The organism is Acidovorax radicis N35 (assembly GCF_000204195.1).
Lineage (GTDB): Bacteria > Pseudomonadota > Gammaproteobacteria > Burkholderiales > Burkholderiaceae_C > Acidovorax > Acidovorax radicis.
Window position 1 is genome coordinate 1 of the sequence record NZ_AFBG01000021.1, and the last position, 113020, is coordinate 113020.

Here is a 113020-nt window from a genome sequence, read left to right on the forward strand (position 1 = left end):
TCGTCCTCTCAGACCAGCTACAGATCGTCGGCTTGGTAAGCCTTTTATCCCACCAACTACCTAATCTGCCATCGGCCGCTCCGTCCGCGCAAGGCCTTGCGGTCCCCTGCTTTCATCCGTAGATCGTATGCGGTATTAGCAAAGCTTTCGCTCCGTTATCCCCCACGATCGGGCACGTTCCGATGTATTACTCACCCGTTCGCCACTCGTCAGCATCCGAAGACCTGTTACCGTTCGACTTGCATGTGTAAGGCATGCCGCCAGCGTTCAATCTGAGCCAGGATCAAACTCTACAGTTCGATCTTGATTTTTTCGCTCTTTCGAGCAACTCATAATTAAGAATTGAAGTGAACTTCACTTCTCTCTCATGAGCGTTTGTAGTGCTAAGCACTAGTTCCAAAGAACTTGGCACTCGCCATCAAACGCCCACGCTTATCGGCTGTATATTTTTAATGAACCGGATCACTCACAAAGACCGAAGTCTTTCTTTGCTTTCCCGACTTAGCTGCGATCAGCTGAGCCTTGAATTCTAGCACAGTTTTTGAAGAACTGTCAAACTTTTGAAAACTTTTTCGTTTTCATCACCTTTCAAACTCAGCGTCTTGCAACACCCTGCTCTACTCAGCGAAGCCTTGAATTATATACCGGTTTTTACACCACCTACAACTCAAAACCAAACTTTCTTCACCACCTTCTCAGCCCCTGCAGCAACAAGGCCTCAGCCCCATCACCACCCGAACCACCAGCCCCCTGCATTCCTGCAGAACCGCCTCAGTAGCGAAGCCCTCGACTATAGCACTAGTTTTAGGGGGTTAAAAAGATCTGGCTGCAAAAATCCAGAAGGCTATGGGGCAGAGGCTGTCATTGCAGCCTCCAGGGCATCGATGAACAAGGAAGCGACATCGCACCCCGTCTGGTCAAAGATCTCCTGAAAGCAGGTTGGGCTGGTGACATTGATCTCGGTGACGCAGTCGCCGATCACATCCACTCCTGCCAACAGCAGGCCCCGCGCCTGTAGCACTGGCCCCAGTGCGTTGCCGATTTCCCAGTCCCGCGCCGAAAGCGGCTTCGCCACGCCCTTGCCCCCTGCAGCCAGATTGCCCCGCACCTCACTGCCTTGCGGGATGCGCGCCAGGCAAAAGGACACCGGTTTCCCGCCAATGATGAGAACGCGCTTGTCCCCTTGGGTGATCTCAGGCAAGAACTTTTGAACCATGACGCTCTGCGCGCCGTGATGGTTCAGGGTTTCGGTGATGCTTCCCAGATTGAGCCCATCCGGGCCCACGCGGAAGATTCCCATGCCGCCCATGCCGTCGAGCGGCTTGAGAATGATGTCCCCGTGCTCCGCATGAAAACGCTGGATGTCTGCGGCATCCCGTGTCACCAGGGTGGGGCCGATAAATTCCGGGAACTCCATGATCGCCAGTTTCTCCGGATGATCGCGAAGCGCCCGGGGCTTGTTGAACACACGGGCGCCGTCGCGCTCGGCCTGCTCCAGCAGATGTGTCGCATAAAAATACTCGCTGTCAAAAGGCGGGTCCTTGCGCATCAGCACCGCATCGAACCCCGCCAGGGGCGTACTGTGCACGGGCTGCGCGGTGTACCACTGCACCGGGTCTCCCGTCAGTTGGATGTCGCACACGCGGGCCGTCACCTTGCTGCCACGCTGCCAGGTGATGTGTTGCGGCTCGCACACCGACAGGGTATGTCCGCGCCGCTGGGCCTCGCGCATCATGGCGAAGGTCGTGTCCTTGTAGATCTTGAAGCTTTGCAGGGGATCGGCAATGAAGAGCAGTTTCATGGTGTCGGGTCAGAAAGGTGCGCAGGCGCTGCCGATGGCAGATCACTTGCGGACAGAGAAAGAGATTTGGGTGCGGCGCATGCAAAGCGCCACGAGCCTCACGCTGGTGAACGCCTGTACTGTTGCACAAATAGCGCAAAGCTGCCGGCGACCACGCCCCAGAAGGCCGATCCGACTCCGGCGATCACGACCCCGCTGAGGGTCACCAGAAACGTAACCATTGCCGCCTCACGGTGCGACTCGTCGCGCAGAGCCACCGCCAGGCCATTGCCAATCGTGCCCAGCAAGGCAAGCCCCGCGATCGCCACCACCAGTTCCTTGGGAAACGCCGTCAGCAAACCCGTGATCACCGCGCCAAACAAGCCAATCGCTATATACAAGGCACCACAGGACACGGCCGCCGTATAACGCCGACGGCGGTCCTCATGTGCCTCGGGGCCCATGCACATCGCGGCGGTGATAGCGCTGAAATTCAGCGCGAAGGCGCCAAACGGCGCCAGGACCAGGGTGGCGAGTCCCGTCAGCGTAATCAGGCGGGAGACAGGAAGGTCGTAGCCCGAGGCGCGGATCACCGCCACCCCGGGCAGGTTCTGCGACGCCATCGTGACCACAAAAAGGGGGATGGCCAGGCTGATGGTGGCGGCAAGACTGAACTGAGGGGCCGTGAATACCGGCATGGCCAGCTCCAGGTGCACGGCGGACCATGCCATCTGTCCTTGCAGGGCCACGAACACCACGGCCACCGCCAGCGTGATGACCACGGCATAGCGTGCGGCGAACTTGCGCGAGAACAGGTACACGACCAACATGGTCAACACGAGCGGCAATGCCGTCTGGGCAGCGGCAAATGCCTGCAGGCCGAAGCGCGCCAGCACACCGGCCAGCAAGGCGGCAGCGATCTCCATGGGGATGCGGCCCATCGCGCGCTCGAACCAGCGTGTCACGCCCACCAGGATGATGAGTGCAGCACTGACCATGAAAGCCCCCACCGCTTCGCCCATGTGGAAGCCACCCGCCAGGCCGGCGGTGGCCAGCACGGCCGCACCGGGCGTGGACCAGGCCACCATGACGGGCTGGCGCAGAACGAGCGAAGGCACCAGGGAGCACAAGCCCATGCCCAGACCCAGCGCCCACATCCAGGATGTGACCTGAGCCGGGGTGGCGCCAAACGCCTGTGCGGCCTGGAACACGATGGCCACCGAGCTCGTGAAGCCCACCAGCACTGCCACGAACCCCGCAGTGAACGCCGACAGGCTCAAGTCTTTGAAAAATTGCATGGGCGGGATTCTGGCACCGTGCCACCGCAGGCCACCCAGTGCATGCCTCGCGAGGCAAACATCCGAATTGCTACATATTTAATAGCAAATAACGCTTTATAGATAAGCGCCAAGCCTCAAAAAACCACTAACTCTCTCAGATCTCGATCTTGGACCCGAGTTCGACCACGGCGTTGTTGGGCAGGTGCAGGAAGTCCGCAGCGCCGCTCGCGTTGTGGTGCATCTGGGCAAACAGCTTTTCGCGCCAGGGGGCCATGCCACCACCCATGGTGGGGATGACCGTATCGCGCGAGAGGAAATAGCTGGTGGTCATGGGCTCCAGTTCGCAGCCCCGCCCCCGCAACAACTCCAGCGCACGCGGCACGTCGGGGTCGTTCTTGAAGCCGTAGTGGATGACGACCTGCCAGCAATCATGGCCCAGCGGCTCGACCTGCAGCCGTTTGTCCATCCCGATCCAGGGAGTTTCATGGTTGTGGACCGTCACGAACAGGTTCTGCTGGTGGAGCACCTTGTTGTGCTTGAGGTTGTGCAGCAGCGCATTGGGCACGGCGCCCACGTCGGCGGTGAGGAAGACGGCCGTTCCGTCCACCCGGGTCGGGGGGCTGATGAACACCGACTCCAGAAAGTCCTTGAGGTCGATGGCATCCGCACGCAGCTTGTCATTGAGCAGCCTGCGCCCTTCCTTCCAGGTCATCATCAAAGAGAACACGATGCCGCCGATCAGCAGCGGGAACCAGCCGCCCTGGAACAGCTTGAGCAGATTGGACGCGAAGAACGCCAGGTCCACCACGAAGAAACACCCCGTGGCCGCGATGCACAGCGCCAGCGGGTAACCCCAGCCATAACGGATCACGAAAAACGTCAGCGTGGTGGTGATCAGCATGTCCAGCGTCACGGCGATGCCATAGGCCGCGGCCAGATTGCTGGATGAGCGGAACATCACCACGGCCAGCACGATGGCGGCAAACAGCCCCCAATTGACCAACGGTATGTAAATCTGCCCCGTGTCGCGCACGCTGGTGTGCTGGATGTTCAGGCGCGGCAAATAGCCCAATTGGATGACCTGCTTGGTCACGCTGAACGCGCCGGTGATGAGGGCCTGCGATGCGATCACCGTGGCCATGGTCGCCATGATGACCAGCGGGACCAGCGCCCAGTCGGGTGCCATCATGTAGAACGGGTTCTTGACCGCCTCGGGCTCGGCCAGCAGCAGCGCCCCCTGGCCAAAGTAGTTCAGCGTGAGCGCCGGCATTGCCACGCCAAACCAGGCCAGGCGGATGGGGCGCTTTCCAAAGTGGCCCAGATCGGCATAGAGGGCTTCGGCTCCGGTCACGCACAGCACCACCGCGCCCAGAATGATGAAGCTGGTGCCCGGATGGGCCCACATGAAACCAAGCGCATGGTGTGGACTCAGCGCCCAGAGGATCTCGGGGTGGCCGACGATGTGGGAGACCCCCAGCAAGGCAATGGTGGCGAACCACACCAGGGTGATGGGTCCGAAGAACTTGCCAATGCCACTCGTCCCGCGCTTTTGGACCGCAAAGAGGCAAAACAGCACGACCAGGGTGATGGGAATCACATACTGCTTGAAGTGGGGAGAGACCACTTCCAGCCCTTCCACCGCCGACAGCACCGAAATGGCGGGCGTGATGACGCCGTCGCCATAAAAAAGGGAGGTCCCGAAGATCCCCACCGCCAGCAATACGCCGCGCAGCCGGGGCTTGTCTTTGACCGCCTGCGACGCCAGCGCCAGCATGGCGATGAGGCCGCCCTCTCCGTGGTTGTCGGCGCGCAGCACCAGCACCACGTACTTCAGCGAAACAATGACCGTGAGCGTCCAGAAGAAAATCGAGAGGATGCCGTAGATATTGGCTGGGGTGAACGGCACATGGCCGGACCCGAAGACCTCCTTGATGGCATACAGCACGCTGGTGCCGATATCGCCATACACAACACCGATGGCGCCCAGCGTGAGCGCTGCGAGCGATGACTTGGAGCTTTGCACTGACCGCCCCCGGGCGCAGGGCCAGACGGGGTTCCGTTACTTTTGGGAACGCTATTGTGCGCCTGAGCCAGATCAAGTGCCTGGGGGCATCTCTCCATGTTGCAACGCAACAACTTGCCCTTGGCAGCCGGGCATAGACATGGCAGGCCTACCCAGCTTCGCACATTTCTGGGCACCCAAAACGCTGCACCTTGCCTATGTAATTGGTGCGATCAGACAAAGAGACGCCAAGCAAGAACCACCCCGCTGCAAGAGCGTTGTCCCTTCAGCGGGGGGCACCCATTCAGTCGTACACCTCAGCGTCAGGGTTGGTGGCCTCCAGCTCGTAGCTGGCCGCCAGCATCGCAAGGCGCGCCACCACGCCATACATATAGAAGCGGTTGGGCGCGCTCACCCCGGGGCGCATGCCGGGCTGGGGCATATGGGTGCTGTGCTCGAAGGCAAGGGGCACAAAACTTGCGCCCGGGGCGTTCAGGTTCTCATCCACGCCGCGCTCGGCGTGCATGCGATAGAAGCCGCCCACCACGTAGCGGTCCATCATGTAGACCACGGGTTCGGCCACGGCCTCGTGCACCCGTTCCTGCGTCAGCACGCCTTCCTGGATGATGAGGTCGGTGACCGGCTGGCCGTCCTTGATGACCGCCATCTTGTTCTTGGTCTTGCGGTTGACCGCGTCCAGTTCCTTGGCGTCGCGCACGGTCATGATGCCCATGCCGTAGGTGCCGTTGTTGGCCTTGACGATGACGAAGGGCTTCTCGTTGATGCCGTATTCCTTGTACTTGCGGCGCACCTTGGTCAGCAGCGCATCCACCGTGGTCTGCAGCTTGTCCATGCCTTTGTCCTCGGCAAAGTCCACGCCGTCGCACTGGCTGTACATGGGGTTGACGAGCCAGGGGTCGATGCCCAGCATCTTGCCGAAGCGCTTGGCCACCTCTTCGTAGTTCTTGAAGTGGGTGCTCTTTCGGCGCACGCTCCAGCCCGCATGCAGCGGGGGCAGCAGGTACTGCTCGTGGATGTCTTCCAGGATGCCTGGCGGCCCGGCCGACAGATCATTGTTCAGCAGGATGGTGCAGGGGTCGAAGTCCTTCAGGCCCAGCCGGCGCTTGGTGCGCACCACGGGCTCCAGCGTCACGGTGTCGCCGTTGGGCAGCTCGATCAGCGTGGGCTTCTTGATCTCGGGACTGATGGAGCCCACGCGCACGTTCAGGCCCGCCATGTTGAAGATGCGCTGCAGCTGCACCACATTGGCCAGGTAGAAGGTGTTGCGCGTGTGGTTCTCCGGGATGATCAGCAGGTTGCGCGCCTCGGGGCAGATCTTCTCGATGGCGGCCATGGCAGCCTGCACGGCCAGGGGCAGCATCTCCTTGGTCAGGTTGTTCCAGCCGCCAGGAAACAGATTGGTGTCCACGGGCGCAAGCTTGAAACCTGCATTGCGGATGTCCACGGAGGTGTAGAACGGCGGCGTGTGCTCCATCCACTCCAGCCGGAACCAGCGTTCGATGGCGGGCATCGAGTCGAGAACGCGCTGTTCGAGTTCGTTGATCGGCCCGGTCAGGGCCGTGATGAGATGCGGAACCATGGGGAGCCTTCAGAGGAGACGGGAACGATTGCAATCCATTGTAGGGTTGGGGCGTGACAGGGCCTTCGCAAGTCCGACCGCCCGCTTTTTCGGAGACCCCGGGCTCAGCGCCGCCAGAACGCCGGGGTGAGCAGGGCCATGAAGCTCAGGATTTCCAACCGCCCGAGCAGCATGCCCAAGGTGCACACCCAGATCTGAAAATCGGTCAGCACCGCATAGTTGGACGCGGGCCCCACGCTGCCCAGGCCCGGCCCCGCGCAGTTCACGCTGGCCAGCACCACCGAAAATGCCGTCACCGGGTCCAGATCGGTCAGCAGCATCACCATGCTGAGCCCGAAGACCGTGCCGCCATAGACCAGCATGAAGGCCAGCACCGAAAAGATCACGCGGTTGTCCACCACGGCGTCGCCCAGCCGCACGGGCTGCACGGCACGCGGGTGCACCAGTCGATTCATCTCGCGGCGCGCCTGCTTGACGAGGATGAGCATGCGCACCATCTTGATCCCCCCGCCCGTCGACCCGGCACTGGTCGCCACGCCCGACAGCAGCAGCATGAACACGGGCGCGAACACCGGCCAAGCCAGGTAGTCCACAGTGGCGAAACCCGTGGTAGTGGCCATCGACACCAGATTGAACATACCGTGGCGCAGCGCATCCAGCGGTGCGTAGACCCCCTTGACCCACAACAACAGCGCCACCAGCAGACCGCCACCAATGAGCGAGAACAAGGTGGCCCGCAGCTCCGGGTCACGCCAGAACCCGCCCCATTGCCCCTTGCGAAACGCCACGAAGTACAGCGCGAAATTGCAGCTGGCCACCAGCATGAAGACGATGCAGATCGCCTCCAGCAGGGGCGACTGGAAATACCCGAAGCTCAGGTCGTGCGAGGACAGCCCGCCTAGGCTCACGGTGGCAAACATGTGCATCAGCGCATCCAGCGGCTCCATGCCTGCCGCCCAGAAAGCCAGGCCACACAACACGGAGAACAATGCGTACACGCCCCACAGCCCCTTGGCCGTGCCGGTCATGCGCGGCGTGAGCTTGGTGTCTTTCAAGGGCCCCGCCGCCTCGGCCTTGAACAGCTGGCTGCCGCCCACGCCCAGCAAGGGCAACACGGCCACGGCCAGGATCAGGATGCCCATGCCGCCCATCCACTGGAGGAAAGTGCGCCACACATTCACCGAAACCGGCATGGCATCCAGGCCCGCGAGCACGGTGGAGCCGGTGGTGGTGAGCCCCGACACCGCCTCGAAATAGGCGTGCGTGAACGACAGCGGATGCCCGGTGTGGTGCCCCGCCAGCATCAGCGGCAACGCGGCCGACAGGGGCAGCAGCATCCACACCAGCGAGACCAGCATCACGCCATGGCGCGGTTGCAGCTCTTGCCGAAACAGCCGCAGCCGCCACCACAGCCATGCGCCCGCCAGCAGCGTGGCGCCCATGGCCAGCGGGTACACATGCCAGACGCCGTCGCGCGTCCACAGCGACACCGCCAGCGGCAGCCCCATGGACAAGGAAAAGATCATCACCAGGATGCCCAGCACGCGCAGAACGGGAAACATGTCCGTCATGGGGGTCTCGCGAAGCCTGGGGCCGGGTCAGAAAAAAGTCGCGCTCACGCGGAAGAGTTTTTCCACGTCACGCACCAGCCGCTTGTTGGGCAGGAAGAACACCACGTGGTCATTGCTCTCGATCACCGTCGCGCTGCGCGGGATGATGACCTCGGGCTCGCGCAGGCTGGCGGTGGCAGTGCCTGTGGCGTCCAATGCGTCCGGCAGCCCGCGCACGATCAGGCCGATGTGCACGTCGCGCGGCAACTGCAGATCACTCACCTTGCGGCCCACCACGCGCGAGCTTTTGCGGTCGCCGCGCGCCACGATCTCCAGCGCCTCGGCCACGCCCCGGCGCAGGCTGTGCACCGCCTGCACGTCGCCCTGGCGCACATAGGCCAGCAGCTCGCCCAGCATGGCCTGCGCGGGCGACAGCGCAATGTCGATCTGCGTGCCGTGCATCAGGTCGGCATAGCTGCGGCGGTTGATGAGGGCGAGCACCCGGCTCGCGCCCATGCGCTTGGCCAGCAGGCAGGACATGATGTTGTCCTCGTCGTCGTCGGTGAGCGCAAGGAACAGGTCCACCTCCTCGATGCCCTCGTCGCCCAGCAGGTCTTCGTCGGTGGTGTCGCCCTGCAGCACCAGCACGTCGGACGGCAAGGCCGACGCCAGCTCCACGCAGCGGTCCGCGTGGTCTTCGATGATCTTGATGTGAAAGCGCCCACCCGTCTGGCTGAGCTGGCGCGCCAGCCGCAGGCCCACGCGGCCGCCGCCCGCAATCATGATGCGGCGCACGGGCTGGGGCTGCTGCGCGGCGGGGCGGTGCAAGGCCGCCAGCACATTGGCGATGTGCTCATGGGCGGCCAGAACAAACACCTCATCCCCCGGCTCGATGCGGGTGCTGCCGTCGCAGGCGATGAAGCGGTCGGGCTCATCGGGAAACCGCCGGTAGATGGCCACCATGCGCATGGCCATGTCGGGGGCGCTCTCGCGCAGCGCCCCGATGGTGTGACCGACCATGGGCGCCCCCGCGCGCGCCCGCACGGATGCCAGGCTGGCGCGGCCGCCGGCAAATTCACGCACCTGCATGGCCTCGGGGTACTCGATGAGCTTGCGGATGTAGCGGGTCAGCGACTCCTCGGGGCAGATGATGCGGTCCACGCCAAAACCGTCGGGGCCCAGCAACCGCTCCTCGCACTCGAAACCGGTGGAGCGCACCCGCGCGATGCGCTTGGGAACGTTGAACAGCAGCTGCGCGATCTTGCAGCACACCAGGTTGGTCTCGTCCTGGGCGGCGCAGGCGATCAGGAGATCCGTGTCCTGTGCGCCCGCTTCGGCCAGCACGGCTGGCTCGATGCCGTTGCCCACCACGCCCCGCAAGTCGAAGCGCGACTCCAGGTCGCGCAGCCGCGCGGCGTCGGTGTCGATCACGGTGATGTCGTTGCGTTCGGACACCAGGCTGTCCGCCACGCTCTGACCGACGCGACCCGCTCCGAGGATGATGATTTTCATGCCAAATTGGCTGCTAGCGCTTTATTGATAGACGCCAGAAGCTATTGAATTAGGAGCAAATCAAACCCGCACTTCACCGTCGCCCAGAACCACATACTTCAGCGAGGTCAGGCCTTCCAGCCCCACGGGGCCGCGCGCATGAAACTTGTCGGTGCTGATGCCGATCTCGGCGCCCAGCCCGTACTCGAAGCCATCTGCGAATCGCGTGCTCGCATTCACCATGACGCTGGCCGAATCCACCTCGCGCAGGAACCGCTGGGCGTGCACGTGGTTGGTGGTGAGGATGGCGTCGGTGTGGTGGCTCGAATACTGGTTGATGTGGGCAATGGCTTCGTCCACACCGGCCACGATCTTCACGCTGATGATCGGGGCCAGGTATTCCTCGCTCCAGTCCTGCTCGGTGGCGGGCACCAGCTGGGCGCCGGGCACAGCGGCCAGGATCGCCAGCGACTCGGTGCAGCCGCGCATCTCCACGCCCTTGGCGGCGTACACCGCGCCGATCTGGGGCAGAAATTCCGCCGCCACACCACGCGCCACCAACAGGCCCTCGCTCGCGTTGCAGGGGCTGTACTTGTTCGTCTTGGCGTTGTCGGCCACCTTCACCGCCATGGCGATGTCGCAGGGGTCGTCCACGTACGTGTGGCAGTTGCCGTCCAGGTGCTTGATCACGGGCACCTTGGCATCGCGGCTGATGCGCTCGATCAGGCCCTTGCCGCCGCGCGGAATGATCACGTCCACGAACTGCGGCATGGTGATGAGCTGGCCCACGGCCTCGCGGTCGGTGGTCTGCACCAGTTGCACCGCGTCCTGCGGAAGGCCCGCCTCGGCCAGCGCCTGCTGCACCAGCTTGGCCAGCGCCTTGTTGGAGTCGATGGCCTCTGAGCCGCCCCGCAGGATGCAAGCATTGCCGCTCTTGATGCTGAGGCTGGCCGCCTCGATGGTCACGTTGGGGCGGCTCTCGTAGATCATGCCGAACACGCCGATCGGCACGCGCATCTGCCCCACGCGGATGCCGCTGGGCTGCTGTTTCATGCCCAGGATCTCACCAATGATGTCGAGCATGGCGGCCAGCTGCTCACAGCCTTCGGCGCAGGTTTCCAGCACCTTGGGGCTGAGTTTCAGCCGGTCGACCATCGGCTCGGCCAGGCCTGCGGCGCGGGCGCGCTCCAGATCGCGGGCATTGTCGATCTGCAGCGCGTCCACGTTCTCGCGCAGCAGGCGGGCCAGGGCCTTCAATGCTTTGTTTTTGATAGCTGCTGGCGCTTTGGCCATCAGCGCTGAGGCCGTTTTTGCCTGGAATCCGAGGGTGTGCGTGTATTCAGCAACGTTAAGGGCGTTCATTGGGCGATTTTGCCGCAGATGCCCATCGCGGGCTGCATTCGCCTTTTATGGGCGGCCCTTCGCCAGCCGGGCGCCCCCATTGCCCACGCTGACGCCGCAAGGCGCCCTTGTCCCACAGCCTGCCGAACGCAGGATTCCTAGCATGGCGGCTTCTGCCCACTTTTAGGAACTCCCATGAGCGTCGCCAAAGTTATTGAAATCAGCGCCACCAGCGAAACCAGTTTCGAGGACGCCATGAACCAAGGCATTGCAGGGCGTGCGACACCATTGACAACGTGCGCGGCGCATGGATCAAGGAACAGCAGGTCTCCATCGAAGGCGGCCGCATCACGAGCTACCGGGTGAACATGCAGGTCACTTTCGTACTCGCCGACAAATAATCAACGAATTGCTGGGTCCGCGGGCACCAGGCCCGCTATCCGGCGGACCGGCTTTTTCGCCGCCCGGCGGAGATAATTCGGCGCATGTCGAATGCCGCCCTTCAATTGCACGCGCTGGACACCTCCTTGGTGGCCCTGCAGCGCGGTGACGTCCGTCCTGCCACCTTCAGCGCCGAAGCCCGTGCGCAGACTGCGCTCCTTGCAGCGCTACCGCCCCGATATGCAACCGTGCTGCATGACCTGCTGGACCGACTCGAATCCAGTGCACTCTTCTCCGAAGAAAGCTGCTCGTTCAGCCAGAAAGACTTGCTCGACAGTTTGCGGATGTGGGTAGATAAGGCGCGGGGGATGCTGGAGCAGCCTTGAGCCACACGCCTGGATGCGGTCAAAAACTACTTATTTGATAGCTACCAGCGCTTACCAGATAAGCGCCAGGGGCCAAAAAATGCCAAAACCCTGACGCCCAACGATGGGGCTTAGCGTGCTGCCTGCGTCAGGCGACACAGCTGAAACGCCAGCCGCTGCAGTGCCTGCCACCCATCGGTCGGCCAATCGGGCTGCTTGAGGCCTTTGACGATGCCATCGACCGTGTGGGCCGACTGCAGCAGCCGCGCCAGCGCCGCATCGCTGGCCTTGGGCAGGATGCGCTCGAACAATCGCTCCTTGGGGCCCCAGATGCGGTTCTCGCGCAGGGCCATGGGCAAGGGGCGTCCCGCGTTCATGGCGTCTTTCACGCGCTTCAAGGCCCGGATGTCTTCGGCCAGCGCCCAGTGCACCAGCACCTCGGCCTCGCCTTCGGCCTGCAGGCCATCGAGCATGCGCTGCACGCGGCCCGTTTGCCCGGCGAGCACCGATTCGGAGAGCTTGAACACATCGTAGCGGGCCACGTTGAGCACGGCGGCTTCGACCTGAGCCTGCGTCAGTTCACCCGCCGGATGTAGCAGGGCCAGTTTTTGGATCTCCTGGTGCGCGGCCAGCAGGTTGCCCTCCACGCGGTCGGCAAAGAACTGCAGCGTGCGCTGGCCCTCTTCGCCCGCCACCACGCGCTGGCCCTGGGCGGCCAGGCGCTGGGCAATCCACTGCGGCAACATGCCGCGCTCGATGGGGTCGATCTGGATCGAGGTGCCGCTGGACTCGAGCGCCGCAAACCAGGCCCCGGTGCGTGTGGCCTTGTCCAGGCGCGGCAGCATCACCAGCGTGAGCGTGCTGTCGTTGCCCTTGGCGGATTCAGCAATCTGCTGCAGCGCCACGCTGCCATCCTTGCCGGGCTTGCCCGAGGGGATGCGGATCTCGACGATCTGCTTGTCGGCAAACAAACTCAAACTGCCGCCTGCAGCCAGCACGGCGCTCCAGTCAAAGTGAGCACCTGCTACCGTGTACGAAGTCCGTTCGGTATAACCCTGGGCACGGGCCGTGGCGCGGATGGTGTCGGCCGCCTCCTGCTGCAGCAAGGGTTCGTCGCCGTGCAGCACGTAAAGCGGCGACAGGCCCCGTTGAAGATGCGGTGAGAGTTGGGCCAGGGCGACTTGCATGCGGCAAAGTTTATCGCCTTGCCACGCGGCCCCTTGCACAAACTGCCAGGTTCTCCCCACACAGTGCGCGATGGAGGCCACGGACTGATCAGCTCTTTTACTGTTCATTGGCGCCCAAAGCCCCGAGAATTCTCCCGGGCGCCCGCGCCCGCACCGCCCGCATCGATCCCCTAGCCCTCTCCGAAAGCCCTTGCACCATGCCCCCCACAGCCCTGCGCAGCGCCCAGCCCACCAGCCTGATCGGCGCCCCCACCGACATCGGCGCCGGGGCGCGCGGCGCCTCGATGGGGCCCGAGGCCCTGCGTGTGGCGGGACTGCAGGCGGCGCTGGAATCGCACGGGCTGCAGGTATTCGACCGGGGCAACTTGAGTGGCCCGGCCAACCCCTGGCTACCGCCCGTGGACGGCTACCGCCACCTGCCCGAGGTGGTGGAATGGAACCAGCGCGTGTTCGATGCGGTGTATGCCGAGTTGCAGCTGGGCCACCTGCCCATCCTGCTGGGCGGCGACCACTGCCTGGGCCTGGGCAGCATCGGTGCCGTGGCGCGCTACTGCGCGGAGGCGGGCAAAAAACTGCGCGTGCTGTGGCTCGATGCCCATGCCGACTTCAACACCAGCGCGCTGACCCCCAGCGGCAATGTGCACGGCATGCCCGTGGCCTGCCTGTGTGGTTTTGGCCCCGAGGCGCTGACCGGGCTGGCCCAGATGCCGGGGGGTGGCGCCGCATTGCGCCCCGACCAGATCCGCCAGATCGGCATCCGCAGCGTCGATGCGGGCGAAAAACGCTTCGTGCACGAGCAAGGTCTGGAAGTCTTCGACATGCGCTACATCGACGAGGTGGGCATGCGCCAGACCATGCAGCAGGCGCTGGCCGGGCTGGACGCCCAGACCCATCTGCATGTGAGCTTTGACGTGGATTTTCTGGACCCCGACATCGCGCCCGGCGTGGGCACCACGGTGCCTGGCGGCCCTACCTACCGCGAGGCGCAACTGTGCATGGAGATGATTGCCGACAGCGGGCGCCTGGCGTCGCTGGACATTGTGGAACTCAACCCCGCGCTCGATGTGCGCAACCGCACGGCCGTGCTGGCGGTGGACCTAGTGGAGTCGCTGTTTGGCAAGAGCACGCTGATGCGGACATCCCCCTGAGCGGCTGCGCCGCCCAGTGCTGGCCGCCAGCGGCGGCAGCTCTTCTCTCGTATCGCTGCGCGATGCGGGAAGGGAGACTATGTCCTCGCCTGTGCCTCGCCCGTCGCCGGCGCCCGGCACGGCGCTATCGCTGCAAGCTGCACCGCGGTGCACTACCGACAGGAGGCCACAGCCCCACGCCCTGGGCTCAGCGCTTTGCGGCAGCCAGGCGGCGCATGAGCTGCTGCACCAGGTCGGTCCGCATATCGCGGTACAGCAGCGCCTCTTCGGCCTCCTTGGCCAGGGCGATGGTTTCGTTGTAGCTGATGTCGCGCTGCTGCAGCAGTTCGGTCTCGGGAATCAGTTCAGCACCTGCCGGGGTGCGCAGCCGGAACCTGATGCGCAGGCGCAGCTGCAGTTCGCGCACCTGGCCGGACGCGTTGAGCCCCACCACGGCGCGCTCCTGCTGCTCCTGCAGCAGGTCCAGGATGGCCTGGGCGGTGGGCATGGACGCCGGGTCGCGCAGCAGCTGCAACTTGCCGCCCGAACCCTCCAGCGTGCGCTGCAGCTCCCGCGCGAGGGGCGAGCCCGCAGGCGCCGCGATGTAGAGCGAGTCAAACCCGAACTCGGGCACGCCCCGCAGCCGAAAGCCGCAGGCGGACAGCAGGGCCACGGGCGCGAGGGAGAGCAGTGTGCGCTTGTTCATGACGGTTACACGACCACGTTCACGAGGCGACCGGGCACCACGATGACGCGCTTGGGCACCGCGCCTGCGGCCTGGGCCACAAACGCCTCGCTGGCCAGGGCAATCCGTTCGATCTCGGCCTTGTCGGCCTGCGCAGGCACATGGATGGAGCCACGCAGCTTGCCGTTGACCTGCAGCATGAGTTCGATCTCGTCCTGCACCAGCGCATGCGCATCCACCTTGGGCCAGGGCGCGTCCAGCAGGTCGCCCAGCTCGGCCGCATAGCCCAGGCCGCTCCAGAGGCTGTGGGCGACGTGGGGGGTGGCCGGGTACAGGCAGCGCAGCAGGATGCCAAAACCTTCGATCAGCGCCACCTGGGCGCCGGCCGAGTCGGTGGCCTTGAAGTCTTCGAGCGCGTTGATCATCTTCATCGCGCCCGAGACCACGGTGTTGTACTGCATGCGCTGGTAGTCGTAGTCCACCTGCTTGAGCACGGTGTGGATCTCCAGGCGCAGGGCCTTGGCTTCTTTGCCAAATTCGACCTCTTTCAGGCTGCTGGCGCTTGCCACGCTTGCGGTAGCCGCTTCCATATCCATAGCAGACAGCTTGAGCCCGAAGTTCCATACGCGGCGCAGGAATCGGTAGCTGCCCTCCACGGCCGCATCGTTCCACTCCAGCGTGGCTTCGGGCGGGGCGGTGAACATGGTGTACAGGCGGGCCGTGTCGGCGCCGTACTTGGCGATCAGGTCCTGCGGATCGACACCATTGCGCTCGGTCTTGCCCATCTTGCCCACACCGCCGTATTCCAGCTGCAGGCCTTGGGGATACTGGCCTTCGGCCTCGGTCAGCCGGCCGCCCACGATCCGCCCCTGCGCATCCAGCACCTGCGTGACGGCTTCCGGCGGGAAGTAGTTCTTGCCACCCTTTTCATCGCGCCAGAAGTAGATGTGGTTGAGCACCATGCCCTGCGTGAGCAGCTTCGTGAAAGGCTCGTCCACCGTCACCAGGCCCAGGTCGCGCATGACCTTGGTCCAGAAGCGGGCGTACAGCAAGTGCAGGATGGCATGCTCAATACCGCCGATGTACTGGTCCATCCCGCTGCCGCCCTTGGCCGCCTGCGGATCGCGCATCCAGTAGGCCGTGCCGTCAGCCACCATCGCATCGTTGTTTTTGGGATCGCAATACCGCATGAAGTACCAGGAACTGTCCACGAAGGTGTCCATGGTGTCGGTTTCGCGGCGTGCGGCCTTGCCGCACACGGGGCAGGTCACACCGGCGTGGAAGCCTTCGTGCTTGTGCAGCGGATTGCCCGAGCCGTCGGGCACGCAGTCGGTGGGCAGCACCACCGGCAGATCCTTCTCGGGCACGGGCACGGCACCGTGTTCATCGCAATGGATGATGGGGATGGGCGTGCCCCAATAGCGCTGGCGGCTCACGCCCCAATCGCGCAGGCGCCAGGTGGTCTTGGTCTCGCCCAGGCCCTTGGCCTGCAGAGCGTGGGCCACGGCCGCCACGGCCTCCTTGTAGTGCAGACCGCTGAAGCTATCGGAGTTGATGGTGACACCGCGCTGTTTGTCGCCGTACCAGTCGTTCCACTGGTGGTAGTCGAAGTGCTCGCCATCGACCAGCACCACCTGCTTGATCTCCAGGTCGTACTTGAGGGCGAAAGCAAAATCGCGCTCATCGTGCGCGGGCACGCCCATCACGGCGCCATCGCCGTAGCCCATCAGCACGTAGTTGCCCACCCAGACCTCGACCTGTTCTTCGGTCAGGGGGTGCGTGACAAACAGGCCCGTGGGTTGGCCCTTCTTTTCCTGCGTGGCCAGTTCGGCCTCGGTCGTGCCGCCGCTCTTGCACTCTTCGATGAAAGCTTTCAATGCAGGGTTGGTCTTGGCGGCATGGGTGGCCAGCGGGTGCTCGGGCGCCACGGCGCAGAAGGTCACGCCCATGATGGTGTCGGCGCGCGTGGTGAACACGTACATCTTGCCGTCGCCGATCAGCGCGCCGTCGTCACCGCGAATGTCGTGCGTGAAGGCAAAACGCACGCCTTCACTCTTGCCGATCCAGTTCTCCTGCATCAGCTTCACGCGCTCGGGCCAGCCAGGCAGCTTGTCGCCGGTCACGAAATCAAGCAGCTCGTCGGCGTAGTCGGTGATCTTGAGGTAGTAGCCGGGGATCTCGCGCTTTTCCACCGTGGCACCAGTGCGCCAGCCCTTGCCGTCGATCACCTGCTCGTTGGCCAGCACGGTCTGGTCCACCGGGTCCCAATTCACGACCTGGGTCTTGCGGTAGGCAATGCCCTTTTCCAGCATCTTCAAAAACAGCCACTGGTTCCACTTGTAGTACGTAGGGTCGCAGGTGGCGACTTCGCGGCTCCAGTCGATGGCCAGGCCCATGGCCTGCATCTGCTGCTTCATGTACGCGATGTTCTCGTACGTCCACTTGGCGGGGGGCACGCCGTTTTTCAGCGCTGCGTTCTCGGCCGGCAGGCCGAACGCGTCCCAGCCCATGGGCATGAGCACGTTGTGGCCGTTCATGCGCAGGTAGCGCGTGAGCATGTCGTTGATGGTGTAGTTGCGCACATGGCCCATGTGCAGCTTGCCGCTGGGGTAGGGCAGCATCGAGCAGGCGTAGAACTTCTTCTTGTTGTTGTCTTCCGTCACGCGGTAGGCGTCGGTGGCGGTCCAGTGGTCGTGCGCGGCGCGCTCGACGTCTTGGGGGGAGTATTTGTCTTGCATGGGGGCTCGGGGGTGAGAGGGGGGTGTGGTCGCAGGGCCGCGCTGCGCAGATTTTAGGCTGTCAGGCACCGCATTTCGCGCCCACCGCCGCCAGTGGCCTGCGCAGACCGGTTGGCTCGACGGCGCACGGCGGTTTCAGGGGGCTTTGGCAGGGGCTGGCGGCCCCCCTGCGGACTGTGGCTCGGCAACAAAACCGATGCGCTGCAGCCCAGCCAGGTGCGCCGCGCCCATGACCTCGACCACACGCCCATAGGGCACGGCCGCATCGGCACGCAGCTGGATTTCGGTGTCGGGCCGTTCGGCGCCGATGCGGCGCAGGCGCTCAGCCAGCGCGGGCTGCGACAGGGGCTCATCCTGCAGAAAGGCCTGGCCCGACGCATCGACCACCAGCGTGACGAACTGTGGCGCCGCTCCAGGAGTGGCACCCTCGGCGCGTGGCAGCTCAAGCCGGATGGAACTGGCCATGAGTGGTGCCGTGAGAATAAAAATGACCACCAGCACCAGCATCACATCCACCAGCGGCGTCATGTTGATGTCGCTCATGGGCTGGGGCCCCGTGGTGCGTTCGAGTCTTCCGAAGGCCATGGCTGAAGCAGACCTCCAGGGATTCAGGACCGCGAATCGGCGGGCGGCGCCGTGTCGATCAGCAGTTCGCGCAGATCGCGCGCAAAGCCTTCCAGGTCCGCCTCGATGCGGCCAATCAGGCGACCAAACACGTTGTAGGCCAACACGGCGGGGATCGCCACGGCCAGCCCGGCCGCCGTCATCACCAGCGCTTCGCCCACGGGGCCGGAGACGCGGTCGATGGTGATTTGGCCCGCGCCTGCCATGGCGGTCAGCGCATGGTAAATGCCCCACACGGTGCCCAGCAGCCCCACGAACGGTGCGGTGGAGCCCACCGTGGCCAGCAGCACCTGGCCGAACTGCAGGCGCCCGAGCACGTCGTGCAAGGCGTCGCGCAGCACGCGGGTGAGCCGCTGCGACAGGCTGCCTGCGGCAGCCAGGGTGGCCTGCCCAGTGGGGCTGGAATAATTTGCTATTGAATTTGCAGCAACAACCAGCGGCAGGACAAGCGCAGCGCGGTCAAAAGACTGCAAACGTTGCGCTGCAAGCTCCATGGATGGGGCCTGCCAGAACGCCGCCGTGCAGCGGGCCACATCGGCACTGGCCTGGCGCATGAGCCGCAGCTTCCAGACAATGACCACCCAACTGGCCACCGACATGGCCAAGAGCACCAGGGCCGCGCCCTGGGTCACCGCATCGCCCTGGCGCCACCAATGAAGGGCGTCCATGGAAAGCCAGCGGCCTAGTTCAAGCCCAGCACATCGAACATGTCGAACATGCCCGTCTTGTGCCCGGCGAGGAACCGCACTGCACGCAGGCTGCCCTGCGCATAGGTGGAGCGGCTGGAGGACTTGTGCGTGATCTCGATGCGCTCGCCGATGCCGGCAAACAGCACGGTGTGGTCGCCCACGATATCGCCGCCGCGGATGGTGGCAAAACCAATGCTGGACGGGTCGCGCTCGCCCGTGACGCCTTCGCGGGCGTACACACCACACTCCTTGAGGTCGCGCCCCATGGCGTCGGCAATCACCTCGCCCATCTTGAGCGCAGTGCCCGAGGGCGCATCCACCTTGTGGCGGTGGTGGGCTTCGATGATCTCGATGTCGTAACCCGTGGCCATGGCCTTCGCCGCCATCTGCAGCAGCTTGAGCGTAACGTTCACGCCCACGCTCATGTTGGGTGCCATGACGATGGCGGTGCGCTGGGCAAAAACGGCAATCTCAGCCTTCTGCGCGTCGGTGAAGCCCGTGGTGCCAACCACGGCCCTCACCCCGAGTTCGCTGCACACGGCCAGGTGGGCCAGGGTGCCTTCGGGGCGCGTGAAATCGATCAGGACGTCGGTATTTTTCAGGCCCGCAGCAATGTCGGCCGTGATGGTGACGCCGCTGGCATGGCCGAGAAAGGCGGTGGCATCCGAACCAATGCCTGGGCTGGACGGCACGTCCAGCGCGCCCGCCAGCACACAGTCGTCACTGGCACGAAGGGCCTCGATCAACATGCGGCCCATGCGGCCGGATGCACCGGCGACGGCGACACGGAGGGCGCGCGAGGGCGTGGATGTGGGGGCAGGCGAAGGGGTCCCTGTCATGAGTGTCCTGTACGTTGACGTTGAAGTGCGGCAGACATCCATCTACCCGTTGCCAGACCGCAAGAATCAGCGGGCGGGCGCTTCAAGCGGTGGATAGCTGACGGATGCGGGCTCCAGCGGCGCCGCCGTCGGGGAGGCAGATGGCCGCTGGGACGCAGGGTAGCGGGCCAGTTGCTCCGGTGTGGCCTCCAGCACGGGCACCTTGCCCTTGGAGCCACGCGAGCCCAGCGTGGCCACGAATTCGGTCTCGGTGGGCATCGGGTCGCCTTCGGAGCGGTCCAGCCCATCCCCCTTGAAGTACACGGTCAGCTTGCGGGTCTGAACCTCTTGACCCGGGCGCTTGAGCGTGAACACGTATTCCCAGCGGTCCGCATGGAACAGGCTGGTGACCAGCGGCGTGCCCAGGATCTCGCGCACCTGCTGGCGGCTCATGCCGGGCTGCAGTGCCTCGACCTGCTCGCGCGACACAAAGTTGCCCTGCACCACGTCGATTTTGTAGGGAGTGACAATGCTGGCGATGCGGGTACTGGCGCCATCCAGGCTGCTGCAACCGGCCAGGGCGGCCACGCTGGCACCGATCAAGAGGACCAGGCCCAGGCGGGCGCTGCAACGGGCTTTGACGGGCATGGGTAAAAGGGCTGAGGATATGATCGCCCCATTGTAGCGGCAGGCCTTCCAACCTTGAGGCCAAGGCCCGCATCCCGAAAGACCATGCCATGACCAACATCGACGAACTCAAAAGCACGGGACTCAAGGCCACCCTGCCCCGCCTGAAGATTCTGGAGATTTTCCAGAAGGGCGGACAGCGCCACATGACGGCGGAAGATGTGTTCCGGGTGCTGCTGGAAGAGCGCTCGGACATCGGGCTGGCCACCGTCTACCGTGTGCTCACGCAGTTCGAGCAGGCAAGCATCCTGATCCGCAGCAATTTCGAGAGTGGCAAGGCGGTGTACGAGCTCAATGAAGGGCAGCACCACGACCACTTCATCTGCACATCCTGCGGCAAGGTCGAAGAGTTTTACGACCCGGAAATTGAAAAGCGCCAGCAGGCCGTGGCCAAGGCCAAGGGGTGGCTGGTGCAAGACCACACCATGGCCCTGTATGGCCAATGCGCAAACTGCGCAAGTAAATAAGGCCACCCCCCTAGGCGCTGGTGCCATCCCCCTGATGGGGACGCCCCCGCGGAGCACGCAAGCAGCGCGCCGTATACGCGCTCGGTGGCCTTTGCGCGGGGACGCTGGCACATGCAGCGCCAGTCTCATCGTCCAGACGCCTGCGTCAGACGCCGGTGTCGCGCTCCATGGCGCGGCGGTGCCGCTCCACAAATTCCTGGTAGGTATCAATGCCGCGCAATTGCAGGATGGTGTTGCGCACTGCAGCTTCCACCAGCACGGCGATGTTGCGGCCGGCCACCACCTGGATCACCACCTTGAGCACGGGCACGCCCAGCACGTCCTGGGTGAGCGGCTCGTAGGGCAAGCGCTCGTAGTCGCGCTCCAGCGTTTCCTTGCGCACCAGGTGCACGATGAGCTTCAGACGCATCTTGCGGCGCACGGCCGTCTCGCCAAAGATGGCACGGATGTCCAACAGACCAATGCCGCGCACTTCCAGCAGGTTCTGCAGCAGCTCGGGGCACTTGCCTTCGATGGTGGTCTGGTTGATGCGGAACAGGTCCACCGCATCGTCGGCCACGAGGCCGTTGCCGCGCGAGATCAGCTCCAGGCCGAGTTCACTCTTGCCCAGGCCCGACTCGCCCGTGATCATCACGCCCAGGCCCAGAATGTCCATGAACACACCGTGCATGGTGGTGCGGTCGGCGAAGTGCTTGGACAGGTAGGCCCGCAACACGTCGATCACGAAGGCCGACGACTCGTGCGTGGAGAACATCGGGATCTGCGCGCGCTCGCACATCGACACCAGCGCGTCAGGTGCGGTCTGGTTGTCGGCCAGCACCAGCACGGGCGGCTCCAGCGTCACGATGCGTGCGATGCGGCGCTTGCAATCGTCGGGCGAAGCGCTGCCGAGATAGGCAATCTCGCGCTCGCCCAGGATCTGGACGCGGTAGGGATGGATGTAATTGAGGTAGCCGACCAGATCGGCCCCGGAGCGCGCGGACCGCACGGCCACTTCGTCAAAGCGTCGCTCGGAAGCCCCCAGCCCGGCCACCCACTCCCACTTCAGGGGGCCGCGAAATTCCTCAAAAAGAACATCGGCACTGACAACATTGGGTTTCACGGCGAATCAGCGAAAGTGCGCAGCGCCCGTTGGGCTCAGGCCGTTTGCGTGGACTGCCAGCCCGCAATCATGCCGTGCAGTTCGGCGGCATCGGTGCAGGCCTTGAGCCTTTCACGCAGGGATGAATCGCTGAGCAGTTCGGCAATCTCGGACAGGATTTCAAGGTGCTTCTGGGTGGCCGCTTCGGGCACCAGCAGAAAAATGAGCAGGCCCACAGGCAACTCGTCCGGGGCATCGAACCCAATCGGATTCAGCAGCTGGAACACGGCCGCCATGGGCGCTTTCAGCCCCTTGATGCGCCCGTGGGGAATGGCCACGCCATGGCCCAGACCGGTGGAGCCCAGGCGCTCACGCGCAAAAAGGCTGTCGGTGATCAACGCACGCGAGAGGCCGTGTTGGCTCTCGAACAGCAGACCCGCTTCTTCAAAAGCACGCTTCTTGCTGGTGGCGTCCACGCTCACAAGCACTTGAGCGGAAGGCAGGATGGAGGCGAGTCGGTTCATGGTCAAGGGTAACAATTATGCACATATTGGCGAAAACCCTGAGCGCGGCGCTGTGGGCAACAAAAAAACCGCCCAAAAGGGGCGGCTGCTGTGCCAGGCTCAGGGCTGGCGCATCAAGCGTGCAGTTCGCGCTTGGCGGCTTCGTGGTGGTGGTCCTGCAGTCGGTCCTTGTGGCGCACGACCTGGCGGTCCATCTTGTCCACCAACTCATCCACGGCGGCATACAGGTCTGCGTGGGAACTCTCGGCAAACAGGTCGTTGCCCTTGACGTGGATATTGCATTCCGCTCGCTGCCTCTTTTCCTTCTCCTTTTGCTTCTCTACCGTCAGCAGTACCTTGACGTCGACAACTTGGTCAAAATGGCGGGTGATCCGGTCCAGCTTGGTGGTGACGTAGTTGCGCAAGGCTGGGGTAACTTCGAGGTGGTGACCGCTGATCGTCAGGTTCATAAATAAGTCTCCTGTAACACTCTCTGTGGAAGAAACGCCGCCCTGGATCAGAGGAGCGGCCCGGCGAACTTGGATGCATCCCGTTGACGTGAAGTCACTATGCCCCTGCCCTTGCTGAAAAGCAATCCCATTCCGCCCCCGCCCGCTGGGTTATGCCCGCCAAGGTGCCAGGCGCCCGGAAAGCGCGCACAATGGCTGAGTTGACAGGCAGCACACGCCCCAAGACAGCGGGCCTTGGCTCAGCGCCCTGAAGGCGCCGCACCATGCAGCGTCAACCGCCCCACCACCAGCATCGACAACAGGCTCGCTGTAATGCCCACCAGCGCAGCCACCCAGTAGTTCTGCACCAGCCCTTGCGCATCGCGGCTGATCAGCATCCCGCCCACCAAAGACGCCGCGCCCATGGCGGCGGACTGCACCGATGCGTTCAGGGTCATGAAGGTGCCACGCAACGGCGCCTGCGCCGCGGAGGCAACGATGGCCATGCCGGGAATCATCCGGCCGCTCACGAAGGCAAACATCAGGGTGGACACCGCCAGCACCCCCCACAGCGGCAAGCCCTGCACCAGCGTGATGCCCAGCAGGCAGGGCGCCGCAGCCAGGGCCAGCCCGCGAAACGTTCGCACCTTGCCGAGCCGGTCCGTCAACCCGCCAAACAGGCGGGCGGTGAACAGGGTCGCGACACCCCCGCACAGGTAGGCCCATGGAATCTGATCGGCCCGCACGCCTGCATTGGTCTGCATGTAGATGGTGATGTAGGGAATCACCGTAAAACCTGTAAACATGAGCAACGCAGAGAACAGGAACGCCCAGCGGTGGTTCGGATCTGCGAGCACTTGGCCGATGCCACCCAGCGCCGTTCTGCCGCTGGCCGCCTGCACATGGGCCGTCATCGCGGGCATGGTGCGCGCCGCCAGCACGGCCAGCACCCCCACCATCGCGGCAATCGCAATGAACGGCATGTTCCAGCCCCCATGCTCGGCAAGGATCAGCCCCAGCGGAACACCCGCCACGGTGGACACGGAGAAAGAGGTCATCACGATGCCCATCGCCCGGCCGCGCCGCTCGAACGGGACCACATCGGCCACGATGGTTTGCGACAAGGCCGACAACACGCCCCCGAACGCCCCCGCCAGAATGCGCGCCACCATCAGCGTGCCGTAAGTAGGTGCCACGCCGCAGGCCAGCGTGGCCAGCCCGAACAGCACATACAACACCAGCATCAGGCGCTTGCGCCCAAACCGGTCGATGTAGGTGGAGGCCAGCAAGCCCGACACCCCGGCCGAGAGCGTATAGGCCGACACCAGCAGCCCGAACTGCGCGTCGCTGATGGAAAACAGCTGCGTGAACCGAGGGCCCAGCGGCATCATGATCATGAAGTCCAGGATGTGGGTGAACTGGATGCCCGCCAGGGTGAGCAGCAGCCACAGTTCGCGGCGCGGGGTGAGTACAGGGGGTGAGGGCACAGGGAGTGGCCAAAGGTGGCCCGGTCAGCTTCAGGGCCACACAGTGTGCCGCAAGGGCGGCCCGCGCGCTGGGCATCGCCCGCCCTCCACGCAGGCGCCGTTCGCCCCCCCGCCGCAGGCACGCTTCGGGCTCGCGCGTAAAATCCGCAAGCTGCGCGAACGCAGTGACAACTTCACCCGCTCCCGCGCCTCACTCCCCGTTTTTCGGCCTGTCTGCAGCGCACATCGATCGCCCACACCGACACCATGACCCAGCCCAGCTCCAACGCCCTGCACACCTCCGCCCTCACGTCGCTGCCCCTGCTGGCACGCGGCAAGGTGCGTGACAACTACGCCGTGGGCGACGACCGCATCCTGATGGTGGCCAGCGACCGCCTTTCGGCCTTCGACGTGATCATGGGCGAGCCCATTCCGGGCAAGGGCGAGCTGCTCACGCAGATGGCGCTGTTCTGGTTCGACAAGCTCGGGTATATCTGCCCCAATCACCTGACGGGCGACGCTCCGGAAAGCGCGGTATCCCCGGAAGAAGCGGCACAGATCCGTGGCCGGTCCATGCTCGTGCAGCGGCTGCAGCCCATCCCCGTCGAAGCCGTGGTGCGCGGCTACCTGGCCGGCAGCGGCTGGAAGGAATACCAGGAATCGCGCTCGGTCTGCGGCGTGCCGCTGCCCGAAGGGCTGACCAATGCCGCGAAGCTGCCCGAGCCCATCTACACCCCGGCCGCCAAAGCCGCGATGGGTGAACACGACGAAAACATCACGTTCGAGCGCACGGTCGAAATGATTGGCCTCGACCTGGCCACCCGCATCCGCGACCTGAGCATTGCGATCTACAAAGCCGCAGCCGAGATCGCACTCACCAAAGGCATGATCATTGCCGACACCAAGTTCGAGTTTGGCCTGGCGCCCGATGGCACGCTGGTGCTGATGGATGAAGTGCTCACGCCCGACAGCTCGCGCTACTGGCCGGTGGAAGGCTACGAAGCAGCTCTCGCCGCCGGCCAGAACCCACCGAGCTACGACAAACAATTCGTGCGCGACTGGCTCGAACAGGCGCAGGTGAACGGCAAGCCTTGGGACAAGACCGCGCCCGCCCCCCGCCTGCCGCGCGAAGTCATCGAAAAAACCGCCGCCAAGTACCGTGAAGCGCTGGAACGGCTGACGGCCTGACCTGTCCGTCAGCCCACCGCAAAAAAGAAAAGGCCCTTCCCGGGCCTTTCTTTTTTGGTGGGGCGAACCCCGCTCAGCTGAGCACCACGCTCGACAAGCGACGCCGGTAGGTCGCCACCACCGGATCATCGGGCGGGATCTGGCCGTCGGCCACCTTCACCTTCGGGGGTTCGATGATTTCGAGGATGGCCACATAGGTCTTGCGGGCGACCTCCTCACCCCAGGCCTTGTCGCGCATGAGGATTTCGAGCAGCTCGTCCATGGCGTCCGTCCAGCGCTGGCCCGCCATGAGCCAGCGGGCACGGGCGTAGCGGGTGTCAAAGTCGCGCTTGTTGGTGGCAATTTTTGCATCAAATTCAGCCCCAGCGCTTTCTCCATAAGCGCTAGAAGCTACGAAATCAATAGCATCCATCCAGGCCTTTAGCGCACCCAGCTTGCGCGAGCCTGCGGCCTTGGCGATGACGGGGGCAAAGGCCACCTTGGCATCGTCCTCGCGGTGCAGCTGCAGCAGCAGCTTGACGTAGTCAAAACGTGCGTCGTCGTTGGAAGGATCGGTCACCACGGCATGCTGCAGCTTTTCCAGCGCGGTGCCGGTGTCGCCTTCCGCCAGGGCGTCATGGGCTTCTTCTCCCTCAATTTCCGCCACCAGTTCTTCGGCGGTGGGCACATGCTTGTCGAGGAAAGCCCGCACCTGGCCTTCGGGCAGGGCGCCCATGAAGCCGTCCACGGGCTGGCCGTTCATGAGCAACACACAGGTGGGGATGCTGCGGATGCCGAACATGCCCGCCAGCTGCTGCTCCTGGTCCGAGTCGATCTTGACGAGCTTGAAGCGGCCGTCATAGTCGGTCTCCAGCTTTTCGAGCACCGGTCCCAGCGACTTGCAGGGCCCACACCAAGGTGCCCAGAAGTCCACCAGCACGGGCACGTTCATCGAGGCGGCAACCACCTCGGCTTCAAAGTTCTCTACGGTGACGTCAATCATGATGGTGTGGGGGCCAGGGGCCTGTGGAGCAGTTTGCCCGCTATTTTGGCCCATCGAAACAGCCCCACACCAGCCAGGGGGGCGCAAAAAGTAAAATCGCGGGTTCCACCTACAGCGGTGGGGCAGGCGCAACCTGCCCACCAGCACCCTCCACACCATGAAACCCATCCAGATCGGCGTGGTCATGGGTTCCAGCAGCGACTGGGACACCATGCAGCATGCAGTGCAGATTCTTGAACAGTTCGGCATCCCGCACGAGGCCCGCGTGGTCTCGGCCCACCGCATGCCCGACGACATGTTTGCCTATGCCGAGGCCGCTGCGGGCCGGGGCCTCAAAGCCATCATTGCGGGGGCCGGGGGTGCTGCCCACCTGCCGGGCATGATTGCCGCCAAGACCACGGTGCCCGTGCTGGGTGTGCCGGTGGCCAGCCGCCACCTGCAAGGCGTGGATTCACTGCATTCCATCGTGCAGATGCCCAAGGGCATCCCCGTGGCCACGTTTGCCATTGGCACGGCAGGCGCCGCCAACGCTGCCCTGTTTGCCGTGGCCCTGCTGGCCAACGAAAGCCCCGCACTGCGCCAGCGCCTGGAAGCCTTCCGCGCCGAACAGACCGAGGTGGCGCGCAACATGACCCTGCCGCCCGCCGCATGACCGACGCGACACAGCCCCTCCTGCCGGGATCCACACTGGGCGTGCTAGGCGGCGGCCAGCTCGGCCGCATGTTTGTGCACCAGGCGCAGGCCATGGGCTACTTCACCGCCGTGCTCGATGCCGACCCGACCAGCCCCGCCGGGCTGGTGAGCCACCACCACATCCAGACGGGTTATGAAGACCCGCAGGGCCTGGCCGAGCTGGCCCGCCTGTCGGATGCAGTGACCACCGAGTTCGAGAACGTGCCCGCTGCGGCGCTGGCCGCCCTGGCAGCGCAGCGCCCCGTGTCGCCCGCCGCCAGCGCCGTGTCGGTGGCGCAAGACCGTGCGCGGGAGAAGGCCCACTTTGTGGCCTGCGGGGTGCCCTGTGCGCCGTATGCGGTGATCGAAACGGCTGAGCAACTGGCCGCAGTTTCATCTGATCTACTGCCCGGCATCCTGAAAACCGCCCGCATGGGCTACGACGGCAAGGGCCAGGTGCGCGTGAAGACCGCTGCCGAACTCGCCGCCGCCTGGGACTCGGTCGGCAAGGTGCCCTGCGTGCTGGAAAAGATGCTGCCCCTGGCACTGGAATGTTCGGTGATCGTGGCGCGCGGCGCCGACGGCGCCACCGTGCACTTGCCCGTGCAGCGCAACCTGCATCGCGACGGCATCCTGGCCGTGACGGAGGTTTTTGAACAAAATCTGCCTCCAGCGCTTATTCAGCAAGCGGTAGCAGCTGCAATTTCGATAGCAAACGGTCTGCAGTACGTCGGCGTGCTCTGCGTGGAGTTTTTTGTGCTGCAGGACGGCAGCCTGGTGGTGAACGAAATCGCCCCCCGCCCCCACAACAGCGGCCACTACAGCCAGAACGCCTGCGACGTGTCGCAGTTCGAGCTGCAGGTGCGCACCATGGCCCGCCTGCCGCTCACGCAGCCGCGCCAGCACAGCCCCGCCGTGATGCTCAACCTGCTGGGTGATCTGTGGTTTGCCCATGGCGACACCGAGCAGACGCCCCCTTGGGACGAGGTGCTGGCCCTGCCCGGCACGCACCTGCACCTGTATGGCAAGCGCGAGGCCAAGCGCGGCCGCAAGATGGGGCACCTCAACATCACCGCCGCCACCCCCGGGGCGACACGCGCCACGGCCCTGCAGGCCGCTGCGCTGCTGGGTATTGCACCGTTCTGATGTCGGCCTTCCAACCCATGATTCTTGACGGCACCCAGCCCGCATCCATCGCCACCGCAGCACGGGCCGTGCGCAGCGGCGCACTGCTCGGCCTGCCCACCGAAACCGTGTACGGCCTGGCGGCAGACGCCAGCAGCGATGCCGCCGTGGCGCAGATCTTCGCCGCCAAGGGGCGCCCCAGCGACCACCCCCTGATCGTGCACGTAGCCAATGCCGAAGGCATTCGCCACTTCGCCAGCGAGGTGCCGGGCTTTGCGCAGAAGCTCGTCGATGCCTTCTGGCCCGGCCCGCTCACCCTCATCCTGCCGCGCCTGCCCGGTGTGGCTGGCGCCGCCACCGGCGGCCAGGACAGCGTGGGGCTGCGCTGCCCGGCCCACCCCGCGGCCCATGCCCTGCTGCTGGCCTGCGCCGCACCGGGCGACAGCGAGGCCCAAGGCGGCCCGCCGGTGTGGGGCGTGGCAGCCCCCAGCGCCAACCGCTTTGGCCGCGTGAGCCCCACCACCGCCCAGCATGTGCAGGACGAGCTGGGCGCCGGGCTGCTGGTGCTGGATGGTGGCCCGTGCGAAGTGGGCATCGAAAGCACCATCGTGGACTGCACGCGCGGTGTGCCCGTGCTGCTGCGCCCGGGCGCCGTCACGCGCGAGCAGATTGAGGCCGCCTGCGGCATTGCACCGCTGTCCAAGGACGACATGCCCGCGCTCACGCCCCGCGCCTCGGGCACGCTCGAAGCGCACTACGCGCCCGCCGCCAAGGTGCGCCTGATGGACGCCAAGGCCCTGCAGACCGGCCTGGACCTGCTGGGCGCCGACGCCGCCCACATCGCGGTCTATGCCCGCGCCGCACTGCGCACCCAATCCTCCAAGCTCGTGATGCGCCGCATGCCCGACGACGCGGCCGCCACGGCCCAGCAGCTGTTTGCGGTGCTGCGCGGCTTTGACGACGATGGCGTGAAACTGATCTGGATCGAGACCCCGCCCGCCGAGCCCGAGTGGGAAGGTGTGCACGACCGCCTGCAACGTGCATCTGCCGCATGATTCCAGCCGCACAAGGCGGCTTTACATGCGTTGACGTTGCACCGCTAAACTACCCCCCACTTTTCTGGAGAAATACATGGCAGCAAATTGGATGCGCCGCACCGTACTGGTCGCCGCATGTGCGTCGGCCGCGTTGCTCGCGGCCTGCGGTTCCAGCACCACCGAATCGGCCATCACGCCCGAGCGCTTCATCGCGTTTGGTGATGCCAACAGCGATGTGGGGCAAAAAGGCTCTCGCTATACCGTCAACGACGGCAGCGTGAACAACTGGACCCTGCAGGTGGCCGCCAACTATGGCAAGCCACTCTCGGCCGTCTCTGCGGGAGGCAAGAGCTATGCCGTGGGCAATGCCCGCGTCAAGGCCAAGCCCGATGCCGCTGGCAACGCCAGCACGCCCACCATCACCGAGCAGATCGACACCTTTTTGGCCAGCGGCAGCTTCGCGGCCAACGATGTGGTGATCCTCAGCGGCGGCATCAGCGACGTGATCGCCGGCATGGCCGCCGTGCAGGCAGGCACCCAGACCGAAGCCGCCATGGTGGCCGCAGCCCGCCAGGCGGGTGAAGACATGGCCGCCCAGGTGCGCCGCCTGGTGACCGCCGGTGCCAAGTACGTGGTGGTGACCGGCACCTACGACCTGAGCAAGACCCCATGGGCCAAGACCATCGGCCGCGAGGCACTGCTGACCGATGCCAGCAGCCGCTTCAACGACGGCCTGCTCGTGGGCATCGTGGACCTGGGTGCCAACGTGCTGTATGTGGACCTGGCCTACTACGTGAACCTGTATACCGGCGTGCCCGCCAACTACGGCTTCAACAATGCCACCACCGCCGTGTGCACCTCGGTGGACGCCACCAACGGCATCGGCATTGGCGCCGGAAAGGTCAATTCGGCCCTGTGCACCCCGTCCACGCTGCTGTCGGGCGCCAGCCAGACCTCCTACGTGTTTGCCGACCCGGTGTACCTCACGCCCTCGGCGCAGCGCCAGTTCGGCACCTACGCCTACGACCGCCTGCGCGCCCGCTGGTAATTTGGCCACTGGCAGCTGTGGCCACGCTGCAGCTTCTATGCAGGCACCACAGCCATCAAAAAAGCCGACCCAAGGGTCGGCTTTTTGTTGTGCGGCACGCCGCCGATTGTTGGCTACCTTATTTCACCATATCGAACACTGCTCGCGCCTGGGCATGGCAGAACGGCGGTTCGTAGGTGCCATGGTAGGCGCCGTAGTAGGTGGCAAATGCGGCCGAAGTCGGATCGGTGGGTGCCTGGCCACCCGGGCCAAAGGTGGCCTGAATGGCCGCATCGACGTCCACCGATGCCACGTTGGTCAGGCCCCGGCTGTCGAAGTCGGCCTTCATCACGCGCTGGTGGATCGCAGGCGGCACGGTGGGATCGCCTGCGCCGCCACACAGCAGCACGCGGGCCTTGGGGCTCCAGCCCAGCAGGTCATTCTTTTTGGCCGCCAAGTACAGAGGGTGGGTGGTGCTGGTCTGCGAGCCCGTGATGAACGCGGACTGGAACAGCGCATCCCGCGCCTGGTTAGGCGTACCGGCGGGCAGAGTGCCCGAGGTGAGCAACGTGGTGTAGGTCATCGTAGGGTTGGGCAGCAGGGTCTCGATGTAGCCCGAATACGGGGCCTTGAAGACCTGCTTCACGTCCGTGTAGACGTCTCCATAGACTTTCTGCCAGGCCGTCACCAGATAAGGTACGAAGAACTGCACACCCGCAATGGCGTCCGGGATACGCAGCGAGCCCGACAGGTTGTAAGGGCCGGCCAGATGGGCACCTGCCACCACATTGAATTCAGTGCCGTAGTCGCGTTCCGCAGAGCGGTGTGCTGCCATCGACGAGTGCCCGCCCTGCGAGTAGCCCGTGAACATCACTTTGCCCGACAGATTGGCCCCTACGGTGCCCGCTGCATTGCGCGCGGCCCGCACCGAGTCGATGACCGAGGTGGCTTCCGAGTCGGCATGCAGGTAGGGGTGGTAGCTGTAGCCCGACTTGGCAAAGCCCAGGTAGTCGGTGGCCACCACGGCATAGCCCTGGGCGGCATACATGGCGGCGAGCAGGAAGGTTTCGTTGTCCTGCGGGTTGGCCAGCGTGCGGGGCTTTTGCACATCGGTGCCCTTGGCATAGGCGATCAGCGGTGCGGCTGTGTTGCAGCTGCCTGCGGGCACCAGCATCACGCCCGAAGCGTTGGTGTGCTCTCCACTCTTGGCGCCTGCAGTGGCGTAATTGAGAGCCACCACCTTCACATCGCATTTCGCCTTGCCGCTGATGGCCTGCAGGCCACTGCTGGAGGTGCCTGCATCGATCTGCGCGGCCGTCAGCGTCATCATGACGGCAGGGGGGTCAATCAACGCGCCACGGTCTGGATCGTCGGAGCCGCCGCAGGCGACAAGCAGCACCGCAGCAGCGGCAACACAGGTAAGGCGGAAATACTTCATGAATGGATACCTCAGGTCAAGAAACAACGACGCATCGTGCGCGCACCTGCACTGCACCATCCATAGGGGATAACGCGGACCGAACCAGTGGGCAGACGCCTAGGTGACAGTGGCCCGCCACAGGCGAGCATTTGGAGCGACGCACAGAACCCAGCGAAGCGGTTCTGGCCAGGCGCTGAGTCGCAAGCAGTACGCGCGGCACGGCAAGTTGCGGCAACGACGCCAGAAGCGTTTTGCGAGTCGCGCTTAGCGCTGGCCACGCGCTCCGTAGACCACCTTCATGCCCAGGATCGTCCCCGCCAGCGCGAGCGTGATGGCGTTGGCCACCACGATGGGCCAGGCCGCCAGGGTCAGCCCATACACCAGCCACAGCGCCACACCGGCCGTGAACACGCTGTACATGCCCAGCGAAATGCCCCGGACATCCCGCGTACGAAAGGTATGCAGTGCCTGGGGCACAAAGCTGCAGGTGGTCAGGATGGCGGCGAGGTAGCCGATGAGCTCGGTGGTGGGCATGGGACGGGGGAAAGTTCTGAAGGCTCTGGCGCGTGTGGCAGGGCAACGCCCCATTATTCACTGGTCGCGCGCGGTCCAGTCGACCAGGCTGTCCAGCACAGGCCGCGCAGCGCCGGCATTGGCATGGTTGACGACAGCCACCAGCACATAGCGCCGCCCGCTGGCCGCGTGCACATAGCCCGCCACGGCCATCACGTCGCGCAGGCTGCCAGTCTTGAGATGGGCCGTGCCCACGCGGCTCTGGCTGCGGCGCAGCGTGCCATCCACCCCGGAGATGGGCAGCGACGCCACCAGCTCCGGCATCACCGGGGACACCCAGGCCACCTGCAACATGCGAGCCAGCGCCTGCGCCGTCAGGCGGGCATCGCGGCTCAGGCCTGCACCGTTGTCGGCCAGGGGCAGTTCGGCATCACCGATGCGCGACAGCCACCACTGGCGCAAGGCCTCGCGGGCACCGTCGAAGGTGGCCACACCGTTCTTCTGCAGTGCCAGCGTCAGGAACACCTGCTGCGCCATCACGTTGTTGCTGTACTTGTTCACGTCCCGCACCACTTCGGACAGCGCGGGTGAGGTGGCCACGAAGGCGGGTTTCAAGCCGGGCGGCACCTTGCCCTCGCGCACGCTGCCCGTGAGCTTGCCCCCCAGCTCGCGCCACATGCCTTCCACTGCACGCCCCGCAAAGCCGCGTGGGTCCACCGCCGCCACGGGCCACACGCGCTCGCCGCAGGTGGCCGGGTACACCCCCTGGAAGCTCACCTTGGCGGGGTCGGCCAGCTCCGCCCGCAAGGCGCCACGCCAGTCGCCACACTCGGTGCCCGGCGCGGCCAGCGCGACGGTGGCCTGGCGCACCACACCCGCCAGGGGTGGGTCGTATTGGATGCGCGCCAGGCCTGCGGCGGAATCCGGCACAAAGGTCATCACCGACGATTTGTAGTTGAGCAGCAGCGCATCGGGCGCGGCGTTGTAGGGGCGCAGTGGCTCGCCATCAAAACGTGCCGGGTCGTGGTCGGGCACGTCAAAGGCCGTGCGGTCGAGCACGATGTCGCCGACGATGACCTGGATGCCCTGGCCCTGCAGGCGCCGCATCAGCAGCCACAGGCGTTCCATGACCAGCTTGGGATCTCCCTGACCCTGGATGTAGACATTGCCACGCAGACTGCCGTCCTGCACCGAGCCCTGCACGTAGACCGGGGTGTTCCACACATAGGCGGGGCCCAGTTGCTCCAGCGCTGCATAAGTGGTCACCAGCTTCATCACCGACGCCGGATTCACCGGCATCTGGGCACGGTGCGCCAAGCGTGCAGGCGATGATTTGCCCCCCTGGGCATCCACCACCATCACCGACAGGGCCTCGCGCGGCAACTTGGCGCGACCCAGGGCGGCTTCGACCTCCGGTGGCAGCAGGGCGGGAGCCGCCGCCTGGGCCTGGGCCGTGCCAGCAGCCCCCGCCAGAACGAACCACACCGCCACACCGCCCAGGGCACCACGCAGCGCGAAGTGGCGCCAAGAATCAGGAAACAAGAACATGGCGCGAGTCTATCGCCCGGCAGCGCGCCGCCCGCAGGCCGCGCGAGACCAGGAACCCGGATGCCAGCGCTGCCACGCCCACGCACCGATAATCCCCTGATGCGTTTTTCTCCTCGTGCCATCGGCCTGCTGGCGGCGGTCGTGACGGTCACCATCTGGACGGGTTTCATCGTCATTGCCCGCGCCTCGGCCCAGCGCACGCTCACACCGTTCGACATTGCCCTGCTGCGCATCACCGGCGCCAGCCTGGTCTTGCTGCCCTGGGGCTGGTGGCTGGTGCGGCGGCGCACCGCAGCGCTGGGCTCGGCCGCCCCGCCCTCCAGCCTGGCGGGCATTTCGCCCCTGCCGCTGCGCACCACGGCCCTGCTGGGCACCTTCGGCGGGCTGCTTTACGCCATGCTGGCCTACGCGGGATTCTTCCATGCACCGGCCACCCATGCGGCGGTGCTGATGCCGGGCAGCCTGCCGCTGTGGACGGCGCTGCTGGCTGCCGTGCTGCTGCGCGACCACATCACCCCGCTGCGCGCGGCCGGCCTGGCGCTGATCGTGGCAGGCGACCTGCTGGTGGGCGGGCGCAGCCTGCTGGCGGCATTTTCGGGCGGTGATGTATGGAAGGGCGACGTGCTGTTCATGCTGGCCGCCTCGTGCTGGGCCACCTACAGTGTGCTGGCCCGGCGCCACGCCGTGGACGCCGTGCAGGCCACCATCGCCATCACCGCCTTCGCCTGCCTGGTCTACGTGCCCAGCTACGCGCTGCTGATAGCGCTGGGTGCTGTGACCAGCCACCTGGCCATTGCGCCGTGGAGCGAGATCGTCTTTCACATGGTGTTCCAGGGTGGCGGGTCGGTGGTGATCTCGGGCATTGGCTTCACCCGCATGATCCAGCACTATGGCCCTGTGCGCTCCACCATGATCACGGCCCTGGTGCCTGGCCTCTCGGCCATCGGTGCAGTGATTTTTCTGGACGAGCCAATGTACTGGAACCTCGTCGCCGGCCTGCTGCTGGTGACTGCCGGTATCCTGCTGGGCGTGCTGCGCAAAAGTCAGGCGGGCGTGGTCGTCCCGCCCACGCCCGCCTCTGGCCGCACCGCCCCCTGACCCCTTTTGCCGCGCAAACCCTCTGGCCCCATGAATCTGCTCGCTTTCGACACCAGCACCGACACCCTTTCCATCGCCGTCCAGCACGGTGATGCCGTGTGGCAGCACACGGGCCCCGGGGGCGCGCAGGCTTCGGCCACACTGATTCCGACAGTGCGCAGCCTGATGGCGCAGGCCAGCCTGTCGTTCGACACGCTGGAGGTCATTGTGTTTGGCCGTGGCCCGGGCTCCTTCACCGGCTTGCGCACCGCCTGCGCCGTGGCCCAGGGGCTGGCGTTTGGCGCGCGCGCGGGCCACGGCATACCGGTGCTGCCCGTGGACACCCTGCTGGCCGTGGCCGAGGAAGCGCGCCAGGCGCACGGCTGCACGCAAGTGGTGGCGGTGCTGGACGCGCGCATGGACGAGGTCTACCACGCGCGCTGCGAGTGGATCGGCGCCCAAGGCCGCTGGCACACCGATGCCGACTTTGGCTTGGGGGCGCCGGAATCCGTGCTCGTGCCCGCAGGATGGACGGTGGCGGGCAACGCGCGCGCACCTTACGGCGAACGACTGGCGCCCACAGCCGCCCATGTGGCCACACTGCCCACGGCCAGCGCTCTGCTGCGCCTGGCCCCGGCCCTGCTGGCGGCGGGCGAAGGCGTGCCCGCCAGCGATGCGCTGCCGCGCTACATCCGCGATAAAGTGGCGAAAACCACCGCCGAGCGGGCTGCGCTGCGCGCCGCCCAGCAAGAACGCGCGGTGGACGCGCCCCAGTGAATCATCCCTGCCAGACCCCACCATGAGCGCCTTGCCCACCCCGTCTGCCGGCGCGCCAGAGGCGCGCTTTGAAGCCCTCGCGCTCTCGCGGCTGGATGCCGTGCTGGCGGTGGAGCAACGCGCCTATTCGCACCCCTGGACACGCGGCAACTTCACCGATGCCATGGCCTCGGGCTACCAGGCGCAGGTGCTGATGGCGGGAGAGCACCTGCTGGGCTACTTTGTGGCCATGCTGGGGGTGGATGAAGTACACCTGCTCAACATCACCGTCACCCCCGAATTCCAGCGCCAAGGCTGGGCGCGGGTGTTGCTGGACGCATTGGCCCTGTGGTCGCGCGGGCGCGGCGCCCAATGGCTGTGGCTGGAAGTGCGCATGAGCAACCTGCGCGCCCAGCACATCTACCAGACCCACGGGTTTCGCCGCGTGGGCGAACGCAGGCGCTACTACCCCGCCGAGCTGGGCCAGCGCGAAGATGCCGTGGTCATGAGCCTGGCATTGTGAGCAACACCTTCAACGGGCCCCTTTTCCCATGAGTCTTCACCTCGATGCGCGGCAGCGCGCCATGCTGCAAGAAATGGGGGTCACCGTGTGGGGGCCACAGGAGGCACCAGCAGCCCGCACGGCAGCCCCGGCGCCCGCCCCCGCCATGGCCGCCCCCGCCCCTGCAACCCGCGTGGCGTCCACCCCCACCCCGCCACCCGCCGCGGCAAGCCTACCGGCTGCACGCGCGCCCCAGCCAACACCCCCGCGAGTGTCCGCACCTGCAGCAGAGAGCACAGGCGCAGCCCTGGCCACCCCAACCTTGCGGCTGCATGCGCCCCAGGCGCTGTACCCCACCGCCGACCCGGCGCAGACCCCGACCGGGCTGGGTGCGGGCTGGCTGATCGTGACCGAAAGCCTTACACCGGGCGAGCCGCTGGGTGGCGATGCGGGCCGATTGCTGGAGAACATGCTGCGCGCCATGCAGCTGCACAAGCACCCGCGCGTGTTCCTGGCGGCACTGGAGCGCACGGCCTCCGGCGCGGAACCCGGTGGTGACCACAACATCCCAGCAGCGCTGGCCGACGCCGTGGCGGCGCTGCAACCCACCCTGGTCCTGGTGCTGGGCCATGTGGCAGCGCGGGCGGCGCTGGGCCGCACCGAGCCGCTGGGCCGCCTGCGCGCAGGCCCGCACCAGCTGGCGGGTTGCCCGGCCGTGGTGACCTACGACCCGGCGTTTCTTTTGCGCTCGCAAGACGTCAAGGCAGCTGCCTGGGCCGATCTGTGCCGGGCCCTGGCCATCGTGCGCCAGGCCACATCCCGCTGACCACCGCGGGCGCGGGCTTTTGCCTGGAGGCCGTCGGACTTGGAGCGCCGATCAGCGAAAATTGGACCGCTGCGGTCGATTTGCAGTCGGCGATTTCCAAGTCCGACGGCCTCTTAGGGCCCGTTGCAGCTGCAGTGCCATAATCCGCCGCCTGTCCATTTTTTACGGAGAAAGCTCCTTGGAAACCTACCCGAGTTGGTAGCTTTCAGCTCCCCGGCCTGCCTGCTGTGGGGTTGAAAGCACCCGATCCCCCACACCGCAGATGCCACACAACAAGGGAGTGAGCCCATGCTCAACATCTTCACGCTCGCCAATGGCCGGCTGTTCCAGGAAGAAATCGAATCCCTGGAAGAGCTGACCCGCTTCCAGCCAATCTGGGTGGACCTGGAAGCCCCAACCCTCGAAGAAAAACGCTGGATCAAGCAGCACTACGGCCTGTCCATCCCCGAGGATGCGATGGACGAAGACATCGAGGAATCCGCCCGCTTCTACGAAGAAGACAACGGCGAGCTGCACATTCGCAGCGACTTTTTGATCGACGACGATGAAGACCCGCGCTCGGTGCGGGTGGCTTTCATCCTGAACCAGCACAACGCCAACCTCAAGAGCCGGGGCGTGCTGTTCTCCATCCACGACGAAGACGTGCCGGTGTTCCGCCTGCTGCGCATGCGCGCACGCCGCGCACCAGGCCTCATCGAAGACGCCAAGGAAGTGCTACTCAAGCTGTTCGACGCCGACGCCGAGTATTCGGCCGACACGCTCGAGAACATCTACGACGAGCTGGAAAAGGTGAGCAAGCAGGTGCTGGCCGGCGACGTGACCGATGCCCTTGCTGGCGAGGTGCTGGGCGCCATTGCCCGCCAGGAAGACTTGAACGGACGCATTCGCCGCAACGTGATGGACACCCGCCGCGCGGTGAGCTTCATGATGCGCAGCAAGATGCTCAACTCCGAGCAGTTCGAGGAAGCCCGCCAGATCCTGCGCGACATCGAATCGCTGGACAACCACACGGCGTTTTTGTTCGACAAGATCAACTTCCTGATGGACGCCACGGTCGGTTTCATCAACATCAACCAGAACAAGATCATCAAGATCTTCTCGGTGGCCAGCGTGGCGCTGCTGCCCCCCACGCTGATCGCCAGCGTGTACGGCATGAACTTCAAGTTCATGCCCGAGCTGGAGTGGAGCTACGGGTATGCCTACGGCATCCTGCTGATGATCGCCAGCGCGGTGGGGCCCATGTGGTACTTCCGCAAGCGCGGCTGGTTGAAGTAGCCCCCCTGTGGCGCTGCGCGCCTTCCCCCCCGAGGGGGGACGCCACCGGTGGACCGGCAAAGCCGGATCCACGGTGGCGCTGGCATGGAGGAGCGCCAGTTTCACGGCGCGGCGACCGATGATCTACGGCCACGCATGAAAATATCCAACAAAAATAGCCCCTAGCGCTTATTCAACAAGCGCGAGTAGCTATCAATTTTATAGTTTTTGAAGAAACGCCAGCATGATGTGCTCAGCGTAGCGGCTGGCCACGGTCTGCACGAAGAGGGGAAAGTCCACGTGGGCGGTGTCATCGGCGCGGTCGGAGATGGTGCGCACGGCGGCGAAGGGGATGCTGTAGTCATAGCACACCTGGGCCACGGCGGCGCCTTCCATTTCAACGGCCAGCACGTCGTGGCCGGCGTCGCGCAAGGTGTTGCGCAGGCGGTGGGACTCATCGGCGGCAGAGACAAATCGGTCCCCGCTGGCCACCAGGCCGTGGTGGGTGCGGTGCAAGACGCCTTCCAACACATCTGCTGCACCAGTTCTCAAGCCAAATTGGCCGCTGGCGCTTGATACACAAGCGTAAGCAGCTTCCAAAAGCAGAGCAGACAGCACGCCGTCACAGGCCAGGCGGCTGCGCGCGTAGCCGGGCACTTCCCAGCGCGGGAACAGGGGCGAGGCGTCCATGTCGTGCTGGAGGTAGTCCTGCGCCACCACCACGTCGCCCACGTTCACGCCATCGCCCACGCCGCCCGCCACCCCGGTGAAGACGATGCGCGCCACGCCGAAACGCTCGATGAGCGCCGTGGCCGTGGTGGCAGCCGCCACCTTGCCGATGCCCGACAGCGCCAGCACCACCGCGCGGCCGTGCAGCTCGCCCAGCCAAAAGGCGCGGCCCGCATGCATCAGGCGCTGGGGGTGCGACAGGTGCTGGACCAGCGAGCTTTGCTCTTCGGGCAAGGCGCTGAGGATGGCGGTGGTCATGGGCAACTAAGGGTTAAAACTGGCGCACTCCAGACCAGCGGACGCCGCGCAAGGGCCGCCAAGCCGCTTGGGCAGTGCTTCGCTTGCGTGCGCTGGCGTCGCCCCCCCTTCCCGCTGCGCGCAGCGCGGCGAGAGAAGGGGGGAGCGGCGAAGCCGCTCGGGGGGATGCTCACTTCTTATCGCGCAGCTCGCGGCGCAGAATCTTGCCCACGGGGGTCTTGGGCAACTCGGTGCGGAACTCGATGACCTTGGGCTGCTTGTAGCCCGTGAGTTCTGCGCGGCAGAACTCCTTGACCTGCGCTTCGGTAAGCGCGGGGTCTTTCTTGACGATCACGAGCTTGACGGCTTCACCGGTCTTCTCGTCCGGGACGCCCACCACGGCGCATTCGAGCACGCCGGGGCAGTTGGCTACGACTTCTTCGACCTCGTTGGGATAGACATTGAAGCCGCTGACCAGCACCATGTCCTTCTTGCGGTCCACGATCTTGAAGAAGCCGCGCTCATCCATGACGCCGATGTCGCCAGACTTGAAGAAGCCGTCGTCGGTCATGACCTTGGCGGTTTCATCGGGGCGCTGCCAGTAGCCCGCCATCACCTGCGGGCCCTTGATCGCGATTTCACCGGGCTGGCCGAGGGCGGTCACGTCGCGGCCGTCGTCGTCGATCAGCTTCATCAGGGTGCCGGGGAGCGGCACGCCAATGGTGCCCGTGAACTCCTTGGCGGTCACGGGGTTGCAGCTGACCGAGGGGCTGGTCTCCGACAGGCCATAGCCCTCGCAGATGGGGCAACCGGTCTTCTCCAGCCAGAGCTTGGCCACGGCGCCCTGCACGGCCATGCCGCCGCCCACCGAGACCTTGAGGTTCTTCCAGTTGACGGTGTTGAAGTCGGGGTGGTTGGCCAGGCCGTTGAACAGCGTGTTCACGGCCGGGAAGCTGTGGAAGGTGTGCTTGGACAGCTCCTTGAGCACGGCAGGCAGGTCACGCGGGTTGGGGATCAGGATGGTCTTGCCGCCGGTGCGCATGCTCAGCATCATGTTCACGGTGAACGCGAAGATGTGGTACAGCGGCAGCGCGCAGATGCTGGTGGGCTGCTCGCCCGCAGGCACCTTCTTCATCACGGGGTCGTTCCACGCCTCGGACTGCAGCACGTTGGCGATCACATTGCGGTGCAGCAGCACCGCACCCTTGCTCACGCCCGTGGTGCCGCCGGTGTATTGCAGCAGTGCAATGTCGTCAGGCCGGATGTCGGGCTTCTTGAGGGTGCCGCGCGTGCCCTGGGCCACCGCGTCATTGAAACGCACGGCGCCCGGCAGGTTGTAGGTGGGCACCATCTTCTTGACGTTGCGCACCACGTAGTTGACCAATGCTCCCTTGAGCAGGCCCAGCTGGTCGCCCATGGCGCACAGCACCACGTGCTTGACGGGCGTGTTTGCAATGCAGCTTTGCAGCGTGGTGGCGAAGTTTTCGATGATGACGATGGCCTTGGCGCCCGAATCCTTGAGCTGGTGCTCCAGCTCGCGCGGGGTGTACAGCGGGTTCACGTTGACCACCACGAAGCCCGCACGCAGGATGGCCGCCACCGTCACGGGGTACTGCGGCACGTTGGGCATCATGATGGCCACGCGGTCGCCCTTGACCAGGCCCAGGCCCTGCAGATAGGCCGCAAACGCGCTGGAGAGCGAGTCTGTCTGGGCATAGGTCACTTCCTTGCCCATGAAGCTGTAGGCCACGCGGCCCGCGTACTTGGTAAACGCCTCGTCCATGAGGGCCACGAGCGATGGGTATTGCGTGGTGTCGATGTCTGCAGGGACGCCTTGCGGATAGGCAGCCAGCCAGGGGCGATTCGTCATTTTTTGTCTCCTGATAAGTTTTATTGATGCCGTGAAGACCGCCCTGGGATTTCCAGCACGATCGTGCTTTTTCGCGGTGAAATTATGCCCGTCACCCCTTGAGCGCGGAAAGAACTTCGTCGAGCATTTTCTTGGCGTCGCCAAACAGCATGCGGTTGTTGTCCTTGTAGAACAGGGGGTTGTCCACCCCCGCATAGCCCGACGCCATGGAGCGCTTCATCACGATCGAGGTCTTGGCCTTCCACACTTCGAGCACGGGCATGCCTGCGATGGGGCTGGTCGGATCATCCAGAGCGCTGGGATTCACGATGTCGTTGGCGCCGATGACCATGGCCACGTCAGCATTGGGGAAGTCCTCGTTGATCTCGTCCATCTCCATCACGATGTCGTAGGGCACCTTGGCCTCGGCCAGCAGCACGTTCATGTGGCCGGGCATGCGACCCGCCACCGGGTGGATGGCAAAGCGCACATCCACGCCCTTCTCGCGCAGGGTCTTGGTGATCTCGTACACCGTGTGCTGGGCCTGGGCCACGGCCATGCCGTAGCCGGGCACGATGATGACGCTTTTGGCATCGCGCAGCAGCTCGGCCGTCTCGGCGGAGCTGACGGGCACGGCCTCGCCTTGCGGCTCGGTTGCCTCGCCCTTTTTGGCAGGTGTGCCAGCGCCCGACCCGAAGCCGCCCGCGATCACGCTGATGAAGTTGCGGTTCATCGCGTTGCACATGATGTACGACAGGATGGCACCCGAAGAGCCCACCAGCGCGCCCGTGACGATGAGCAGGTCGTTGGACAGCATGAAACCCGTGGCCGCCGCCGCCCAGCCCGAGTAGCTGTTGAGCATGGACACCACCACTGGCATGTCCGCGCCACCAATGGCCATCACCATGTGGATGCCGAACAGCAGCGCGATCGCCGTCATCACCATCAGCGGCACCATGCCTTGTTCAATGGTCTCGGCGCGCAGGAACTCGCGGCCAAACCAGATCACGATCAGCAGCGCAGCCAGATTCATCCAGTGGCGGCCAGGCAGCAACAGCGGCTTGCCACCGATCTTGCCGTTGAGCTTGCCGAAGGCGATCAGCGATCCGCTGAACGTGACCGCGCCGATCAGGATGCCGACATAGATCTCCACCTCATGGATGATCTTCTCGGCGCCCTGCAGCTGGATCGAGGTATCGACGTAACTCGCAAAACCCACCAGGCAGGCCGCAAGGCCCACCAGGCTGTGCATGAGGGCGACCAGCTCGGGCATCTGGGTCATCTTGACGACCTTGGCCGCATACAGGCCAATGCCACCGCCGATGACCAGTGCGCCGACGATCCAGGCCACGCCCGCAGGACTGACACGGGGGCCGAACACCGTGGCCAGCACGGCCAGCGCCATGCCGACCATGCCGAACAGGTTGCCCCGGCGCGAGGTTTCGGGGTTGGAGAGCCCGCCCAGGCTCAGGATGAACAAAATGGCCGCACCCAGGTAGGCAACGGTGGCGAGACTTTGGGACATGTTCTGTGCTCCTTGTGTTCTTGTTGTGATGGAGTTACTTGCGGAACATGGCCAGCATGCGGCGCGTGACGGCGAAGCCACCGAACATGTTGACAGCCGTGAGCACCAGCGCGGCAAAGGCCAGCCAGAGGATGAGCCCATCCGGGCGCCCGTTGATGCCCGCATCGGGCGGTGCAATCTGCACCAGCGCACCGATGGCGATGATGCTGGAGATCGCGTTGGTCACGCTCATCAACGGCGTGTGCAGCGCGGGCGTGACATTCCACACCACCATGTAGCCGATGAAGCAAGCCAGCACGAACACCGTGAAGTGGCCCAGGAAGGCCACGGGCGCATAGGCACCGATGGCCCAGAACAGCACGGCCAGCACGGCAAAAACGATGGTCAGCGTCTTGGCAGACATCGGTGCGCCCGGACCATGGCTGGATTTTTTGGCAGCCACAGGAGCTGCCGCGGCCTTGGGTGCCGGCACAGGGGCCTGCTTGAGCGGTGGGGCAGGCCAGGTGATCGCGCCATCCTTGACCACGGTGAGGCCGCGGATCGCGTCGTCCTCCATGTTGACCACGGCCACGCCGTCCTTGGCCTTGCACAGCTCTTCAGTCAGGCGCAGCAGGTTGGTGGCATACAGCGTGGACGACTGCTTGGCCAGGCGCGAAGCCAGGTCGGTGTAGCCGACGATGGTCACGCCGTGGCGCACCACAGCCTGGCCAGGCACGGTCAGCTCGCAGTTGCCACCCTGCTCGGCGGCCATGTCCACGATCACGCTGCCGGGCTTCATGCTCTGCACCATCTCGGCCGTGATGAGCTTGGGCGCGGGTTTGCCCGGAATCAGCGCGGTGGTGATGATGATGTCGGCATCCTTGGCTTGCTCCGCGTACATCTTGCGCTGCGCGGCCTGGAAACCCTCGCTCATGACCTTGGCGTAGCCGCCGCCGCCCGAGCCTTCTTCCTCGTAATCCACCTTGACGAACTCACCGCCCAGCGACTTGACCTGGTCAGCCACTTCGGCACGCGTGTCGTTGGCGCGCACGATGGCGCCCAGGTTGGCAGCCGTGCCGATGGCGGCAAGCCCCGCCACGCCCGCGCCTGCGATGAACACCTTGGCCGGCGGCACCTTGCCCGCGGCGGTGATCTGGCCGTTGAAAAAGCGGCCGAAGGCATTGGCCGCCTCGATGACGGCGCGGTAGCCGGAGACGCCAGCCGTGGAGGTCAGCGCGTCCATCTTCTGGGCGCGCGAGAGCGTGCGCGGCAGGCAGTCGATGGCCAGCACCGTGGCCTTGCGGTCCGCGAGCTGCTGCATCAGCTCGGGGTTCTGGGCAGGCCAGATGAAATCAATGAGCGTCGTGCCCTCACGCATCAGCACCACTTCGTCGCTGCTGGGCGGGCGCACCTTGAAGACGATGTCTGATGCTGCCCACAGGGCGGCAGCGCCGCCCACGATCTGGGCCCCGGCGGCGCGGTAGGCGTCATCGCTGAAGTTGGCGGCATCCCCAGCCCCCGACTCCACAGTGACCGCAAAACCCAGCTTGATCAGCTTCTCCACCACATCGGGCACGGTGGCCACACGCTTTTCGCCGGGGAAGATTTCCCTGGGCACGCCAATACGCTGCGGCTGCGGGACGGGGCTGGTCTGCATGGGAGGTCTCCTCGAAGTTGTGGAATCGTTGGGGCCGGCGTGTCTGCCGCTGCGTCAGCCCGCCCAGGGGCGTGCGGCGGCCTGCTTCTTGACAAAGCAGGCGTCCACGGCATCCAGGAGCTGCTGCTGTTCTGCGCTGGCTGGGGGCACGATCTGCGCTGCGCCCTGCATCACGGAACGCAGGGTCAGCACGTGGTAATCGGTGAATTTTTCTAAGCTGCGCTCCAGCACAGCAGGCACTTCGCTGGGTGCCAACGGGCGGTTGCGCAGCATGTGGGAACTGGCAACCCAGAGGTTGTTCGCATCGGAATCGCCCAGACCCAGATGTTGGCGAAGCAGGGCCAGAACGCCCTCTTTCTGCTCCACGGTCACGGCGCCAGTCGCCTGCACCATGGCCAATGCCATCACAGCCACCACATCCACAGGGTGCTCCAGCGTGTACAGCGGCGGCGTTGTGACCTTCCTGGACCAGGCACGGCGGCGGAAAAAGGCCAGCGGATTGAGCCAGCCCACGTCAATGCCAAAACGGCGCAGGGCTTCCATCGCCATCGTGAAAGTGATGATGAGTCCCAGGATTTGCAGGATCACGCCCATGGTGAATCTCCCTCTCTTGTGTTGTCTTGTAGTTTTGTTGTTTTGTTATCTGTTTGCGCCGCTCATTTCCGGGATGCGGCTTCGGCAAACGGGAAAGGCGGAATGGCCAGGTGGCCGTCCACCATGCCGGCGCTCAGGCGCACAGCCTGGGCCAGGTCATGGGCCCATTGCTGGAAGGGCAGGCCTGCGACCAGGAACTCTTCGTTGTTGCGCGGCCGGACGCTGATCAGCCGCTGGTCCACCAGGGCATCCACCACCACCCAGACACCCGCTTCGGTGACGTAGCGGTAGCTCACATGCGCATAGGGGGTGCTCAGCGCGATCTGGCGGCTGGCCATCCATTGGCCCAGATCGGGTCGGTTCTTTTCAAGCCACTTGGGGCTGCTCGCCCAAAGCTTGAAGCGCAGGCAATCGGCGCGCACGGGGCTGCCATCCGCGGGATCTTTGACCACGACGTCCTGTTGCGGCGGGCAGTACCCCACCCCTTGCGGAGACCCGCGCAGATCGCCGGTGCGGTTGGTCTGCACACGCAGCGCAGCCAGCCATTCACCTTTCGCACCACGCAGCCCCACGTCACGGGTTTGCAGCGAGGTACGGCCTCCGGGGCCTGATGTGGCCTCATCAGAAGTACCCAGGTCTTGCCACGCCCCTGGCGGCAACACCAGACGGGCGCGCCCGACTGGATATTCGGCCTTTGGGGGAACGGTCAGGGGCGCGCACGCCACCGTCAACACCGCCACGGCAAATACAGGCAACAAGCGCCGAAACTTCGAAATAGTCAGAGTCATAGAGAAAGGTTCATACGAATTCGCCTTCAATCATCCCACGGCACCCGAGTCCGTCCATCGACGGCTTCTGCCATGCAACAACCAGCTCGGTGTAACTGGTGAGAAATGTGTTGAAAGCGCCCTGGTATCGGACACTTCTTACGGCGCTGCCGGTGGGCAAGCTGACCGCGAGCTTACATGAAGAAAATCTTGCCGCTGTCGCCTTTGTCTGATGTAGAGGGAACTCCCCAGTCCCTCTCGTATCGGGGCAAAAAAAAGCCTGGCTGCGCAACGCAGCCAGGCCGATCGGGCGGCCCTGCAGGGCCTTGTGCCAACGGTCAGTTCACCACTTGGGCCAGCGTACCCGCCGCGTACTGGGCCGCCACAGCCTGAAGGCTCAGCCCTTTGATCTTGCTGCCCTGGCCTTCGCAGCCGAATTCCAGGTAACGCTGCTTGCAGACCTGCTTGGCCGCCTCGCGGGCGGGCTTGAGCCACTCGCGCGCGTCGAACTTGTCGGGGTTTTCAAACAGGAACTTGCGCACCGCGCCGGTCATGGCCAGGCGGATGTCGGTGTCGATGTTGATCTTGCGCACGCCGTGCTTGATGGCTTCCTGGATCTCCTCGACCGGCACGCCGTAGGTTTCCTTCATCTTGCCGCCGTACTGGTTGATGATGGCCAGCAGCTCGGCAGGCACCGACGACGAACCATGCATCACCAGGTGGGTGTTGGGAATGCGCTGGTGGATTTCCTTGACGCGGCTGATGGCCAGGATGTCGCCCGTGGGCTTGCGGCTGAACTTGTAGGCGCCGTGGCTGGTGCCAATGGCAATCGCCAGGGCGTCCAGTTGCGTGGCCTTCACGAACACGGCGGCCTCTTCGGGGTCGGTCAGCATCTGGCTGTGGTCGAGCTTCACATCGGCGCCAATACCGTCTTCCTCGCCGGCTTCACCGGTTTCGAGGTTCCCCAGGCAGCCAAGTTCGCCTTCAACGGTAACCCCCACCTTGTGTGCCATGTCGACCACCTTGCGGGTCACTTCGACGTTGTAGTCGAACGACGAGGGCGTCTTGCCGTCTTCCATCAGCGAGCCATCCATCATCACCGAGCCAAAGCCCAGGTCGATGGCGCCCTGACAAATCTTGGGCGAGGTTCCGTGGTCCTGGTGCATCACCAGCGGGATGTGCGGGAAGGCTTCGACGGCGGCCTGGATCAGGTGCTTGATGAAAGGCTCGCCAGCGTACTTGCGTGCTCCGGCGCTGGCCTGCAGGATGACCGGGGCCCCCAATTCGTCGGCAGCGGCCATCACGGCCTGGACCTGCTCCAGGTTGTTGACGTTGAAGGCAGGGATGCCATAGCTGTTGGCTGCGGCATGGTCGAGCAGTTCGCGCATCGAAACGAGGGGCATGGTCGTAGGGTCCGTTGAGGGTTGGAGAAGGCGCTGTAAGCCGGTCATTGCGGTGGTAACCGCTTGGTAACTCGCGATTTTAACCGGGGGGCGTGACCGCCGAAGGGGGCAAATCCAACCGAAAACAGGTGGTAAAGGGCTGGGCGGCAGGTGCTGGACCGAAATTACCGCCATGGATGTCTGCCACCCGCCGCAGGATTTCGTGGCCCAGGTGCAGGCTGTCAGTGGGACTTCTCGCACCCGCAGTGGCGGGCAGGTCGCCATGGCGCCTGGCACCGTCATCACACACCTGCAGCCAAACACCCGCTCCCTCAGTAGCCCCCACCTGCACCGCGATGTGCGTGCCCTCCGGCGTGTGCTTGAGCGCGTTTTCCACCAAATTGCGCGCCGCGATGTCCAGCAGCAACACGTGCCCAGACACCCAAAGCTCCGGTGGCGCCGACAGGGCGATGTCATCCCCCCGCTGCCAGGCAGCCTGCGCATAGTCAACACACACTTGGCGGGCCACGGCACACAGGTCCACCGGTGCCTTGGCCTCGTGCAGTTCCGCCCGGCTGGCGCGCGCCAGGGCCAGCAGCTGGTTGAGCACATGGCCAGCCCGCAAGGCGTCCTGGCCAATGCGGGCAATGGCCTGCGCCCGTGCGGCGGAATCCAGCTCTCCGCCCAAGGCACTGGCCTGCAGGGCAATGGATGACAGGGGCGTGCGCAATTCGTGCGCGACTTCGTTGGCCAACCTGCGTTCGCGCACCAGCGCGGCCTGCTGACGGTCCAGCAGGGTGTTGATGGACGCGACCACCGACTCGAACTCGCTCCAGGCATGGCGCGAGGCCAGGCGTGGCGCGCTGGCAGGGTCGAGTGCCGCGACGTCTGCCGACAAGGCATACAGCGGCCGCAAGCCCCGCCACAGGGCCAGGCCCAGGGCGAGCGACACGACGGGAAGCAACCAGAGGCCAGGCTCGATCATCTGCTCGGCAATGTCCTGGGCAAGCTCGTCGCGCTCGCGCAACTCCAGCAGCACCATGATCTTGCGCGCCCGCGCGGCATCCCACTGCGAAAAGCTGCGCCATACCGCCTCGTCCGGCCCCAGCGCCATGTTGGCGAATCCCTCGACATCACCGAAGGCAGGTGCCGGCGCCGTACCGCTGTGATGGAGCATGCGACCCTGCGCGTCCCACTGGACCACGCTGAGGGACTGCTGGTAGTCGTGCGACTTGAGCCAGGGTGTGGCCGCGCGCTGCGTGACCTGCGGCCCTTCGGTGGCCTCGGTCGCGCGCAAGTTCAGCAGCAGGGCAGCCACACTGGCCAGGTGCCCGTCGGTCAATTCATCCGCCTCGTGCACCCCTGTCTGGTAGCCAATGAACACGAAACTTCCCCACACCAGTGCCAGCGCCCCGAGGCACCACAACAGCAGCTGGCGCGTCAGCGACGGCCGGCGGGCGCGCGCGACAGGAGTCGCTGCAGAGGCGCTCATGCCGAGGGCTCCTGGGGCATGAAATAGCCCACGCCCCGCATGGTCTGGATGCACGCACTGCCCAGTTTGCGGCGCAGGTGGTGGATATGGACCTCCACCGCGTTGCTCTCAATGGCGGCATCCCAGCTGTACAGGCGCTCTTCGATCTGCTGGCGCGAGAGCACACGCCCCCGGGCCTCCAGCAGCACCAGCAGCACCGAAAACTCTCGGGGCGACATCTCTACCAGCTTGCCGCCCTGGTGGACGGTTCGCGCCGCAGGGTCCATCTCGATGTCTGTGTAGCGGAGGGTGGGAGACGCCCGGCCGGCGGCCCGGCGCAACAGGGCGCGCAAGCGTGCATCCAGTTCATCGATGTCGAAGGGCTTGGCCAGGTAGTCATCCGCCCCCTGGTCCAGCCCCGCAATGCGTTGATGCACCTGGTCACGGGCGGTGACGATCAGCACGGGAGTGGAGGGATCGGGCAACATCTGCGGAGCCCCGGCCCCAGGCGCCGGGCTCAGGCGCAACCGCCTGAGCAGCTCGCCGCCATCGCCATCGGCCAGCCCCAGGTCCAGCAACACGGCATCAAAACGCTCCACGCGCAGCGCACCCCAGGCACTGGCTACGCCATCGCACACATCCACCGCATAGCCACGCTGCTGGAGGTTGGTACGCAGGCCTGCGGCAATGCCGGCATCGTCTTCGACCACGAGTATTCGCATGCAGCCATTGTCGCCGCGCGATGCACCCTGCGGAGGGTCATTAAGACAGTGTTAAGTGGGGCACCCTATGGTCCGTGGGATGTTGTCCCCGCCCTCCCAGCCCCGTCGTTTTGCCGCCCGCCACCGTACTTTGCTCCTTTGGACGCTGGGTATCCTGGCCGCCGTGGTGGCCTGGGACGCCGGGGGGCAGGACATCCCCCTGGCCCAGGCGTTTGGCTCTGCCACGGGGTTCCCGCTGCGGGAACAATGGTTCTTCGTGCAGGTGCTCCATGAAGGCGGCCGCCGACTGGGGTGGCTGCTGGTGCTACTGCTCACGCTGGGGGTGTGGTGGCCCCGGGGCGTGCTGCGGCGCCTGGATGCGGGCGAGCGGCTGCAGATGGCCCTCAGTGCCCTGCTGGCACTTGCGGCGGTGAGCGTGGTCAAGAACCTGAGCACTACCAGCTGCCCCTGGGACCTGGCGAAGTTCGGTGGCGTGGCGCGCTATGCCTCCCATTGGGCGCTGGGGGTGATCGACGGCGGCGGCGGGCGGTGCTTCCCGGCGGGCCATGCCTCAGCGGGCTTTGCTTTTGTGGGGGGCTACTTCGCGCTGCGCTACAAAGCACCTGCTGCCGCGCGATGGTGGCTGGCAGGCGCACTGCTGGCAGGCTTGGTTCTGGGCGGTGCCCAGCAGGCGCGGGGCGCACACTTCATGAGCCACACCCTGTGGACAGGGTGGCTGTGCTGGACGGTGGGTTGGCTGTGCGACCTGGGCGCTTCGGCCCTGCGCCCACGCCTGGCCGCCCTCTCCACAGCCGCCACAGCGGCCGACGACCCACCCCGGGCCGCCAGCTGATTGCTCAGCGCCTGGCTGTTCAGCTCGCCACGCAGATCTTCAGCATATTGGTCCCGCCCGGCGCCCCCATGGGCTCGCCACAGGTGATGGCGTAAACATCGCCCTTTTGCACGATATTGCGGTTCTTGAGATGGCGCTCGGCCTGTTCCAGCGCAGTGTCGCGGTCCGCACTGGTGTCCATGAGCAGGGGACGCACGTTGCGGTACATGGCCATCTTGCGCTGCGTGGCCACCTTGGGGGTGAGTGCGTAGATAGGGATGCGGATGCTGTGTCGGCTCATCCACAGGGCCGTGGCACCGCTGTCGGTCATGGCCACGATGGCCTTGGCACCCAGGTGGTGGGCCGTGAACAGCGCGCCCATGGCGATGGACTGGTCGATCCGGCCAAAGGTCTGGCCGGTGAAGTCGGCGTCCAACTGATGGTCCTCCGCCGCCTCGGCCGCAGCGCAGATGGTGGCCATTTCTTCCACCGTCTCCAGCGGGTAGCGGCCTGCGGCCGTCTCGGCGCTCAGCATCACGGCATCGGTGCCGTCCAGCACGGCATTGGCCACGTCGCTCACCTCGGCGCGCGTGGGCACGGGGTTGGTGATCATGCTTTCCATCATCTGCGTGGCGGTGATGACGACCTTGTCCAGCTCGCGCGCCATGCGGATCATCTTCTTTTGCAGCGCAGGCACGGCCGCATTGCCCACTTCCACGGCCAGGTCGCCGCGCGCCACCATGATGCCGTCGCTCACGCGCAGGATGGCTTCCAGGTGGGGGATGGCCTCGGCCCGCTCGATCTTGGCGATCAGGCCCGGCTTGTGACGGTACTCGGACGCGGCCACATTGCACAGCTGGCGCGCCATTTCCATGTCGGTCGCGTTCTTGGGAAAGCTCACCGCCACATAGTCGGCCTGGAAGCTCATCGCCGTGCGGATGTCTTCCATGTCCTTGGCCGTGAGGGCCGGTGCCGTGAGGCCCCCGCCCTTCTTGTTGATGCCCTTGTTGTTGGACAGCTCGCCGCCCACCTTGACCGTGGTGTGCACCTCTTCGCCCCGCACCGCATCGACGGTGAGCACGATCAGCCCGTCATTGAGCAGCAGCAGGTCGCCCGCCTTCACGTCGCGTGGCAGCTCCTTATAGTCGAGCCCCACACCTTCGATGTCACCCAGCTCGGTGCGCGACGCATCGAGCACAAACTTGGCGCCCGACTCCAGCTGCACCTTGCCTTCGGCAAACTTGCCCACGCGGATCTTCGGGCCCTGCAGGTCGGCCATGATGGCCACTTCGCGGCCTGCGCGCTGCGCGGCGGCACGCACGGTGGCAGCGCGGTCGATATGGTCCTGCGCCTTGCCGTGGCTGAAGTTCAGCCGCACCACATTCACCCCCGCTCGGATCATGGCCTCCAGCAGTGCCGGGTCGCTGGAGGCGGGGCCCAGGGTGGCAACAATCTTGGTGGCGCGGCGGGTAGGCATGGGTTTGTCTCTTTCTCTCGTTTGTCGGGTGGATGTAATCGAGTTTCAATTCTCACACGAAGCGGTTACATGCGAGTTACCCCTTGCATCCGCCCTGTGGCCCGGGGCCCATCAGAGCAACGGGTACGACAACAGATGCGCCAGTACATGGGCAACGATTGCCGCCTCCAGACCATGGCGCGCATAGAGCCAGCCCGCCACCAGGCCAAAGGCCGTATTGCCCACCAGCACGAACACCACGACGGGCCAGGTCAAAACCCCGGCCAGCGCCTGGGCAGCAGGCAGATGCCCCAGTGCAAACAGCAGGGCACTGAACAGCACCGCCACAGCCACAAGCACCCTGCCCGGCTGGCCCTGCCCGCGCTGCCCCACCCGCCAGCCCAGCCACAACAGCAGGGTCATCACGCCCCAGCGCACCAACAATTCTTCGGTGATGCCGCCATACAGCAGCTTGACCAGCAACGGCATGGCACTGGCGGGGTCCGACGGTTGCAACGCGGCGGGCGCCACCTGGGACAGCGCCCACAGCCACGCAGCACCCGCCACACCGCCCAACACGCCGGGCAGGGACTGGGCACGCAGCGCGGGGCCGATGGGCCTGCCGGCCAGCCAGGAAGACACAGCGGGCGTCTGCAGGCCCACGCGGGGCGCCAACCACGCACCTATTGCCACGGCCAGCGCCAGCAGCACGGCCGTTTGCAGCCCGCTGAGCAGCACCACAGCCCAGAGCGGAAACGGCAGCAGGGCCTCGTTGGCCCTCAAGGGCGGGAGCAGCGCCCACACCACCGCCACTACGCCAGGCATGCCCAACAACCACAGCGCACCGCCCAGTCGCCACTTCGCGGGTTGCCCCTGGGCACCCGCCGATTCCGCCAACACAGCGTTGTCCAAGGCCATGGGTTTGCCCACGCTCAGGCGCGCATCAGCGCTTCGATCTCGTCGGCCTTCACGGGCACGCCACGCGTGATCAGCTCGCAGCCCGTGTCCGTGACGATGGCATCGTCTTCAATGCGGATGCCGATGTTGTGGAACTGCTCAGGCACGCCATCGGCGGGGCGCACATAGATGCCGGGCTCGATGGTCAGAACCATGCCCGGGCGCAGCACACGGCTGGGGCGGTTGGTGATGGTCTCGCCCGAGAGCGGGTCCTTGCGCTCGCTCACCTGGCCGACTTCGCCGGGCTCCACATAGCTGCCGCAGTCATGCACGTCCATGCCCAGCCAGTGGCTGGTGCGGTGCATGTAGAACTGGAAGTAGGCACGCTTGTCGATCACGTCCTGCGCCGACCCCACCTTGTTCTTGTCGAGCAGGCCCAGGTCCAGCATGCCCTGCGCCAGCACGGCCACCGTGGCGTCGTGCGGGTCGTTGAAGCGGGCACCCGCCTTGGTGGCAGCCACGGCCGCGTCCTGGCTGGCCAGCACCAGGTCGTACAGCGCACGCTGTGGGCCTGTGAATTTTCCGTTGGCGGGGAAGGTGCGCGTGATGTCGCTGGCGTAGCTGTCCAGCTCGCAACCCGCGTCGATCAGCACCAGCTCCCCATCACGCACCGGTGCGGTATCGGCCCGGTAGTGCAGCACGCAGGCATTCGCGCCCGCCGCCACGATGGAGCTGTAGGCCGGGTACTGCGAGCCCGCGTCGCGGAACGCATGCAGCAGCTCGGCATCGAGGTGGTATTCGCGCACATCCTCCCCGGCGCGCAGCATGCGGGCCGAGCGCTGCATGGCGCGGATGTGGGCCTGCGCGCTGATGGCGCTGGCGCGGCGCATGATGTCCTGCTCGTGCGCGTCCTTGAACAGGCGCATCTCATCAAGCAAAGTGCACAAATCGTTCTGCTCGGCGGGACAGATGGCGCCGTAGCGCACGCGCCCCCGCACCACATTGAGCCAGCCCTCCACGCGGGCGGCCAGACCGCTGTGCGTGGCGAACGGGTACCAGACGCAGCCCGTGTTTTCGAGCAGGCGCGGCAGCTTGCTGTCCAGTTCGGCCATCGAATGCGCGGCGTCCACGCCCAATGCGGCGGGCGCAGCGGCCGGGCCGAGGCGGTAGCCATCCCAGATTTCGCGCTCCAGGTCCTTGGGCTGGCAAAACAGCGTGCTGCGGCCATCCTGGGCCAACACCAGGCAGGCGCCGGGCTCGGTGAAACCGGTCAGGTAATAGAAGTAGCTGTCGTGGCGAAACAGAAAGTCGCTATCCCGGTTGCGCGGGCGCTCCAACGCCGTGGGGACGATGGCGATGCCCCCGGGGCCCAACTGGGCAGCCAGGTGCGCGCGGCGCTGGGCGTAGACGGAAGCAGGCACGGTGGTGTTCATGAAGCGTCGCAGGAAAGGGTGTTGAGTTCGGCCAGCCGTTCGGGCGTGCCCACATCGGTCCAGCGGCCGGTGTAGAGCTGCGCGCTGACGCGACCATTGTCCATCGCACGGCGAAGCAGCGGCGCCAGCGGGGCTTTGATGCCCCCTGGGTTGCCCGGCGGAATGTCGCACCAGGGCGCCGCGAACAGATCGGCGCGCAGCAGGGCGATGGTGCTGTAGGTGTAGCGGGGCGCTGGGTCGGCGGCGGGCAGGTTCAGCGCCAGGCCGTCGGCCGACAGGCCAAAGTCGCCACGCGGGTTGTGGGTGGGGTTGGGCACCAGCCACAGGTGGGCCAGATGATCGCTGGCCTCGAAGGCCGCCACCGCTGCGCTGTCGAACACGAAGTCGGGCGCAAACACATCGCCCGCGGCCAGCCAGAACGCGGGGCCGAGCTGGGGCAACGCGCGGGCGATGCCGCCGGCGGTTTCCAGTGCGCCGCCAAAGTCCACACCTTCGTGTGAGTATGAAATTGATAGCTGCCTGCGCTTACCTATCAAGCGCTGAAGGCCAAAAACACTTGAAAATTGGTCGCTGATCTGCGCCCCCAGCCATGCGGTGTTGATCACCACCTGCTCCACACCCGCCTCCTGCAGCGCCGCCAGGTGCCACTGCAGCAGCGGCTGGCCCTGCACCTGCAGCAGGGGCTTGGGGGCGGTGTCGGTCAGCGGACGCATGCGCTCGCCACGGCCTGCGGCCAGCAGCAATGCGGGGACTTGGGAAGATGCGTGTACCGCAGGGTTCATGGCGTACGCTCTTGGACAACAGCGCCCCGCAGCAGTGCGTGGCGCTCGGCGGCAACAGGGTCAAAAAGTGCCAGCAAAGCATTCATCAGCGCGTGCGCTTTGCCCGAGTGGTCTGCACCAAAATTGCAGACATAGACGTCGAGGGTGACCGCCCGCTGCTCGGGCCACGTGTGGACACACAAGTGGGATTCCGCCAACAACACCGTGGCAGTGACTCCTCCGGGCCCATGCTCCGTGGAAGGAAACGCATGAACAAGCTGGGCGACCGCCTGCAGCCCCGATGCCTGCACCGCCTCGGTGCAGGCGCGGCCCAGTGCGTCCGCGTCCAGCAGCCAGTGGGGCGCGCATCGGCAGCCATGAAGGTCGGCAGTGAGGTGCAATCCGTGCATGGGGGTGCACTGTAGTGCATCGGCGGGCGGGTCGCGGCCAGCTTGGCGCAAGCTCACAACCGCACAAAGAGCTTCGATTTTCTGCCAACCGGATCGCGCCAACCGGTTTCGGGCTGCCGATAATGCCCGCTTAGCCGTTGCACAGATCCCACCCCAATGCGCCCGCAGGCCATCAGCACTCCCAAAACCGTCGCCTCGCAGCAGCGGCTCTGGCAACAGCTCGACATGCTCTGCGACCTGGGTCTGGGGCTTGCGCCGGTCGCACCTGACGTCTGCGCGGTGTTGCGCACGCTGGTCGGGGCCGATGCCGCAGCGCTTTTCTGGCTGGACGAAGACGGCCTTCCTGCAGGGTTCCACCACGAGGACTCACCCGCATCCACGCAGGATCTGTTTCTCAACGAATACCTGCGTCTGTTCAACGGGCCCGGGGAAACGAATGTGCTGGAACTTGCCAAGACCGACGGCCCTCGGGTCGGTCGGCTCCTGGCCCCGGGGGCAAGGTACTTTCGGTCCAACAGCTACAACCTTCTGGTGCGCGCGAGCGGCCACCAACATACGCTGGATCTTCGCGTCGAGGTGGAGGGCCGCACACGCGCCATTGCGGCGCTGTTTCTGGAGCCTGGCCCCGGCTTTAGCGATGCCCAGGCCAGGATGCTGGAGCGTGCCTGCATGAGCCTGTCACGGGCCTTTAAGCCCACCTCGCTCATCACCCGCTGGGAAACCGGGCGGTTCGGTGCCACAGGCCATATCCTGATGGATGCTGCCGATCAGCGCCCCCTGCTGATGGATGCAGCCGCCACCGAGTTGCTGCGTCAAGCCAACCTGGCCGGACTGGGCGTGCGCGATGACTCGCGATCAAGCCGCCCGCAAAACTTGCCGCAGGATCTGTTGCAGCGTTTGGGCTTGCCACAGGAGGGCACATCGCGCGTGCCCGTTCCACACGGCTGGCTGGTGGCCAAAGCGCACGAACTGCACTCGCTTACAGGAGGGCCCGGCCAGGTCATGCTGACGCTTCAACTGGAGCACTCCCGCTGCATTGATGTGGTGCGTCGTGTCCTTGCTTTGCCGCTCAGCCCGTTGCAACGCGAAATCGCACTATTGGCGGGTATCGGCCACGCGCGCAGCGAGTGCATGGAACGTACCGGCGTAGGCGCGGCGGCGCTCAAGAAGCATTTGCGGGCCATCTTCGAAGCCACCGGCGCCGCCGACTGGGAGAGCCTGGGCCGGATTCTGCAGCAGCACTAGCAGCAGTTGGGTGGCAACGCCATTCCCCCCTGGGGGACTGGTACACACCGCCACCGCCCCACACAATCGCGCTCCCTGGGGTGCATGCACGCACCCAACCCTATTCAACGGAGCCCCCATGAGAGATGCCGCATGGCCCCTTCAGGCGCGTGCAGAATCCCCCGCCCCCATCGTCGGCAACCCGACCCACAACGTCACCGACCAGGCACGCCCAGCCTTGGCGCCCACGAACCGATCCCATGAGGCGATGGTCAACAGTCTCACGTTCGAACCCTTTCTGCATTTTCAGTTTCAATGTGACTCGCCTCTTCACGTGGAGATCACCAGCCGCAGCCGCGCGCCGCTGTACATCGTGGGTAGCGAGGGTTGCCAGCTGTGTTGGGAGAACAACGCCCCGCTGGCCCTGAATGCGGGAGACGTCGTGTTTTTGCCGCACGCAGGGCGCCACCGCATCTATACCGATGAGCGTGCACCACTGCAGCAATTTTCTGACCTGGTGGGCCAGGGTTTAAAGCGACGCGGCAAATCCTTTGACATCGTGATGGGGCACGCGGCAAACACACCACCATCGGCGGACGAGCGCTGGAGCGGCAGTTTCTACTGGCGCTCTGATCTCTCAGCCCATCCGCTGATGGCCTCGTTGCCGCCCGTCCTCGTATTGGCAAAGGCGGATGCGATGACCTGGCTCCCCACCATGACGCAACTGGTCGCATGGATGGCCGACATTCGAGGAGGTGGCAATGGCGTCGGGCTCACGCATGTCATGAATTCACTCCTGCAGCGGCTGGTGCTCGCGTGGTTGAACGATCCTGGGCGTGCGGTGCAGAGCCCGGCCAGAGACATCAGCACCCTGCGGGACGAGCGCCTTCTGGTCGCGCTGGAGAGCATTCATACCCGCTGCGCTCACCCCTGGACAGCCAGCTCGCTGGCCGCGCTGTGCCACATGAGCAGAACGCAGTTCACCCAGCGATTTCAGGCGCAGACGGGGCTTCCGCCCATGCGCTACCTGGCGCGGTGGCGGCTGCACCTGGCGGAGCGCTTGCTCAAAGAGCAGCGCCTCACCTTGCAGCAAGTGGCCGATGCCGTGGGGTATTCCACAGGCGCAATCCTTGCGCGCGCCTACAAGCGAGAGCGCGGTGTCACGCCCGGGGCCGACGCACCCACCGAACAGCCGGCTGCGAATTTGCGCTGAACGGCTGTCGCCTCCATGGCCTCTTTTCTAAAGAATTCACCACGGGCCCGTAGCGGGCCCATTTTGTTTTCTTTGGAAGGGATTTCGCATGACAGATACCGCACTGGCCGCGAATACGCGGCGCGTGCTGAGGGCCGCCGCCCTTTGGCTGGGAGTGACCAGCGCGGCCGTGGCCAGCGCTGCAGGGTGGCAACCAGTGGTCAGCTTCGCCACCGCACGCTATGAGCACACCGCCACCGAGATGAATGATGGCCGCGTGCTCGTGGCCGGAGGGCGCAGTGGCAGCGCCATCAGCGCCACCAACGCGAGCACCCAGATCTATGACACGGGCACCGGCAAATGGACTGCCGGGCCGGCACTGCCCAGCGGAGCCCGCTCTCGCCACACAGCAACGTTGCTGCGCAACGGTACGGTATTGCTTGCGGGCGGAAGCAACGGAAACGTTTCGCAGACATCGGCCGCAATCTTCGATTCACAAACGGGCCAGTTCACCACGGTAGGCTCCCTGGGCGTAGAACGTGAGTACCACACCGCCACGCTGCTCAAGGATGGGCGCGTGCTCATCGTCGGCGGCCGAGGGAAATCTGGCGCTGAAGCGCGGCGATCGGCGGAGATCTATGACCCCGAGACGCAGAGCTGGGGTTCCATCGCACAAATGCCGGGCCAAGGCGCGCGCCAGCACACAGCCACGCTGCTGAATGACGGACGCGTGCTCGTGGTCGGCGGTATCGACAACGGCCAGTCCTCCACCAAAGCGGTGGCAATCTGGAACCCATCGACCGGCACGTGGGCCTCCGTGGCAGCGCTGCCCTCACCTCGCTTTGACCACACTGCGACCCTGCTCCCCGATGGAAAGGTGTTTGTAGCCGGTGGCAATGACGCAAGCGGTGCGCTGGCCGGCACCTTGCTGTACGACCCCGCCGCCGACACGTGGACTCCCTCGGCAACGCTGAACGCTTCTCGCACACGGCATACCGCGGCCCTGCTGCCCGACGGACGGGTGCTGCTCAGCGGGGGCGAGGCGGGGGGGATACCCCTCGACAAGGCTGAGATTTACAACCCATCATCGGGTTCGATCAACGTTTTTGCACCCATGACCGCAGCGCGCAGCATGCATACCGCATTGGTGCTGCATACCGGCGATGTGCTGGTCGCGGGTGGCCTGGGTGGTACTGGCGCATCCGCCAGCGCAGAGCTGTTTAGCGCCGACACCTTGGCCGCTGCAGCCACAGGGCCCCTGCCTGCGCAGCGTTACATCCACGAGGCCACCTTGCTGAAGGACGGTTCGGTACTTGCCACGGGAGGATATGTCGTAACCGGAAACGTAGCGACCGCTTCGGCGGCTACGGCCCGATACGACGCGACCACGGGTCTCTGGCAGCCAGCCCCTCCAATGGCCAAGGTGCGTATTGGTCATACTCAAACGCTGTTGAATGATGGCCGTGTGCTGGTGGTCGGGGGAGCTATACCGAGTGAGCTGGCCGCCAGCGCCGAGCTCTACAACCCCGGCACCAACCAGTGGAGCACCGCTGCGACGCTGTCCAAGAGCCACGACGGCCACAACGCAGTCCTATTGCCGAGTGGCGACGTCCTGGTGATGGGCGGGAGGGGCGACAACTATGCGGGTGTCGCAGAAGCGGAGATTTACCGGGTGGCAGAAGACCGATGGGTTTCAGCGGGTAGCATGACCACAACGCGTTTGGACCACACCGCCACCTTGCTGCGCGATGGCCGTGTGATGGTGACGGGGGGCTCGGTGGGCTACAACAACCCGGTGAATACGGTCGAGTTTTTCTCGCCCGCAACGGGCAGCTGGACCGCTGGCCCCAGCATGAACCAACGGCGCGTCAAACACACAGCAACGCTGTTGGCCGACGGCCGGATACTGGTGGTAGGAGGCACCCCGCCTGCGGGTAGCGCCACATCGAGTGTGGAAATCTACGACCCGGTCACCAATGCTTGGCAGACGGCCGGGAACCTTATCGAGCCTCGGTCGGCCCACACGGCCACACTGCTACCGGACGGCCGCGTGCTGGTGACGGGTGGCAACTCGGTGACCTATTCGGAAACTGCCACCACAGAGGTTTTCAGCCCGGGCACGGATGTGTGGCAAGCAGCGGGGGCGATGCCTCAGTCCAGAGCAAACCACACCGCGACGATGTTGCCTAACGGTCGGGTGTTGATCGCAGGCGGTCTGGCCAACGGCGCTGCCACAGCACTGCTCTACGGTGGAAAACTGGGTGTTTCGGATGCGCGCCGCCCGCGCATCACAACGGCGCCGGCACAGGTCGCGCATGGCTCCGCGCTGCAATTGGGCGGACTGCGTTTTACGGGCGACAGCGAAGGCAGCGGCGGCGGTTTCAGTCAATCTGCCACCAACGTGCCCCTGGTGCGCATGCAGCGCGTAGACAACGGGGACGTCCGTTGGCTCGCAGCAGAGAGCTCCAACGCCACCACCTTCACGGGGCGCCCCATGCCGTCGGGGGTCACTGCGGGCTTGTATCAGTTCACGCTGTTCGCCAACGGCATGGCATCCGATGCGGTCACCCTGCGCGTGCTGGCCGGGGGAGCACCCAACGCGCCCACCAATGTCAGCGCCACCCCTGGCGATGGCCGGGTTACGGTGTCCTGGCAACCCCCAGTGGGGGGCACCCCGCCCACGTCGTACACGGTGACCGCCCAACCTGGCGGCGCGAGTTGCACCGTGCAGGCACCTGCCACCTCGTGCACCGTGACGGGCCTGAACAACGGCACGGCGTACACCTTCACGGTGACCGCCAACACCGCAGGCGGCAACGCATCAGCACCTCCGTCGGCCGCCGTCACGCCAGTACCCGGCGCGGTGGGTGGTGTGCAAAACATTCCCACATTGTCTGAATGGGGCTTGATTCTGCTGTCAGTGCTGATGGCCGGTATGGCGCTGCTTCAGAGTCGTCGCATGCGCTTTTTGATGGACGGCTCGGCACCACTGTGCCCCGGAGTGCGAGCAAGGATCGCAGGGCGCACTGCGGGCAGCGTCAAGAACGACTTGCCATGACTGGCTGACGCCTGCTCATACCTCTATAGAAATGGCTCCCAGCGCTTGCCCATCAAGCGTTGGCTGCTCACTTTTTTATACCTCGACGGATGCGAGCCACTGTCGCGGCGATGTCTCCACATATTTCACGTACCCAGACAACAGGACAACCATGCCAAACGACGCTGCAGCCAGACCACACTTCGCACCTCGGGTGCGTGCCATAGCAGCCGGTCTGCTCCTGGCGAGCACCCAGGCGCTTGCGCTCGATTGCGCGCCCGGCCAGTGGCTGGCGGAATACTTCCCCAACACCAGCCTGTCCGGGGCCGCCGTGCTGACCCGGTGCGAAAAAGGCCCCATCGACTACTACTGGATGACCAACAGCCCCGACGCGCGCCTGCCGGTGGACGCGTTCTCAGCCCGCTGGACGGCAAGCCTGCCGTTCGCCGCTGGAGCCGCCAAGTTCACCACCTTCACAGACGACGGAGTGCGCCTGTACGTCGATGGGAAACGGATCATCAACCACTGGGCTCGGCACAGCATCGCGATGGACTCCGCATCCCTGCGGCTGACGGAAGGCCATCACACCGTGCGCATGGAGTATTTTGAGGCCGGGGGCGAAGGGCTGGCGCAGCTCTTCATTGAGGGGTTGACGCCTACCACAACGCCCCCGCCCCCGCCAGAACCCCCACGCATCGGCGCATTCACGGCCCAGCCAGAAGCCATTGATATGGGGGGCAGCAGCATCCTGACATGGACCACCGAAAACACCGTCGCATGCGCCGCCAGCGGCGGCTGGACCGGCGAACAGGCCCCCAACGGCGGTGCCACCGTGCGGCCTGCCGCAACCACCACCTATGGTCTGAGTTGCCGCAATGCGGCGGGTGCCACGGCCAGCGCATCCACCACCGTCACGGTGCGCAAGACGCCGCCACCGCCCGTCACGATCAGCTTGACGGCCACGCCGCCCCGCATTACCGCAGGCCAGAGCGCGCGACTGGCCTGGCAGGCGAGCAACGCAGCGGGCTGCGCAGCGTCGCGCGGATGGAGCGGCCCGCGCGCCACCGAAGGCAGCGAACTGGTAGGCCCCACCACAAACACCGCCTACACCCTGACCTGTACCGACAGCGCCGGGAAGAGCACCACTGCCTCCGCGCAGGTTGCGGTAGAGGCCAGTAACCCGCTTCCCCCGGTCAGCGGGGTAAGTGCGACAGTTTCCGCCCGCGGGGTGGGCCTGGCTTGGGACCCGGTGGCCCGCAGCGGCAAATGGGTCAACGGCTACTACGCAGGTTGGTTCTGGGAGACCTATCCGCCCGAAGCCGTGGACATGGGCACGATGACACACTTCGTTTTCGGACGCTACGCACCAGCGCTCGGGTCCCTCCCAGGCGGCCGGGCGGGTGATCTGCTCGAAGGAGCGGGCGGAGGGCACTCGCCAGAGGTGGAGAATGCGCTGATCGCCAAGGCCCATGCTGCGGGCGTCAAGGCGGTGATGATGGTAGGGGGCGATAGTGACGGCCCCGGATTTCTGGCCGCCACCGCCGACCCCACGGTTCGTGCACGTTTCATCCAGAACATTCTGGACAAGGCCGTACAGAAAAACTACGACGGCGTGGACATCGACTGGGAAGAAAACCTGGACACGGCCCCCGCACGCGCCCAGGCCCTGGCACTTCTGCGTGAATTGCGCGTCGCATCCGCGCAAAGGGCCCGATACCAGGCACCCAACGCGCCGCTGGAACTGAGCTGGCCTGGGTTCTGGGTCAACCAGAACCAGTCCGACATCACGCCCTGGCATGTCGAAGTGGCCGCCGCAGTCGATCGCTTCAATTTGATGACTTACAGCATGGCGGGCGACTGGGGCTGGCTGTCATGGCACCACTCCCCTTTGTTCGGAGCAGGCGAACTGTATCCAACGTCGATCCAATCGACAGTCCAGGCCTACCTTGACGCAGGCGTGCCACGCTCCAAGCTGGGCATCGGCATCGGTTTGTATGGCGCCTACTACAACAAGCCTGTCACCGGACCGCGCCAGAGCTTGAATGGCATGCAAGGCTGGATGAACAATGGCGATTGGGAAAACAACTACCAGCGCCTGGTTCAAGACAACGCCTTCGGCCGGACGGGCGCCACCTACCATTGGGATGACGTGGCAAAACAGGGCTATATCACCTACTCCCCGCCATGGAATCGCGGCCCCAACACGCCAGTGACCTACCTGAGCTTCGAAGACGAGCGCTCCATCGCTGCCAAAGGCCAGTGGGTGCGTGAGCAAGGCTTGGGCGGCACCCTGGTGTGGACCATCAACTACGGGTATTTGCCGCAATCCAGCAGCAATCCGCAGATGCAGGCGGTCAAGCAGGCGTTCATCGCGTCCGGGGCTGCAGGCTATCGGGTCTACAGAGACGGCGTGCTGATCGCCACCGTCACCGGAATCACCTTCACAGACACCGCCGCTCCGCGTGGTCATCGGGGTTACCAGGTCAGCATGCTGGACGCGGCAGGCAACGAAGGCCCGCTGTCTGCGCCAGTGTTTGTGCAGGTCCCCTGAAGAGCCGCACGGAGCCGCTGTACCGTACCTGTATCCAGCGTCAACCCCGCAGCCATGAAGTGCGGTGGGCGACGCCCCATCTGGCGCGCCATGCCCCGAACCCAGGGGCGGCGTACAGCGTTCCAGAAGCCAACTTGGAGCAGCCCGGGCGAAGACAAGCGGGGTGAGTGCAGCGCGCCCCGGTAAAATACCGGGTTTCCCCTGCACCACCCCTCTTGAACCCTCCCCCCATGGCCAACACCCAGCAATCCCAACAGATGGCAAATGCGATCCGCGCATTGGCCATGGACGCCGTTCAACAAGCCAACTCCGGCCACCCCGGCGCCCCCATGGGCATGGCCGACATGGCCGTGGCGCTGTGGAGCCGCCACCTCAAGCACAACCCCACCAACCCCCAGTGGTTTGACCGCGACCGGTTTGTGCTCTCCAACGGCCATGGCTCCATGCTGCTGTATGCACTGCTGCACCTCACGGGTTACGACCTGCCGATCGGCGAGCTCAAGAACTTCCGCCAGCTGCACAGCAAGACGCCAGGACACCCCGAAGTGGGCTACACCGCGGGCGTGGAAACCACCACCGGCCCGCTGGGCCAGGGCATCACCAACGCCGTGGGCTTTGCACTGGCTGAAAAGCTGCTGGCGTCGGAGTTCAACCGCGAAGGCCATGCCGTGGTGGACCACCACACCTACGCGTTCCTGGGCGACGGCTGCCTGATGGAAGGCATCAGCCACGAAGCCGTTTCGCTGGCCGGCGCCTGGAAGCTCAACAAGCTGATCGCCCTGTACGACGACAACGGCATCAGCATCGACGGCCAGGTCGCCCCCTGGTTTGCCGACAACACCCCCCTGCGTTTTGTGGCCAGCGGCTGGAACGTGATCGGCCCCATCGACGGCCATGACGCCGACAAGGTGGCCGAGGCCATCATCGAGGCCAAGAAGCAGACCGAGCGCCCCACCCTCATCGTGTGCAAGACGCACATCGGCAAGGGCAGCCCGAACCGCGCGAACACGGCCAAGGCCCACGGCGAGCCGCTGGGCGCCGAGGAAATCAAGCTCACCCGCGAAGCCCTGGGCTGGGCCAGCGAGCCTTTTGTGATCCCCGAAGACGTGTATGCCGGCTGGGACGCCAAGGCCAAGGGCCAGAGTGCAGAAGCCGCCTGGAACGAACGTTTTGCGGCCTACAGCAAGGCCTTCCCTGAACTGGCCGCTGAACTCACGCGCCGCATGGAGGGCAACCTGCCCGCCAACTTCGCGCAAGTGGCCGTGGACACCGTGGTCGCAGCCCACACCAAGGGCGAAACCGTGGCCAGCCGCAAGGCCAGCCAGCTGGCGCTGGAAGCCTTCACCGCCGCGCTGCCCGAACTGCTGGGCGGCAGCGCCGACCTGACGGGCTCCAACCTCACCAACACCAAGAGCACGCCCAACCTGCGCTTTGACATGCAAGGCCACGTGGTGCAGACCGAGGTCGAAGGCGGCAAGAAGATCGGTGGCCGTCACATCAACTACGGCGTGCGCGAATTCGGCATGGCCGCCATCATGAACGGCATCGCGCTGCACGGCGGTTTCATCCCCTACGGCGGCACTTTCCTGACCTTCAGCGACTACAGCCGCAACGCCATCCGCATGGCCGCGCTGATGAAGCAACGCGTGATCCACGTGTTCACGCACGACTCCATCGGCCTGGGCGAAGACGGCCCCACCCACCAGTCCATCGAGCACGCCGCCAGCCTGCGCCTGATCCCCAACCTCGATGTGTGGCGCCCCGGTGACACGGCCGAAACCGCCGTGGCCTGGAGCGTGGCCCTGTCCAACCGCAACAAGCCCACCGCCCTGCTGCTGTCGCGCCAGAACCTGCCCTACGCGCCCAAGCGCGACCTGGGCGACATCTCGCGCGGCGCCTACGTGCTCTCCGAACCCGCTGACGTTGGCGTCAAGAAGAAGGCCGTGGCAGTGATCATCGCCACGGGCTCCGAAGTGCAGCTGGCCCTGAAGGCCCAGCGCCTGCTGGCCGACAAGAAGATCGCCGTGCGTGTGGTCTCCATGCCCAGCACCACCACCTTCGACCGCGAAGACGCCAAGTACAAGAGCAGCGTGCTGCCCGCTGGCGTGCCCCGCGTGGCTGTGGAAATGGGCGTGACGGACGGCTGGTGGAAATACGGCTGCGCTGCTGTGGTGGGCATCGACACCTACGGCGAGTCGGCCCCTGCACCCGTGCTGTTCAAGCACTTCGGCTTCACCGAAGAGAACGTCGCCGATGCAGTGCTGGTCGCCATCGGCGCCGCACGCCTGAAGCCCGCCAAGAAGGCCAGCAAGGCCAAGGCCCACTGAGACTCCTCCCGCCCGCTGCGCGCCCACTGCTGCAGCGGGCGCGCACTGGCAGATTCCTGATTTCGACTTTGCAACCTTGGAGAGACTACAAGCTATGACGATCAAGATTGGTATCAACGGTTTCGGCCGCATCGGCCGCAACGTGCTGCGCTCGGCCATCCAGAACTTCAGCGACATCGAAGTTGTGGGCATCAACGACCTGCTGGAGCCGGAGTACCTCGCGTACATGCTGCAGTACGACTCGGTGCACGGCCGCTTCAAGGGCGAAGTCTCGGTGGAGGGCAACACCCTGGTCGTCAACGGCAAGAAGATCCGCCTGACGCAAGAGCGCGACCCTGCCAACCTGAAGTGGAACGAAGTCGGCGCCGACGTGGTGATCGAATCCACCGGCCTGTTCCTGGACAAGGTCAGCGCGCAAAAGCACATCGATGCGGGCGCCAAGAAGGTCATCCTGTCGGCCCCTTCCAAGGACGACACGCCCATGTTCGTGTTCGGTGTGAACCACGACACCTACGCTGGCCAGGCCATCGTGTCCAACGCCTCGTGCACCACCAACTGCCTGGCCCCCGTGGCCAAGGTGCTCAACGACAAGTGGGGCATCAAGCGTGGCCTGATGACCACCGTGCATGCAGCGACTGCCACACAAAAGACCGTGGACGGCCCGTCCAACAAGGACTGGCGCGGCGGCCGTGGCATTCTGGAAAACATCATCCCCTCCAGCACCGGTGCTGCCAAGGCGGTGGGCGTGGTGATTCCTGCCCTGAACAAGAAGCTGACCGGCATGTCCTTCCGCGTACCCACCTCCGACGTGTCGGTGGTGGACCTGACGGTGGAACTGGACAAGGCTGCCACCTACGAAGAAATCAAGGCCGAGATGAAGGCCCAGTCCGAAGGCGCCCTGAAGGGCGTGCTGGGCTACACCGAAGACAAGGTGGTGGCCACCGACTTCCGTGGTGACACCCGCACGTCGATCTTTGATGCCGACGCCGGCATTGCCCTGGACGGCACCTTCGTGAAGGTCGTGAGCTGGTACGACAACGAATGGGGCTACTCGAACAAGTGCCTGGAAATGGTGCGCGTGGTATCCAAGTAAGTACGACTTGCGCAAAAGGGGATCAGGCGCCATGCTTGTCCTCAGAACGCAACGGCGGATTCATCCCTGTTTGTGCGGGTCTTGGTCAGTATTTCCTTTGAAGATGAAGAAGCGCTAGTAGCAACTACCCTGTTCAAGCCGGTCGCCTGCAAAGGCCACCGGCTTTTTTTTGCCCGCCGTCCGCGCCTGGAGGGTAGGGAACGCCTGGCATTCAACGGGCACCACCAACAGCCGCCGCTGCGGATGCCGCCACCAGTGGCGCAGGCCCCTGCGCTTGCCCGGGTGCACTGGCAATGTGCACCGTGCTCGTGGGGACTGCAAACGCCACCCCCATGGCCTTGAACTCGCGCAGCAGCCCCAGGTTGATGGACTGCTGCAGATCCATGTAGAGGTTGAAGGCCGGGTCTTCCACGGTGTAGACGACTTCGTAGTCGAGCGAGCTGGCGCCAAACGCCTTGAAATGCGCGCGGTCAAAACGCAGCTGCGGCTGCGCATCGATGAGCTTGCGCACAACGCCCGGAATGGCCTCGGCCTGCTCGGGCGTGGTGTCGTAGGCCACGCCAAACGTGAACACAATGCGCCGCCTCTCCAGCAAGCGGAAGTTGCTGATGGTCTGCTTGAGCAGATCGGTGTTGGACATCACGATCTGCTCGCCCTGCAGGCTGCGGATGCGCGTGGTCTTGAGGCCAATCACCTGCACCGTGCCCGAAACGCCGCCCACCACGATGAAGTCGCCCACCTCAAACGGCTTGTCCACTGCAATGGCCAGCGAGGCAAACAGATCGCCCAGGATGTTCTGTACCGCCAGCGCCACCGCAATGCCGCCCACGCCCAGGCTGGCGATGAAGGCCGTGATATTCACGCCCACGTTCGACAAAATGGCCAGCAGCACCACGCTCCACAGCAGCGTGCGCAGCCCCCAGGACATCAGCGTGGCCGATGCACTGACCTGCGTCATGCCACTGGACGAGTGCCGCTCCACATAGCGGCGCACGCCAATGCCAATCGCGCGCATGCCCCACAGGCCCATCTGCAAAGCCACGGCCACAAACCACAGCTGGCTCAGGCGGCTCTCCCAGCGGCCAGGCAGGTCCAGCAGGCTGGCGCCCACCAGCAGAGCCACTACCAGCATCAGCGTGCGGCTGGTGCCCTCCAGCACATCCACCACCGTCAGGGCCATGCCGCTGTGCGACTGCGTGGCCCACACCTTGGCGCGGCTGGTCAGCAGGTGCAAAAGCACCAGGATGGCGGCATAGGTGGCCGCTGTCGCCGCCAAGGCGATGAGCAGGCTCCACAAGGGCACGCCGGCAAAGGTGGTCTCCTGGACCCATGTGAGAAAGGTGGTTGGCTGCATATGGGGGGCTCTCCTCTTCGTGGTGCCGGAACGGGTCAGTGGACATGGGGCCGATACAGGGTCGGCCACGGAGGCACAGGGTGACGAAACACCTGCCCCGAAGCGCAACGGACGCGCGCTGTCATGGATCGAGGCCCTGGGAAAGTCAGAGTTCCCGCAGGCAGGCAGGCGGGCAGGGCCGGCTGCGCCAATGGTTTGAACATCATTTGCAAGTATTCGTAAGACATGCCCCACAGCAATACAGAGGCCGGGCCTACGCCCCTGTGCCGTGCGGACCCCAACAATGCATCAACACCAGAACACCCCTGGTTGCCCGCCCGATACGTCGGTGCGGCACATCCCACAACCTCCAGAGGAGTCCACAACACCATGCATTCATCCGCACTGATCCGTACCGCCGCCGCGGTCCTCGCACTGGGCGCCCTCGCCGCCTGTTCCTCCACCCCTGCGCCCACTGAGCAGATGGCTGTCACCCGCACCACCGTCAACCGTGTGGGCGCAGCACCTGCCGTTGCCACCAGCGCACCGGTTCAGTTGCAACAAGCGCGCGAAAAGCTTATCCAGGCAGAGAAAGCCATGGCAGAGAAGGACTATGTCGCCGCACGCCGCCTGGCTGCCGAAGCAGAAGTGGACGCTCGCGTGGCCGAGACCCGCGCCGACGCCGCCAGCAATGCCGCCAACCTGGCGCAGGTGCAAGACGGCATCCGCGCGCTGCAGGAAGAAATCAACCGCCGATCGCCCCGCTAAGGATTTGGGCCCTTGCGCCCGGCCTGGCTTCGCCCCACGCCAAAACGCCGTTGGGGCCCCGCGATTGCCCTCCCCCCCATTTCAAGGAACACCTGACCATGCATCCCTTTTTTCACCGCACTACCGCCCTGTGCACCAGCCTGATTGCCGTTGGCCTGCTGGCCGCATGCGCAAGCACCACCCCATCACCCGCGCTGGAAGAGGCCCGCACCGCAGTAAGCACCGCCGCCGGGGACCCGGCCGTCAATCAGTACGCGCAGCTCGAACTCAAGCAAGCCACCGACGCGCTCGCCAAGGCCGACCGCGTGTGGGCCGATGACCGCGATACCTCCGAGACCAACCATCTGGCCTACTTGGCCCGCCAACGCGCCGAGATCGCCACCAACGCGGCCCGCGCCCGCCAGCTTGATGCCAGCATCCAGCAAGCAGGCAGCGAAGCCGACCGCATCCGCCTGCAAGCCCGCACCCAGGAGGCGGATGCCGCCCGCTTGCGCGCCCAGCAAGCCCAGCAGCAGGCAATGAGCGCCGAGCAACGCGCCGCCCAGCAGCAAGCCCAGGCCACAGCCGCCATGGCCCAGGCCAACGCCGCACAAGACCGCGTGCGTGCACTGGAAGCGCAACTGCGCGAACTCGAAGCCCAGCAAACCGAACGCGGCCTGCTGGTCACCCTGGGCGATGTGCTGTTTGCCTTCAACAAGGCCGAGCTGTCGTCCCAGGCAGGTCCGCGCCTGGACAAGCTGGCCAACTTCCTCAAGCAGTTTCCGGATCGCAAATTGCTGATCGAGGGCTACACCGACAGCGTGGGTAGCGACAGCTACAACCAGGACCTGTCAGACCGCCGCGCCCAGGTCGTACGCGACGCGCTGGTGCAACGCGGCGTGGACAGCAGCCGCATCACCGCACGCGGCTATGGCAAGGCCCACCCCGTTGCCGACAATGCCTCACCCGAAGGCCGCGCGATGAACCGCCGCGTGGAGATCGTGATTGCGGATGACAAGGGGAATTTGCGCGGTCGTTGAGCCATTCAGCACTCGCCTCTCGCCCAATAGCTGAGGCGTGGTGTGGCGGAATCGCGAGATTCCGCCAGCGTACCGAACAGGAAAGCCCTGGAGCAGTGATGTTCCAGGGCTTTGTCTTTTCATGCATTGCTGTTGTTGAACGGTTGGCTCCAGTGCCAGCCTCCCTGCCTACACGCAGGTGAAGTTAAACGAGACACCAAAATCCAACTCCATCAGGAGGTGCAACGGATCGTTTTTCACCGTCAAGTAAGGATATGGACTTTCGGAAAAGCACCCCAGCACGATGTCAGCACTTGGTGACTGGGAAATGATCTCTCGAAAGTAATCTCTGTGCGGAGCGATGGCGTTCCAAAGCCATTCAAGGTGCTCATCCAAGGAAGCATCTCCCCCCAAGGGCGAATCCAACAACCACACATCCTGTGTCCAAAGTCTTTGCCCCACTCGCCGCTCACCCTTTCGAATAGAACGTGCGGGCAGGAGTCCCGTCCTCAACGAAATGGCGTCGTGATGCGCACCGACGCCGACGATCCGCAGTGACGCATCAAAGCGATAAAGACGGGGCCTCCCTCCATAGGAAGGATTGCGAAGAATATTTTCTTGCCGACGCATGCCACGCTCCAAGCGCCGTCGAACCGATGTGGAGATGCGAACCATCTGCTTTTCTCACTTCGAAGTATTTTGTGATCGCCGAATGTGGCAGTCCGCTTCTTGATACGGGCGCAGGCTCTTTGCGCCCAGGCCTGACATTAGCCTTCAGAAGCCTGACCTGCTGAGATTGCGCGTTGCCGAACCTTGTTCAGCTCGCTGAGGTACGACCCCGGAATCTGCCTTACCTCCTCTACGGGCCCTAGCACGCTGATCCGTGCGCCATCCACGGCAACTTGCAATCCCACCGGCACAGCAAAGAACTGGATCAGGTCTGGGCGGTGGACGCCCAGCTGGTACAGGGAGGTCTTGATAAAGCGCGTCGGATCTTCAAGGCTCGCTTCGTCGTCAAGGTCCGAGAGCCACCAGCCGGAATCCACAGCGTTGACGGTCTCGTTTCGGGTGAGCAGGATGCGGCTGGCCTCTTTGTAGTTCACGTTCACGACAACGCTTTGCCGGAGCGACGGAAAATCCGGCTCGACGGGTGGGTAGAGGCTCCCGACAACATCTTTCTGATTGCGCAACTGCATCAGCGTGCTGTCAACCGAATCGACAAACTTCACGGGCACCACCTTCATGTCGGGCTCCAGCACTCGCAGAAACCCAGCAGGCCCCTCTTCCAGCATCGTGAACATCCAGCCGACCTGCAGGCTCTCGCCGCTGCGGAACTTCTCGCCTTGTGCGACCCGTTGCTCAAAGAACTGCAGCAGGAAGGAGATGTCTTCAGGCTGCACGGCGCTGCTCGAGACGCGAATCTGAAAATCGGGATGGCCGTGCAGCTTGCAGCGGGAGGTAACGTGAACCGACGGCGTGCCCGGCCGCACCGAAGAAGGCTTGCGTCCGAATGTCGAGAGGATGGAGCGCAGAGACATTTTTTTCTTGTACGGCTGGATGGCCCAGGGGCGGCCGAATGTGGGCTGTTGCGCCGGCTGGGCGGGTGGGGGGCTGCGGGCAGGCTGGTGGTCACCAGCGGCGTTACACCGGACGGCTTTCGAACGTCTCGGTATCCACCTCAATCGCGCTCTGCGCGTTGTAGCGCTCACCCACCACCGTGCGCTCATTGATCAGCGCATCAAGCCGCGCGATCACCACGGCATCGAGCAGCACACCGGCCGCGCCCATGTCATCCAGCAGATGCCCCACGCTCGTGGTGCCAGGGATGGGGATGATGTGCTCGCCCCGATGCAGCAACCACGCCAGCGCCAGCTGGGCAGGCGTGCAGCCCACCTCGCGCGCAATCGCCTGGTAGCCATCGAGCAGCCTCAGGTTGGCCGCATAGGCCTCGGGCGCAAAACGCGGCATGGCGCGGCGGATGTCCTTGGCGTCAAGCGTGGACACATCGGTCAAGCCACCACACAAGAAACCGCGTGCCACCGGGCTGAAGGCCACAAAGGCCACCCCCAGCGCGCGGCAGGCGTCCAGCACGGCGATCTCTGGGTTGCGCGTCCACAGCGAATATTCGGTCTGCACCGCCGTGATCGGGAACTCAGCATGCGCGCGGCGCAGCGTGGCAGCGGACACCTCGCTCAGCCCCACTGTGCGAATGTGCCCGCGCCGCACCAGCTCGCCCAACGCGCCGACGCTTTCTTCAACCGGCACGCTCTTGTCCCAGCGGTGCAGGTAGTACAGGTCGATCACATCGGTCTGCAGTCGGCGCAGGCTGTCTTCGCAGGTCTTGCGCAGCGTATCGGGCCGCCCATCGATCACGCGCACCAGCTTGCCATCACCCTTCACATCCACACCCTGCATGCCACACTTGCTGGCCAGTGTGAAGCGGCTGCGGTGGCTTTTCATCACGCGGCCCACCAGCGTTTCGTTGGCGCCAAAACCGTACAGGGTGGCCGTGTCGAACAGCGTCACGCCCGCGTCCAGCGCGGCCAGCAGCACACGCTCGCCCTGCTCGGCAGACACCGGCGCGCCATAGGCGTGCGAGAGGTTCATGCAGCCCAGCCCGATGGCCGAGACGTTGAAGGGTCCAAGGTTTCTTTGTTGCATGGCGCGAGCTTACGTCAACACCGACTGCCTGAGCGGCCGGGTTGGCTACTCCCAGAACCCATCGCTGCGGCGCTCCCGCACGCGCTGCACGCTGTATTCTGCTATCTGCCGAATCAGGCCCTCTGGCAAGGGGTGGTCATACGGCAGCACGATGGTGCCCTTGGTGGTTTTGAGCGTCTGCAGCGCCTCTTGAAAATGCGCCAGCGCTGCGGCAGGCGGCGCAAAACTGGCGTGCGCCTTGTGCGCGGAGAAGGCATAGACAAAACGCGGCTCGATGAAAAACGGCGTGTTCCACTTGATGACCTCCTGGGCCTGCGGCGCAGCGCGCTTCAAGACCCCGTAAAGCGCGCGCAGCAGCGGCTGGCCCGCCGCAGGGGCCGCTGCGATGTACTCGGCAATGGTGGCGGGACGCGGTACTGGTGAAGGTGTTGTTGGCATGGCGATGATGACGCTCTATGGCGACGGCACTGCAGCCGAACGCTTGGCCCACAGATCCACCCGCTCACCCGCCACACAGGCCGCCAGCAGCTGGGCGAATCGGGAATCCCGCGTTTCAGGCCGCTTGGCGGAGGTCACCCAGTGCAGCAGGGTCTTTTTGTAGCCCGGCGGCGTGGCCTCAAAAAACTGCCACGCCTTCTTGTGCCGCCGGAACTCCCGCAGCTGCGCAGCAGGCAGTTCGGCGGGCGCCGCCTGCTCGTGCGAATAAATCGCAGACTTGCCGGCCTTGCGGTGCGCAAAAGCCTGCAGCCCCGCAGGGGTCATGCGGCCAGCGGCCTGCAGTTGCTCCATCTTGGCAATGTTCACTGCGCTCCAGATGGACGACGGCTTGCGCGGCGTGAAGCGGATCGAATACGTGTGCTCATCAATGCGCCGCCGCACACCGTCGATCCAGCCAAAACACAGGGCTTCGTCCACCGACTCGGACCATGTCATGCACGGCTGGCCGGAGCCGACTTTGTGGAAGCCTACGAGCAGTTCACGGCCATTCGCTGCGTGCGCTTGCAGCCAATGGCGGAAGGCTTCGGGGGTGGCGAAGAAAGTGGCGGAGGTCATGCGGGAGCATTGTGACCAATGTCTGTGGCGAGGTTTGCCCCTGTTCGCATGGCATTCCTCACCTCTAGATCCTTCGGCGCAATGACCGTGGGACCGCTGAAAACGGCAGCCAGGTCGTCCACAGGGAGACGGGCTGAACCGATTGAATCTGGATGAAAACTAGGTGATTTTGAAAACAGTCAGGACCTTTTTGGAACCCGACTTTTCCTCGAAGGCCGCCCACTGCTTGATACCTTTGACCAGCACCTGCGTGCTCACGTCCCGCACGGCCTTCTTGGTCTGGAGTTTGGCAGTGAGCCAGTCCTGGATATGCGCGAAGTGCGCACCTTCTTGCCCCGTGGGAATCAGCATGTCCATGCCTGCCACTTTGCCAGCGGAGGTCACTGTAATTTCGGTTGCGGGCATATGAAAAGGCCTGGAGGGTTGAGCGAACTGCTGGGCAACGTCAGGCAGCCATGCGCCCTGAATGCAGGGGCACATTTTGTGGCCCGAAAGAGCGGGTAGCACCACGGCGTTGAGGCGCATTTTATGCCCCACCCATCCGATAGAGCGTGCCAAGGCCGCAGCTTGCGGAGGGGACCGCTGGAGCAGGCAAACGCCCTCTCCACGCACGCATCTCCAATCCCGGCAAAGGACTCTCCGGCAAATCATAGCTACTGATTTGATAGCTACCAGCGCTTTATAGCAAAGCGCTAGAGCCCTATTTCCTTAGAAATCAGCCCGCATTCAGCTGCTGCTCCAACTGGTGCAGCACCTGGTAGCAAGCCAACACCCGGCCCACGCTGGCATTCGGCTCACGGCCTTCCTTGATTGCGGCGAAGAACTCGCGGTCTTGCAGCTCGATGCCGTTCATCGACACGTCCACCTTGCTCACATCGATCTTCTCGTCCTTGCCGTTGAACAGGTCGTCATAACGGGCGAGGTACGTGGCGGTGTCGCCGATGTAACGGAAGTACGTGCCCAGCGGACCATCGTTGTTGAAGCTCAAGGAGAGCGTGCAGATGGCGCCGTTGGCGGCCTTGAGCTGGATGCTCATGTCCATCGCAATGCCCAGCGTGGGATGGATGGGGCCCTGGATGGCGTTGGCCTGCACGATGGGGCTGCCCGCCTGGTAGGCGAACAGGTCCACGGTGTGGGCGGCGTGGTGCCACAGCAGGTGGTCCGTCCAGCTGCGGGCCTGGCCCAGCGCGTTGGTATTGGTGCGGCGAAAGAAGTAGGTCTGCACATCCATCTGCTGGATGTTGAACTCGCCCTTCTGGATCTGGTGGTGCACGTACTGGTGGCTGGGATTGAAGCGGCGGGTGTGGCCGCACATCGCTACCAGGCCGGTTTGCTTTTGCAGGGCTACAACCTCTTCAGCGCCCTTGAGGCTGTCGGCCAGCGGGATCTCGACCTGCACATGTTTGCCAGCCTTCAGGCAGGCGATGGTCTGCTCGGCGTGCATCTGCGTGGGGGTGCACAGAATGACGGCATCCACCTCGGGCAATGCCAGCGCGTCGGCCAGCTCGGTGGTCACGTGGCCGATGCCGTACTTGGCGGCCACTTCCTTCGTTTTCTCCAGATCGCGGCTGATCAGCGAGACGACTTCCACGCCGTCGATGTTCTTGATGCCGTCCAGGTGTTTGATGCCGAAGGCGCCAGCGCCCGCGAGTGCGACTTTGATGGTCATGGTGTATGTCCTTTTACGTGTTCTCAAGAATCAAATGGCCCACGGCGGTGTTGGACGCGGGCACATGGTAGAAGCGGTGCGCCAGCTTGGGCGGCTTGCCCCCGGCCACGTCGGCCATGGCACCGCGCGCGATGAGCCACATCACGAGTTCGATGCCCTCGCTGCCCGCTTCGCGCACGTAGTCGATGTGCGGGATGCTCGCGGCGGCCTCGGGGTCATTGATGAGCTTGTCGAGGAAGGCGTTGTCAAACTCTTTGTTGATGAGCCCGGCACGCGGGCCCTGCAGCTGGTGGCTCATGCCACCCGTGCCCCAGATGTGCACGTTGATATCTTCGTCGTAGCTCTCCACGGCCTTGCGGATCGCCTGGCCCAGGTTGTAGCAGCGGCGGCCGCTGGGCACGGGGTACTGCACCACATTGACCGCGAACGGAATCACCGGGCAGGGCCAGGCACCCTTGACCGGGTCTTGCTCGCCAAACATCAGCGACAGGGGCACGGTGAGGCCGTGGTCCACCGCCATCTTGTTGACGATGGTGAGGTCAAAGTCCTGCTGGATGACCGACTGGGCAATGTGGGCTGCCAGGTCGGGATGGCCCATGACCTTGGGCACGGGGCGCGGGCCAAAACCCTCGTCGGCCACTTCGTAGTCGGCGGCGGTGCCGATAGCGAACGTGGGGATGAGGTCCAGGCTGAAGGCCGTGGCATGGTCGTTGTAGACCAGGAAGATCACGTCGGGCTTGTGGTCCTTGATCCACTGCTTGCCGAAGTCGTAGCCCGCGAACACGGGTTTCCAGTAGTCCTCGTGGGTCTTGCCCAGGTCCATGGCCGCGCCAATGGCAGGCACGTGCGATGTGAACACGGAGGCGGTGATTTTGGCCATTGTCAAATTCCTTTCTTGCCCGCGCTACCTTGCGGTTGGCGGTGCGCCTGGGCGTCGCCGTCTTCGCCGATCACGCGGTTGCCGTTGGCCGAGCGGCCGCCGTTGATCATCATGTTGCGGTATTCCTCTTCGGTCATGCCGGTCATGCTGCCCGCCATCTGCTGAAAGCTCTTGCCGTCGGTGGAGCCGATCTTGGCCAGAAAGTAGATGTTGCCGCCCAGACGAATGCACCAGTTGAGGTCGCGCGCCAGCACGGCCTGTTTTTGCTCTTCGGTCATGGCCCACTCGTCCAGGTAGGCACGCTCGTTGGCCTTGAAGCGGACGCGGTTCTCGGCCTTCATGAGGCTCATGCAGAACTGGTTGAGCCAGTAGCCTTTGCGGCTTTGCTCCGCGTCGAAGATGGTCGTGCCGGGCACGTCGAGGTAGGGTTTATCGAGAGACATGGTGTCAGTCCTCCACGGTGACTTCTTCGGGCCAGTACAGGCGCATGGGGTTGTCCACCAGCAGCTTCTTTTGCAGCTCGGGCGTCGCCGCGATGTGCGGGATGAAGTCCACCAGCAGGCCATCATCGGGCATGTGGTCCTTGAGGTTGGGGTGGGGCCAGTCGGTGCCCCAGAGCACACGGTCGGGGAACTCTTCCACCACGCGGCGGGCGAACGGGATCACGTCGGTGTAGGCGTTCTGCTCGCCGTTCAGGGCCTTGGGGCCGGTCACAGAGAGGCGCTCGGGGCAGCTCACCTTGCTCCACACGTTGGGGTGCTGGCGCATGAACTTCAGGAACAGCTCGAACTCCGGCCCATCCACGGGCTTGTTCACATCGGGGCGGCCCATGTGGTCCACGACCACGGTGGTGGGCAACGCGGTGAAGAAGTCCCACAGCTCGGGCAGGTCCACCGCCTCGAAGTAGATCACCACGTGCCAGCCGAGTTGGTGGATGCGCGCGGCAATTTCCATCAGCTCGTCCTTGGGCGTGAAGTCCACCAGGCGCTTGACGAAGTTGAAACGCACGCCGCGCACACCGGCGTCGTGCATGGCCTGCAGTTCTTCGTCAGTGACCGAGCGCTTGACGGTGGCCACGCCGCGCGCCTTGCCGCCGGAGTGCACCAGCGCATCGACCATCGCGCGGTTGTCCGCGCCGTGGCAGGTGGCCTGCACGACCACGTTGCGCGCAAAGCCCAGGTGGTCGCGCAGCGCATACAGCTGGTGTTTGCTCGCGTCGCAGGGGGTGTACTTGCGCTCGGGCGCGTACGGAAATTCGGCACCCGGGCCGAACACGTGGCAGTGCGCATCCACGGCGCCTGCAGGCACCTGAAAGCGGGGCTTGCTGGGGCCGGCGTACCAGTCCAGCCAGCCGGGGGTTTTGGTGAATTCAGACATGGGCGACTACTTTGCTATGTTAAAGATAGCTACCAGCGCTTGATAGATAAGCGCCAGAGGCCAAAAACACTTGAATTTATCGTTCAATCGATGTACCTGAGGCCCGCCTTCTCCAGGCCGGGGCGCATGTTGTACATGTCCAGGCCCAGCACGCCGCTGGCGAGCTTGGCCCGTTTCTCGCCCTCAAAGCTCTCGCGCTTTTGCGCGGCGGCCAGCGTTTCTGCGGCGCGGGCGGCGGGCACACACACCACGCCGTCGTCGTCGGCGACGATCACATCACCCGGCGTGACCAGCGCACCAGCGCACACCACGGGAATGTTCACCGAGCCCAGCGTGGCCTTGATCGTGCCCTTGCTGCTGATGGCGCGGCTCCACACGGGGAAGTTCATCTCCTGCAGCGTCTTCACGTCGCGCACGCCGGCATCGATGATGAGCGCACGCGCACCGCGGGCCTGGAAACTGGTGGCCAGCAGGTCGCCGAAGTAGCCGTCGGTGCATTCGGATGTGACTGCGGCCACCACGATGTCGCCGGGTTGGATCTGCTCGGCCGCCACATGCATCATCCAGTTGTCGCCGGGCTGCAGCAGCACGGTGACGGCCGTGCCACTGACCTGCTGGCCGCCGTAGATGGGGCGCATATAGGGCTTGAGCAGGCCCACGCGGCCCATGGCCTCGTGCACGGTGGCTGAGCCCAGGGCGGCCAGTCCGTCGGCGGCTGCGCGATCGGCGCGGGTGATATTGCGGTAGACAACGCCAAGTTCAAACATGTCAGAGCCCCTTCGCCTTCAGGCGTGAATCGAGTCGGGAGAACACGCGGCGCACATTGCCTTCGTAGATCTGGTGCTTGTCGTCGCCACTCAGGATCTTGGACGCTTCGATGTAGCGCTTGGTGTCGTCGTAGTAGTTGCCGGTGGTGGGATCGATACCGCGCACTGCGCCAATCATTTCGCTGGCGAACAGCACGTTCTTCACCGGGATCACGGTATTGAGCAAATCGATGCCGGGCTGGTGGTACACGCAGGTGTCGAAGAACACGTTGTTCATCAGGTGATCATCCAGCAGCGGCTTCTTCATCTCTTGCGCCAACCCGCGGAAGCGGCCCCAGTGGTAGGGCACCGCGCCGCCGCCGTGCGGGATCAGGAACTTGAGCGTGGGGAAGTCCTTGAACAGGTCGCCCTGGATGAGCTGCATGAAGGCCGTGGTGTCGGCATTGAGGTAATGCGCGCCGGTGGTGTGAAAACACGCGTTGCAACTGGTGCTCACGTGGATCATGGCGGGCAGGTCGTACTCCACCATCTTTTCGTAGATGGGGTACCAGTGCTTGTCGGTCAGCGGGGGGCTGGTCCAGTGGCCACCCGAGGGGTCGGGGTTCAGGTTGATGCCCACGGCGCCGTATTCGTGCACGCACTTTTCCAGCTCAGGGATGCAGGTCGCGGGATCGACACCGGGGCTTTGCGGCAGCATGGCCACGGGCACGAAGTGGTCGGGGAACAGCGTGGAGACGCGATGGCACAGCTCGTTGCAGATGGCGGCCCAGGTGCTGGACACATTGAAGTCGCCGATGTGGTGCGCCATGAAGCTGGCGCGTGGGCTGAACAGCGTGATGTCGCTGCCGCGCTCCTTCATCAGCTTGAGCTGGTTGGTCTCGATGGACTCGCGCAGCTCGTCGTCGCTGATCTGCAGGTCTGCCACCTTGGGCATCTGGGCAGGGTCCTTGATGCCGGCGATCTGCGCATTGCGCCAGTTCTCCAGCGCCTTGGGGGCCGTGGTGTAGTGGCCGTGGCAGTCGATGATGAGGCTCATTTTTGGGTGCTCCTGGAATGTGTTCTTGTGATCGGTCAGGCAGGGGTCATGCCCTGCTGGCGTTTTGCCTCTGCGGCGGCGGGCGACGCCAGGTAGGCCAGCAGCGCACGCGCGGCATCGACCTGTTGCGACTGCGCGCCGATGCCCGCTGAAAACGTGGTGGTGATCTGGATGGCCGGCGGCAGCGGGCCCACGATCTGGATGCCCTGCACATGCAGCAGCTCGCTCAGTTGCTGAAAGCCCAGCGCCACCTCGCCCTTCGCAACCAGCGAGCCCACGGGCACGCCGGGGGGCGCCTGCACCATGCGGGGGGCGATCTGGTCGGCAATGCCCCAGCGCTCGAACAGCTTGGCCAGCGCCACGCCGCTGGGGCCGGTGGACAGGCTGATGCTGCGCGCGGCCAGCACGGCCTGTCGCACGGCGTCTTCGGTGCTGATGTCGGGCAGCGGTGCGCCCTCTGGCACGGCCACGGCCACGCCAGAGTGCACCCAATCCACCTTGCTGCCGGGCAGCAGGTGGCCCCCAGCGAGGAGCTTGTCGATGGCGTCGGAGGCGAGGATGACGACGTCGAAGGTTTCACCAGCCGCCACACGCTTGGCCGCGTCCACACCGCCCACCGATTCAATGGCGGCCTGCGTGCCCGATTGCTGCGCAAAACCGGCCACCAGGTCGGCCAGCACCTGGCGCGTGGCCATGGAGGAAATGCCGCGAATCACAGGCGGGGTCATGCGGTGTCTCCTGCCGGGCTGCGGGCGGCCCAGGCGGTGCTTGCAGTTGTATACATGCCGCCGATTGTGGGCAGCGGCGGCCCAAACATGAAGGCGGCACAGGCACTACCAGATATATCATTCCGTGATCGTTGACCCACAGCTATTGCAATTTGGGCCTGTTCACACTATTTTTGCCAGTGCGAAGGCAGCCCCAGCCACGCCAATCTAGACGCGTGACGACGCCAAGGCCGGAGCCTTGGCTAGGAACGCAACGACGAGTGGCGTGGCTGGGGTTGCCTTCCCTTCGGGTTGCGATGCAAACGGGCCATCCGCTGTGTTGCCAATCCTCGCTGGGGCCGCACCCCAGCTTCGTTTGGCGCCTAGCGCCTGGCCCGTTTGCTTCGCAACGCATCTGGCAAAAATAGTGTGAACAGGCCCTAACAGAGAACCTTGCCATGGACCTCAAGCAGATCGAATACTTTGTGCGGGTGGCCGAGCTGGGCAGCTTTACCCGCGCGTCGGTGGTGCTGGACATCGCCCAGCCCGCACTGAGCCGCCAGGTGCGCCTGCTGGAGGTGGAGCTGCGCCAGAACCTGCTGGTGCGCAACGGCCGGGGCGCCACGCCCACCGAGGCGGGCAAGCTGCTGCTGGAGCACGGGCGCGGCATCCTGCACCAGGTGGAGCGCGCCCGCGAGGAGCTGGGCCGCGTGCGCGGCGCGCTGGCCGGGCGCGTGGCCATTGGCCTGCCGCCCAGCATTGCCAAGGTGCTGACCGTGCCGCTGACCCGCGCCTTCCGCGTGAAGATGCCCGACGCCGCGCTGGCCATCAGCGAAGGGCTGTCGGTAGCCATGCGCGAGTCGCTGACCACAGGCTTGCTCGACATTGCGCTGCTCTACAACACCACGCCCGCGCCCGGCATCGAGACCACGGCGCTCCTGGAGGAGGATCTGTTTCTGGTTCAACGCCGCACCGGGGGCCAAAGCGAGGCAGAGACAGACGCCTTGGCCCGCGTGCCACTGCCGCTGGACGAGCTGCCCCGCTTTCCGCTGGTGATCCCCACGCGCCCCAACTCGATCCGCATGCTGGTGGAATCCGAACTGGCGGCACGGGGCAAGCGCCCGCAGATCAGCCTGGAGATCGACGGCGTGGCCGCCATTCTGGACCTGGTGGCCGACGGTGCTGGCTGTGCCGTGCTGCCCATGAATGCGGTCACCACGTCGGGCAAGCCCGAGGTGTTCAGCACCCGGCCCATCCACGGCGCGGGCAGCGATGCCGATGGAGAAGACAACACCCGCCTGCGCAGCAAGCTCTTCATGGCGGTGAGTTCGCAACGCCCAGCCACACTGACGCAGCAGGCCATGGCGGAGCTGATCCGCTCCACGTTGCAAGCGTTGTACAGGTCTCCCCCCTGAGACGCTGCGCGCCTCCCCCCACGGGGGACGGCGCCCTTGCTTGGCGCCTCTCGCTTTTAGGCAGCGCCAGTTTCACAGGCTGGGGGAGCTATCAGGATCAGGGTCTGTCGGGGGCTTTGGGCAAACTCTCCGAGAGACGATCCGCATAGTCCTGCCAGCGCGCCTCCTTGGGCAGGCCTTGAAAGACGCCTTTGCGCGCGAGATCAGCCACCCACTGCTGCTTCGCCGCAATGGCCGACGCCATCAGCGGCTGCATGCCTGCCTCCTGCACGGTGTGTGCGGACTCACGCATCTCTTCGGCGCGGCGCTGGCCGTGTTGCACCACGCGGCTGAAGAAGTAGCGCCCCTGTTCGTGCCAGTCGATGGACGGGAAGGTCTCGGCCAGGGTGGGCAGCACATGGTCTTCCACGCCGTAGCGGCGGGCCGTGGCGTAGCTCTCGATCACCAGCGCCTCCAGCCCCTTGATCATGATGCTGCGGCACATCTTGATGGCGCTGGCCACGCCCAGCTGCTCGCTCACCGGCTTGGCGTCCATACCCCAACCCACCAGCACGGAGGCCAGTGCTTCGGCCTGGGGTCCACCGAGCAGCATAGGCACGCGGATGCCGTAGGGGGGCACCGAGGTCATCACCCCCGCCTCGACATAGAGGGCACCGCGCGCCTCGATGAGCGCAGCGGCCTGCTGCTTGGTGCCGGGCGATGCGGAGTTGAGGTCCAGAAACACAGTGCCGGGGCGGATGTGCTGCGCCGCCTCCAGCGCCACAGCGAGTGTGTTCGACGCGGTGACGGCCGAGATGACGCAGTCGCAGCGTGTGCAAAGTGCCTGCATCGAATCCACCGCCACGACACCGCCCTGCGCGGCGTGCTGCTGCAATGCGTCGCGGTGCGCGGCGTCGGCCAGCTTCAGGTCCCAGGCGGCGACGGAGGCCACGCCGGGCTGAACGCGCAAGCCCGCACTGAAGATCTTGCCCACCTCGCCATAGCCCACGAGGCCGATGTGTGTGATGTTCATTCAATGTCCCTTTCAGCCTCCGCACCACCGCTGGCACCGCAGGCGTGCAGCGGTGGTACTCACTGCCGCGCGATCTTGGCCCGTGCGATCACGTCGCTCCAGCGGCGCACATCAGCAGCCAGGTGTTCGCCCAGCTGCGCGGGGGTGCTGCCCTGGGCGTTGAGATTCAGCTCCAGCAGGCGCTTTTTCACATCGGGCTGGGCCAGCGCGGCCTGCACCTCGCGCGAGAGACGCTCCACCACGGCAGCGGGTGTTTTGGCGGGCACGGCCAGGCCGTTCCACGACGTGACGTTGAAGCTGGCCAACGGCCCACCGCTTTCGCGCACCGTGGGCACATCGGGCAGCTGAGCGGCACGCTGGGCGCCCATCACAGCCAATGGCCGCAAGGCCTTGGCGCCGATTTGCGGCATGAGGCCGCCCAGGATGTCGATCATCACGTCGATCTCGCCACCGCGCACCGCGGTGATGACGGGAGGCGTACCGTTGAAGGGCACCACCTGCGCGTCGATGCCCGCCGTCACCTTGAACAGCTCGGCGGCCAGGTTCTGCGTGGTGCCGATCTGCGGGGTGCCAATGTTGAGCTTGCCAGGGTGGGCGCGGGCGTAGGCCAGCAGCTCGGCCAGGGTGGTAAAGCGCCCGCCTTCCTTGACCACTACGGCCAGGTCGAACGTGGCCAGCAGCGAGACTGGGGCAAAGTCCTTGAGGGTGTCGAACGGCAAGGCTTTGAAAAGCGCTGCACTGACGGCCGTGCCGCTGCTGACCAACAGCAGCGTGTGGCCATCGGGCTCGGCACGCGCCACCAGGTCACCTGCCACCACGCCACCCGCGCTGGGCTTGTTCTCGATGACCACGCTTTGCCCCAACGGGCCAGCAATCTTCTGGCCCACGGTGCGTGCCGTGATGTCGGCCGCGCCACCAGCGGCGTTGGGCACCACGATGCGCAGGGGGCGGGAGGGAAAGGCCGATTGCGCCACGGCAGGTGCAGCCGCACCGCAAGACGACGCCGCCAGCCAGCTCAGAAGGGTTCTGCGGTGCAGTGCTTGCATGGTGACCGCTACCTTGCCACGCCCAGCAGGCGGTCGAGCAACTCGGGCTGCGCACTCAGCTCGGCGGCCGTGCCGGTGTGCACCACCGTGCCCCGGTCCAGCACGGCGGCGCGGTCTGAGATGGCCAGGATGGCCTGCGGATGCTGCTCCACGATGATGGCAGAGAGACCCTCTTCGCGCGTGATGCGGCGGATGGCGCGCAGCAGCTCTTCCACAATGATGGGTGCGAGGCCTTCGAGCGGCTCATCCAGCAGCAGCAGGCGTGGGTTGAGCACCAACGCGCGGCCCACGGCCAGCATCTGCTGCTCGCCCCCCGACAGCTGTGTGCCCAGGTTGGTCTTGCGCTCGGCCAGGCGCGGGAACATTTCGTACACGCGCTCAGGCGTCCAGGGCCGGGCGCTGGAGCCCTTGCGGCCGGGGCGCGCCACGGCCGTGAGGTTCTCGTGCACCGTGAGCGACTTGAAGATATTGCGCTCTTGCGGCACCCAGCCAATACCGGCGGCTGCGCGCTCGTGCGACGGCAGCTTGTGCAGCGCCACGCCGCCCAGGCTCACGCTGCCCGCATGCTGGCGCGTGGCCCCGGCCAGCGTGTTGATGAGCGTGGTCTTGCCCGTGCCATTGCGGCCCAGCAGGGCCAGTGTGTCGCCCTCGGGCAGGGCCAGTGAAATGCCTTGCAGCACCACGGCCTCGCCATAGCCCGCACTCAGGCCCTCGATGCGCAAGAGTTCAGACATGGGCGTCCTCCCCGTGTCCCAGATACACGGCCTTCACCTGCGGGTCGTTCGCAATGGTGTCCGGGTCGCCCTCGGTAAGCACGGTGCCGTTGACCAGCACCGTCATGCGGTTGGCGAAGCTGAAAACCAGGTCCATATCGTGTTCGATCAAAAGCACCGAGACATCGGCGGGCAGGGCTGCCACGGTCTGCAGCAGTTCCTCACGCTCCCCCGCAGGCACGCCGGCCACGGGCTCATCCAGCAGCAGCACGCGCGGCTCACAGGCCAGGGCAATCGCGATCTCCAGCAGGCGGCGCTTGCCGTAGGCCAGCACGCGCGTTTCCTCGGCCATCACCGAGGTGAGGTGGAACTGCTCCAGCAGCTGCTCGCAGCGCTCGGTGACGGCCTTGCGCGCACCCAGCGGTTGCCACCATTTGCCGCCCAGGCCTTGCTGTTGCGACACGGTGAGCGCCAGCGTCTCCAGCGGCGTGAGGGTGTCGAACAGCTGGTTGATCTGGAACGTGCGCACCATGCCGCGCTGCACCCGCTGGTGCGGCGCAAGGCGGGTGATGTCCCGGCCTTCCAACGTGATCGAGCCTTCGGTGGGCTCCAGCACGCCGGTCAGCAGGTTGATGAGCGTGGTCTTGCCCGCACCGTTGGGGCCGATGAGCGCATGGCGTGCGCCCTTTTTCAGATTCAGCGTGACGTTGTTGGTGGCGGTGATGCCGCCAAAGCGCATGACGAGCCCCTGCGCGGAGAGCACGGTGGTGTTATCGGTGTTCATGCGTTTCTCCCGAACCACGTCCAGGGACGAAATAGCCGTTCGCGCCCCACCAGCACCAGCACCACCAGGAACAGGCCGATCCAGAACGTCCAGTACTGGGGCGTGACCGACGAGATCACGTCCTGCAGCAGCTTGAAGCCAATAGCGCCCAGGATGCCGCCGTAGAGCCATCCCACGCCGCCGATCACGAGGATCAACATCACATCGGCCGAGCGGTGGAACTCAAACAGATCAAGCGATGCAAAACCTGTGGTCTGCGTAAGCAAGGCGCCCGCAGCCCCGGCCAGCGCGGCGGCCAGCGTATACACCTGAGCAAGTTTGGCCGTGACCGGGATGCCGATGGCCATGGCGCGCAGCCGGTTGTCGCGGATGGCCTTGAGCGTGGCACCAAACGGCGATTGCACGATACGCCGAGCGATCAAAAAGAACACCAGCAGCACGGTAAGCGAATACCAGGCAGCAGTGCGGCCGTAGAGGTCGAAATCAAATTTTCCGAGCACGGGGCCCATGACCACTCCCTGCAGACCATCGGCGCCGCCGGTCAGCCAGTCGAGCTTGTTGGCCAGCTCCAGCATCACCAGGCCCACGCCCAGCGTGACCATGAGGCGGGTGAGATCGGTGCCGCGCATGATGGTGAGCGACGCCACGGCGCCGAGTACGGTGGCAGCGCCAATGCCCACGGCCAGGCCGACCAGCGGATCGGGCATCACATGTTTGGCAAACAGCGCCGCTGCATAGCCGCCCAGCCCGAAGAAGGCCGCATGGCCCAGCGAGACGATGCCGGTGTAGCCCAGGATCAGGTCCAGCGACAGGGCAAACAGCGCGACGATGGCGATCTCGTTGATGATGAGCGCATGGCTGGGCAGTGCCAGCGGCGCCACGAAGGCCAGCAGCCAGAGCACGGGCTCCCACCAGCGGAAGCGGCGCGCTTGCAACAAGGTGTTGTGCGGGTTCGCCATCATTTGCCTCCCTTGCGCACAAAGAGGCCTTGGGGGCGCCAGATGAGGATCAGGATCATGAGGCTGTACACAATGAAAGCGCCCAGCTTGGGGATGTAGTACTTGCCCGCCACGTCGGCAATGCCCAGCAGCAGTGCGGCCAGCAGCGGGCCGGTGATGGACGAGGTGCCGCCCACCGCCACCACGATCAGAAAATAGATCATGAACTTGAGCGGAAAGCTCGGGTCGAGCCCCAACACCTCGGCGCCCAGCGCACCCCCCAGGCCAGCGAGGCCCGAGCCGAACGCAAAGGTGGACAGGAACACGATGTTCACGTTGATGCCCATGCCAGCGGCCACGCGCTGGTCATCCACGCTGGCGCGCAGACGGCTGCCGAAGCGGGTTTTTGTCAACACGTATTGCAGTGCGATGGTGAGCGCCGCACACACTGCGATGATGAACAGCCGGTAGTGGCCCATGCCCAGCATCAGCGCACCCTCGCCAATCTCGGTGCGGCCCTTGAGCCATTCGGGCAGCTGCATGATCTGCTGCGTGGAGCCCACAAAATAGTCCACGCTGGCCACCGCCATGAACACCAGGCCGATGGAAAACAGCACCTGGTCCAGGTGGGCCTTGTGGTAGAGCGGCCGGTACAACGTGCGCTCCAGCACTCCACCCAGCAACGCCGAGCCCAAAAAGGCCAGCGGCAGGCAGACCAGGAAGGGCACGTCCAGGCGCTGCATGAGCAACACGGTGATGTAGCCCCCCGCCATGGCAAAGGCGCCGTGCGCAAGGTTGATGAAATTCATCAGCCCCATGGTCACGGCCAACCCCACCGCCAGGATGAACAGCAGCATGCCGTAGGCAACGCCGTCAAAAAGAATGGTCAGCATGAAATCACTTCATTGAAGACAAAAAAGGCCCACAGTGCCCAGGACTGTGGAATTGGGGCGAATTACCAAGGCTGAGCGCTCAACCTGCACGCCCCGGCTTCGACAGGCTCAGCCCGAACGGATGGAGGAAGGCCACCGCCCCTCGCAACCGGCGCGCCCCAGGCGAGGGCCGCCGTGCAAGGGCCGCCCCGCCGCACTGGCAGTGTCCCCCTGTAGGGGGAAGGCGCGCAGCGCCTCAGGGGGTTACTTCGTTTTTCCGGGGTCCTTCACGTCCTTGATGACGTCGAATTCCACGTTGTACAGCTGGCCGTTCACACGCTCCACCTTGCGCAAGTACACGTTCTGCACGATGTCACGGGTCTGTGCATCGATGAACACGGGGCCGCGGGGGCTCTCGAAGATCTGGCCCTTCATGGCGGTCAGCAGTGCATCACCGCCGCCCGCACCCTTGGTGGCCTTGAGCGCTTCATAGATGACGCGCATGCCGTCGTAGCCGCCCACGGCCATGAAGTTGGGGCGTAGGCCCTTGTTGGCCTTCTCGAAAGCCTCGACAAACTTCTTGTTCAGCGGCGAGGGGTGTGCGGCCGAGTAGTGGTGCGACGTGACCACGCCCAAGGCGCCATCACCCATGTCGTTCAGTTGATCGTCATCGGTCACATCGCCGGTGGCGATGAGCTTGATGCCGGCCTTGTCCATGCCGCGCTCCAGGAACTGCTTCATCACCGCGGCACCCGCGCCCGAAGGCACAAAGACGAACAGTGCGTCGGGCTTGGCGTCGCGCACTTTTTGCAGGAAAGGGGCGAAGTCGGGGTTGCGCAGCGGCACGCGCAGGGCTTCGGTGACCTGGCCGCCGTTGAAGGTCAGGCGCTGGTTGAAATACTTCTCGGCATCGATACCCGGGCCGTAGTCGCTGACCAGGGTCACCACCTTCTTGATGCCGTTCTTGGGCGCCCAGTCGGCCAAGGCCACGGACACCTGGGGCAGCGTAAAGCTGGTGCGCACCACATACGGCGATGCCTCGGTGATGCTGGACGTGGCGGCGGCCATCACCACCAGCGGGGTCTTGGACTGCGTGGCCAAGGGCGCGGTGGCCATGGCCGAGGGCGTGATACCCATGCCGGCGAGCACGTTGACCTTTTCGTTCACCACCAGTTCCTGGGCCAGGCGGCGCGTCACGTCGGGCAGGCTGGTGTCGTCCTTGATGATGAGCTGCACCTTCTTGCCCGCCACGGTGTCACCGTTTTGCGCCATGTAGAGGCGGGCAGCGGCTTCGATCTGGCGACCAGTGGTGGCTTGCTGGCCCGTCATGGGCAGGATCAGGCCGATCTTGAAGATGTTGTCCTGCGCCGATGCGGGCACTGCGGCCAGGAGGCCTGCGGAAAGGGCCACGGCGGCAGCGGCCGAGGCGCGAAGAAGGCGGCGTTTTTGCATCGTTGTCTCCTGTGGATGTCGTTGTATACAGAAAAATGCTGGAGGGAGTTTGGCGTGGCCCGCGTTATTTCACAAGCGAGAATTCGAGCATTCAGGTATCCCAAAACGGCATAGCCACACCCCGCCAGGCGCGGGGTTATGCGCACCAGGAAGCCTCTGCGCGCATCCCACGGGCGTGCGGATCTGCGGTTCCAGGCGACCTGCGGCATTGCCAACGCCTCGCAATGGCTCGGGCGATCCGATCACCGTGGCTTTCGCCCTGCAGCCCGTCCTGATCCGCAGCCCACACCCACGCTCGATTCGTACAGAGGCGCTAGCGAATCAGTTGCACCCCGGGCAGACCCTGCCCCTGGGACGCCTGGACGGCGGCCAGCAGGTTGCGCCGGGTGATGCGCGAATGTTCGCGCATGATGGCCTCGGCCCGCGCGCCTTCGCGCCGCTCGATGGCGTCAAGCGCCTGGCGGTGCTGGTCCTGCGCCACCACCAGCATGTCGCGCGCTTGCGGTGAATGGGTCTGCACCACCACAAAGGCCGATGGCGATGCAAACGGCAGGCCCTTGACCCGGTCCAGCTCGCGGGCCACCACATCACTGCCCACCATGCGGCTGAGCAGCCGGTGAAAAAGTGCGTTGAGCTCCACATAGCGCGAAAAACCCTCGTCATTCAACGTGGGCGGGCTCAGCGTGGCGTCAATCGCGTCCAGGCAGGCATGGGCCTCGGCCAGCACCGCCGGCTCCACACCGCGCTCTGCCGCCAGGCGCGCGGCCAGCCCCTCCATGGTGCCGCGCAGTTCGATGGCATCGGCCACATCGGTCTCGGAAAACGTGCGCACGGCATAGCCCCCGCCGGGCAGCCGGTGCAGCAGGCCCTCCTGCTCCAGCCGCATCAGCGCCGCGCGGATGGGCGTGCGCGAAACGCCCAGCTTTTCGACCAGGGTCAGCTCTGCAATGCGCGCGCCGCCAGGCAGCTCGCCCGCCAGGATCATCTCGCGCAGCCGCAGCTGCGCCTTGACGGCCTGGGACGTACCGGCTTCGGCCGCCTCGCCCAAAGAGGCTGCGACCAGGGGTTCGGGATGGTTCATGGTGGGTGGCGTGGGCAGGGAGAACGGTGCGGGGCAGAAACAAGGCGGGTGCGCGGCACGCCTGGCAGCAATGTATACACAAATCCACTGCACATCCATCTCAAAATCCATGACTACCATACAAAACAACAACTTACGAGATATACCAGAGTGCAATAACTGTTTTATGCCTTTTCTATGTATACATAAATTCCACTTTTTCGCACAATCAGCCCACGAAACACGCGATCTGCCGGCTGGCTGTATACCAAGCCTGCGACGACCACATCCACCCCACGGAGAGAGACAATCATGTTTCCTAAAAACACCTGGTACGTAGCCTGCACACCCGACGAGATCGCCGACAAGCCCCTGGGCCGCACGATTTGCGGCGAAAAAATGGTGTTCTACCGCCCTGCGCCCGACCAGGTCGCCGCGCTGGATGACTTCTGCCCGCACCGGGGTGCTCCGCTGTCGCTGGGCAGCGTGTGTGACGGCCACTTGCAATGCGGCTACCACGGCCTGCGCGTGGAATGCACCGGCAAGTCCGTGTCCATGCCCGGACAGCGTGTGCAGGGCTTTCCCAAGACGCGCAGCTTTCCGGCGGTCGAGCGCTACGGCTTCATCTGGGTGTGGCCCGGTGATGCCGCACAGGCCGACCCCACCAAGATCCACCACCTGCACTGGGCCGACAACCCCGAGTGGGCTTATGGCGGCGGGCTGTACCACATTGCCTGCGACTACCGCCTGATGGTCGACAACCTAATGGACCTCACGCACGAGACCTACGTGCACTCCACCAGCATCGGCCAAAAAGAGATCGACGAGGTGCCCTGCAAGACCCGTGTGGAGGGGGATGAGGTCATCACCAGCCGCTTCATGGAAGGCATCGAAGCCCCTCCCTTCTGGAAGATGGCGCTGCGCATGAACGGCCTGCCCGACGACCAGCTGGTGGACCGCTGGCAGATCTGCCACTTCACGCCGCCCAGCCATGTGCTGATCGAGGTGGGCGTGGCGCTGGCCGGCCACGGCGGCTACGACGCGCCGGCCGACAAGAAGGCGTCGAGCATCGTGGTGGACTTCATCACGCCCGAGACCGAGACCTCCATCCACTACTTCTGGGGCATGGCGCGCAACTTCAAACCCCAAGACCCTTCACTGACGACCCAAATCCGCGAAGGCCAGGGCAAGATTTTTGCCGAGGACCAGGAAATGCTGGAGATGCAGCAGCAGAACCTGCTGCGCTACCCCGAACGCAAGCTGCTCATGCTCAACATCGACGCCGGTGGCGTGCAGTCGCGAAAGGTGCTCGACCGCGTCATCGCCGCCGAGCGCGCACCTGAGCCGCAACAGGTGGTGGCCGCATGACCGCGCAGGAAACACTCCAAGTCCGCGTCGTCAGGAAGCAGGCCGAGGCCGATGGCATCGCCAGCTTTGAGCTGGCGCGCGTGGACGGCGCCGCGCTGCCGCCGTTCAGCGCAGGCTCGCACATCGATGTGCATCTGCCTGGTGGTCTGACGCGGCAGTATTCGCTGTGCAACGCCTCGCACGAATCACACCGCTACCGCATTGCCGTGCTGCGCGACCCGGCGTCGCGCGGTGGCTCGGTCGCCATGCACGACAGCGTGCACGAGGGCGACGTGATCACCATCAGCACGCCCCGCAACCACTTTGCGCTGCACCCGGCGCAGCACACGGTGCTGCTGGCGGGCGGCATCGGCGTGACACCCCTGCTGTGCATGGCCGACCGGCTGGCCCGCACCGGTGCGGACTATGCCCTGCACTACTGCACGCGCTCTGCCGAACGCACGGCATTCGCGGGCGAAATCGCCGCATCACCCATGGCGCCGCGTGTGCACTTCCATTTCGATGCAGGAACACCCGAGCAGAAGCTGGACCTGGCCGCCGTGCTGGCCGCGCCCGGCCCGGACAAGCGCCTGTATGTGTGTGGCCCGGCGGGTTTCATCGACCATGTGGTGAACACCGCCAAGGCCATGGGCTGGGCGCAGGACCACATTCACCTGGAGTACTTTGGCGCGCCGGCACAGGACACCTCGGGCGACCAGGGCTTTGAAGTGCGTATTGCCAGCACCGGCAAGGTCTACGCCATCGCGCCCGATGTGTCGGTGGTGGAAGCCCTGCGCGGTGAAGGCATCGACATCCTGACCTCTTGCGAGCAGGGCGTGTGTGGCACCTGCCTTACCCGGGTGCTGGAGGGCGAGGTGGACCACCGCGATATGTACCTGACGGACGAAGAAAAGGCCGCCAACGAACAGTTCATGCCCTGCTGCTCGCGCGCGCGCAGCAAGCTGCTGGTGCTGGATCTGTGAAATTGAACACCCCCTGAGTCGCCTGCGGCACCTCGGTGCCGCCGCCAGAGTCGGCGGCTCTTCGGGCTCGTCCAGGCCTGCACAGGCAGGCCCGGAGCCGCAGCCCTCAGCCCCTGAAGGGGGACGAGGCCCGCGCTGCGGGGCAGCCCTTGCTCGGCGTCCTTCGCGCGGGGCGTGCCAGGTTCACGCGATGGCGCGCTGGAGTTGGGCCGAATTACTCCTGAATTTATAGCTGCTAGCGCATATCCATCAAGCGCCAGCGGCCAATTTCATTCAAATTTTACTCTTCCACCGCAGTCCGGATGGTGTCGCGGCCGTGGCGGTCCTTGGCGCGGCCCAGGTCGGTATCGAGGGCGCGGGCCAGCTTGTCGGCGGCGCCGATGAAGGCGTTGGCCATCTTGTCGGCTTCGTCGGTCACGGTAACGGGCTGGCGGCCGGTCACGCGGGCTTCGATGCGGCAGCGCTTGTCGTTGGCGCCAGACTTGCCCGCGTCCAGATCCGACAGAAACACCTCCAGCCGCGTGACGTGGTCCTGAAAGCGCGACAGCCGGCTCTTGGACTCGTCGGTGATCCATTGCGCGAGCGACTCGCCGCCGTGGATGTGGTCGTCGGTGTTGACTTGTACTTGCATCAGGATTCCTTTCAGATGACGTTGCTCAGGGGTCCATGATGGCACCGCAGGCCTTGCCCCCGGTAAACACATGTCAAAACATCCTAAGAACCTGCTCAAGGTCTTTTCGGGGATCACATTGGAGTGCCATCGTGATGGACGTGAATGCTTCGGATGCGCCGCATGGGCTCGTGCCCATGCAGGCAGCCGGGGCGCCAAAGCTCCGAGGTCATTGGCCCGATTTCACCCCAACCCTTCGGGCAAGTGCCTTGCCGGGCGGTCTGCGGCGTTGCGGTGCTTGCCAATAGCACGGGCTATTGGCTGCGCCCCGCGCCTCGCATCCCATCCCGGCAAGGCACTTGTTGTGCGACCCCGAAAAGATCTTGAACAGGCTCTTACAACTTGTCCAGCGCCACGGCGGGCGACCAGTCACTGCCAGCGGGCAAGGCGCGCGCCACTTCCACGCGTTCCTGCAGGCGCAGCGCCGCCGCATCATCGGGCACGCGCGCCAGCACCTGCGCAAGGTAGCCCTTGGCGCGCTCCCAGTCGCGCGCTTGGAAGGCGTCCAGCGCAGCCAGGCTGGCATCGCGCACCGCGACATCGTCGCAAGGCGTGAACACGCGCACCGGCTCGGTCTTGCCCTTGACGATCACGTCGTCCAGCGCACGCAGCAACACCGTGGGCGGCAGTTGGGCTGCAGTGGCGGCCGACAACAAGATGCCGGTGCCAAACGCCTTGTTGGCCCCCTCCAGCCGGGCGGCGAGGTTCACGGCATCACCAATCGCGGTGTACGAAAAGCGCTGCGCCGAACCCACGTTGCCCACCACCACACGCCCCGTGTGCAGGCCAATGCGCATGTGGATGGGCGGCAGGCCCCGCGCACGCAGGTCGGCCACCAGCACCGCCATGGCCTGCTGCATGGCGACGGCGGCGGCCACGGCGTGTTCGGCGTGCTGCGGATCGTCCAGTGGCGCCCCCCAGAAGGCCATCACCGCGTCGCCAATGAACTTGTCCACCGTACCGCCCGTGGCATGCACGATGGGTGTCATAGCGTTGAAGTACGCGGTGAGCACCTCTACCGTCTGCTCGGCGCTCAGCTGCTCCGACAGGGTGGTGAAGTTGGCCAGGTCGGTGAACATGAGCGTGACCTCGCGCGCCTCGCCGCCCAGGCGCATCAGATCAGGCTGCGCAATGAGGCGCGAGACCACGGCGGGCGGCACGTACTGCGCGAACATCGCCCGCGTCTGGCGCGCGCGCCGGCGCACAAAGGCATAGCCCGCCAGCGCCGCTGCGCCGTAGACCGCCACCGCTGCCGCCGCAGGCAGCAATGGGGGCCACCACAGCTGAAAACGCCCAAACAGCCACCACGAGGCCCCCGCTATTGCCGCCACCAGCGCTGCTGCCAGCGCCGCGGCGCCCGCTGGGTGCAGTCTGCGGTTACCCCACAGCAGCAAAGGCACCAGCAGCACCACGAGCGCCAGCGTCCAGCCGTCCGAAACGCTGCGCAGCCCACCGCCGGTGAGGTAGTTGTCCACCAGCGTGGCCTGGAGCTCCACCCCAGGAAACAGGCGCTCGCCCCCTGCGGTGCCAAACGGTGAATTGAACAGGTCGGCCTGCGACCGCGACAACTCGGTCGCGGTGCGTGCAGACCGCCCCACCAGCACGATCTTGTTCTTGAAAAAACCTGCGGGTAGCAGGCCCGGCTCCAGCGCCTGGTAGTACGAGCGCGTGTCAAACGTGCCGCGCGGGCCCCGGTAGCCGATCCAGTCGAAGTGGCGCAGCACCGGCATCTTGCCGCGCGCCTCGGCCGCGCGCTGCGCCAGCCGCAGGGCAAAACTCTCGCGTGCCACGGGGACGCGGCGCACCACGAAGTCGTCGTCGGGCTCCACCCCCGCATCGCCCGCATCGGCCCCGGCGTCCAGGAACCGCTGCAGGGGCATCACGTCCAGCCACAGTGCAGCGTTGCTGCTGTCGATCTTTTCGCGCGTGGCGGCCAGCACCACGGGGCCGGTCTCTGCGATGGCCTGCGCGAGCGATGCATCCTCGGCCTCGGTAGACGGGTCGGCGAACACGATGTCCAGGCCTATGGCCGCGGCGCCCTCGTCGTGCAAACGCTGCAAAAGCGCTGCATGCACGCTGCGCGGGAAGGGCCAGGTGTGCTGCAGCTCCTGAAACGTGGGTTCGTCAATCGCCAGGATCACCACGGGCAGTGCCGTGCGCTGTGGCGCAGTCCAGGCCGTGAGCACGTCGAAGGTCTTGAACTCCAGCGCGTGCCAGGTACGGCTGAACGTGGCCGCCCCCAGCAGCAGCAACGCCAGCGCGCAAGCTGCCAGCGCATAGAACTGTTGCTGGCGCCGGACCGCTGGCGATGCGGAATCAGAAACGGTAGCGCGCGTCCAGGACATACCGGGTCTTTCTGCGGTCTGACTTTGGCGCCCACAGGTTCAATGCGGCCACGCCCACCACCCAGTGTTTGTCCTGCGATTCCCAGAAGCCCATCAGGTCCACGCCCCAGCCCGGCGCCATGCGCGTGAGGTTTTCCTTGTCTTCAAAACGCTCCGACCGGTACACCGCGCGGCCGCTCAGGTACAGCCGCTGCGGGCTGGCCCAGGTGGCGCCCACCGCCAGCGTGTGGCGCGGGATGTAGGGGATGCGGCCCACGGGCACGTCCGCGTCGTGGCTGCGGCTTTCGCTGCCCTGGTAGAGGTACTTGGCATAGCCCGACCAGCGCCGGCTGAACATGTGGTTGAGGCCCGCGCCCAGGGTTTTGAGCGTGCCGGAGTCGAAGCTGGGCGTGTCTTCCAGCAGGTCGGTGGTCGAGAGGTTGACGAGCTGCGCGTTGCGCATTTCTTCGAGGAACGGCAGGCTGGGCGTGCGCAGGTCCACGCCCACGGTGCCGGGGTTGCGCACGCGCAGGTGGTCCGCGCGCAGGCTCAGGAAGGTGCTCGCACCCAGCTCCAGGCCCACCTGCGCCACGGTGCGCTTGTGGCGGCCGCCGGCCTCGACCAGACGGTCCTCGACGGGAATTCCCGCCGTTTCCACGCTGGTGAGGGTGGAAACGCTGAGTGGCCGCAGCCAGTCCTGGTAGGCCATGCGCACGGTGGTGCCTGCGGCGGGTTGCCACACCATGCCTACGCGGGGGGTGACGACGCGCTCCATCTCTGCGCGGCCAGCAGTTTCTTCGGTAAGTACATCAAGGTTCGCCAAGTAGTAGCTGGTGAGGCCATCGACGCGGTGGCGAATCTGTTGAATCCCCAGTGCGGCATCCAGATTCAACGCAGCGTCCAGCCGCTGGGTGGTCGCCAGAGTAAGGCCGGTGTACCGCCGGTCAATCCGGTTGTAGCCCAGCGCAATCAAATAGTCCGTGTAAAGCCCCACGCCGGGGATGTCGGCCGCCACCACGGTTTCGCCTGCCAACACATTGTTCTGCCGCTCACGCACGTGCTCAAGTGCAAGGCTCCAACGACTGCCCGGTGCCGTGTCCAAAGTGTGGCGCAATTGCAGATCGGTCAACTGTTTGCGTGGTGCAGTGCTGAAGCCCGTCACCGTCACCAAAGGTGGGTCGATATACGCCGTGGGGTAACGCAGATACTCGTTGTTTTCCACACTGCGGCCCAGCTTGATCCATGTCTGCTCCGTCGGCCCCCAGCGGTACGCTAGGCCCAAAGCGCCTTGGCTGTTCGTGTTGTCAATGGACGTCTCAAACAGGTTCTGGCTCCGCATACGGGCCTCGAACTGGTTCACATAGGCAAAGAGATTGATGCGCTCCGTAGGCTGCATGCCAACACCTGCAGTCACGGCGCGCCCGGTCAGATCGCCATAACCGCCCCGCACCGCCGGGGCCTGATTGTTCAGCAGATCAAAAGGCAACTCGCTCACGCTGACCGACTGCGCTTTGAAGAACCAGGAAGTGGGCACATAGCTGTTGTTCATGCCATTGAGCGTGATGGCGGGTGCACGCGACCGTGCATCCTCCTTGTCCAGCGTCACCCCCACCGCCCCATGCGCCCCGGGTTGCTGCAGCAGCGACGAATACCGCTGGCTCGCCCCAAACGCCATCGGGTCTGTGAGGAAACCCTGGAACAGCGCCGAGTTCTTGTTGAACTCGCCTGCATACCGGTCCGCCAGGAACAGGTGGCTCCCGCCCCAGTAGGGATAGAAGCTCTGCTGCGCCAGTTCCAGCGCCCAGTCTTCCATGCCAAAGAAGGCCATGGAGGCGCCCAGGTTGGCGCTGCCTTTCTGGTCGTTGGCGACCTGGTTGAGCGACTTGAGGTAGGGCATGCGTTGCACCGCTGCGCGCGCAGCCTCCACCGCTTCGCCGGGCTGGAACAGGTCGGTGTGGATCTGTGCCAGCAGCATGTAGGGCACGGGGTCCTTGTCGTCCAGGCTGCTGGCCTGGCGCAGCGTGGCCAGCGCATCCTGGTGGCGGCCCAATTGGTAGTACGCCACGGCCGTCCAGGTCTTGGCGCGGGCGTAGCGGGGCTCCATCACGCCCGCGCGCAAAAAGGCATCCAGCGCGGCCTGAGGGTCGCCCTGCTTGAGGTGCAGCAGCCCCTGGCCGGTGAGTGCCACGTAGTCCGCCGGGTTGTCGCCCAAAGCGGTGGCAAAGGCCTGGCCCGCCTCGGTGAACTGGTTGGTGAAGGTTTCCAGCGTGCCCAGCTCGCCCCAGGCGCCGGGACTTTGGGGCGACAGCGCCAGCGCCTGCTGCAGATTGGCGCGGGCGGGGCGGGCGTCTTCGCGTTCGGTGTGGGCACTGCCCAGGCCCTGCCAGCCCCGGGCGTCTTGCGGCGCGAGCTGCGTGGCCTCGGTGTATGCACTCAGCGTGCCGGGGGCATCTCCCCGGCGGCGGGCCAATTCAGCCCGCACCATCGCAAGCTCTGCATGCGCTGTGCCCTGTGCCGGGGCCAGCGTGGCGGTGGCCTCGTCCACGCGGTCGCTCAGCAGTTGCACCCGGGCCAGCTGGGCCACCAGGGCCGGGTGCGCGGGCCAGCGCTGCAGGGCGGTGCGCAGCGTGGTGGCCGCAGCGGCCGCGTCGCCTTCCATGAGCAACACGTCCGACTGCATGAGCCAGACCGGCAGCGGGGCGGCCGGCGTGGCCGCTTGGCGGGCCAGCTGTTCGCGCGCAGCGAGGACATCGCCCGCCTGCAGTGCGATGGCAGTCTCCATCACGGCCACCCAGGGTGCGGGTGCGCTGCCGTTTGCTTTCGCCTGCGCCAGCGCGGCACGCGCGGCGGGCAGATCGCGGGCCACCAGCGCGGCGCGCACCGGGGCCAGCGCTTCGGGCACGGGTTCAGCAGAAAGGTGCGGCAGCGGGTCGGCGCGCAGGGCGTTCACCCACTGGATGCGGTCGCGCGGCTGGCTCAGCACCAGCTTGACCGGGGCCTTGCCCACCTCGGCATAGGCAGCCTCGTTGGCGCCCACCGACACCTGCCCCTGCGCATTGGAGAACTCCACCGTGCCCGACAGCACGGTCAGCAAGGTGCGGCCGTCGTCCTCCACGCTGATGTCCCAGTCGGTGCCCCGGATCGCCGCCGTGGCGGCCGGGGTTTCCAGGTTCAGCCGCGAGCCATCGGCGCGGCGCGTCTGCGTCCAGGCCCGGCCCGCGTTGAGCAGCAGCGTGGTCACCGGCTGGGCGGGTGTGGCCACGCCCTTGACCTGCAGCACCGTGTTCTGGTGCAGGCGCAGCTGGGTGTCGTCGGCAAACAGCAGGGCCATCCGCGCGGCTTGCCGGGTGCGCACGAAATCGCCCGTGGCCAGGGCCTGGGCCGGGCGAGCGGGCTGCCAGTCGGCTGCAGCGGCGGCACGCTGGTCGCCCGTGCCCTGCAGGCTGACGATCTCGGCGGCAGCACCTGCGGGCACAGCGGCCTGGGCCAGCAGCGGCCAGGCCAGGGCGGTCAACGTGGCCAGCGCCGTGAGCGCGGGCAGGCAATGCTTCTTGTGGGACATGTCGTGGGCTTTCGGGGAAGGCTGGAGGGGCACCACCTGGCGCAGCCTCCCTGGCGCCCGGCGAGCAGAAATTATGGCCAGCCCACCGCCCCAACCGGCCTCTTGCGAGACACCGCACGGTTGCATTTTCATGAAGAAAGCCACATTTCGTAGCATTGCGTCGCCGGCGACAGCGCCAGCGCAGCCCCGCACGGCCCCTTCCTACAGACGCGGCGCGGGTGCGGTGCTACAAATTGGTAACCCAAGATTGCATTGATCACACGCCCCGCGCGTGTTGCCTGGAGCCTCCAAACATGCCCGCCGCCCGCCGCCTCAAGATTGGTCTGTCTGCCTGCTTTCAACACGCCGACCCCGCCCGCCCGCTGTTCAAGGGCAAAACCCTGCAGTACGTCGAACAGTCCATTGCCCACTGGCTCATGTCGGCCGGGGCCATGGTGGTCATGGTGCCCTGCCCCACTGGCGAGACGGCACGCGGCGACGTGACGCTCGACCACTATGCCGAGTGGCTGGACGGCATCGTCATGCACGGTGGCGCCGATGTGTGGCCGGGCAACTATGGCGAGGAGCCCCTGCGCGAAGAGTGGGTGGGCGACCGCGTGCGCGACCTGTACGACCTGGCGGTCGTCAAGGCGTTTGCCCAGGTCGGAAAACCCATCTTCGGCGTGTGCCGGGGCCTACAGCTCATCAACGTGGCCTTTGGCGGCGCGCTGTACCAGGACATCGAGACCCAGCACCCCGGTGCGCAGCAACACCGCAACGCCAGCACGTACGACCAGCACTTTCACGACATCCACATCGTGCCCGACTCGCACCTGGCCAAGTTGTATCCGGACACACCACGTGCACGCGTCAACAGCATCCACCACCAGGGCATCAAGCGGGTAGCGCCGGACTTTGTCGTCGAAGCGCTGAGTGAGCCCGACGGCGTGCCTGAAGCGATCCGCCTGCAACCGGCACCGGGGCGTGGCTACATCGCCGCCACGCAGTGGCACCCCGAGTTTCACAAGGTCGGCTCGGACACGCTGGACGACACCGCCATCCTGGAGGATTTTCTGTCTGCCTGCGAGCTGGCCAAGGCCAGCCCACGGACGGTAGCCCATCCCTCGCCGCCCCTGCGTGAACGGGCGTCGCGGCTGCTGCGGCGGGCGCTGGCAAAGCGGGCCTAGCCCCCCTTCCCCATGGCAGGCCCGACCACCGCCTGTATCTGCCCGCGCAGCCAGCGGTGTGCCGCGTCTTGCTGGTAGCGCATGTGCCAGATCAGGTACATGGGCAGGCTGGGGCAGGCCACCGGTACGGGCACACCTGCCAGCGCGGCCAATGCGGTGCGCCCCATCAATGACGGCGCCGTGGTGAGCAGCAAAGTGCCCCGCACAAACGCGGGCAGTGCAGCGAAGCCCGGCACACGCACCACCACCTGGCGGTGCACACCGCGCGCGTCGAGCTGACGGTCCAGGTCCAGCCCCCGGCGCGCCTCATAGGCCACAGTGGCGTGGTCGGCCGCCAGGTAGTCCGCCTCTGAAGTCGGGGCGTTGCGCACCGCAGGGTCGTAGAACACGCGGTACTGGTCTTCAAACAAGCGCTTTTGCACGACGTCGGTCCCCTCGGGTGGGCGAGGGCTGATGACGAGCTGGCACGCGTCGGACCGCAGCAGCTCGGCGCTGGGCGCGCCGCTGGGCACGATGCGCAGCGTGACGCCCGGTGCAGCGCTGCGCAGGCGCACGGCCAGCGCGGGCAAAAGCAGGTCGCGCTGAAAGTCGTTGGCGGCGATGGTCAGCTCGGTCTGCCAGGCGCGCGGGTCAAAGTCGGCCCCTTGGGCAAACAACTGCATCTGGTGCAGCATGTCGCGCGCGGGCTGGGCCAGCGCCTCGGCGCGTGCGGTGGGCACAATGCCGCGCCCGCGCTTCACAAACAGCGGGTCGCCGGTGATGGCGCGCAGCTTGTCGAGCAGGTGGCTCACGGCCGACTGGGTGACGCCCAGGCGCTCGGCCGCCGCCGTGATGCTGCCCGTCTCCAGCACCGCCAGCAGCAGCTTCAGCAGGTGCCCGTCCAGCTGTGATCCATCGAATTTGCTCATGCATTCGATGATCTTGGGCCCCTTCATCTTTGGCAATGCCGTCGCGACACTGCGGGCTGACCTACATCAAGCCCCGGAGACTTCCATGCCTTCCCGCAACCCCCCGATCCCCGGCACCACGCCGTTCGATGGCGACCAGGCCCGCAAGGGTTATGCGCTGAACAAGATGTGCTTTTCGTTCAACAACGAGGCCAACCGCAAGGCCTTTGTGTCCGACGAAGAGGCGTACATGAAGCAGTACGGCCTGAACGAGCAGCAGGCTGCCGCCATCCGCGCCAAGAACGTGCTGCAGCTGATTGCCGCAGGCGGCAACGCCTACTACCTGGCCAAGTTTGCAGGCATCTTCAAGCTGGACATGCAGGACATCGGCGCGCAGCAGACGGGCATGACCAAAGACGAATTCAAGGCCATGCTCGTGGCCGCAGGCAAATAAGGAGACAAACCCATGGCACAACTCATCGGCGGCCTCGGCACCTCGCACATCCCGGCCATTGGCAACGCCATCCACAAGGGCCTGCAGAACGATCCGTACTGGAAGCCCTTCTTCGACGGCTTTCCGCCCATCCGCCGGTGGCTGGGCGAGAAGAAGCCGGACGTGGTCGTGATGTTCTACAACGACCACGGCCTGAACTTTTTTCTCGACAAGATGCCCACCTTTGCCGTGGGCGCGGCGGCCGAATACAACAACGCCGACGAAGGCTGGGGCATCCCCACGTTGCCGCCCTTCCCGGGCGAGGTGGACCTGTCGTGGCACCTCATCAACACGCTGGTCGAGCAGGAGTTTGACGTGACCACCTGCCAGGAGATGCTGGTGGACCACGCCTGCACGCTGCCGCTCAAGCTCTTCTGGCCCGAAGGCGATTGCCCCGTGACGGTGGTGCCGGTGTGCATCAACACCGTGCAGTTCCCGCTGCCCTCGGCCAAGCGCTGTTACGCCCTGGGCAAGGCCGTGGGCCAGGCGATCCAGAGCTGGGACAGCGACAAGAAGGTGGCGGTGATCGCCTCGGGCGGGCTGAGTCACCAGCTCGACGGCGAGCGCGCGGGCTTCATCAACAAGGCGTTTGACCTGCAGTTCATCGAAAGCCTGACCACCAACCCCGAATGGGCCACGCAGTTCAGCGTGCACGAGCTGGTGGAAAAGACCGGCACCCAGGGCGTGGAGCTGCTGATGTGGCTGGCCATGCGGGGCGCCTTGGCCACTGCGAGTGCGGGCGTGCGCCGGGTGCACAGCAACTACCACATCCCGATCTCGAACACCGCCACGGCGGTGATGGCGCTGGAGGCGGTGTAGCGCAGATCGCTGCGTCCATTGCCCTTCAGCGCCGTGCGGGCTGGTGCAGCCCAAAGCGGACTCCACCGGGGTCGGTGCACATCAGAAACACGCCAAAACCGGGCTCCTCCGGGCCCGGTGGCTGCACGGTCCCGCCCAGCGCCCGCACACGCTGGGCCGCCTGCGCCGCATCGGCCACTTCAAAGAACGGGGTGATGGACTGCGCAGGGTCTGCGCCGTGCAGGCCGACTTTCATGCCTCCATTCACAAACCAGCCCTCACCCTCCTTCTCCGTGGGCTCAAAAGTCCACTGAAAGAATTGGCTGAAGAACTGCTGCGAAACCCGGGCGTTGTCGGCCCCGATTTCGAGGAATGAGACGTTGGCGTGCATCTAAAGCTCCCTTGAGGAAAACATGGCAAGTGCGCCAGTCTGGGCGCCTTGTGCCCGCACGTCTTGAAGAAAAATGACCTGGTGCCGGGTGGCTCGCAGATCGTCAGCCCCTAGACTCAGCCGTCTCCACAGACTCCACCAAACTGGCGGGCTTGCCCGGCACATCGGCAAAACCCGCGCGCTGGTAGGCCGCTGGCGAGCAACCCGCAAAGTGCCGGAACTCCCGGCTCAGGTGGCTCTGGTCGGCAAATCCACAGCGGGCGGCCAAGTCCGCCAGGTCGGTTTGCCCTTCGGGGCCAGTGACCCCCTCCAGGGCCTGGTGGGCAGCCCCAAACCGCAATCGCCGCGCCAGGCGCTTGGGCGTGTCCCCCAGCTGGTGGCAGGACTGCAGTGCCAGGTGCCGCTCGCTCCAGCCCACGGCGCGGCACAGGGCCGACACGGGCAGGTTGCCTCGTTGCGCGCTCAGCATCTCCCAGGCCTGCCGCACCGGCGCCTGCACCGTGTGGCGCGACCGGGCCAGCATCCCCTGCAGGCACTGCTGTACCAAGGCAAAGCGCGCGGGCCAATCCGGCGCATGGTGCAACTGCTCGGACAGCTGCGTGGCCGCGCTGCCCCACACATCGGCCAGTGCAACCACCGAACACGAGAGCACGTCCGGGCTGCCGTGGAATAGCTGAAAGCCCAGCCAGGGCGCCAGCGTGACCTCCACGCAAGACTGCGTGCCCCGATGCTCGGTCACCACCGGCCCGCCACCGAGCCCCACCACCAGGGATTGGTAGGGCTGCAGGGTGCCAGCGGGCAGCCTGACTCCATACGCCGCATGCCAGCCGATGATCAGCTTGATGTCCGCATGCGCGACCTCCAGGCGGCGCACGGGGTGAGGCAGGCATTCTTCAAAGCCCCACATCGCACAGGCGGTGGCGGGCTGCCCCGGCAAGCCGGGGCCCGGTATGGCCCGGCTTGAGGCAATGGGCGGTGGCATGGGGTTCCTCCTGTCGGTCCGTGGATGGTGCCGACGGGCTACCTTACACCGCTTGGCAGCGTGCTGGCCACGGCGGTGCAGACACAGGAAGCGGCGCAGCCAACAGGTTTTAAGCCATTTTGGCCCTTAGCGCTTTACCCATCTACGCCAGAAGCTACTTTTTTGATAGCACGAAAATCCCTTGGGCTGGCTGAAGATGGAGAAATACTGTAAATTCATACAGTGAATTTGCAATCCAAACTCGCCATCCTGGCCGACGCCGCCAAGTACGACGCATCTTGTGCATCCAGCGGTGCTGCGCCGCGCAACTCGGTGGGCGGGCGCGGCATGGGGTCCACCGAAGGCATGGGCATCTGCCACAGCTACGCGCCGGACGGGCGCTGCATCTCGCTGCTCAAGATTCTGCTCACCAACTTCTGCCAGTACGACTGCCTGTACTGCGTGAACCGGGAGACCAGCAACGTGCCCCGGGCGCGCTTCACGGTCGATGAAGTGGTGCAGCTCACGCTCGACTTCTACCGCCGCAATTGCATCGAGGGCTTGTTCCTGTCCAGCGGCATCATCCAGAGCCCCGACTACACCATGGAGCAGGTGGTGGAGGTGGCCCGCGTGCTGCGCGAGGAGCACGACTTTCGCGGCTACATCCACTTGAAGACCATCCCCGATGCAGCGCCGGAGCTGATGGAGCGCGCAGGCCGCTATGCGGATCGCCTGTCCATCAACATCGAGCTGCCCACGGCCGAAGGCCTCACGGCCCTGGCGCCAGAAAAAGACAGCGCCGCGATTGACCGATCCATGGCCCGCATGGCGGTGCACATTGGCGAATCGCGCGCCGCGCGCAAGGAGCAGGCCGCGCAAACCATCGTGTCGATGCCGCAATCGCGCACCACGCGCCGGGCCAGCGTGCCGCACTTTGCGCCCGGCGGGCAAAGCACGCAGATGATCGTGGGGGCGGATGCGACCAACGACCGCACCATCCTCGCCACCAGCGCGCGGCTGTATGGCGTGCACCGGCTGCGGCGCGTGTACTACTCGGCTTTCAGCCCCATCCCCGACGCGGCCCGCGCCCTGCCGCTGGCCGCGCCACCCACGGTGCGCGAGCACCGGCTCTACCAGGCCGATTGGCTGATGCGCTTTTACGGTTTCACCCACGACGAGATCGTGCCGCCCAGCCAAGGCGCCCCAGGAGGTCAGGTGGGCATGCTGGCGCTGGACATGGACCCCAAGCTGGCCTGGGCGCTGGCGCACCGCGAGCGCTTTCCGGTCAACCTCAACACCGCCCCGCGCGAACTGCTGCTGCGCGTGCCCGGGTTTGGTGTGCAGACGGTGGACCGCCTGCTGGCCGCGCGCCGCGTGCGCCGCCTGCGGCATGCAGACCTGGCGCGGCTGCATGTGCCGCTGAAGAAAGTGCTGCCCTTTGTGGAGGCGGCCGACTACCGCCCCGGCCGTGCGCTGGACGCTGCCGACCTCGCCGCGCAGTTGACGCCGCCGCCGGTGCAGCGCAGCCTGTTCTGAGCTAGAGAGGCCCGCATGCAGCGCCACACCATCACGCTGGACCACGCCACCGACTGGCCCGGTTTTCGCCAAGCGGCACGCGCCCTGGTGCAAGCCAACGTGCCTCCGCAGGCTGTGGACTGGCGCTGCCAGGCGGATGCCGCTGAAGACCTGTTCGCGCCCGAGCCTGTAGCCAGCCACACCTTGCCCAGCCCAGCCCCCGATGCGCCGCCGCTGCGCGTACCGCCCGACTTTGTGCACCTGTGCGAGCAACTCATCCTGCACCGCGACCCGGCCCGCTTCCCGCTGATGTACCGCCTGCTGTGGCGAATGGCGCAGGGCGGCCATGAAGCCGACGCCGCGCGGCACGACCCGCTGGACGCGGACCGCATGTTGGCCCACCACATGGTCCGCAGCGTGCTGCGGGACATCCACAAGATGCACGCATTCGTGCGCTTTCGGCCTGTGGTGGAGCCCGATGGCGAGCCACTGCACATGGCCTGGTTCGAGCCCGACCACTACATCGCCGTGGCCAACGCGGGATTCTTCATCCGCCGCTTCACGCAGATGCGCTGGGCCATCCTCACACCCGACGCCAGCGTGCGCTGGGACGGGCAGCATCTGCACACCGGCCCGGGCGCACAGCGCAGCGACGCGCCGCCGCCCGACGCAGGCGAGGCGCTGTGGCTCACCTACTACCGCCACATCTTCAACCCCGCGCGGCTCAAGCTGGGCATGATGAAAAAGGAAATGCCCACGCGCTACTGGCACAACCTGCCCGAGGCGGCGCTCATCACCGAACTGGCACAGACGGCGCACGAGCGCAGCGCGAAGATGGTGGAGGCCGAGGCCACCGTGCCGCGCCGGCGCATCAACCCGGTGGCACAGCGGCCCCGGGACGGCGCAGCGCGTTGAACTGCGCAGCCGCCACCGGTGGCGTCCACCGCCACGGCAACACCCCAGGTCGCCACAGCGCGTTTTGCACCGTGAGCTGCAGCACCCGCTGTGCACCAGGCCAGGGCGCACGCGCCGCATCGTCCCACAGCAGCTCCGCCCGCGCGGCGATGTGCAGCAAGCCACCGCCGTCATAGTCCACCACCAGCAGGCCCGCCAGCGGGTGTTGCGCCAGGTTGCCCAGCGTGTTGAAGAACTGGTTGCCCGGGTAGTCGGGCAGGCGCAGCACCACGCCGTGCGCGGTGTGCTCGGCGTGCACAAAGCCGGGCTCGCCGCCCCGGTGCGACACGTCCACACCTTCGTTGCGCGCACTGCCCGGCTGCGCGGCCGAGGCGCTGGCGATGAACAACGTGTCGGCCTGCTGCACGCGGACCAGAGCCTCGGCATCGAGCGCCGGGCCCAGCACCTGCACAGGCCCCGGCGGGGTGACCGTGGCACGCAGGCCCGGTTCACGGGCCTGGATGTATTTGGGGCAATTGCCAAAGCTCTGCACCACGGCAATCGACAAACCTGCCTCACTGAAGGCGGCCACCTCGCCGTTCATGCGGTTGCGGCGGCGGGTGTGGGGCTCCAGCCCCAGCACGCCCACCGGGGCACCTGGCGACAACCGGTTCAACACGGGGTCGGCGGCGTTGGGCGCGGTGGCGATGTCCATTTGCCGCGCATCCGGCGTCTGCACAAAACCGGGTGGGCCTGCCAGCAGGGTCGCCCAGGGCTGACCTTGTTCATCCAGCGCACCTACCAGCAAGGTGGGCAGTTTCTCGAAAAGCTCCCGGTGCTGGTCGGGCATGTTGTCGCGCAGCACCAAGGGGCCGATGGCGGCCATGCGATCGCGCAGGCCCACGCGCTGCTGCAGCGCCTGCTCGCCCGCGTGGAAGGCGTCGGATGTGGTGGTCACGCTGCCTCCCGCGCGGACGGGGCCAGGGTGTCGGCCAGCGGCACATAGCCGGGCAGCGCCTGCAAGCGCGCCACCCATCCCGCAATGCGCGGGTAGGCCGCCAGCGGGAGCCCCGCGATGTGCGCCTGCGAGGTGTAGCTGACCATGGCGATGTCCGCGAGGCTGGGCTGCTCGCCGCCCAACAGCCACACACGACCCTGCAACTCACCCTCCATGTAGTCCAGCAGGCGCTTACCGGTGGCGAGCGCAGCTTCGCGGTCAGCACCCGGCGGTCGGCCTGACAGCGCTGCGTAGCGGGGTGTGGCAACGCCCGGCACCAGCATGCCTGCTGCCAGGCTGAACCAGCGCTGCAGTTGCGCCTGGCCCCAAGCATCCTGCGGTATCCAGGCGCTGCCCGGTGCATAGCGCTGCGCCAGGTAGACCAGGATGCCGTTGCTGTCGCTGAGGGCCGTGCCTGCGTCCACCAGCACCGGCACCTGGCCCAGCGGGTTGAGCCCCAGGTGCTGCGTGCTGCGATGCTCTCCACGCCGCAGGTCCACGTTGACCAGTTCGTGCGGCAGGCCCAGCAGCGACAGCATCAGCTCCACCCGGTGGCAGTGGCCCGACACGGGCATGCGATAGAGACGAAGGGGTGCGGTGGGTGCCATGGGGAGGTCCTTGTGAGAAGGGTAAACAAAGAAGCCCCGACCTTATCTATTGCACGGCGCGGTGTTAATAGCCATAGTGCAGCTTTCAAAATTGCGCGAACTGAAACAATGGACCACCTCGACACCCTGCGTTGTTTTGTGGCCGTGGCCGATGTTGGCGGCTTTGCGGTCGCGGGGCGGCAACTGGGCTGCTCGGCCGCCGCCGTCACGCGCGCCATTGCTGCGCTGGAGGCCCGGCTCGGTGTGCTGCTGTTTCAGCGCAGCACGCGCATGGTGCGGCTCACCGAAGCAGGCGAGCGCTTTTTGCAGGACTGCCGCCCCCTCTTGAACGACCTGCACGAGGCCGAGCAGGCAGCCAGTGGCGCACAGGCCGAAGCACAGGGCCTGCTGTCCATCACCGCGCCACAGATGTTCGGCATTCAGCATGTGGCGCCTATCGTGCAAGGTTTTCTGCAGGCACAGCCGCGCGTGCAGGTGCGCACGCTGTTCGTCAACCGCCTCGTGCATTTGCTGGACGAGGGCATGGACGTGGCCATCCGCATCGCCCACCTGCCCGATTCAGGGCTGACCGCCGTGCAGGTGGGTGCCTTGCGCCGCCTGGTGGTGGCGTCACCCGCTTATCTGGCGCAGCACGGCAGACCGCGCCACCCCGCTGATCTAAGTACCCATCGGGCCATCGGATTTTCATTTGACGCACGGGCTCCAGCGCCCTGGAAGTTCCGCGACGGCGCAACGGGCCACCCTCAGTTCGCATGGATCAGCAACAGCAACGAGGTGGACATTGCCGCCGCAGAGGCTGGCCTGGGCCTGACCCGTTGCCTGGCCTACCAGGCCGCCGCCAGCTTGCGAACAGGTCGGCTGCGCATCGTGCTGGCCGAGCACGAACTGCCGCCGGTGCCTGTGCACATCGTGTACCCCGCAGGGCGGCGGGCCCCCGCGAAGGTACGGTCCTTTGTGGAATGGGCCCGCGAACGCCTCGCCAAGGAACCGGTTCTGAACGGTCGTGGCCTGGGACGCGGTAACGCCTTGTTGCCAATCACTTCGTGACCTGTCATCGCCGCCTGTCCCCGCGCCGTTGCATACACAAGTCCGACGCTTTGTCGGGCGGTCATCCGATCTGAAAGGATTTCTCATGAACAAGCTCATCGCTGCCCTGCTCGCCGGTTTCTTTGTGTCCGCATCGTTTGCCCAGGCACCTGCTGCCCCTGCAACGCCAGCCACACCCGCAAAGGCTGCAACGCCCGCAGCCCCAGCAACATCGGCAATGCCCGCGACGCCAGCAACCCCGGCCACGCCTGCCACACCAGCCACAAAAGCTGAAGTCAAACCCGCCGTAGCAGCGCCAGCCGCCGCTGCGTCTGCACCCGCAGACAAGAAGGTGGAGAAAAAGGCAAAGGCCAAGAAAACCAATGCCACGGCAGAGAAAAAGGCAGACGCCGCCAAGCCTGAAGCGGCCAAGTAATTCACGAAGCCTTCTTCCGCAAAAAAGCCCGCACTGCGGGCTTTTTTAATCGCCGATTGTTCTGTGTGCAATCACACCCAAAGGCCGCATGAAGGCCAGAGGGTGTGGCGCACCATGACACCGGTAAGGCAGACCGGGTCAGCCCCCACCTGCAGGCGTTTTCCGCTGTGCTGCGGCCCGCCCCCCTACTTCAGTGTTGGTGCCCGTGCGCCCCATGCACGTGGCGGTGCGCCACTTCTTCGGCACTCGCAGCGCGCACTTCGGTGACCTTGCAGCTGAACTTCAGCGCCTGGCCTGCCAGCGGGTGGTTGCCGTCCAGGTGCACTTCAGGGCCCTTGATCTTCACCACATTGAAAACGGCGGGTTGACCGTCGCTGCCCACGCCCTGCAGCTGGCCGCCCACCTTCACGCCTGGGGGGAACTCAGCCTTGGGGATCGTGCGCACCAGGCTTTCGTCGCGGGCTCCGAAGGCGTCTTCAACGGCAAGGTCCAGCGCGGTGGTAAAGCCGACGGCCTGGCCTTCCAGCGCGGCTTCGACCTTGGGGAAGATGTTTTCATAGCCACCGTGCAGATACGACAGGCTGCCGGCGTCGAGCGGCTTGCCTTCGGGCGTGGTGACCTTGTAAGTGATGGTGACGGCGGAGTCTTTGGTGATGGTGGCCATGGTGGTGCGTGCGCTTTCAGACGGTGAAAGAACGGCGCGGGCTGGCGGGCTATTGCCGCCAGCCGCTGCGCCAATCGAAACCCTGAATTGTCCACGAGGCGTGGGGCGTCTGCCGGGCGCCTCGTGGGCGGGCTCTGCGCCTGGGCCTATGCGCCCGCCACCACCTCGGCAGGGCGCTCTTCGTCGGTCTGGCCCGGATAGCGCGCAAAGCGCCGTGCCTCGGTGCCATGCACCGGGTCCTGGTCCGGCCAAGGCCAGCCGCCGAACTGGGTGCGGCGGTAGTCGTTCATGGCCTGCATGATCTCGGCCTGCGTGTTCATCACAAACGGACCGTACTGCGCCACGGGCTCGCCAATCGGCCGGCCTTGCAGCACCAGGCACTCGACGGCGGTGGTGCCGGTGTTGGTCAGCAGCCAGTCCTCGGTGGCACGCACCTGCAGCGCCGCGTGGCGGTCCACGTCCTGCGGGCCCACGCGCACGCTGTCGCCGACGAAGAAGTACAGCATGCGCTGCGTGCCTTCGCCTTGCGCGGCGGGCAGCGTCCACTCGGCGCCCGGGTCCATGCGCAGCGTCCAGATGGCGACGTCGCCTTCAGGCTGCGAAGCCCAGGATTCGGGCGGCGGTGCCAGAGGCTCGGGCGCGCCGGGCAGCGCACCGGCCACCACGGTGACGGTGGTCGCGCGGCCTGCGGCGTCGTGGTGCACCAGGCGCGGAATCCGCTCGTCCCACAGCATGGTGAAGTGCGGGTCCACCATCTTGTTCCTGGCGGGCAGGTTCAGCCAGATCTGGAACAGCTCCAGCGGGTTGGGTTCGGTGGCATTGAGCAGCGGGAACATCTCGGAATGCACGATGCCCTTGCCGGCCGTGACCCACTGCACATCACCGCCGCCAAAACGTGCGGCCGCGCCCAGCGAGTCGGAGTGGTCGATCAGGCCCTTGCGCACCAACGTCACGGTCTCGAAGCCGCGGTGCGGGTGACCCGGAAAGCCGGGCACGGTGTCGCCGTGGTACATGCTCCAGCCGTCCTTGCCGCTGAAGTCGCTGCCGATCTGGCGATCTTCAATGGGCACGGCAGGGCCGAACGCGGCGTTGCCCGCGGGGTAGGCATCGTCGTGGTGGGCGCAGAAAAGAAACGGGTCGAGCGTGGGCCACTGCGGACCCAGCAACTGGGCGCGCACGATGGGCACCAGGGCGGTGGTTGCAGCAGGTGTGGACGACGACATACGAAGGCTCCTCGTGTTGTGCACCACCACGATCGGGCGGTATGCCAGTGGAATATGGAGCCAATGGTGCCTGAGCAGAAGTGCGCCCGGTGGAACAGTGCGGTGCACCGGGCAGGACAGTGGGACGATCCTGGCAGACGCATTCCGCTCAAATTTGAATCAAATCAGGCCCTGGCGCTTATCAGTATTGCGCTGTTAGCTATTATTTTAATAGCTCTGCACCTTTTAATGAACCGCCACCGGTGCCCCTGCACCAGACGGCTGCGCAGGCCGCAGCACCAGGCCGCCCAGCAACGCCGCCACGAGCGAGCCCCCGGCCGCCACCCAGAAGGCCAGCTGGTAGCCACCGTTCAAGGCCATCTGCACCGATGCGCCCGCCTCGCGCAGCGCGCCCGTGCGTGCATCGGCCAGACTGGCCAGTACGGCCAGGCCCAGCGCGCCACCCATCATGAAGGCAGTGTTGACCACGCCGGATGCCAGGCCCGAATCCTCGGGCTTCACGTCGCCCATGGCGGCCAGCAGCAGCGGGTTGAGCGCAATGCCCGCCCCCACGCCCAGCAGCACCATGCCGGGCAGCACATGCAGCACAAACTGGCCGTCCACCGGCGCCAGCGCAAACAGCGCCAGCCCCACAGTGGCCAGCACCAGGCCCCAGCCCAGCGTGCTGCGAATGCCGTAGCGCATCACCACCCAGGCCGACAGCCCCAGCGAGCAGGCCGCCATGATGAGGTTGGACGGAAGGAACGCCAGGCCCACCTGCATCGCGTCGTAGCCCAGCACCAACTGCATGTACAGCGCCGACAGGAAGAACCACGCAAACATGCCTGCCGCCCACAGCACGCCCACCACGTTGGAGATGGCCAGATTGCGCAGCCGCAGCAAGGCCAGCGGCACCAGCGGCGCGGCCACGTGGGATTCAACGTACAGAAACACCAGCAGCAGCGCGGCCGATGCACCCAGCAGGCCCAGCGACTGCAGCGAAGTCCAGCCCGCCTCGTTGCCGTTGACGATGGCGTACACCGCCAGCATCAGCGACGCGGTGATGGTGACCGCGCCCGCCACATCCAGCCGCTGCCCGTGGGCCTGCCCTTTGCCGCCCGGCAGCAGTGCCAGGCAGGCCGCGTAGATCGCCACGCCCACGGGGATGTTGACCAGAAAGATCCAGTGCCAGCTCAATGCACTGGTAAGCACACCGCCCAGCAGCACACCAATGCTGCCGCCCCCCGCGCAGACAAAACCATACACCCCCATGGCCCGCGCGCGCTCGCCGGGCTCGGTGAACAGATTCATGATGAGCGACAGCGCCACGGCCGACACCACGGCCCCGCCCACGCCCTGCACCGCACGCGCCGCCACCAGCAGCCCCTGCGTATTTGCGAGCCCGCAGGCCAGCGACGCGACGGTGAACAGCGTGATTCCTGCCAGGAACAGCCGCCGGTGCCCATACAGATCGCCCAGCCTCCCGCCCAGCAGCAGGCAGCCGCCAAAGGTCAGCATGTAAGCATTGACCACCCACACCAGCGATGTCTCGGTAAAGCCCAGATCAGCCTTGATGCTGGGCAGCGCCACGTTCACGATGGTGGTGTCGAGCACGATCATCAGCTCGCCCAGGCACAGCAAGATGAGCGCGGGCCAGCGTGCGCGGCCTTCGATGGAGAGGGTCATGGAGGTCAATGGGAATGTGGAAAGCGCAGAAGACGCGCCCCACAGTTTGTCACGCGCGGCGGCGGCAACTGGCGCGGCGCAAAGCCAGTGCACCCGTGGATCTGGCTCCGCCAGTCCACCGGGTGCGTCCCCCTTCAGGGGGAAGCCGCGCAGCGGCTCAGGGGGTCCTTACATACTTTGCTTGCATGAACTGGTTCCAGCTCCCGTCGGGCTGCTGGCCAAACGAGGTGAGCGTGCGCTCGTTGGCGCTGACGATGGTGATCACATCGCGGTAGCGGGCGGTTTTGCCGTCGTCCTTGAAGCTCGGGCCTTCAGTCTCCAGCGTCAGCACCTTCTGGTCGGCATCCAGCGTGCCACGGTAGACCCACATGTGGGCCATCATCGAGCCCACCCAGGTGCCCAGAAACTCTTTCTTCTCGGGGTCGTAGCCCAGCGTCATCTGCATGCGGGCCTCGCCGCCACCGGGCATGGTGCCGGTGCCTTCGAGGATCACCCACAGGTCGCCCAGCGCGCGCCCGTGTTCAGTGCCGTGCGACTGCTCGGACGGCTGGCCGGGGTCCGCGTCGCAGTTGGAGGTGCTGGTCCAGTCGCCCAGCAGTTGCTGCAGCCAGCGGTGCATGGCATGGGGTTCGGGATTCATCATGTCGGTCTCCTTGGTGTTGAAGAGGTTGGCAAGAGCACGCGCCGACCCGAGGGGCTACACCGCTTTGCCGTCGTAGTGGTGCACCGGCACGGCATCCAGGTCCACGCCATCCAGGCAACGCAGGTTGACCGCCGCCACCCGGTTGCCTTTCGGGTCCACGCCTTCGCCAAACGGGTGGATGCCGCAGGCCGGGCAAAAGCGGTGCTGGATCACATGCTTGTGAAAGGTGTAGGTGGCCACGTCGGCCTCGGGGGTGGTCAGCCGCAGCGCGTCGCGTGGCACAAACCACAGCAGCGACCCGCGTCGGCCGCACATGCTGCAGTTGCAGGCCAGGCCGCTGTCGATGGTGCCTTCCACCTCAAACGCCACCTTGCCGCAATGGCAGCTGCCTTGGTATCGGGTCGCGCTCATTGTGGTGCCACCACCATCCACGCCACGCCGAAGCGGTCCGCCACCATGCCGAAGGCGGGTGAAAAAAAAGTCTTGCCCAGGGGCATTTGCACCTGGCCGCCCTCGGCCAATGCATCGAACAGGCGCTTGGCCTCGGCTTCGTTCGCGGGGCTCAGCGCCAGCGAGATGCCCTGGAAGTTCGTGCTGCCCGATCCCATGCCGTCCGACGCCATCACCTGCGTCTCGCCCACGTTGAACGCAGCGTGCATCACCATCTCGGGCGTGGGGCCGGGGCCGCCGCCTTCTGCGCAACCTTGGCCGGCAGCGGGCTCGGGGTTGTCCTTGTAGCGCATGAGCATCGTGACCTCGGCACCCAGGGCGCGTCGGTAGAAATCCAGGGCCTCTTCGCAGCGGCCTTCAAACATCAGATAGGGCTCGACTTTCATGGGGCGTCTCCTTGGGGGTAAAAGCAGGCGCCCCGCCGGGGCCAAATG

General features: G+C 65.4%; 104 protein-coding genes, 1 rRNA gene and 1 pseudogene. 33 read left to right on the forward strand and 73 right to left on the reverse strand.

The features are described from left to right. The 8 genes from ARADN35_RS0117015 to ARADN35_RS0117050 all read right to left on the reverse strand — a co-directional run. Window positions 1-299, reverse strand: a 16S ribosomal RNA gene (locus ARADN35_RS0117015); the annotation flags it as partial. A gap of 545 nt (window positions 300-844) precedes the next feature. Continuing rightward, on the reverse strand, window positions 845-1801 hold the full coding sequence (gene gshB / locus ARADN35_RS0117020) for a glutathione synthase (protein WP_010464206.1): 957 nt from the start codon (window positions 1799-1801) through the stop codon (window positions 845-847). 98 nt (window positions 1802-1899) lie between these two features. Beyond that, complete coding sequence (locus ARADN35_RS0117025) at window positions 1900-3078, reverse strand: benzoate/H(+) symporter BenE family transporter (RefSeq protein ID WP_010464208.1); 1179 nt, start codon at window positions 3076-3078, stop codon at window positions 1900-1902. A 136-nt stretch (window positions 3079-3214) separates the two neighbouring features. Continuing rightward, window positions 3215-5083, reverse strand: a complete 1869-nt coding sequence (locus ARADN35_RS0117030) for a potassium transporter Kup (RefSeq protein WP_010464210.1) — start codon at window positions 5081-5083, stop codon at window positions 3215-3217. Window positions 5084-5366: 283 nt separating this feature from the next. After that, complete coding sequence (gene gshA, locus ARADN35_RS0117035; RefSeq protein ID WP_010464212.1) at window positions 5367-6662, reverse strand: glutamate--cysteine ligase; 1296 nt, start codon at window positions 6660-6662, stop codon at window positions 5367-5369. 104 nt (window positions 6663-6766) lie between these two features. Beyond that, complete coding sequence (locus tag ARADN35_RS0117040; protein ID WP_010464214.1) at window positions 6767-8233, reverse strand: TrkH family potassium uptake protein; 1467 nt, start codon at window positions 8231-8233, stop codon at window positions 6767-6769. Between the two features lie 27 nt (window positions 8234-8260). Beyond that, a complete protein-coding gene (gene trkA / locus ARADN35_RS0117045) occupies window positions 8261-9724 on the reverse strand; it encodes a Trk system potassium transporter TrkA (protein ID WP_010464216.1) in 1464 nt (487 codons plus the stop codon). A gap of 60 nt (window positions 9725-9784) precedes the next feature. Beyond that, window positions 9785-11065, reverse strand: a complete 1281-nt coding sequence (locus ARADN35_RS0117050; RefSeq protein ID WP_029414123.1) for a glutamate-5-semialdehyde dehydrogenase — start codon at window positions 11063-11065, stop codon at window positions 9785-9787. A 234-nt stretch (window positions 11066-11299) separates the two neighbouring features. Between ARADN35_RS0117050 and ARADN35_RS28570 the strand changes: the two are divergent. Next, window positions 11300-11445, forward strand: a pseudogene (locus tag ARADN35_RS28570) (dodecin family protein). A gap of 84 nt (window positions 11446-11529) precedes the next feature. Further along, a complete protein-coding gene (locus tag ARADN35_RS0117060; protein ID WP_010464224.1) occupies window positions 11530-11811 on the forward strand; it encodes a hypothetical protein in 282 nt (93 codons plus the stop codon). A 110-nt stretch (window positions 11812-11921) separates the two neighbouring features. On the opposite strand, the gene holA is transcribed toward ARADN35_RS0117060, so the two are convergent. Further along, complete coding sequence (gene holA / locus ARADN35_RS0117065) at window positions 11922-12977, reverse strand: DNA polymerase III subunit delta (protein WP_010464225.1); 1056 nt, start codon at window positions 12975-12977, stop codon at window positions 11922-11924. A gap of 197 nt (window positions 12978-13174) precedes the next feature. On the opposite strand from holA, the gene rocF reads away from it, so the two are divergent. After that, window positions 13175-14125, forward strand: a complete 951-nt coding sequence (gene rocF / locus ARADN35_RS0117070; RefSeq protein WP_010464227.1) for an arginase — start codon at window positions 13175-13177, stop codon at window positions 14123-14125. 187 nt (window positions 14126-14312) lie between these two features. Here rocF and ARADN35_RS0117075 read toward each other — a convergent pair whose 3' ends face one another. From ARADN35_RS0117075 to ARADN35_RS0117100, 6 genes are all read right to left on the reverse strand, one after another. Next, window positions 14313-14810 (reverse strand): LPS-assembly lipoprotein LptE, encoded by a 498-nt coding sequence (locus tag ARADN35_RS0117075; RefSeq protein WP_010464229.1) that lies wholly within the window; start codon window positions 14808-14810, stop codon window positions 14313-14315. Between the two features lie 5 nt (window positions 14811-14815). Then, window positions 14816-17527 (reverse strand): leucine--tRNA ligase, encoded by a 2712-nt coding sequence (gene leuS / locus ARADN35_RS0117080; protein WP_010464230.1) that lies wholly within the window; start codon window positions 17525-17527, stop codon window positions 14816-14818. Window positions 17528-17662: 135 nt separating this feature from the next. Next, entirely contained in the window at window positions 17663-18112 is a 450-nt protein-coding gene (locus tag ARADN35_RS0117085) for an ExbD/TolR family protein (RefSeq protein WP_010464232.1), read from the reverse strand. A gap of 23 nt (window positions 18113-18135) precedes the next feature. Next, window positions 18136-18819 carry a MotA/TolQ/ExbB proton channel family protein gene (locus ARADN35_RS0117090; RefSeq protein WP_010464234.1) on the reverse strand — a complete coding sequence of 228 codons (684 nt, stop codon included), beginning with the start codon at window positions 18817-18819 and terminating at the stop codon, window positions 18136-18138. 14 nt (window positions 18820-18833) lie between these two features. After that, complete coding sequence (gene dapB / locus ARADN35_RS0117095; protein ID WP_029414124.1) at window positions 18834-19679, reverse strand: 4-hydroxy-tetrahydrodipicolinate reductase; 846 nt, start codon at window positions 19677-19679, stop codon at window positions 18834-18836. A 66-nt stretch (window positions 19680-19745) separates the two neighbouring features. Beyond that, entirely contained in the window at window positions 19746-20306 is a 561-nt protein-coding gene (locus tag ARADN35_RS0117100) for an outer membrane protein assembly factor BamE (RefSeq protein WP_010464238.1), read from the reverse strand. Window positions 20307-20395: 89 nt separating this feature from the next. Here ARADN35_RS0117100 and fur point away from each other — a divergent pair, with 89 nt between their 5' ends. Next, window positions 20396-20812: a ferric iron uptake transcriptional regulator gene (fur, locus tag ARADN35_RS0117105; protein WP_010464241.1), complete on the forward strand. Its 417-nt coding sequence runs from the start codon at window positions 20396-20398 to the stop codon at window positions 20810-20812. Window positions 20813-20957: 145 nt separating this feature from the next. Here the strand turns inward: fur and hprK are convergent, their stop codons facing one another. From hprK to ARADN35_RS0117125, 4 genes are all read right to left on the reverse strand, one after another. Next, entirely contained in the window at window positions 20958-21914 is a 957-nt protein-coding gene (gene hprK, locus ARADN35_RS0117110) for an HPr(Ser) kinase/phosphatase (protein WP_010464242.1), read from the reverse strand. 35 nt (window positions 21915-21949) lie between these two features. Further along, the gene (locus ARADN35_RS0117115) at window positions 21950-22417 is read right to left on the reverse strand and encodes a PTS sugar transporter subunit IIA (protein ID WP_010464244.1); all 468 of its coding nucleotides are present in this window, start codon (window positions 22415-22417) and stop codon (window positions 21950-21952) included. A 113-nt stretch (window positions 22418-22530) separates the two neighbouring features. Next, window positions 22531-22866 carry a ribosome hibernation-promoting factor, HPF/YfiA family gene (gene hpf, locus ARADN35_RS0117120; RefSeq protein ID WP_010464246.1) on the reverse strand — a complete coding sequence of 112 codons (336 nt, stop codon included), beginning with the start codon at window positions 22864-22866 and terminating at the stop codon, window positions 22531-22533. Window positions 22867-23105: 239 nt separating this feature from the next. After that, the gene (locus tag ARADN35_RS0117125; RefSeq protein ID WP_010464247.1) at window positions 23106-24332 is read right to left on the reverse strand and encodes an MFS transporter; all 1227 of its coding nucleotides are present in this window, start codon (window positions 24330-24332) and stop codon (window positions 23106-23108) included. Between the two features lie 246 nt (window positions 24333-24578). On the opposite strand from ARADN35_RS0117125, the gene ARADN35_RS0117130 reads away from it, so the two are divergent. After that, entirely contained in the window at window positions 24579-25499 is a 921-nt protein-coding gene (locus ARADN35_RS0117130; protein WP_010464249.1) for a phosphoribosylaminoimidazolesuccinocarboxamide synthase, read from the forward strand. Between the two features lie 73 nt (window positions 25500-25572). Here ARADN35_RS0117130 and trxA read toward each other — a convergent pair whose 3' ends face one another. Continuing rightward, window positions 25573-26481, reverse strand: coding sequence for a thioredoxin (gene trxA, locus ARADN35_RS0117135; RefSeq protein ID WP_010464251.1), 909 nt, complete (start codon window positions 26479-26481; stop codon window positions 25573-25575). Window positions 26482-26638: 157 nt separating this feature from the next. Between trxA and purE the strand changes: the two genes are divergently transcribed. The 4 genes from purE (at window position 26639) to ARADN35_RS0117155 (ending at window position 30363) form a co-directional block, all read left to right on the forward strand. After that, window positions 26639-27133: a 5-(carboxyamino)imidazole ribonucleotide mutase gene (gene purE, locus ARADN35_RS0117140; protein ID WP_010464253.1), complete on the forward strand. Its 495-nt coding sequence runs from the start codon at window positions 26639-26641 to the stop codon at window positions 27131-27133. Further along, window positions 27130-28299, forward strand: a complete 1170-nt coding sequence (locus ARADN35_RS0117145) for a 5-(carboxyamino)imidazole ribonucleotide synthase (protein ID WP_010464255.1) — start codon at window positions 27130-27132, stop codon at window positions 28297-28299. Before purE ends, ARADN35_RS0117145 begins: the two co-directional genes overlap by 4 nt. A gap of 17 nt (window positions 28300-28316) precedes the next feature. Then, window positions 28317-29333, forward strand: a complete 1017-nt coding sequence (locus ARADN35_RS0117150; protein WP_010464257.1) for an L-threonylcarbamoyladenylate synthase — start codon at window positions 28317-28319, stop codon at window positions 29331-29333. Between the two features lie 76 nt (window positions 29334-29409). Further along, on the forward strand, window positions 29410-30363 hold the full coding sequence (locus tag ARADN35_RS0117155; protein ID WP_029414125.1) for an SGNH/GDSL hydrolase family protein: 954 nt from the start codon (window positions 29410-29412) through the stop codon (window positions 30361-30363). A gap of 118 nt (window positions 30364-30481) precedes the next feature. Here ARADN35_RS0117155 and ARADN35_RS0117160 read toward each other — a convergent pair whose 3' ends face one another. The 3 genes from ARADN35_RS0117160 to dacB form a co-directional block, all read right to left on the reverse strand. Continuing rightward, the gene (locus ARADN35_RS0117160; RefSeq protein WP_010464261.1) at window positions 30482-31780 is read right to left on the reverse strand and encodes a lipase family protein; all 1299 of its coding nucleotides are present in this window, start codon (window positions 31778-31780) and stop codon (window positions 30482-30484) included. A 246-nt stretch (window positions 31781-32026) separates the two neighbouring features. Beyond that, the gene (locus ARADN35_RS0117165) at window positions 32027-32296 is read right to left on the reverse strand and encodes a SemiSWEET transporter (RefSeq protein ID WP_010464262.1); all 270 of its coding nucleotides are present in this window, start codon (window positions 32294-32296) and stop codon (window positions 32027-32029) included. Window positions 32297-32353: 57 nt separating this feature from the next. Then, window positions 32354-33823 (reverse strand): D-alanyl-D-alanine carboxypeptidase/D-alanyl-D-alanine endopeptidase, encoded by a 1470-nt coding sequence (dacB, locus tag ARADN35_RS0117170; protein WP_010464264.1) that lies wholly within the window; start codon window positions 33821-33823, stop codon window positions 32354-32356. Between the two features lie 99 nt (window positions 33824-33922). Here dacB and ARADN35_RS0117175 point away from each other — a divergent pair, with 99 nt between their 5' ends. The 5 genes from ARADN35_RS0117175 (at window position 33923) to corA (ending at window position 38259) form a co-directional block, all read left to right on the forward strand. Continuing rightward, window positions 33923-34921, forward strand: coding sequence for a DMT family transporter (locus tag ARADN35_RS0117175; protein ID WP_050812543.1), 999 nt, complete (start codon window positions 33923-33925; stop codon window positions 34919-34921). Window positions 34922-34951: 30 nt separating this feature from the next. Next, the gene (tsaB, locus tag ARADN35_RS0117180; protein WP_010464268.1) at window positions 34952-35677 is read left to right on the forward strand and encodes a tRNA (adenosine(37)-N6)-threonylcarbamoyltransferase complex dimerization subunit type 1 TsaB; all 726 of its coding nucleotides are present in this window, start codon (window positions 34952-34954) and stop codon (window positions 35675-35677) included. Between the two features lie 22 nt (window positions 35678-35699). Further along, entirely contained in the window at window positions 35700-36179 is a 480-nt protein-coding gene (rimI, locus tag ARADN35_RS0117185) for a ribosomal protein S18-alanine N-acetyltransferase (protein WP_010464269.1), read from the forward strand. 28 nt (window positions 36180-36207) lie between these two features. Then, entirely contained in the window at window positions 36208-36984 is a 777-nt protein-coding gene (locus tag ARADN35_RS0117190; RefSeq protein ID WP_029414126.1) for a uracil-DNA glycosylase family protein, read from the forward strand. A 288-nt stretch (window positions 36985-37272) separates the two neighbouring features. Continuing rightward, window positions 37273-38259: a magnesium/cobalt transporter CorA gene (gene corA / locus ARADN35_RS0117195; RefSeq protein ID WP_010464274.1), complete on the forward strand. Its 987-nt coding sequence runs from the start codon at window positions 37273-37275 to the stop codon at window positions 38257-38259. Between the two features lie 198 nt (window positions 38260-38457). Here corA and ARADN35_RS0117200 read toward each other — a convergent pair whose 3' ends face one another. The 9 genes from ARADN35_RS0117200 to ARADN35_RS0117240 form a co-directional block, all read right to left on the reverse strand. Then, window positions 38458-39225, reverse strand: a complete 768-nt coding sequence (locus tag ARADN35_RS0117200) for a 5'-methylthioadenosine/adenosylhomocysteine nucleosidase (protein ID WP_029414127.1) — start codon at window positions 39223-39225, stop codon at window positions 38458-38460. A gap of 169 nt (window positions 39226-39394) precedes the next feature. Then, entirely contained in the window at window positions 39395-41074 is a 1680-nt protein-coding gene (locus ARADN35_RS0117205; RefSeq protein WP_010464278.1) for a long-chain-fatty-acid--CoA ligase, read from the reverse strand. A gap of 91 nt (window positions 41075-41165) precedes the next feature. After that, window positions 41166-42578, reverse strand: a complete 1413-nt coding sequence (gene pntB / locus ARADN35_RS0117210) for a Re/Si-specific NAD(P)(+) transhydrogenase subunit beta (RefSeq protein WP_010464279.1) — start codon at window positions 42576-42578, stop codon at window positions 41166-41168. Window positions 42579-42612: 34 nt separating this feature from the next. Further along, window positions 42613-44214, reverse strand: a complete 1602-nt coding sequence (locus tag ARADN35_RS0117215; protein ID WP_010464280.1) for a Re/Si-specific NAD(P)(+) transhydrogenase subunit alpha — start codon at window positions 44212-44214, stop codon at window positions 42613-42615. A 54-nt stretch (window positions 44215-44268) separates the two neighbouring features. Continuing rightward, complete coding sequence (locus tag ARADN35_RS0117220) at window positions 44269-44808, reverse strand: hypothetical protein (protein ID WP_010464283.1); 540 nt, start codon at window positions 44806-44808, stop codon at window positions 44269-44271. Between the two features lie 62 nt (window positions 44809-44870). Further along, a complete protein-coding gene (locus tag ARADN35_RS0117225; protein WP_029414128.1) occupies window positions 44871-45596 on the reverse strand; it encodes a hypothetical protein in 726 nt (241 codons plus the stop codon). A gap of 317 nt (window positions 45597-45913) precedes the next feature. Continuing rightward, a complete protein-coding gene (fba, locus tag ARADN35_RS0117230) occupies window positions 45914-46978 on the reverse strand; it encodes a class II fructose-bisphosphate aldolase (protein WP_010464287.1) in 1065 nt (354 codons plus the stop codon). A gap of 79 nt (window positions 46979-47057) precedes the next feature. Further along, window positions 47058-48449, reverse strand: coding sequence for a histidine kinase dimerization/phospho-acceptor domain-containing protein (locus tag ARADN35_RS0117235; RefSeq protein WP_010464289.1), 1392 nt, complete (start codon window positions 48447-48449; stop codon window positions 47058-47060). Further along, on the reverse strand, window positions 48446-49150 hold the full coding sequence (locus ARADN35_RS0117240) for a response regulator transcription factor (RefSeq protein WP_029414129.1): 705 nt from the start codon (window positions 49148-49150) through the stop codon (window positions 48446-48448). The genes ARADN35_RS0117235 and ARADN35_RS0117240 overlap by 4 nt, the downstream gene beginning before the upstream one ends. A gap of 79 nt (window positions 49151-49229) precedes the next feature. Between ARADN35_RS0117240 and ARADN35_RS0117245 the strand changes: the two genes are divergently transcribed. After that, window positions 49230-49982 (forward strand): phosphatase PAP2 family protein, encoded by a 753-nt coding sequence (locus tag ARADN35_RS0117245; RefSeq protein WP_050812544.1) that lies wholly within the window; start codon window positions 49230-49232, stop codon window positions 49980-49982. A gap of 19 nt (window positions 49983-50001) precedes the next feature. Here the strand turns inward: ARADN35_RS0117245 and pyk are convergent, their stop codons facing one another. The 5 genes from pyk to ARADN35_RS0117270 all read right to left on the reverse strand — a co-directional run bounded on the left by pyk (window position 50002) and on the right by ARADN35_RS0117270 (window position 54918). Further along, window positions 50002-51438 carry a pyruvate kinase gene (gene pyk, locus ARADN35_RS0117250; protein ID WP_010464296.1) on the reverse strand — a complete coding sequence of 479 codons (1437 nt, stop codon included), beginning with the start codon at window positions 51436-51438 and terminating at the stop codon, window positions 50002-50004. A gap of 111 nt (window positions 51439-51549) precedes the next feature. After that, window positions 51550-52335: a CPBP family intramembrane glutamic endopeptidase gene (locus tag ARADN35_RS0117255; RefSeq protein ID WP_010464299.1), complete on the reverse strand. Its 786-nt coding sequence runs from the start codon at window positions 52333-52335 to the stop codon at window positions 51550-51552. 14 nt (window positions 52336-52349) lie between these two features. Beyond that, entirely contained in the window at window positions 52350-53747 is a 1398-nt protein-coding gene (locus ARADN35_RS0117260; protein WP_010464301.1) for an aminopeptidase P N-terminal domain-containing protein, read from the reverse strand. Further along, window positions 53744-54529, reverse strand: a complete 786-nt coding sequence (locus tag ARADN35_RS0117265; protein ID WP_010464303.1) for a nucleotidyltransferase family protein — start codon at window positions 54527-54529, stop codon at window positions 53744-53746. The genes ARADN35_RS0117260 and ARADN35_RS0117265 overlap by 4 nt, the downstream gene beginning before the upstream one ends. Beyond that, window positions 54526-54918, reverse strand: coding sequence for an S-adenosylmethionine decarboxylase family protein (locus ARADN35_RS0117270; RefSeq protein WP_029414132.1), 393 nt, complete (start codon window positions 54916-54918; stop codon window positions 54526-54528). The genes ARADN35_RS0117265 and ARADN35_RS0117270 overlap by 4 nt, the downstream gene beginning before the upstream one ends. Window positions 54919-55074: 156 nt before the next feature. Here ARADN35_RS0117270 and ARADN35_RS0117275 point away from each other — a divergent pair, with 156 nt between their 5' ends. The 6 genes from ARADN35_RS0117275 to gap all read left to right on the forward strand — a co-directional run bounded on the left by ARADN35_RS0117275 (window position 55075) and on the right by gap (window position 66342). Continuing rightward, complete coding sequence (locus ARADN35_RS0117275; RefSeq protein WP_010464310.1) at window positions 55075-56163, forward strand: hypothetical protein; 1089 nt, start codon at window positions 55075-55077, stop codon at window positions 56161-56163. A 118-nt stretch (window positions 56164-56281) separates the two neighbouring features. After that, the gene (locus tag ARADN35_RS0117280) at window positions 56282-57355 is read left to right on the forward strand and encodes a helix-turn-helix domain-containing protein (RefSeq protein ID WP_244265923.1); all 1074 of its coding nucleotides are present in this window, start codon (window positions 56282-56284) and stop codon (window positions 57353-57355) included. Between the two features lie 88 nt (window positions 57356-57443). After that, complete coding sequence (locus tag ARADN35_RS26530; RefSeq protein ID WP_010464315.1) at window positions 57444-60392, forward strand: IPTL-CTERM sorting domain-containing protein; 2949 nt, start codon at window positions 57444-57446, stop codon at window positions 60390-60392. A gap of 151 nt (window positions 60393-60543) precedes the next feature. Further along, window positions 60544-62922, forward strand: a complete 2379-nt coding sequence (locus ARADN35_RS0117290) for a glycosyl hydrolase family 18 protein (protein WP_081474666.1) — start codon at window positions 60544-60546, stop codon at window positions 62920-62922. Between the two features lie 230 nt (window positions 62923-63152). After that, complete coding sequence (gene tkt, locus ARADN35_RS0117295; protein WP_010464319.1) at window positions 63153-65249, forward strand: transketolase; 2097 nt, start codon at window positions 63153-63155, stop codon at window positions 65247-65249. A gap of 94 nt (window positions 65250-65343) precedes the next feature. Further along, the gene (gene gap, locus ARADN35_RS0117300) at window positions 65344-66342 is read left to right on the forward strand and encodes a type I glyceraldehyde-3-phosphate dehydrogenase (protein ID WP_010464322.1); all 999 of its coding nucleotides are present in this window, start codon (window positions 65344-65346) and stop codon (window positions 66340-66342) included. Window positions 66343-66553: 211 nt separating this feature from the next. On the opposite strand, the gene ARADN35_RS0117305 is transcribed toward gap, so the two are convergent. After that, window positions 66554-67696 carry a mechanosensitive ion channel family protein gene (locus ARADN35_RS0117305; RefSeq protein WP_010464323.1) on the reverse strand — a complete coding sequence of 381 codons (1143 nt, stop codon included), beginning with the start codon at window positions 67694-67696 and terminating at the stop codon, window positions 66554-66556. Window positions 67697-68065: 369 nt separating this feature from the next. Between ARADN35_RS0117305 and ARADN35_RS0117310 the strand changes: the two genes are divergently transcribed. Then, complete coding sequence (locus ARADN35_RS0117310) at window positions 68066-68443, forward strand: DUF4398 domain-containing protein (protein ID WP_010464325.1); 378 nt, start codon at window positions 68066-68068, stop codon at window positions 68441-68443. 98 nt (window positions 68444-68541) lie between these two features. Next, window positions 68542-69462 carry an OmpA family protein gene (locus tag ARADN35_RS0117315; protein WP_010464327.1) on the forward strand — a complete coding sequence of 307 codons (921 nt, stop codon included), beginning with the start codon at window positions 68542-68544 and terminating at the stop codon, window positions 69460-69462. Between the two features lie 168 nt (window positions 69463-69630). Here the strand turns inward: ARADN35_RS0117315 and ARADN35_RS27445 are convergent, their stop codons facing one another. From ARADN35_RS27445 to ARADN35_RS0117375, 13 genes are all read right to left on the reverse strand, one after another. Next, the gene (locus ARADN35_RS27445) at window positions 69631-70071 is read right to left on the reverse strand and encodes a DUF4279 domain-containing protein (RefSeq protein WP_159103200.1); all 441 of its coding nucleotides are present in this window, start codon (window positions 70069-70071) and stop codon (window positions 69631-69633) included. 137 nt (window positions 70072-70208) lie between these two features. Then, entirely contained in the window at window positions 70209-70979 is a 771-nt protein-coding gene (locus ARADN35_RS0117320; protein WP_010464331.1) for an immunity protein Imm33 domain-containing protein, read from the reverse strand. A 103-nt stretch (window positions 70980-71082) separates the two neighbouring features. Next, window positions 71083-72102 (reverse strand): aldo/keto reductase, encoded by a 1020-nt coding sequence (locus tag ARADN35_RS0117325; RefSeq protein ID WP_010464333.1) that lies wholly within the window; start codon window positions 72100-72102, stop codon window positions 71083-71085. 45 nt (window positions 72103-72147) lie between these two features. Beyond that, the gene (locus tag ARADN35_RS0117330; RefSeq protein ID WP_010464335.1) at window positions 72148-72540 is read right to left on the reverse strand and encodes an iron chaperone; all 393 of its coding nucleotides are present in this window, start codon (window positions 72538-72540) and stop codon (window positions 72148-72150) included. 15 nt (window positions 72541-72555) lie between these two features. Then, entirely contained in the window at window positions 72556-73155 is a 600-nt protein-coding gene (locus tag ARADN35_RS0117335) for a YdeI/OmpD-associated family protein (protein ID WP_010464337.1), read from the reverse strand. Window positions 73156-73314: 159 nt separating this feature from the next. After that, a complete protein-coding gene (locus ARADN35_RS0117340) occupies window positions 73315-73680 on the reverse strand; it encodes a hypothetical protein (RefSeq protein WP_241777019.1) in 366 nt (121 codons plus the stop codon). Window positions 73681-73870: 190 nt separating this feature from the next. Beyond that, window positions 73871-74824, reverse strand: coding sequence for a Gfo/Idh/MocA family oxidoreductase (locus ARADN35_RS0117345; RefSeq protein WP_010464340.1), 954 nt, complete (start codon window positions 74822-74824; stop codon window positions 73871-73873). A 13-nt stretch (window positions 74825-74837) separates the two neighbouring features. Next, window positions 74838-75704, reverse strand: a complete 867-nt coding sequence (locus tag ARADN35_RS0117350) for a class III extradiol dioxygenase subunit beta (protein WP_010464342.1) — start codon at window positions 75702-75704, stop codon at window positions 74838-74840. A gap of 2 nt (window positions 75705-75706) precedes the next feature. Next, a complete protein-coding gene (gene ligA / locus ARADN35_RS0117355; RefSeq protein ID WP_010464344.1) occupies window positions 75707-76147 on the reverse strand; it encodes a protocatechuate 4,5-dioxygenase subunit alpha in 441 nt (146 codons plus the stop codon). Window positions 76148-76151: 4 nt separating this feature from the next. Continuing rightward, window positions 76152-77081, reverse strand: coding sequence for an amidohydrolase family protein (locus ARADN35_RS0117360; protein ID WP_010464346.1), 930 nt, complete (start codon window positions 77079-77081; stop codon window positions 76152-76154). 83 nt (window positions 77082-77164) lie between these two features. Further along, a complete protein-coding gene (gene ligK, locus ARADN35_RS0117365; protein WP_010464349.1) occupies window positions 77165-77848 on the reverse strand; it encodes a 4-carboxy-4-hydroxy-2-oxoadipate aldolase/oxaloacetate decarboxylase in 684 nt (227 codons plus the stop codon). A gap of 1 nt (window position 77849) precedes the next feature. Next, a complete protein-coding gene (locus ARADN35_RS0117370) occupies window positions 77850-78884 on the reverse strand; it encodes an amidohydrolase family protein (protein WP_010464351.1) in 1035 nt (344 codons plus the stop codon). Window positions 78885-78919: 35 nt separating this feature from the next. Continuing rightward, a complete protein-coding gene (locus ARADN35_RS0117375; protein WP_010464352.1) occupies window positions 78920-79612 on the reverse strand; it encodes a substrate-binding domain-containing protein in 693 nt (230 codons plus the stop codon). Between the two features lie 437 nt (window positions 79613-80049). Here ARADN35_RS0117375 and ARADN35_RS0117380 point away from each other — a divergent pair, with 437 nt between their 5' ends. Further along, window positions 80050-81006, forward strand: coding sequence for a LysR substrate-binding domain-containing protein (locus ARADN35_RS0117380; protein ID WP_010464354.1), 957 nt, complete (start codon window positions 80050-80052; stop codon window positions 81004-81006). A 97-nt stretch (window positions 81007-81103) separates the two neighbouring features. On the opposite strand, the gene ARADN35_RS0117385 is transcribed toward ARADN35_RS0117380, so the two are convergent. The 8 genes from ARADN35_RS0117385 to ARADN35_RS0117420 form a co-directional block, all read right to left on the reverse strand. Then, on the reverse strand, window positions 81104-82018 hold the full coding sequence (locus ARADN35_RS0117385) for an NAD(P)-dependent oxidoreductase (protein WP_010464356.1): 915 nt from the start codon (window positions 82016-82018) through the stop codon (window positions 81104-81106). 59 nt (window positions 82019-82077) lie between these two features. Next, window positions 82078-83064, reverse strand: a complete 987-nt coding sequence (locus ARADN35_RS0117390) for a tripartite tricarboxylate transporter substrate binding protein (RefSeq protein ID WP_010464358.1) — start codon at window positions 83062-83064, stop codon at window positions 82078-82080. Window positions 83065-83072: 8 nt separating this feature from the next. Then, entirely contained in the window at window positions 83073-83798 is a 726-nt protein-coding gene (locus ARADN35_RS0117395; protein WP_010464360.1) for an ABC transporter ATP-binding protein, read from the reverse strand. Next, entirely contained in the window at window positions 83791-84561 is a 771-nt protein-coding gene (locus ARADN35_RS0117400) for an ABC transporter ATP-binding protein (protein ID WP_010464362.1), read from the reverse strand. The genes ARADN35_RS0117395 and ARADN35_RS0117400 overlap by 8 nt, the downstream gene beginning before the upstream one ends. Next, complete coding sequence (locus ARADN35_RS0117405) at window positions 84558-85520, reverse strand: branched-chain amino acid ABC transporter permease (RefSeq protein WP_010464363.1); 963 nt, start codon at window positions 85518-85520, stop codon at window positions 84558-84560. Before ARADN35_RS0117405 ends, ARADN35_RS0117400 begins: the two co-directional genes overlap by 4 nt. Next, window positions 85520-86392 (reverse strand): branched-chain amino acid ABC transporter permease, encoded by an 873-nt coding sequence (locus ARADN35_RS0117410; RefSeq protein ID WP_010464364.1) that lies wholly within the window; start codon window positions 86390-86392, stop codon window positions 85520-85522. Before ARADN35_RS0117410 ends, ARADN35_RS0117405 begins: the two co-directional genes overlap by 1 nt. Window positions 86393-86635: 243 nt before the next feature. Continuing rightward, on the reverse strand, window positions 86636-87823 hold the full coding sequence (locus tag ARADN35_RS0117415) for an ABC transporter substrate-binding protein (RefSeq protein ID WP_010464365.1): 1188 nt from the start codon (window positions 87821-87823) through the stop codon (window positions 86636-86638). 313 nt (window positions 87824-88136) lie between these two features. Then, a complete protein-coding gene (locus ARADN35_RS0117420; RefSeq protein WP_029414134.1) occupies window positions 88137-88904 on the reverse strand; it encodes a GntR family transcriptional regulator in 768 nt (255 codons plus the stop codon). Between the two features lie 291 nt (window positions 88905-89195). On the opposite strand from ARADN35_RS0117420, the gene ARADN35_RS0117425 reads away from it, so the two are divergent. Both ARADN35_RS0117425 and ARADN35_RS0117430 read left to right on the forward strand, forming a co-directional pair. After that, window positions 89196-90251: an aromatic ring-hydroxylating dioxygenase subunit alpha gene (locus ARADN35_RS0117425; RefSeq protein ID WP_010464367.1), complete on the forward strand. Its 1056-nt coding sequence runs from the start codon at window positions 89196-89198 to the stop codon at window positions 90249-90251. Next, entirely contained in the window at window positions 90248-91213 is a 966-nt protein-coding gene (locus tag ARADN35_RS0117430) for a PDR/VanB family oxidoreductase (RefSeq protein WP_010464368.1), read from the forward strand. The genes ARADN35_RS0117425 and ARADN35_RS0117430 overlap by 4 nt, the downstream gene beginning before the upstream one ends. Before the next feature lie 280 nt (window positions 91214-91493). Here the strand turns inward: ARADN35_RS0117430 and ARADN35_RS0117435 are convergent, their stop codons facing one another. The 3 genes from ARADN35_RS0117435 to ARADN35_RS0117445 all read right to left on the reverse strand — a co-directional run bounded on the left by ARADN35_RS0117435 (window position 91494) and on the right by ARADN35_RS0117445 (window position 97769). Then, the gene (locus tag ARADN35_RS0117435; protein WP_010464369.1) at window positions 91494-91844 is read right to left on the reverse strand and encodes an HPF/RaiA family ribosome-associated protein; all 351 of its coding nucleotides are present in this window, start codon (window positions 91842-91844) and stop codon (window positions 91494-91496) included. A gap of 374 nt (window positions 91845-92218) precedes the next feature. Further along, complete coding sequence (locus ARADN35_RS0117440; RefSeq protein WP_010464370.1) at window positions 92219-94228, reverse strand: CHASE2 domain-containing protein; 2010 nt, start codon at window positions 94226-94228, stop codon at window positions 92219-92221. Further along, window positions 94200-97769 (reverse strand): TonB-dependent receptor domain-containing protein, encoded by a 3570-nt coding sequence (locus ARADN35_RS0117445; protein ID WP_010464371.1) that lies wholly within the window; start codon window positions 97767-97769, stop codon window positions 94200-94202. Before ARADN35_RS0117445 ends, ARADN35_RS0117440 begins: the two co-directional genes overlap by 29 nt. A gap of 293 nt (window positions 97770-98062) precedes the next feature. On the opposite strand from ARADN35_RS0117445, the gene ARADN35_RS0117450 reads away from it, so the two are divergent. Then, window positions 98063-98935 carry a gamma-glutamyl-gamma-aminobutyrate hydrolase family protein gene (locus ARADN35_RS0117450; RefSeq protein ID WP_010464372.1) on the forward strand — a complete coding sequence of 291 codons (873 nt, stop codon included), beginning with the start codon at window positions 98063-98065 and terminating at the stop codon, window positions 98933-98935. Here ARADN35_RS0117450 and ARADN35_RS0117455 read toward each other — a convergent pair. Then, the gene (locus ARADN35_RS0117455; RefSeq protein WP_035197675.1) at window positions 98932-99852 is read right to left on the reverse strand and encodes a LysR family transcriptional regulator; all 921 of its coding nucleotides are present in this window, start codon (window positions 99850-99852) and stop codon (window positions 98932-98934) included. The genes ARADN35_RS0117450 and ARADN35_RS0117455 overlap by 4 nt on opposite strands. A gap of 76 nt (window positions 99853-99928) precedes the next feature. Between ARADN35_RS0117455 and ARADN35_RS0117460 the strand changes: the two genes are divergently transcribed. After that, window positions 99929-100276 carry a protocatechuate 4,5-dioxygenase subunit alpha gene (locus tag ARADN35_RS0117460; protein WP_010464376.1) on the forward strand — a complete coding sequence of 116 codons (348 nt, stop codon included), beginning with the start codon at window positions 99929-99931 and terminating at the stop codon, window positions 100274-100276. Window positions 100277-100288: 12 nt separating this feature from the next. Next, window positions 100289-101134, forward strand: coding sequence for a class III extradiol dioxygenase family protein (locus tag ARADN35_RS0117465; protein ID WP_010464378.1), 846 nt, complete (start codon window positions 100289-100291; stop codon window positions 101132-101134). Between the two features lie 25 nt (window positions 101135-101159). On the opposite strand, the gene ARADN35_RS0117470 is transcribed toward ARADN35_RS0117465, so the two are convergent. Beyond that, entirely contained in the window at window positions 101160-101504 is a 345-nt protein-coding gene (locus ARADN35_RS0117470) for a VOC family protein (RefSeq protein WP_010464380.1), read from the reverse strand. A 103-nt stretch (window positions 101505-101607) separates the two neighbouring features. Further along, a complete protein-coding gene (locus ARADN35_RS26535; RefSeq protein ID WP_010464382.1) occupies window positions 101608-102486 on the reverse strand; it encodes a helix-turn-helix domain-containing protein in 879 nt (292 codons plus the stop codon). A gap of 222 nt (window positions 102487-102708) precedes the next feature. Here ARADN35_RS26535 and ARADN35_RS0117480 point away from each other — a divergent pair, with 222 nt between their 5' ends. Continuing rightward, complete coding sequence (locus ARADN35_RS0117480; protein ID WP_010464384.1) at window positions 102709-104001, forward strand: putative DNA modification/repair radical SAM protein; 1293 nt, start codon at window positions 102709-102711, stop codon at window positions 103999-104001. A 15-nt stretch (window positions 104002-104016) separates the two neighbouring features. Next, window positions 104017-104895, forward strand: coding sequence for a TIGR03915 family putative DNA repair protein (locus tag ARADN35_RS0117485; protein WP_010464386.1), 879 nt, complete (start codon window positions 104017-104019; stop codon window positions 104893-104895). Here ARADN35_RS0117485 and ARADN35_RS0117490 read toward each other — a convergent pair. Together ARADN35_RS0117490 and ARADN35_RS0117495 are read right to left on the reverse strand one after the other, a co-directional pair. Further along, the gene (locus tag ARADN35_RS0117490; RefSeq protein WP_010464388.1) at window positions 104852-105832 is read right to left on the reverse strand and encodes a pyridoxamine 5'-phosphate oxidase family protein; all 981 of its coding nucleotides are present in this window, start codon (window positions 105830-105832) and stop codon (window positions 104852-104854) included. The two genes, ARADN35_RS0117485 and ARADN35_RS0117490, sit on opposite strands and share 44 nt — an antisense overlap. Then, entirely contained in the window at window positions 105829-106479 is a 651-nt protein-coding gene (locus tag ARADN35_RS0117495) for a glutathione S-transferase family protein (protein ID WP_010464391.1), read from the reverse strand. Before ARADN35_RS0117495 ends, ARADN35_RS0117490 begins: the two co-directional genes overlap by 4 nt. Window positions 106480-106587: 108 nt before the next feature. Between ARADN35_RS0117495 and ARADN35_RS0117500 the strand changes: the two genes are divergently transcribed. Both ARADN35_RS0117500 and ARADN35_RS0117505 read left to right on the forward strand, forming a co-directional pair. After that, window positions 106588-107526, forward strand: coding sequence for a LysR family transcriptional regulator (locus ARADN35_RS0117500; protein ID WP_010464393.1), 939 nt, complete (start codon window positions 106588-106590; stop codon window positions 107524-107526). Window positions 107527-107611: 85 nt separating this feature from the next. Then, window positions 107612-107941, forward strand: coding sequence for a hypothetical protein (locus ARADN35_RS0117505; RefSeq protein ID WP_010464394.1), 330 nt, complete (start codon window positions 107612-107614; stop codon window positions 107939-107941). Window positions 107942-108131: 190 nt separating this feature from the next. On the opposite strand, the gene ARADN35_RS0117510 is transcribed toward ARADN35_RS0117505, so the two are convergent. The 6 genes from ARADN35_RS0117510 to ARADN35_RS0117535 all read right to left on the reverse strand — a co-directional run bounded on the left by ARADN35_RS0117510 (window position 108132) and on the right by ARADN35_RS0117535 (window position 112972). Continuing rightward, a complete protein-coding gene (locus tag ARADN35_RS0117510) occupies window positions 108132-108605 on the reverse strand; it encodes an FKBP-type peptidyl-prolyl cis-trans isomerase (RefSeq protein WP_010464397.1) in 474 nt (157 codons plus the stop codon). A gap of 146 nt (window positions 108606-108751) precedes the next feature. Continuing rightward, window positions 108752-109828, reverse strand: coding sequence for a pirin family protein (locus ARADN35_RS0117515; RefSeq protein WP_010464398.1), 1077 nt, complete (start codon window positions 109826-109828; stop codon window positions 108752-108754). A 225-nt stretch (window positions 109829-110053) separates the two neighbouring features. Next, window positions 110054-111493, reverse strand: coding sequence for an MFS transporter (locus ARADN35_RS0117520; protein ID WP_010464401.1), 1440 nt, complete (start codon window positions 111491-111493; stop codon window positions 110054-110056). A 157-nt stretch (window positions 111494-111650) separates the two neighbouring features. Then, window positions 111651-112136 carry a DUF1579 domain-containing protein gene (locus tag ARADN35_RS0117525; protein ID WP_010464403.1) on the reverse strand — a complete coding sequence of 162 codons (486 nt, stop codon included), beginning with the start codon at window positions 112134-112136 and terminating at the stop codon, window positions 111651-111653. Window positions 112137-112190: 54 nt separating this feature from the next. Then, entirely contained in the window at window positions 112191-112547 is a 357-nt protein-coding gene (locus tag ARADN35_RS0117530; RefSeq protein WP_010464405.1) for a GFA family protein, read from the reverse strand. After that, window positions 112544-112972 (reverse strand): VOC family protein, encoded by a 429-nt coding sequence (locus tag ARADN35_RS0117535; protein ID WP_010464407.1) that lies wholly within the window; start codon window positions 112970-112972, stop codon window positions 112544-112546. The genes ARADN35_RS0117530 and ARADN35_RS0117535 overlap by 4 nt, the downstream gene beginning before the upstream one ends. Window positions 112973-113020: the final 48 nt, after the last annotated feature.

Coding starts and splice junctions, on each gene's coding strand:
- ARADN35_RS0117160 (WP_010464261.1), bottom strand. CDS start 31,780: ATGAAGTATTTCCGCCTTACCTGTGTTGCCGCTGCTGCGGTGCTGCTT.
- ARADN35_RS0117235 (WP_010464289.1), bottom strand. CDS start 48,449: ATGAGCGCCTCTGCAGCGACTCCTGTCGCGCGCGCCCGCCGGCCGTCG.
- ARADN35_RS0117440 (WP_010464370.1), bottom strand. CDS start 94,228: ATGTCCTGGACGCGCGCTACCGTTTCTGATTCCGCATCGCCAGCGGTC.
- dacB (WP_010464264.1), bottom strand. CDS start 33,823: ATGTTCTTGTTTCCTGATTCTTGGCGCCACTTCGCGCTGCGTGGTGCC.
- ARADN35_RS26535 (WP_010464382.1), bottom strand. CDS start 102,486: ATGCCACCGCCCATTGCCTCAAGCCGGGCCATACCGGGCCCCGGCTTG.
- pyk (WP_010464296.1), bottom strand. CDS start 51,438: ATGCCTACCCGCCGCGCCACCAAGATTGTTGCCACCCTGGGCCCCGCC.
- ARADN35_RS0117245 (WP_050812544.1), top strand. CDS start 49,230: ATGTTGTCCCCGCCCTCCCAGCCCCGTCGTTTTGCCGCCCGCCACCGT.
- ARADN35_RS0117290 (WP_081474666.1), top strand. CDS start 60,544: ATGCCAAACGACGCTGCAGCCAGACCACACTTCGCACCTCGGGTGCGT.
- ARADN35_RS0117075 (WP_010464229.1), bottom strand. CDS start 14,810: ATGAACAAGCGCACACTGCTCTCCCTCGCGCCCGTGGCCCTGCTGTCC.
- ARADN35_RS0117100 (WP_010464238.1), bottom strand. CDS start 20,306: ATGCCCGTCAAAGCCCGTTGCAGCGCCCGCCTGGGCCTGGTCCTCTTG.
- ARADN35_RS0117510 (WP_010464397.1), bottom strand. CDS start 108,605: ATGGCCACCATCACCAAAGACTCCGCCGTCACCATCACTTACAAGGTC.
- pntB (WP_010464279.1), bottom strand. CDS start 42,578: ATGTCCCAAAGTCTCGCCACCGTTGCCTACCTGGGTGCGGCCATTTTG.
- ARADN35_RS0117090 (WP_010464234.1), bottom strand. CDS start 18,819: ATGGACGCCCTTCATTGGTGGCGCCAGGGCGATGCGGTGACCCAGGGC.
- trxA (WP_010464251.1), bottom strand. CDS start 26,481: ATGATTGACGTCACCGTAGAGAACTTTGAAGCCGAGGTGGTTGCCGCC.
- ARADN35_RS0117535 (WP_010464407.1), bottom strand. CDS start 112,972: ATGAAAGTCGAGCCCTATCTGATGTTTGAAGGCCGCTGCGAAGAGGCC.
- fba (WP_010464287.1), bottom strand. CDS start 46,978: ATGCCCCTCGTTTCGATGCGCGAACTGCTCGACCATGCCGCAGCCAAC.
- ARADN35_RS0117525 (WP_010464403.1), bottom strand. CDS start 112,136: ATGATGAATCCCGAACCCCATGCCATGCACCGCTGGCTGCAGCAACTG.
- trkA (WP_010464216.1), bottom strand. CDS start 9,724: ATGAAAATCATCATCCTCGGAGCGGGTCGCGTCGGTCAGAGCGTGGCG.
- ARADN35_RS0117530 (WP_010464405.1), bottom strand. CDS start 112,547: ATGAGCGCGACCCGATACCAAGGCAGCTGCCATTGCGGCAAGGTGGCG.
- gshB (WP_010464206.1), bottom strand. CDS start 1,801: ATGAAACTGCTCTTCATTGCCGATCCCCTGCAAAGCTTCAAGATCTAC.
- ARADN35_RS0117370 (WP_010464351.1), bottom strand. CDS start 78,884: ATGAGCCTCATCATCGACTGCCACGGCCACTACACCACGGCCCCCAAG.
- ARADN35_RS0117415 (WP_010464365.1), bottom strand. CDS start 87,823: ATGCAAAAACGCCGCCTTCTTCGCGCCTCGGCCGCTGCCGCCGTGGCC.
- ARADN35_RS0117275 (WP_010464310.1), top strand. CDS start 55,075: ATGCGCCCGCAGGCCATCAGCACTCCCAAAACCGTCGCCTCGCAGCAG.
- ARADN35_RS0117115 (WP_010464244.1), bottom strand. CDS start 22,417: ATGAACCGACTCGCCTCCATCCTGCCTTCCGCTCAAGTGCTTGTGAGC.
- corA (WP_010464274.1), top strand. CDS start 37,273: ATGCTCAACATCTTCACGCTCGCCAATGGCCGGCTGTTCCAGGAAGAA.
- ARADN35_RS0117315 (WP_010464327.1), top strand. CDS start 68,542: ATGCATCCCTTTTTTCACCGCACTACCGCCCTGTGCACCAGCCTGATT.
- ARADN35_RS0117305 (WP_010464323.1), bottom strand. CDS start 67,696: ATGCAGCCAACCACCTTTCTCACATGGGTCCAGGAGACCACCTTTGCC.
- ARADN35_RS0117025 (WP_010464208.1), bottom strand. CDS start 3,078: ATGCAATTTTTCAAAGACTTGAGCCTGTCGGCGTTCACTGCGGGGTTC.
- ARADN35_RS0117260 (WP_010464301.1), bottom strand. CDS start 53,747: ATGAACACCACCGTGCCTGCTTCCGTCTACGCCCAGCGCCGCGCGCAC.
- ligA (WP_010464344.1), bottom strand. CDS start 76,147: ATGTCTCTCGATAAACCCTACCTCGACGTGCCCGGCACGACCATCTTC.
- ARADN35_RS0117410 (WP_010464364.1), bottom strand. CDS start 86,392: ATGCTGACCATTCTTTTTGACGGCGTTGCCTACGGCATGCTGCTGTTC.
- ARADN35_RS0117400 (WP_010464362.1), bottom strand. CDS start 84,561: ATGAACACCGATAACACCACCGTGCTCTCCGCGCAGGGGCTCGTCATG.
- ARADN35_RS0117165 (WP_010464262.1), bottom strand. CDS start 32,296: ATGCCCACCACCGAGCTCATCGGCTACCTCGCCGCCATCCTGACCACC.
- ARADN35_RS0117310 (WP_010464325.1), top strand. CDS start 68,066: ATGCATTCATCCGCACTGATCCGTACCGCCGCCGCGGTCCTCGCACTG.
- fur (WP_010464241.1), top strand. CDS start 20,396: ATGACCAACATCGACGAACTCAAAAGCACGGGACTCAAGGCCACCCTG.
- ARADN35_RS0117495 (WP_010464391.1), bottom strand. CDS start 106,479: ATGGCACCCACCGCACCCCTTCGTCTCTATCGCATGCCCGTGTCGGGC.
- hpf (WP_010464246.1), bottom strand. CDS start 22,866: ATGAACCTGACGATCAGCGGTCACCACCTCGAAGTTACCCCAGCCTTG.
- ARADN35_RS0117050 (WP_029414123.1), bottom strand. CDS start 11,065: ATGAACGCCCTTAACGTTGCTGAATACACGCACACCCTCGGATTCCAG.
- purE (WP_010464253.1), top strand. CDS start 26,639: ATGAAACCCATCCAGATCGGCGTGGTCATGGGTTCCAGCAGCGACTGG.
- ARADN35_RS0117280 (WP_244265923.1), top strand. CDS start 56,282: ATGAGAGATGCCGCATGGCCCCTTCAGGCGCGTGCAGAATCCCCCGCC.
- ARADN35_RS0117435 (WP_010464369.1), bottom strand. CDS start 91,844: ATGCAAGTACAAGTCAACACCGACGACCACATCCACGGCGGCGAGTCG.
- rimI (WP_010464269.1), top strand. CDS start 35,700: ATGAGCGCCTTGCCCACCCCGTCTGCCGGCGCGCCAGAGGCGCGCTTT.
- ARADN35_RS0117485 (WP_010464386.1), top strand. CDS start 104,017: ATGCAGCGCCACACCATCACGCTGGACCACGCCACCGACTGGCCCGGT.
- ARADN35_RS0117380 (WP_010464354.1), top strand. CDS start 80,050: ATGGACCTCAAGCAGATCGAATACTTTGTGCGGGTGGCCGAGCTGGGC.
- ARADN35_RS0117360 (WP_010464346.1), bottom strand. CDS start 77,081: ATGTCTGAATTCACCAAAACCCCCGGCTGGCTGGACTGGTACGCCGGC.
- ARADN35_RS0117460 (WP_010464376.1), top strand. CDS start 99,929: ATGCCTTCCCGCAACCCCCCGATCCCCGGCACCACGCCGTTCGATGGC.
- ARADN35_RS0117225 (WP_029414128.1), bottom strand. CDS start 45,596: ATGACTCTGACTATTTCGAAGTTTCGGCGCTTGTTGCCTGTATTTGCC.
- ARADN35_RS0117330 (WP_010464335.1), bottom strand. CDS start 72,540: ATGCCAACAACACCTTCACCAGTACCGCGTCCCGCCACCATTGCCGAG.
- ARADN35_RS0117325 (WP_010464333.1), bottom strand. CDS start 72,102: ATGCAACAAAGAAACCTTGGACCCTTCAACGTCTCGGCCATCGGGCTG.
- ARADN35_RS0117240 (WP_029414129.1), bottom strand. CDS start 49,150: ATGCGAATACTCGTGGTCGAAGACGATGCCGGCATTGCCGCAGGCCTG.
- ARADN35_RS0117130 (WP_010464249.1), top strand. CDS start 24,579: ATGACCCAGCCCAGCTCCAACGCCCTGCACACCTCCGCCCTCACGTCG.
- ARADN35_RS0117395 (WP_010464360.1), bottom strand. CDS start 83,798: ATGTCTGAACTCTTGCGCATCGAGGGCCTGAGTGCGGGCTATGGCGAG.
- ARADN35_RS0117505 (WP_010464394.1), top strand. CDS start 107,612: ATGAACAAGCTCATCGCTGCCCTGCTCGCCGGTTTCTTTGTGTCCGCA.
- ARADN35_RS0117425 (WP_010464367.1), top strand. CDS start 89,196: ATGTTTCCTAAAAACACCTGGTACGTAGCCTGCACACCCGACGAGATC.
- ARADN35_RS0117350 (WP_010464342.1), bottom strand. CDS start 75,704: ATGGCCAAAATCACCGCCTCCGTGTTCACATCGCACGTGCCTGCCATT.
- ARADN35_RS27445 (WP_159103200.1), bottom strand. CDS start 70,071: ATGCGTCGGCAAGAAAATATTCTTCGCAATCCTTCCTATGGAGGGAGG.
- gshA (WP_010464212.1), bottom strand. CDS start 6,662: ATGGTTCCGCATCTCATCACGGCCCTGACCGGGCCGATCAACGAACTC.
- ARADN35_RS0117405 (WP_010464363.1), bottom strand. CDS start 85,520: ATGGCGAACCCGCACAACACCTTGTTGCAAGCGCGCCGCTTCCGCTGG.
- ARADN35_RS0117255 (WP_010464299.1), bottom strand. CDS start 52,335: ATGGCCTTGGACAACGCTGTGTTGGCGGAATCGGCGGGTGCCCAGGGG.
- ARADN35_RS0117420 (WP_029414134.1), bottom strand. CDS start 88,904: ATGAACCATCCCGAACCCCTGGTCGCAGCCTCTTTGGGCGAGGCGGCC.
- ARADN35_RS0117520 (WP_010464401.1), bottom strand. CDS start 111,493: ATGACCCTCTCCATCGAAGGCCGCGCACGCTGGCCCGCGCTCATCTTG.
- ARADN35_RS0117470 (WP_010464380.1), bottom strand. CDS start 101,504: ATGCACGCCAACGTCTCATTCCTCGAAATCGGGGCCGACAACGCCCGG.
- ARADN35_RS0117155 (WP_029414125.1), top strand. CDS start 29,410: ATGGCAGCAAATTGGATGCGCCGCACCGTACTGGTCGCCGCATGTGCG.
- ARADN35_RS0117340 (WP_241777019.1), bottom strand. CDS start 73,680: ATGCGCCTCAACGCCGTGGTGCTACCCGCTCTTTCGGGCCACAAAATG.
- ARADN35_RS0117515 (WP_010464398.1), bottom strand. CDS start 109,828: ATGTCGTCGTCCACACCTGCTGCAACCACCGCCCTGGTGCCCATCGTG.
- ARADN35_RS0117215 (WP_010464280.1), bottom strand. CDS start 44,214: ATGCAGACCAGCCCCGTCCCGCAGCCGCAGCGTATTGGCGTGCCCAGG.
- ARADN35_RS0117450 (WP_010464372.1), top strand. CDS start 98,063: ATGCCCGCCGCCCGCCGCCTCAAGATTGGTCTGTCTGCCTGCTTTCAA.
- ARADN35_RS0117145 (WP_010464255.1), top strand. CDS start 27,130: ATGACCGACGCGACACAGCCCCTCCTGCCGGGATCCACACTGGGCGTG.
- ARADN35_RS0117085 (WP_010464232.1), bottom strand. CDS start 18,112: ATGGCCTTCGGAAGACTCGAACGCACCACGGGGCCCCAGCCCATGAGC.
- ARADN35_RS0117175 (WP_050812543.1), top strand. CDS start 33,923: ATGCGTTTTTCTCCTCGTGCCATCGGCCTGCTGGCGGCGGTCGTGACG.
- ARADN35_RS0117220 (WP_010464283.1), bottom strand. CDS start 44,808: ATGGGCGTGATCCTGCAAATCCTGGGACTCATCATCACTTTCACGATG.
- ARADN35_RS0117335 (WP_010464337.1), bottom strand. CDS start 73,155: ATGACCTCCGCCACTTTCTTCGCCACCCCCGAAGCCTTCCGCCATTGG.
- ARADN35_RS0117445 (WP_010464371.1), bottom strand. CDS start 97,769: ATGTCCCACAAGAAGCATTGCCTGCCCGCGCTCACGGCGCTGGCCACG.
- ARADN35_RS0117465 (WP_010464378.1), top strand. CDS start 100,289: ATGGCACAACTCATCGGCGGCCTCGGCACCTCGCACATCCCGGCCATT.
- dapB (WP_029414124.1), bottom strand. CDS start 19,679: ATGACAGGGACCCCTTCGCCTGCCCCCACATCCACGCCCTCGCGCGCC.
- holA (WP_010464225.1), bottom strand. CDS start 12,977: ATGCAAGTCGCCCTGGCCCAACTCTCACCGCATCTTCAACGGGGCCTG.
- ARADN35_RS0117430 (WP_010464368.1), top strand. CDS start 90,248: ATGACCGCGCAGGAAACACTCCAAGTCCGCGTCGTCAGGAAGCAGGCC.
- ARADN35_RS0117190 (WP_029414126.1), top strand. CDS start 36,208: ATGAGTCTTCACCTCGATGCGCGGCAGCGCGCCATGCTGCAAGAAATG.
- ARADN35_RS0117345 (WP_010464340.1), bottom strand. CDS start 74,824: ATGACCATCAAAGTCGCACTCGCGGGCGCTGGCGCCTTCGGCATCAAA.
- ARADN35_RS0117385 (WP_010464356.1), bottom strand. CDS start 82,018: ATGAACATCACACACATCGGCCTCGTGGGCTATGGCGAGGTGGGCAAG.
- ARADN35_RS0117150 (WP_010464257.1), top strand. CDS start 28,317: ATGATTCTTGACGGCACCCAGCCCGCATCCATCGCCACCGCAGCACGG.
- ARADN35_RS0117390 (WP_010464358.1), bottom strand. CDS start 83,064: ATGCAAGCACTGCACCGCAGAACCCTTCTGAGCTGGCTGGCGGCGTCG.
- ARADN35_RS26530 (WP_010464315.1), top strand. CDS start 57,444: ATGACAGATACCGCACTGGCCGCGAATACGCGGCGCGTGCTGAGGGCC.
- ARADN35_RS0117060 (WP_010464224.1), top strand. CDS start 11,530: ATGTCGAATGCCGCCCTTCAATTGCACGCGCTGGACACCTCCTTGGTG.
- ARADN35_RS0117270 (WP_029414132.1), bottom strand. CDS start 54,918: ATGCACGGATTGCACCTCACTGCCGACCTTCATGGCTGCCGATGCGCG.
- ARADN35_RS0117040 (WP_010464214.1), bottom strand. CDS start 8,233: ATGACGGACATGTTTCCCGTTCTGCGCGTGCTGGGCATCCTGGTGATG.
- ARADN35_RS0117375 (WP_010464352.1), bottom strand. CDS start 79,612: ATGACCCCGCCTGTGATTCGCGGCATTTCCTCCATGGCCACGCGCCAG.
- tsaB (WP_010464268.1), top strand. CDS start 34,952: ATGAATCTGCTCGCTTTCGACACCAGCACCGACACCCTTTCCATCGCC.
- ARADN35_RS0117200 (WP_029414127.1), bottom strand. CDS start 39,225: ATGACCACCGCCATCCTCAGCGCCTTGCCCGAAGAGCAAAGCTCGCTG.
- ARADN35_RS0117320 (WP_010464331.1), bottom strand. CDS start 70,979: ATGTCTCTGCGCTCCATCCTCTCGACATTCGGACGCAAGCCTTCTTCG.
- leuS (WP_010464230.1), bottom strand. CDS start 17,527: ATGCAAGACAAATACTCCCCCCAAGACGTCGAGCGCGCCGCGCACGAC.
- ARADN35_RS0117205 (WP_010464278.1), bottom strand. CDS start 41,074: ATGACGAATCGCCCCTGGCTGGCTGCCTATCCGCAAGGCGTCCCTGCA.
- ligK (WP_010464349.1), bottom strand. CDS start 77,848: ATGTTTGAACTTGGCGTTGTCTACCGCAATATCACCCGCGCCGATCGC.
- ARADN35_RS0117265 (WP_010464303.1), bottom strand. CDS start 54,529: ATGAACCCTGCGGTACACGCATCTTCCCAAGTCCCCGCATTGCTGCTG.
- gap (WP_010464322.1), top strand. CDS start 65,344: ATGACGATCAAGATTGGTATCAACGGTTTCGGCCGCATCGGCCGCAAC.
- ARADN35_RS0117500 (WP_010464393.1), top strand. CDS start 106,588: ATGGACCACCTCGACACCCTGCGTTGTTTTGTGGCCGTGGCCGATGTT.
- tkt (WP_010464319.1), top strand. CDS start 63,153: ATGGCCAACACCCAGCAATCCCAACAGATGGCAAATGCGATCCGCGCA.
- rocF (WP_010464227.1), top strand. CDS start 13,175: ATGCCCCCCACAGCCCTGCGCAGCGCCCAGCCCACCAGCCTGATCGGC.